Source organism: Psychrobacter luti, assembly GCF_014192115.1.
Taxonomy (GTDB): Bacteria; Pseudomonadota; Gammaproteobacteria; order Pseudomonadales; family Moraxellaceae; genus Psychrobacter; species Psychrobacter luti.
This window is the reverse complement of sequence record NZ_JACHXL010000002.1, coordinates 346,029-461,371: the sequence shown is the minus strand read 5'-3', so window position 1 is coordinate 461,371 and position 115,343 is coordinate 346,029. Positions and strand designations below refer to the sequence as shown.

The 115,343-nt window shown below is 42.7% G+C and carries 94 protein-coding genes and 3 tRNA genes (2 of these 97 cut by a window edge); 44 read left to right on the top strand and 53 right to left on the bottom strand.

Annotated features, from left to right (window positions below; translation table 11 throughout):
• The 3 genes from FHS24_RS06330 to FHS24_RS06320 all read left to right on the top strand — a co-directional run.
• Positions 1–570 carry the 3' portion of a pseudouridine synthase gene (locus tag FHS24_RS06330; RefSeq protein ID WP_183619823.1) on the top strand. 57 nt of this gene lie to the left of the window's left edge, so the window shows 570 of its 627 coding nt (coding positions 58–627); its start codon lies beyond the left edge, outside the window; it ends in the stop codon at positions 568–570.
• Between the two features lie 246 nt (positions 571–816).
• On the top strand, positions 817–1,608 hold the full coding sequence (gene copM, locus FHS24_RS06325) for a CopM family metallochaperone (protein WP_183619821.1): 792 nt from the start codon (positions 817–819) through the stop codon (positions 1,606–1,608).
• 133 nt (positions 1,609–1,741) lie between these two features.
• Positions 1,742–2,107, top strand: a complete 366-nt coding sequence (locus FHS24_RS06320; RefSeq protein ID WP_183619819.1) for a glutathione S-transferase N-terminal domain-containing protein — start codon at positions 1,742–1,744, stop codon at positions 2,105–2,107.
• 155 nt (positions 2,108–2,262) lie between these two features.
• On the opposite strand, the gene FHS24_RS06315 is transcribed toward FHS24_RS06320, so the two are convergent.
• Positions 2,263–4,179 carry a M61 family metallopeptidase gene (locus FHS24_RS06315; RefSeq protein WP_183619817.1) on the bottom strand — a complete coding sequence of 639 codons (1,917 nt, stop codon included), beginning with the start codon at positions 4,177–4,179 and terminating at the stop codon, positions 2,263–2,265.
• Between the two features lie 372 nt (positions 4,180–4,551).
• On the opposite strand from FHS24_RS06315, the gene FHS24_RS06310 reads away from it, so the two are divergent.
• Entirely contained in the window at positions 4,552–5,037 is a 486-nt protein-coding gene (locus FHS24_RS06310; protein ID WP_183619815.1) for an FKBP-type peptidyl-prolyl cis-trans isomerase, read from the top strand.
• Between the two features lie 517 nt (positions 5,038–5,554).
• Here the strand turns inward: FHS24_RS06310 and FHS24_RS06305 are convergent.
• Entirely contained in the window at positions 5,555–7,765 is a 2,211-nt protein-coding gene (locus FHS24_RS06305) for a carboxy terminal-processing peptidase (protein WP_183619813.1), read from the bottom strand.
• A 554-nt stretch (positions 7,766–8,319) separates the two neighbouring features.
• Between FHS24_RS06305 and nagZ the strand changes: the two genes are divergently transcribed.
• Positions 8,320–9,390, top strand: coding sequence for a beta-N-acetylhexosaminidase (nagZ, locus tag FHS24_RS06300; protein ID WP_183619811.1), 1,071 nt, complete (start codon positions 8,320–8,322; stop codon positions 9,388–9,390).
• 124 nt (positions 9,391–9,514) lie between these two features.
• Here the strand turns inward: nagZ and FHS24_RS06295 are convergent, their stop codons facing one another.
• Both FHS24_RS06295 and FHS24_RS06290 read right to left on the bottom strand, forming a co-directional pair.
• Complete coding sequence (locus tag FHS24_RS06295; protein WP_183619809.1) at positions 9,515–11,119, bottom strand: OmpA family protein; 1,605 nt, start codon at positions 11,117–11,119, stop codon at positions 9,515–9,517.
• Between the two features lie 475 nt (positions 11,120–11,594).
• On the bottom strand, positions 11,595–13,217 hold the full coding sequence (locus FHS24_RS06290) for a hypothetical protein (protein ID WP_183619807.1): 1,623 nt from the start codon (positions 13,215–13,217) through the stop codon (positions 11,595–11,597).
• Positions 13,218–13,780: 563 nt separating this feature from the next.
• On the opposite strand from FHS24_RS06290, the gene FHS24_RS06285 reads away from it, so the two are divergent.
• The 6 genes from FHS24_RS06285 (at position 13,781) to FHS24_RS06260 (ending at position 19,249) form a co-directional block, all read left to right on the top strand.
• A complete protein-coding gene (locus tag FHS24_RS06285; RefSeq protein ID WP_183619805.1) occupies positions 13,781–14,389 on the top strand; it encodes a rhomboid family intramembrane serine protease in 609 nt (202 codons plus the stop codon).
• 187 nt (positions 14,390–14,576) lie between these two features.
• Complete coding sequence (locus tag FHS24_RS06280; RefSeq protein WP_183619799.1) at positions 14,577–15,542, top strand: metallophosphoesterase; 966 nt, start codon at positions 14,577–14,579, stop codon at positions 15,540–15,542.
• Between the two features lie 99 nt (positions 15,543–15,641).
• Positions 15,642–16,202 carry a 5-(carboxyamino)imidazole ribonucleotide mutase gene (gene purE, locus FHS24_RS06275; RefSeq protein ID WP_183619797.1) on the top strand — a complete coding sequence of 187 codons (561 nt, stop codon included), beginning with the start codon at positions 15,642–15,644 and terminating at the stop codon, positions 16,200–16,202.
• 288 nt (positions 16,203–16,490) lie between these two features.
• Positions 16,491–17,870: a 5-(carboxyamino)imidazole ribonucleotide synthase gene (locus FHS24_RS06270; RefSeq protein ID WP_227671671.1), complete on the top strand. Its 1,380-nt coding sequence runs from the start codon at positions 16,491–16,493 to the stop codon at positions 17,868–17,870.
• Entirely contained in the window at positions 17,870–18,319 is a 450-nt protein-coding gene (locus FHS24_RS06265) for a YaiI/YqxD family protein (RefSeq protein ID WP_021814375.1), read from the top strand. Before FHS24_RS06270 ends, FHS24_RS06265 begins: the two co-directional genes overlap by 1 nt.
• Positions 18,320–18,610: 291 nt before the next feature.
• Entirely contained in the window at positions 18,611–19,249 is a 639-nt protein-coding gene (locus FHS24_RS06260; protein ID WP_183619795.1) for an NAD(P)H-binding protein, read from the top strand.
• Between the two features lie 151 nt (positions 19,250–19,400).
• Here FHS24_RS06260 and epmA read toward each other — a convergent pair whose 3' ends face one another.
• The 3 genes from epmA to FHS24_RS06245 form a co-directional block, all read right to left on the bottom strand.
• Positions 19,401–20,426: an EF-P lysine aminoacylase EpmA gene (gene epmA, locus FHS24_RS06255; protein ID WP_183619793.1), complete on the bottom strand. Its 1,026-nt coding sequence runs from the start codon at positions 20,424–20,426 to the stop codon at positions 19,401–19,403.
• Positions 20,427–20,524: 98 nt separating this feature from the next.
• Positions 20,525–21,637, bottom strand: a complete 1,113-nt coding sequence (locus tag FHS24_RS06250; protein WP_183620092.1) for a 4-phosphoerythronate dehydrogenase — start codon at positions 21,635–21,637, stop codon at positions 20,525–20,527.
• A 133-nt stretch (positions 21,638–21,770) separates the two neighbouring features.
• Positions 21,771–22,946 (bottom strand): AI-2E family transporter, encoded by a 1,176-nt coding sequence (locus tag FHS24_RS06245; RefSeq protein WP_227671672.1) that lies wholly within the window; start codon positions 22,944–22,946, stop codon positions 21,771–21,773.
• Between the two features lie 968 nt (positions 22,947–23,914).
• On the opposite strand from FHS24_RS06245, the gene FHS24_RS06240 reads away from it, so the two are divergent.
• Positions 23,915–25,618, top strand: coding sequence for an NAD+ synthase (locus FHS24_RS06240; RefSeq protein ID WP_183619791.1), 1,704 nt, complete (start codon positions 23,915–23,917; stop codon positions 25,616–25,618).
• 299 nt (positions 25,619–25,917) lie between these two features.
• Positions 25,918–27,195, top strand: coding sequence for a polyamine export protein PaeA (paeA, locus tag FHS24_RS06235; protein WP_183619789.1), 1,278 nt, complete (start codon positions 25,918–25,920; stop codon positions 27,193–27,195).
• 81 nt (positions 27,196–27,276) lie between these two features.
• On the opposite strand, the gene FHS24_RS06230 is transcribed toward paeA, so the two are convergent.
• The gene (locus tag FHS24_RS06230; protein WP_406947769.1) at positions 27,277–28,008 is read right to left on the bottom strand and encodes a YggS family pyridoxal phosphate-dependent enzyme; all 732 of its coding nucleotides are present in this window, start codon (positions 28,006–28,008) and stop codon (positions 27,277–27,279) included.
• Between the two features lie 408 nt (positions 28,009–28,416).
• On the opposite strand from FHS24_RS06230, the gene FHS24_RS06225 reads away from it, so the two are divergent.
• On the top strand, positions 28,417–29,472 hold the full coding sequence (locus FHS24_RS06225) for a type IV pilus twitching motility protein PilT (protein ID WP_149490560.1): 1,056 nt from the start codon (positions 28,417–28,419) through the stop codon (positions 29,470–29,472).
• Between the two features lie 186 nt (positions 29,473–29,658).
• Positions 29,659–30,780: a PilT/PilU family type 4a pilus ATPase gene (locus FHS24_RS06220; RefSeq protein ID WP_183619785.1), complete on the top strand. Its 1,122-nt coding sequence runs from the start codon at positions 29,659–29,661 to the stop codon at positions 30,778–30,780.
• 105 nt (positions 30,781–30,885) lie between these two features.
• Here FHS24_RS06220 and fur read toward each other — a convergent pair whose 3' ends face one another.
• A complete protein-coding gene (fur, locus tag FHS24_RS06215) occupies positions 30,886–31,320 on the bottom strand; it encodes a ferric iron uptake transcriptional regulator (protein WP_183619783.1) in 435 nt (144 codons plus the stop codon).
• Between the two features lie 324 nt (positions 31,321–31,644).
• On the opposite strand from fur, the gene FHS24_RS06210 reads away from it, so the two are divergent.
• Positions 31,645–32,064: an outer membrane protein assembly factor BamE gene (locus tag FHS24_RS06210; RefSeq protein ID WP_183619781.1), complete on the top strand. Its 420-nt coding sequence runs from the start codon at positions 31,645–31,647 to the stop codon at positions 32,062–32,064.
• 50 nt (positions 32,065–32,114) lie between these two features.
• On the opposite strand, the gene FHS24_RS06205 is transcribed toward FHS24_RS06210, so the two are convergent.
• The 4 genes from FHS24_RS06205 to FHS24_RS06190 form a co-directional block, all read right to left on the bottom strand.
• Positions 32,115–32,501 carry an RnfH family protein gene (locus FHS24_RS06205; RefSeq protein ID WP_227671673.1) on the bottom strand — a complete coding sequence of 129 codons (387 nt, stop codon included), beginning with the start codon at positions 32,499–32,501 and terminating at the stop codon, positions 32,115–32,117.
• Positions 32,501–33,643, bottom strand: a complete 1,143-nt coding sequence (locus FHS24_RS06200) for a hypothetical protein (protein ID WP_183619779.1) — start codon at positions 33,641–33,643, stop codon at positions 32,501–32,503. The genes FHS24_RS06205 and FHS24_RS06200 overlap by 1 nt, the downstream gene beginning before the upstream one ends.
• A gap of 243 nt (positions 33,644–33,886) precedes the next feature.
• Positions 33,887–34,555, bottom strand: a complete 669-nt coding sequence (locus FHS24_RS06195; protein WP_183619778.1) for a c-type cytochrome — start codon at positions 34,553–34,555, stop codon at positions 33,887–33,889.
• A 358-nt stretch (positions 34,556–34,913) separates the two neighbouring features.
• A complete protein-coding gene (locus FHS24_RS06190; RefSeq protein WP_183619777.1) occupies positions 34,914–35,249 on the bottom strand; it encodes a c-type cytochrome in 336 nt (111 codons plus the stop codon).
• Positions 35,250–35,657: 408 nt separating this feature from the next.
• On the opposite strand from FHS24_RS06190, the gene yihA reads away from it, so the two are divergent.
• Positions 35,658–36,443, top strand: a complete 786-nt coding sequence (yihA, locus tag FHS24_RS06185) for a ribosome biogenesis GTP-binding protein YihA/YsxC (RefSeq protein ID WP_183619776.1) — start codon at positions 35,658–35,660, stop codon at positions 36,441–36,443.
• Positions 36,444–36,572: 129 nt separating this feature from the next.
• On the opposite strand, the gene FHS24_RS06180 is transcribed toward yihA, so the two are convergent.
• From FHS24_RS06180 to FHS24_RS06170, 3 genes are all read right to left on the bottom strand, one after another.
• Entirely contained in the window at positions 36,573–37,286 is a 714-nt protein-coding gene (locus FHS24_RS06180) for an HAD family hydrolase (RefSeq protein ID WP_183619774.1), read from the bottom strand.
• Between the two features lie 154 nt (positions 37,287–37,440).
• The gene (locus tag FHS24_RS06175; protein WP_183619772.1) at positions 37,441–38,451 is read right to left on the bottom strand and encodes an RluA family pseudouridine synthase; all 1,011 of its coding nucleotides are present in this window, start codon (positions 38,449–38,451) and stop codon (positions 37,441–37,443) included.
• A 487-nt stretch (positions 38,452–38,938) separates the two neighbouring features.
• Entirely contained in the window at positions 38,939–39,085 is a 147-nt protein-coding gene (locus tag FHS24_RS06170; protein ID WP_183619771.1) for a hypothetical protein, read from the bottom strand.
• Positions 39,086–39,718: 633 nt separating this feature from the next.
• Here FHS24_RS06170 and FHS24_RS06165 point away from each other — a divergent pair.
• Positions 39,719–44,107, top strand: coding sequence for an Rne/Rng family ribonuclease (locus FHS24_RS06165; protein ID WP_183619769.1), 4,389 nt, complete (start codon positions 39,719–39,721; stop codon positions 44,105–44,107).
• 185 nt (positions 44,108–44,292) lie between these two features.
• On the opposite strand, the gene FHS24_RS06160 is transcribed toward FHS24_RS06165, so the two are convergent.
• Complete coding sequence (locus FHS24_RS06160) at positions 44,293–45,216, bottom strand: DUF808 domain-containing protein (RefSeq protein ID WP_183619767.1); 924 nt, start codon at positions 45,214–45,216, stop codon at positions 44,293–44,295.
• Positions 45,217–45,661: 445 nt separating this feature from the next.
• Between FHS24_RS06160 and FHS24_RS06155 the strand changes: the two genes are divergently transcribed.
• From FHS24_RS06155 to FHS24_RS06135, 5 genes are all read left to right on the top strand, one after another.
• Positions 45,662–46,522 carry a DsbC family protein gene (locus tag FHS24_RS06155; RefSeq protein WP_183619765.1) on the top strand — a complete coding sequence of 287 codons (861 nt, stop codon included), beginning with the start codon at positions 45,662–45,664 and terminating at the stop codon, positions 46,520–46,522.
• 225 nt (positions 46,523–46,747) lie between these two features.
• Positions 46,748–48,088: a homoserine dehydrogenase gene (locus FHS24_RS06150; protein WP_183619763.1), complete on the top strand. Its 1,341-nt coding sequence runs from the start codon at positions 46,748–46,750 to the stop codon at positions 48,086–48,088.
• Positions 48,089–48,227: 139 nt separating this feature from the next.
• Positions 48,228–49,409 (top strand): thiolase family protein, encoded by a 1,182-nt coding sequence (locus FHS24_RS06145; protein ID WP_183619761.1) that lies wholly within the window; start codon positions 48,228–48,230, stop codon positions 49,407–49,409.
• Positions 49,410–49,914: 505 nt separating this feature from the next.
• Positions 49,915–50,763, top strand: a complete 849-nt coding sequence (locus FHS24_RS06140) for a DUF2382 domain-containing protein (RefSeq protein ID WP_183619759.1) — start codon at positions 49,915–49,917, stop codon at positions 50,761–50,763.
• 175 nt (positions 50,764–50,938) lie between these two features.
• On the top strand, positions 50,939–51,718 hold the full coding sequence (locus FHS24_RS06135) for a YsnF/AvaK domain-containing protein (protein ID WP_227671674.1): 780 nt from the start codon (positions 50,939–50,941) through the stop codon (positions 51,716–51,718).
• 127 nt (positions 51,719–51,845) lie between these two features.
• Here FHS24_RS06135 and FHS24_RS06130 read toward each other — a convergent pair whose 3' ends face one another.
• Together FHS24_RS06130 and secA are read right to left on the bottom strand one after the other, a co-directional pair.
• On the bottom strand, positions 51,846–52,397 hold the full coding sequence (locus tag FHS24_RS06130) for a hypothetical protein (RefSeq protein WP_183619757.1): 552 nt from the start codon (positions 52,395–52,397) through the stop codon (positions 51,846–51,848).
• 234 nt (positions 52,398–52,631) lie between these two features.
• Positions 52,632–55,409, bottom strand: coding sequence for a preprotein translocase subunit SecA (secA, locus tag FHS24_RS06125; protein ID WP_183619755.1), 2,778 nt, complete (start codon positions 55,407–55,409; stop codon positions 52,632–52,634).
• 400 nt (positions 55,410–55,809) lie between these two features.
• On the opposite strand from secA, the gene mutS reads away from it, so the two are divergent.
• From mutS to FHS24_RS06110, 3 genes are all read left to right on the top strand, one after another.
• Positions 55,810–58,890: a DNA mismatch repair protein MutS gene (gene mutS / locus FHS24_RS06120; protein ID WP_183619747.1), complete on the top strand. Its 3,081-nt coding sequence runs from the start codon at positions 55,810–55,812 to the stop codon at positions 58,888–58,890.
• Positions 58,891–58,990: 100 nt separating this feature from the next.
• Complete coding sequence (fdxA, locus tag FHS24_RS06115; protein WP_133103830.1) at positions 58,991–59,314, top strand: ferredoxin FdxA; 324 nt, start codon at positions 58,991–58,993, stop codon at positions 59,312–59,314.
• A gap of 286 nt (positions 59,315–59,600) precedes the next feature.
• On the top strand, positions 59,601–61,379 hold the full coding sequence (locus FHS24_RS06110; protein ID WP_183619746.1) for a PglL family O-oligosaccharyltransferase: 1,779 nt from the start codon (positions 59,601–59,603) through the stop codon (positions 61,377–61,379).
• A 13-nt stretch (positions 61,380–61,392) separates the two neighbouring features.
• Here the strand turns inward: FHS24_RS06110 and FHS24_RS12560 are convergent, their stop codons facing one another.
• The 22 genes from FHS24_RS12560 to FHS24_RS06000 all read right to left on the bottom strand — a co-directional run bounded on the left by FHS24_RS12560 (position 61,393) and on the right by FHS24_RS06000 (position 85,768).
• Entirely contained in the window at positions 61,393–61,770 is a 378-nt protein-coding gene (locus tag FHS24_RS12560; protein WP_183619744.1) for a pilin, read from the bottom strand.
• Positions 61,771–62,059: 289 nt separating this feature from the next.
• A complete protein-coding gene (locus FHS24_RS12555) occupies positions 62,060–62,479 on the bottom strand; it encodes a prepilin-type N-terminal cleavage/methylation domain-containing protein (RefSeq protein ID WP_183619742.1) in 420 nt (139 codons plus the stop codon).
• A gap of 330 nt (positions 62,480–62,809) precedes the next feature.
• Positions 62,810–63,271, bottom strand: a complete 462-nt coding sequence (locus tag FHS24_RS06095) for a type IV pilin protein (RefSeq protein WP_183619740.1) — start codon at positions 63,269–63,271, stop codon at positions 62,810–62,812.
• Positions 63,265–63,783: a type IV pilin protein gene (locus tag FHS24_RS06090; protein WP_320158063.1), complete on the bottom strand. Its 519-nt coding sequence runs from the start codon at positions 63,781–63,783 to the stop codon at positions 63,265–63,267. The genes FHS24_RS06095 and FHS24_RS06090 overlap by 7 nt, the downstream gene beginning before the upstream one ends.
• A complete protein-coding gene (locus FHS24_RS06085) occupies positions 63,784–67,806 on the bottom strand; it encodes a pilus assembly protein (protein WP_183619738.1) in 4,023 nt (1,340 codons plus the stop codon).
• A 22-nt stretch (positions 67,807–67,828) separates the two neighbouring features.
• The gene (locus tag FHS24_RS06080) at positions 67,829–68,638 is read right to left on the bottom strand and encodes a PilX N-terminal domain-containing pilus assembly protein (protein WP_183619736.1); all 810 of its coding nucleotides are present in this window, start codon (positions 68,636–68,638) and stop codon (positions 67,829–67,831) included.
• Positions 68,635–69,687: a PilW family protein gene (locus tag FHS24_RS06075; RefSeq protein ID WP_183619734.1), complete on the bottom strand. Its 1,053-nt coding sequence runs from the start codon at positions 69,685–69,687 to the stop codon at positions 68,635–68,637. Before FHS24_RS06075 ends, FHS24_RS06080 begins: the two co-directional genes overlap by 4 nt.
• The gene (gene pilV, locus FHS24_RS06070) at positions 69,687–70,256 is read right to left on the bottom strand and encodes a type IV pilus modification protein PilV (protein WP_183619732.1); all 570 of its coding nucleotides are present in this window, start codon (positions 70,254–70,256) and stop codon (positions 69,687–69,689) included. The genes FHS24_RS06075 and pilV overlap by 1 nt, the downstream gene beginning before the upstream one ends.
• Entirely contained in the window at positions 70,256–70,756 is a 501-nt protein-coding gene (locus FHS24_RS12425) for a pilus assembly FimT family protein (RefSeq protein ID WP_227671675.1), read from the bottom strand. The genes pilV and FHS24_RS12425 overlap by 1 nt, the downstream gene beginning before the upstream one ends.
• Before the next feature lie 363 nt (positions 70,757–71,119).
• Entirely contained in the window at positions 71,120–71,923 is an 804-nt protein-coding gene (locus FHS24_RS06060; RefSeq protein WP_183619730.1) for a ComF family protein, read from the bottom strand.
• Positions 71,924–71,950: 27 nt separating this feature from the next.
• The gene (locus tag FHS24_RS06055) at positions 71,951–73,402 is read right to left on the bottom strand and encodes a phospholipase A (protein WP_183619728.1); all 1,452 of its coding nucleotides are present in this window, start codon (positions 73,400–73,402) and stop codon (positions 71,951–71,953) included.
• Between the two features lie 378 nt (positions 73,403–73,780).
• Positions 73,781–75,997, bottom strand: coding sequence for a protein-disulfide reductase DsbD (gene dsbD, locus FHS24_RS06050; protein ID WP_183619726.1), 2,217 nt, complete (start codon positions 75,995–75,997; stop codon positions 73,781–73,783).
• Between the two features lie 87 nt (positions 75,998–76,084).
• The gene (locus FHS24_RS06045) at positions 76,085–76,654 is read right to left on the bottom strand and encodes a protein-disulfide reductase DsbD domain-containing protein (protein ID WP_183619724.1); all 570 of its coding nucleotides are present in this window, start codon (positions 76,652–76,654) and stop codon (positions 76,085–76,087) included.
• 290 nt (positions 76,655–76,944) lie between these two features.
• A complete protein-coding gene (gene gspG / locus FHS24_RS06040; RefSeq protein ID WP_227671693.1) occupies positions 76,945–77,406 on the bottom strand; it encodes a type II secretion system major pseudopilin GspG in 462 nt (153 codons plus the stop codon).
• 516 nt (positions 77,407–77,922) lie between these two features.
• Positions 77,923–79,125, bottom strand: a complete 1,203-nt coding sequence (gene gspF, locus FHS24_RS06035) for a type II secretion system inner membrane protein GspF (protein WP_183619722.1) — start codon at positions 79,123–79,125, stop codon at positions 77,923–77,925.
• 77 nt (positions 79,126–79,202) lie between these two features.
• Complete coding sequence (locus FHS24_RS06030; RefSeq protein ID WP_183619720.1) at positions 79,203–80,354, bottom strand: hypothetical protein; 1,152 nt, start codon at positions 80,352–80,354, stop codon at positions 79,203–79,205.
• A 329-nt stretch (positions 80,355–80,683) separates the two neighbouring features.
• The gene (locus tag FHS24_RS06025) at positions 80,684–81,625 is read right to left on the bottom strand and encodes a helix-turn-helix transcriptional regulator (RefSeq protein ID WP_183619717.1); all 942 of its coding nucleotides are present in this window, start codon (positions 81,623–81,625) and stop codon (positions 80,684–80,686) included.
• Positions 81,626–82,091: 466 nt separating this feature from the next.
• A tRNA-His gene (locus FHS24_RS06020) sits at positions 82,092–82,167 on the bottom strand.
• A gap of 39 nt (positions 82,168–82,206) precedes the next feature.
• Positions 82,207–82,283, bottom strand: a tRNA-Arg gene (locus FHS24_RS06015).
• Positions 82,284–82,376: 93 nt separating this feature from the next.
• A tRNA-Pro gene (locus FHS24_RS06010) sits at positions 82,377–82,453 on the bottom strand.
• A gap of 246 nt (positions 82,454–82,699) precedes the next feature.
• Positions 82,700–84,289, bottom strand: a complete 1,590-nt coding sequence (locus tag FHS24_RS06005; protein ID WP_183619715.1) for an McrC family protein — start codon at positions 84,287–84,289, stop codon at positions 82,700–82,702.
• 18 nt (positions 84,290–84,307) lie between these two features.
• Entirely contained in the window at positions 84,308–85,768 is a 1,461-nt protein-coding gene (locus FHS24_RS06000) for an McrB family protein (RefSeq protein ID WP_227671676.1), read from the bottom strand.
• Positions 85,769–86,213: 445 nt separating this feature from the next.
• On the opposite strand from FHS24_RS06000, the gene FHS24_RS05995 reads away from it, so the two are divergent.
• A complete protein-coding gene (locus tag FHS24_RS05995; RefSeq protein WP_227671677.1) occupies positions 86,214–86,984 on the top strand; it encodes a DUF4442 domain-containing protein in 771 nt (256 codons plus the stop codon).
• Between the two features lie 74 nt (positions 86,985–87,058).
• Positions 87,059–87,553, top strand: a complete 495-nt coding sequence (locus FHS24_RS05990; RefSeq protein ID WP_183619711.1) for a RidA family protein — start codon at positions 87,059–87,061, stop codon at positions 87,551–87,553.
• Positions 87,554–87,662: 109 nt separating this feature from the next.
• Here FHS24_RS05990 and gspE read toward each other — a convergent pair whose 3' ends face one another.
• Positions 87,663–89,219 (bottom strand): type II secretion system ATPase GspE, encoded by a 1,557-nt coding sequence (gene gspE / locus FHS24_RS05985; RefSeq protein ID WP_183619709.1) that lies wholly within the window; start codon positions 89,217–89,219, stop codon positions 87,663–87,665.
• A 449-nt stretch (positions 89,220–89,668) separates the two neighbouring features.
• Here gspE and FHS24_RS05980 point away from each other — a divergent pair, with 449 nt between their 5' ends.
• Together FHS24_RS05980 and FHS24_RS05975 are read left to right on the top strand one after the other, a co-directional pair.
• On the top strand, positions 89,669–90,484 hold the full coding sequence (locus tag FHS24_RS05980) for a thiazole synthase (protein WP_183620082.1): 816 nt from the start codon (positions 89,669–89,671) through the stop codon (positions 90,482–90,484).
• A 260-nt stretch (positions 90,485–90,744) separates the two neighbouring features.
• Positions 90,745–92,184, top strand: a complete 1,440-nt coding sequence (locus tag FHS24_RS05975) for a WS/DGAT/MGAT family O-acyltransferase (RefSeq protein ID WP_183619707.1) — start codon at positions 90,745–90,747, stop codon at positions 92,182–92,184.
• Positions 92,185–92,236: 52 nt separating this feature from the next.
• On the opposite strand, the gene FHS24_RS05970 is transcribed toward FHS24_RS05975, so the two are convergent.
• Positions 92,237–93,064, bottom strand: a complete 828-nt coding sequence (locus FHS24_RS05970; RefSeq protein ID WP_183619705.1) for an inositol monophosphatase family protein — start codon at positions 93,062–93,064, stop codon at positions 92,237–92,239.
• A 274-nt stretch (positions 93,065–93,338) separates the two neighbouring features.
• Positions 93,339–95,378, bottom strand: coding sequence for a 1-deoxy-D-xylulose-5-phosphate synthase (gene dxs, locus FHS24_RS05965; RefSeq protein ID WP_183619703.1), 2,040 nt, complete (start codon positions 95,376–95,378; stop codon positions 93,339–93,341).
• Between the two features lie 585 nt (positions 95,379–95,963).
• Here dxs and ribA point away from each other — a divergent pair.
• The 3 genes from ribA to FHS24_RS05950 all read left to right on the top strand — a co-directional run bounded on the left by ribA (position 95,964) and on the right by FHS24_RS05950 (position 98,442).
• A complete protein-coding gene (gene ribA, locus FHS24_RS05960) occupies positions 95,964–96,647 on the top strand; it encodes a GTP cyclohydrolase II (RefSeq protein ID WP_183619701.1) in 684 nt (227 codons plus the stop codon).
• A 108-nt stretch (positions 96,648–96,755) separates the two neighbouring features.
• The gene (gene hemF / locus FHS24_RS05955; RefSeq protein WP_406947770.1) at positions 96,756–97,685 is read left to right on the top strand and encodes an oxygen-dependent coproporphyrinogen oxidase; all 930 of its coding nucleotides are present in this window, start codon (positions 96,756–96,758) and stop codon (positions 97,683–97,685) included.
• 286 nt (positions 97,686–97,971) lie between these two features.
• Positions 97,972–98,442: a c-type cytochrome gene (locus tag FHS24_RS05950; protein WP_183619699.1), complete on the top strand. Its 471-nt coding sequence runs from the start codon at positions 97,972–97,974 to the stop codon at positions 98,440–98,442.
• A gap of 130 nt (positions 98,443–98,572) precedes the next feature.
• Here the strand turns inward: FHS24_RS05950 and gloA are convergent, their stop codons facing one another.
• Positions 98,573–99,157: a lactoylglutathione lyase gene (gloA, locus tag FHS24_RS05945; protein WP_183619698.1), complete on the bottom strand. Its 585-nt coding sequence runs from the start codon at positions 99,155–99,157 to the stop codon at positions 98,573–98,575.
• Between the two features lie 110 nt (positions 99,158–99,267).
• Positions 99,268–99,906, bottom strand: a complete 639-nt coding sequence (locus FHS24_RS05940; RefSeq protein WP_183619697.1) for a carbonic anhydrase — start codon at positions 99,904–99,906, stop codon at positions 99,268–99,270.
• A 513-nt stretch (positions 99,907–100,419) separates the two neighbouring features.
• Here FHS24_RS05940 and potA point away from each other — a divergent pair.
• From potA to FHS24_RS05915, 5 genes are all read left to right on the top strand, one after another.
• Positions 100,420–101,691 (top strand): spermidine/putrescine ABC transporter ATP-binding protein PotA, encoded by a 1,272-nt coding sequence (gene potA / locus FHS24_RS05935; protein ID WP_183619696.1) that lies wholly within the window; start codon positions 100,420–100,422, stop codon positions 101,689–101,691.
• Positions 101,691–102,569, top strand: coding sequence for a spermidine/putrescine ABC transporter permease PotB (gene potB, locus FHS24_RS05930; protein WP_183619695.1), 879 nt, complete (start codon positions 101,691–101,693; stop codon positions 102,567–102,569). The genes potA and potB overlap by 1 nt, the downstream gene beginning before the upstream one ends.
• Positions 102,569–103,384: a spermidine/putrescine ABC transporter permease PotC gene (potC, locus tag FHS24_RS05925; RefSeq protein ID WP_406947766.1), complete on the top strand. Its 816-nt coding sequence runs from the start codon at positions 102,569–102,571 to the stop codon at positions 103,382–103,384. The genes potB and potC overlap by 1 nt, the downstream gene beginning before the upstream one ends.
• Positions 103,385–103,468: 84 nt before the next feature.
• Positions 103,469–104,359 carry a LysR family transcriptional regulator gene (locus tag FHS24_RS05920; RefSeq protein ID WP_183619693.1) on the top strand — a complete coding sequence of 297 codons (891 nt, stop codon included), beginning with the start codon at positions 103,469–103,471 and terminating at the stop codon, positions 104,357–104,359.
• Between the two features lie 277 nt (positions 104,360–104,636).
• The gene (locus FHS24_RS05915; RefSeq protein WP_183619691.1) at positions 104,637–105,014 is read left to right on the top strand and encodes a tetratricopeptide repeat protein; all 378 of its coding nucleotides are present in this window, start codon (positions 104,637–104,639) and stop codon (positions 105,012–105,014) included.
• 131 nt (positions 105,015–105,145) lie between these two features.
• Here FHS24_RS05915 and FHS24_RS05910 read toward each other — a convergent pair whose 3' ends face one another.
• The 4 genes from FHS24_RS05910 to FHS24_RS05895 all read right to left on the bottom strand — a co-directional run bounded on the left by FHS24_RS05910 (position 105,146) and on the right by FHS24_RS05895 (position 107,720).
• Positions 105,146–105,517 carry a CrcB family protein gene (locus FHS24_RS05910; RefSeq protein ID WP_183619689.1) on the bottom strand — a complete coding sequence of 124 codons (372 nt, stop codon included), beginning with the start codon at positions 105,515–105,517 and terminating at the stop codon, positions 105,146–105,148.
• Positions 105,518–105,575: 58 nt separating this feature from the next.
• A complete protein-coding gene (gene tsaD, locus FHS24_RS05905; RefSeq protein ID WP_183619687.1) occupies positions 105,576–106,634 on the bottom strand; it encodes a tRNA (adenosine(37)-N6)-threonylcarbamoyltransferase complex transferase subunit TsaD in 1,059 nt (352 codons plus the stop codon).
• A 94-nt stretch (positions 106,635–106,728) separates the two neighbouring features.
• Entirely contained in the window at positions 106,729–107,259 is a 531-nt protein-coding gene (locus FHS24_RS05900) for a c-type cytochrome (RefSeq protein ID WP_221185021.1), read from the bottom strand.
• A 74-nt stretch (positions 107,260–107,333) separates the two neighbouring features.
• Positions 107,334–107,720, bottom strand: a complete 387-nt coding sequence (locus FHS24_RS05895) for a hypothetical protein (RefSeq protein WP_183619685.1) — start codon at positions 107,718–107,720, stop codon at positions 107,334–107,336.
• Positions 107,721–108,136: 416 nt separating this feature from the next.
• Between FHS24_RS05895 and rpsU the strand changes: the two genes are divergently transcribed.
• On the top strand, positions 108,137–108,352 hold the full coding sequence (gene rpsU / locus FHS24_RS05890; protein WP_079690742.1) for a 30S ribosomal protein S21: 216 nt from the start codon (positions 108,137–108,139) through the stop codon (positions 108,350–108,352).
• A 205-nt stretch (positions 108,353–108,557) separates the two neighbouring features.
• The gene (locus FHS24_RS05885; RefSeq protein WP_183619683.1) at positions 108,558–109,007 is read left to right on the top strand and encodes a GatB/YqeY domain-containing protein; all 450 of its coding nucleotides are present in this window, start codon (positions 108,558–108,560) and stop codon (positions 109,005–109,007) included.
• A 64-nt stretch (positions 109,008–109,071) separates the two neighbouring features.
• Here the strand turns inward: FHS24_RS05885 and FHS24_RS05880 are convergent, their stop codons facing one another.
• Positions 109,072–110,703, bottom strand: a complete 1,632-nt coding sequence (locus tag FHS24_RS05880) for a M48 family metallopeptidase (protein WP_227671678.1) — start codon at positions 110,701–110,703, stop codon at positions 109,072–109,074.
• 366 nt (positions 110,704–111,069) lie between these two features.
• Here FHS24_RS05880 and FHS24_RS05875 point away from each other — a divergent pair, with 366 nt between their 5' ends.
• From FHS24_RS05875 to thiS, 4 genes are all read left to right on the top strand, one after another.
• A complete protein-coding gene (locus FHS24_RS05875) occupies positions 111,070–111,567 on the top strand; it encodes a sulfurtransferase TusA family protein (protein WP_183619682.1) in 498 nt (165 codons plus the stop codon).
• A gap of 241 nt (positions 111,568–111,808) precedes the next feature.
• Entirely contained in the window at positions 111,809–112,672 is an 864-nt protein-coding gene (rpoH, locus tag FHS24_RS05870) for an RNA polymerase sigma factor RpoH (RefSeq protein WP_201545792.1), read from the top strand.
• 76 nt (positions 112,673–112,748) lie between these two features.
• Positions 112,749–113,123 (top strand): DUF423 domain-containing protein, encoded by a 375-nt coding sequence (locus FHS24_RS05865; RefSeq protein WP_183619680.1) that lies wholly within the window; start codon positions 112,749–112,751, stop codon positions 113,121–113,123.
• Positions 113,124–113,276: 153 nt separating this feature from the next.
• On the top strand, positions 113,277–113,477 hold the full coding sequence (thiS, locus tag FHS24_RS05860) for a sulfur carrier protein ThiS (RefSeq protein ID WP_183619678.1): 201 nt from the start codon (positions 113,277–113,279) through the stop codon (positions 113,475–113,477).
• A 287-nt stretch (positions 113,478–113,764) separates the two neighbouring features.
• Here thiS and hpf read toward each other — a convergent pair whose 3' ends face one another.
• Both hpf and rpoN read right to left on the bottom strand, forming a co-directional pair.
• The gene (gene hpf, locus FHS24_RS05855) at positions 113,765–114,133 is read right to left on the bottom strand and encodes a ribosome hibernation-promoting factor, HPF/YfiA family (RefSeq protein ID WP_183619676.1); all 369 of its coding nucleotides are present in this window, start codon (positions 114,131–114,133) and stop codon (positions 113,765–113,767) included.
• Between the two features lie 449 nt (positions 114,134–114,582).
• Positions 114,583–115,343: the 3' portion of an RNA polymerase factor sigma-54 gene (gene rpoN, locus FHS24_RS05850; protein ID WP_183619674.1), read on the bottom strand. 952 nt of this gene lie beyond the right edge of the window; only the last 761 of its 1,713 coding nucleotides appear in the window; its start codon lies beyond the right edge, outside the window; the stop codon is at positions 114,583–114,585.

Below are 115,343 nucleotides of genomic sequence, written 5' to 3'. Positions count from 1 at the left end.
CGTGATGACAGCAATAATGACCACAGTACCTTATCAGAGTATTTCACCGATAAATCTCTTCGCATTGCTGGTCGACTTGATGCCACCTCAGAAGGCTTGCTGATTTTGACCAGTGACGGACGGGTCAATAAAGCCATTACCCAGCCGCCATCAATCAAGAATTTTGCGCAAAATAAGCAAAAACAAGGTAAGACCTATTTGGTACAAGTCGAAGGTCTAGTAAGTGCTGATCAATTAAAGCAGTTGGCTGTTGGAATTAATTTAAAAGATGGTAAAACTTTACCGGCGACTGCGCTACTGGTCGACGAAGCAGACTTGCCGATTGACTTATGGCAGCGTGATCCGCCTATCCGTGAGCGCAAAAGTGTGCCGACTTCATGGCTTATGCTGACCATCTATGAAGGCAAAAATCGCCAAGTCAGACGTATGACCGCGCATGTGGGCTTACCTTGTTTGCGTCTTATTCGCTGGTCAGTCGCCGGATTCGAGCTTGGGTCGCTTGGCGTTGGTGAATTTGTGCGTATTCATTTAAGTAGTGAGCGTTGTCAGCAGTTAGGGGCTATTAATTAGGTATTTAACCTTATAACTTATTAATTTCTATTCCTTTTAAACCCTTATTAATCGGTTATGCTCTTGAGCTTGTTAAATATATTACGACTTGTTAAACATAGCGTCTCGAATGAGTAAGGTTTATCTGCTAAGCTGCAAAACCATGTTATCTTTGGTTGATATCTGTATTTAATGTAGCGGATATCGCCTGCGGCCTGCTTATTATTTGTCTGGTTTGTTATTTTTTATTGATAGTAAGGATATATCATGATCGCTTCTCGTCGTTTTACCTTGTTTGCCACTAGTATCTCTGCGGCGTTGCTGCTGAGTGCTTGCCAGCCCGCAACAGAGGATACCGAGGTAATACCGGCAGAAGAAGCCATTGCAACCACGACTGAGCCGTCTGAAGCTGCTGAAGACATGGACGCACATGCTGGCCATGATATGTCTGAGAGTGGCGATGCAGGAGACAAAGCACAAATGACGGATATGCTAAAAGACTATACGAAGTCGATGACCAGTATGCATAATGAGATGATGGTTGGTATGGGTTATAACGATCCCGATACCGCCTTTGCCAAAGGGATGCTCGGTCATCATCGCGGCGCGGTCGATATGGCAAAGATTGAGCTGAAATATGGGATCGATAAGACCATGCGCAAGCTTGCACAAGACATTATCGACTCACAGCAAATTGAAATCGATATCATGAATAAATGGCTGGCCAGCCACCCTGATGCGCCTAAACCCAAACCCAATACTGAGGCCATGCAAGCGGCTTATGCTAAAGGGATGAATACTATGCACAGCGACATGATGTTAGGTATTGCCGAACCTGAGGCTGATATGGCCTTTGCGCGCGGTATGCTGCCGCATCATATTGGCGCAGTAGATATGGCAAAAGTACAGCTTCAGTACGGTACGGATGAAGAGATGCGTAAACTAGCCCAAGACATTATCGATGCTCAGCAGCCTGAGATTGAGGTGATGCAAGATTGGATTGGCAGAACATCATTTGATGGCAAAGAGATTAATAATCTAACTAATAGCGCTCAGTAGATGCTAGATAGACAACTTTCAAGAATAAGCTAACTTATTATAAATTTTTGATTTACAGATATTACCGCTTAACTGAATACTTAAACGAGGAAGTGGTATCATCTCTCACACGATATAATCTATAGAGGTCTGTATGTTAGTTAATCTTATAAGAGAAGGTTTAGGACGGATCATTGCTGCTGTGAGTGTATTAACTCAAGGTAAGCCAATGGCACGCAGTCAGGAACAGCAAGCGGAAGTGACTGCTGCCTGTAAAAATTTATCGCTATATCAATTTTATGCTTGTCCTTTTTGTATAAAAGTGCGACGTAAAATGCATCAATTAAATTTACCTATCGAATTTCGAGATATCAAAAAAAATCCAGAATTTCGCAGTGAGCTCGCTGATAATGGTGGGCGCGGCAAAGTACCTTGTTTACATATTGAGGAAAATGGCGACGTTCAGTGGATGTATGAATCGAATGATATTATTGCTTATTTACAGCAACGCTTTGTCTAATATTCCTGATCAGTGAAAGGCACTATCGACTCGTGTTAGTAGGAACGTAACCCGAGCATTTATTTATCAGGTTATTTATTATATCAAGTCAGGTACATTCTTTACTAACCCTACCCACTATTACTATGCATGGATTTAAAAATTTTTATCTCTATTTAAGACTTAACAAAGTCAGGTGTTAACCATTTATCAAACCCTAACTTTTCCAGCTTTAGATTCACCTTGTGCGGACTGGCTGTGCCTACTTTATCTTGTTGGCTATCTCTCATTTCACTTGCCACATTCGCTACTACGCTGACACACATCAACTCATCACGACGAAACAGATAGCATTCAACATCTTGCGATGCATCATTAAATAATGCCAACTGTTTGTTGTCTGCCTTGATACCATCAATAGCGATGATAACATCATGGGCAGATATGCCTGCTTTAGCAGCAGTACTTCCACGGCGTACATGATTCACCTTCAGTCCAGCTGGCGTTTCGGTACACCTTATACCCCATGGCACATGTTTATCAGCGGTTTCTTTGGTATTAATATGAAGCTGAATACCATTTGCCGCAAGTAGCTCTTGCATCGGTAACTCTTCAACGCCATTGACATAACGGCGCTCAAACTCTTCCCAATCCGCTAACGGTATAAACTGCCCGATAACTGTCCCCATATCGGCACTACTGATGCCGATACGCTTATTATCCTTTTGCTTTGCTTGACTATAAAAGGCTTTGACGACATCAAACAAACGATAACGACCAGCGCTTTTTTCAAGCAAGGTTAAATCTAAACATAATGCCACCAAGGCACCTTTATTATAGTAGCTGATACCTGCATTACCAGTATTTTCATCGTTACGATAGAGCTTAATCCAAGCGTCAAAGCTCGACTCGGCAACGCTTTGATGCGCGCGCCCAGGAGTTTGATAATAGCGATTAATTTGTTCAGTGAGTAATTTAAGATAACTTGCCTTATCGATCACGCCTGAAGCTTGTAACATAAAATCGTCGATATAAGAGGTAAAACCTTCAAACACCCATAACAATGGCGTGAAGGCTTCGCGGCGTAAATCCACATCTAACATCACATCTGGACGGACGGTTTTTACCCACCACGCATGGAAGTATTCATGGCTGCATAAGCCCAAAAAGCGTTGATAATCGCTACTTGGTCCTTTTGGCTCATTAGCACCGGGCAAATCGCGACGCGGGGTAATCAAACTGGTCGAATTGATATGCTCAAGACCACCGTAATCCTGACCACTGGCAAAGGTCAGAAAGGTATAATCATCAAATGGCGCATCGCCGAGCCAATCTAAATAGGTTTGACATATTTGAGTGACGTCTTGCTGCAAGCGTCCCATATTGGCTCTATGCTTACCGGCAAGATAAAAATGATGGCCAATCGTTTGGTGGCTATTATCTTGAACAATGAAATCAAATTTATCTTGTTCAGCAATCTCAAACGGATAGTCGATAAGCTCGTGATAGCTGTCTGCTTGCAGATTATATATTCGTAGCTTATCATTCTGAGATTCTGTTGCCTCAAGTCCACATGCCAAGTGCACACGGCTGGTATCTTTGTCGGCTAAAAATGCCGCTGTCACGCTTAAATCAACCTCTACTGCTTTGTTCTCTTGCCCCTCAATCGCTAAAGCAAGCGAGGTAAAGTTACCATAAAGACGCTGCTGGTCTACATAAGCAGTGCGCACAGATAAATCATAACAATACACTTCATAGCTGACGTCTACTACCTGCCCCGCTTTAGCATGTGGCAGTTGCCAAGTGTGTTTATCGGTCTTTATTGCACGGTACACCTTCGACCGTTCATCATCCATTATTCGATAATGTACCGCGGTGATATTACGTGCAAATTCGCGCATTAAATAACTACCCGGTATCCAAGCTGGCAACCACAAATTTGGCACATCAGTATCAGCGGTAAAGGTAAGCGCTACATCGACCAAATGCTCTAAAAAGCGCGCAAAGTCGAATTGGTAAGAGATATGAGCTGTTGGCTGATTTAAAGTACTATTCAAATTACTAGTAGGCAAAGCTTGAGAAGATGCAGTCATGATCATTATTTATCCTTATGTTTGTCACTATTCTTATTGTTATGGTCGTCTCTATGGTAGGAGTCATTATGCAAAAACGCAACTGGCAAACCTTACGCTACTTATATTAAAGAGAGTAAAAAATCATTAAAAAGAGTAAAAACCAGAAAAATCATATTTATTTACATTAATTCGCCGATTATTTGGCATTTTTTATGCTTTTAACCTTGAAACCGATAGGAAGCATCGCAATTAAAGATGCTAACTGCTAAAGTTACCCTAATAAACTGATGATAATTGACTAATGACGTGGCTATTTGGCTGGCTGATTGGCTTTTTTAGGTTTATTCCAACCGTATTTAAATTTTAATATCGACATATTTAGGATAATTTATGACTACTATCGCAAAAGACACTGCCGTCAAGTTCAACTACACCCTAAAAGACGACGAAGGCAATATCCTTGACCAGTCTCCAGAAGGTCAACCGCTTGCTTATTTGCATGGCCATAGCAACATCATCCCAGGTCTTGAGCAACAACTAGAAGGCAAATCTGCTGGCGAAAGAGTCAATGCTGTTGTAGAGCCTGCTGATGGTTACGGCGAATACCAAGAACAAGCAGTACAGCATGTACCACGTGAAAACTTCCAAGGCGTTGAAGATATCCAGCCTGGTATGCAGTTTCAGTCAGAAGCGGGCGGTCAAGTTATGTTGGTTACCGTTACTGATGTAAACGACAAAGAAGTGACTGTTGATGCAAACCATCCGTTGGCTGGTAAGCGTTTGACGTTTGACGTTGAAATCCAAGAAGTACGTGCAGCAACTGAAGATGAATTGAACCACGGCCATGTACATGGTGCTGGTGGCGTTGAACACTAATCTCTCCTTGAGCTTAGCGTATCATTGTTAGTATGGTTAGACGAATACTTAGTTATTAACGATAGTGTTGTTTAACTAAAATAGGTCGGTAGAGCAATCTACCGACCTTTTTTCGCACTGATTTTAATAAAAATTTTGTCGCATAAGTTGCTTTTTAAAAAATTATTCTTATAAGTATTATAGAGATTTCAGACGTAACAAAGCCGCATAACGACAAGCATTATGCAGCTTTTATCACTAACCATCCATGTTAATGTTATTAGATACTTAATCCCGGAGCATCTTATAACGTTCAGGCTTCCAGCCTTATCATCCCTAATCAGCAAACCACCTATCCCTGATGCGACCTTTAAGATACCAATCCCTAGTACCTATGAACCTTTTCGTTCAATCGTGCCGTACAGTTATAATCGCAGATTGACCCAAGGTTAGTAAGAGGTCTAAACGTCAATGCGTGTAAGCATATGCTTACACGCATTTTTAGTGACTACAGTAAAAGCCTAAAAAATAGTATTTGCTATAACTTTTCTTCTGGGCTAGCGAGTACTTTTGCATCAGCGCTAAGCATGATATAAGCAGCTTCATTAATAAAGGCTTCGTCTTCAGGTAGCTCAGGGCGCTCACTTTCCTTCATCTGGCTACGCTCTTCAAATTTTGCATCCATTGCGGCTTGATAAGTATTCCAGTTGGCATAAGGACGCTCACCCGTTGAGATAAGACGCTTATTTTCAGCTTCCAACGAACGCTTCTCTATCAGCTGCATCTTAGCGCGGCGGCTATTGATATCGAGAGGAATCGGTTTCTTTTCATCTTCCATATTACGAATATCATTTAGCGTTGATAGATAAACAAACTGCGGGTTTTTCTGCTGACGGATTTTTGATTGCTGATTTAGCGTCGCTAACGTATTGGCAGAAAATTTACCTTCAGGCTTATAAGGCGCGGTTTTAATGGTATCCCACGGCAAAGCTTTTTTCTGAGCGCGCTCGCCAAAGGTCGCATCATCATAGATATTGACCAATTCAACATCAGGTACTACGCCTTTATTTTGCGTACTACCGCCAGTGATACGATAGAATTTACGCTGCGTTAAGGTTGCTGAGCCCAAAGCTAAGCTATCAAGTTGAATCTGTGCAGAGCCTTTACCCGTCGTTGTACTACCGACGACCAAGCCACGACCGTAATCCTGAATCGCTGCAGCGAAAATCTCACTAGCAGAGGCAGAGGCAAGGTTGGTCAAAACGACTATTTTGCCATCATAAAGTTGCTCGCCGCCATCGTCATCACGGTAGACTTGGATGTTGCCTCGATTATCGCGAATCTGTACCAATGGACCGCTTTTAATAAAGAAGCCAAGCATCTTGGCAACCTCATCGAGCGAGCCACCTGGATTGTTACGTAAATCAACCACCAAACCATCGATGTTTTGTTTATTCAATTCTTTAAGGGCTTTTTCAGTATCAACACTGACACTACGGTAATCCTCACCGTTACGACGAGCACGATAGTTCAGATAAAAGCTTGGTATATCAAGCACGCCGATACGCTTGGGTGTTTTATCGATATTAGGGCGCTGAACCTCGACGACGCGCTGGGTGACGCCAGATTCTTCTTGTTGAATAATATCGCGAACCACAGTTACGTTACGGGCGCTGGCATCAGGGGTATTTGGTTGACGTACTTTAATGGTCACCGATGTGCCGCGCTTACCGCGAATCAAACCAACAATTTCACGCGTTGACCAGCCGACTACGTCAGTCATGGTCTCGCCGTCTTTGGCGATACCGATAATCAAATCATTGGGTTTAATCTGACCAGACTTTGCCGCTGGGCCACCGTCTACCAAAGTCACAATGCGAGTATAATCTGGGTTTTTACGATCAGGGCGAATAGAAACCCCAATGCCTTCTAATTGCAAACTGGACTGAATCTGCAGCTCATTGGCTTGAATCGGCGCATAATAATTACTGTGCGGATCATAAGTCAGCATCGCTGTGTTCAAGATAGTTTCCATGATTTCGTCGTTTTTTAGACGGGTAAACTGCTCTTGCTGGCGTGATAAACGATTGAGCAAAATCTCACTTGGCGTGCGCTCATCGTTACGTACCAAATCTTGCCCGCGCGTAATATCAGGATTGTCCAAGAAGACTTTTTCTTTCGCCTTCTCATCTTCTTGACCTAATGTGATACTCATTAGCTGAAACTTCAGCTGACGCGTCCAATAATCACGCTGTTCTTTTTTAGTTTTAAAATGACTGAGCTTTTCGCGGTCAAGTACAATGCTATCTTTACTGGTTAAATCAAGATCTGTGTTTAGCAACTTCTTTGCCATGGCGAAGTATTCATTAGAGCGTTTACGATAGCGCTCGAAGACTTCTACACCAGCAGATAAGTCGCCACGTTTTAAGCGGGCACCAAATTCATCAGCATATTTTTTCTTAAATTCATCGACATCAGATTGCAAAAACAAGGTATGGTTTGGGTCAAGGCTATCGATATACATAGATAGAATCTCGCTACCCGTTGCACTATCGAGTGGCTGATTGAGATAATGGCTACGATCCAGCAATGCAGCGACCTGACGGGTGGTAACCTGTTGCTCAGGAGTGGCCTTAAAGCCTTCAGTATTGCTATCAGCCACTGCGGTGCCATAGCTTTGGGTAAGAATAAGACCAGCGATACCCACTGACGCTGCACTGAGTAACCACTGTGCTGGTTGTTTTTTCATCATATATACCTAATTATTTTAAGTGAAAAGTATGCAAAATATGCTTAGTTTTTATTCATATTAAAAGTTATCTAATAAACGGCTATCCACAAATCTGACTGTTTTTAACTGTATTATATTTACCATTAAACCATGCGATACGCTAGCATTAAAAGCGTATGAACGTATGATAGTTATTTTAGTTTTATCGTTAAAAAATCAATCAATACTAGCATGGCTATAAATACGCTGCTGTCTCAAACTGTATAAATAATCTTACCCGCCATGTCGCTATGTCTTATCGGCTAATGTTCGAGTCTTGTATCAAACATACTTATTGCTCTAACTTAATAAATACTTATTAACTCATCAACATAAATTTTTTAAATCAATTAAGTCACGAAATTATGCTCATCTTATAATAACTGTCATAATACAACCAACATGGCAATGAACAGCGATAGTGAATAATGACGATAAATAATGCGCGTCATTGCTTAGCGCTTTTTGAGCGTAAATGTTTTTTTGACCATAAACGATAATATAACAAGGTATAGCCTAATAAGGATTACGCAATGTACGGCGTCTTAATGATTGATATCGATAGTACCGCACTGACTGCTGAAGATGTCAGTTTAATCAAACAAGCACAAGTAGGCGGGGTGATATTATTTGCTCGTAATGTGGCAGACGCAGCGCAAGTGCGAACGTTGTGTGACGATATACGCTATCACAATGCCGACATTTTGATTGGGGTTGACCAAGAAGGTGGGCGCGTTGCTAGATTACGTAACGGTTTTACGCCATTGCCTGCGATGGGCAGACTTGGTGAGTTATTTAATGAAGACCCTAGCCGCGGCCTTAGCCGTGCTTACGATTGTGGTTATTTGATGGCAGCCGAAGTATTGGCAGTCGGGATTGATTTAAGCTTTGCGCCCGTGCTCGATAGAGACGGTATCAGTCAAGTCATCGGCGACCGTAGCTTTCATCATGAGCCGCAAGCGATTATTGCCCTAGCAAGCCAATTTATGCGAGGCATGAAAGACGCCGGTATGGCGACCACAGGTAAGCACTTCCCCGGTCATGGTGCCATTGCGCCTGATTCACATGTGGCAGAAGCCATCGATACGCGTAGCTTAGATGAGATTATGAATAGCGATATGCAGCCTTTTGCACAGACGCTGCCTTGGCTTGATGCACTAATGCCAGCGCATGTGATTTTCTCCCAAGTCGATAATAAACCCGCAGGATTTTCAAAAATTTGGCTTAAAGACATTATTCGTCAGCAGCTTAATTTTGATGGGGTGTTATTCTCTGATGATTTATCGATGGCAGGGGCGCAAGCAGCAGGCGATGTCAGCGCCCGTGTCAAAGCGGCGATTGAAGCAGGCTGCGATATTGCTTTAGTCTGTAATGACCGCGTTGCTGCTCACGAAGCTGCCGAAGCGGCACAAGAACTGCCCTATCCCAATCAAAAACGTATCAAAACCATGTGTGGACAGATACCTGTTTGGCAAGGTGATCTTGAGTCAACATGCCAGCAGTTTGATTATTGGCAACAAGCAAAAGACAATATCTTGCAGACTTTCTTTCCTATTCAAACAGAAGCGCAGGCTGATTTAAAAGACCCAACCGCTTATAAATGATTAATTTATGGTAGCTAAGCCGATTTAGAAAAATAAAAACCGCACCTTATTAAGATGCGGTTTTTTTGCTATTAAATTCTTATGTAAAGCTTACTGGTTATCCATTAGCCCGTCTAAAGTGATATTAATTACTAGTACTTGCTTGTGGGTCTAATTCAGTACCAAGACTAGGATCATCAGCGTCAGGCATTAAATCATCATTGTTGCTGTCTAATGGATTTAAGTCCGGGTCAAGCGCACTGTTACTAATCACCATGCCATCGTTGGCATTTGCTGTCTCATCATAGACGACAAACTCAATACGGCGGTTACGGAAACGACCTTGCTCAGTAGCGTTTTCAGCAATAGGATCGGTCTCACCCATACCTTTAGTCATGAGCTTACTTGGGTCAACGCCTTGCCCGACCAAATAATCCTTCATAGATTCGGCACGCTCTTGTGACAATTTCATATTGTAGGCCGCATCAGCAGTTTTGTCAGTATGACCAATAATCATTAGCTTCATATCTGGCACTTGTTCCATCAGTTTTACAGCGCGGTCTAGTAGCGCTTTATTGGCGTCAGGAATCACTGCTTTATCTACTTCAAAATTCACCACTTGTAGGCTGAGCGCACGAGCCACATCCTGAGGGTCAGGGTTTTGGCCAAGGTTATCTATCGCCGCTTGAGATGCTGTTAGACTATTATCAATCTCAGCTTGGGCATCTAATGGACCTTCTGCTTTGACAGTCATCGCTGGCGCAGCCGCTTGTAAATCTGAAACCAATTTATTTAAAGCTGCAGCGTCAGGCGCATTCACGGTAATAGTATCGCCTTTAATTAACATACTCGCATTCGGTACATTTTTGACGATAGGTAATATAGACGCAAGCTGAGCCGCGGCAGGCATATCAATCGAGAAGTTATCATCGACATCCGCACGGCAATTATTGGCTTCATCGCCAAATGTGGCGGTCAAAGCATCCATAACATTGCTCTGTAGCGTCTCATTGCCAACGTTCATGCGGCAAGCGTATAGCTCACTGTTTTCACCAGTAGCAATACGCAAAGATGCAGGTTCGATATCAGCCGCAATCACTGATTGCCCATCATCGTTCACTGCTTGTTGCTCGGTAGCTACTGGCGTTCCGACTGGCTCAGGATTGTCTTGGCAACCTCTTAGCAGTGCCCAGGCCAGTGCACCCAAGATAATCAGTCCAATAATCGGTAGCAGTGCTTTCATAAAGCTACCTTTTTCTTCTTCTTCACGGTGAATGGGCGCGGTGCTGACCGTATCAGACACACGGGCGCCAGCGGGTGCAGCCGCAATCATACCGGCAGGCAGAATCGTACTTGCCCATACTGGGATATGATGCTGATAACTGGCAAGATTGTCATTTAGGAATTGCGGTACAGGCGTCGTTCCTGCCAAGCTTTTGATTTCGTGATACGCCAGTGGCGCGGCCATCGCAATTAAACCACGCGCAGCAGTAGCATCGACATTATGTTTGCCAGCCAGCTCACGAGCGATTTGGTCACGGTGCGCGCCGTCCGTCCATACTCGATCATAAAATCCTTGATCATCACGAGCGATATTTTCATTAGCAAAACGATTGTAAGTATCGTTATCAGCTAGGCGCGCGGCAAAAATAGCATAAAACTGTTCAAGTAAGTTTTTCTTAGCAAGAGTGCGGTCATCTCCTAGCACTGCTGGACTGACCGTCCGCGTTAAGTGACTGATAATATCCATAATGTCATTCCTCAATTAATCGTTATTTTAAATGGCTTGTTTTATATAGTGTGCATTCTCAAAAAGTAGAGCGTTGATAGATATTTTATGACTGCTATTTAATATAAGCTCATGCTATTAACTCATTCTATTAAATAGTAGTCATAACTGTATTCAACTTTTGTTATTATAAAAGTATTAAGGATGTGTTCACAATCAATAGGCTGTTGTGTAATTGCTACGATAAGTAATGTTTCGGTTGTTACTCGTAACTGCAATGCCTATAAAGTACAAATTACCAACATATGAACCGTTAATAGTTTAATTTCCAACGTAGTTGGTAGGTCAAATAGAAAGGTATATTAACTATTCCAGATAGTACTTTCTTATTCTTATCTTCTTTATTTAGCGCCAAATAAAAAAGGAATGCAGCCAATAATTGATACTGCACTCCTTTTAACTTTTTATTTTTACGCGTTTGTTATAAATATTCTATTTATCTTCTGACTTGGGCAGGCTCAGCGACAATAACACTGTTTGCCATATCATCGACTTCCGATACGGAGAAAGGGCCCGGTGGCCTAGTTGATGCTGGACGGTCATTATTCATCGGAGCATTATTAAGGGCAGCGTTATTGCTAGGTTGGTCATACATCGGCGGATTATTAAAATCATTATTACGGCCAGGCGCTGGTATCACGCTATCTCCTGTATCGTCGTCCGCTGCTTGGTAATCATTATTACCGTTAGCATTAACATTGTTATTAGCATCATATTGATTATTGACGCCATTTATAGCCGCCATATCAGCTGCCCCCATACCGCTATCATTATTAGGTAATGGTAGCGGCGCTGTGCTATCAACCATCATTGCAGGTACCAAAGTACGGATATCGGTGGCTAATCTCTGTAGCTGCATACTATCTGGCGCTTCCAAGGTCATACGGTCATTTTGCAACTGTAAGCGCGCAAATGGAGTCGCTCTCAATAAGGTTAAAACATTGGGTAGCGCCTCGATAGGCATATTAGCAATATTATTAGCCACGCCTTCTTGGACCGTAAACTGACACATTGCCGCCTGCTCACCGAAGCTACTATTGAGTGCCTGTTGCAACGTACTTTGGAGTGCAGCATCACCGACAGAGGCGCTACAAGTATATAAGTTGCCGCCATTATCTACGCCAACGATAAGCGCAACGGGTGTCAATACTTGTGCTGGCGGCTCAGCGACAGGCGGTATGACTGTGGGCGCCGGCACCACTGGCTCTACAGGCGGTGCGTTATTGGGTCTAATTAACAATGCCCATACCAGCCCAATCGCTGCCATTGCCGCAAATAATAGAAACACCCGTATTAATAAATCATTACGTTGGTTGCGGGTACGTACTTTTTCTCGCTTTAGGCTGCTGTTTTCTTCTAGATGATGGGCCGCGGGATTGGCATGGATAGCACCTGTATCGATAGCCGATGTACTTAGACTATTATCAAAAGTTTTACTGGCAAGCTCTGCTGCTGTGTTTGGTTCTGCTAACGAGTTCGCAGAAGGATTTATCCTACTTGCTTCAGTGGCATCATACTTATTTAATAAAACAGGCATGTCTGCTATATCAGCTACCGTGCTTTGAGCATTAAACAGCTCATCATCAGCATGTTGCGCCGCGGTAATCACTGGTGCCGCCCATATCGGCAAGTAATGGCGTAAAAAAGGCTGCTGACTTTGTAAAAATGCTGGCAAAAACTGCCCATTTGCCATCACCTTGAGCTCACGATAAGCCAGTGGCACAGCGTTCATAATAAGCTTTGTAGTAGTAAACTCATCGATATGATGGGTAGCCGCAAGCTCTTGAATAATAACTTGGCGCGCGCTCGGTGCTTGCCATAATTGCTCAAATAACGGCGTCTCTATTATATTGTCATTGGCAATCGGCTGATCATCACGTAGTAACTGCGAGTAAACTTGTGGCAACGCCAAACGCGCCGCTAAGATGGCATAAAACTGCTCTAATAAGCTGACATGGGACACACTACCGTTATCAACTTGACTGCTATTGTCGTTATTACTATAGCTACCCAATACCGCTGAGGTCACTGCCTGCTCTAATTGGTCGATAATATTCATAAACTATTGCCTCTGTCGGCGTTGATTTAGGGGATATAACGGAGATTTATTTTTTAATTTAACTTTATACGCTGTAGACTCTAAAATGCTGACAAATCTGAGCACTTAACAAGCAATATTGGTATATAAATTGCCTATCATTTATAACTTTCAGTACTTTTTAAATGACTATAAATTAAACAACAATGAATTTAATGGTGCTTAATGCGATAAAGCTAAATGAATGCCATACCTATTATTACTTTTTAAGTTTGATTTTTAGGCTGTCGTGAATCGTTACGGTCAGTATACGAAGCATTACTCATTCTGCCCGATACGCTGTTATATTATTTAATATAAACGATTATTAAAGCATAATTTTGTCGTGTATTGGCTTTTTGCCTGAGCATCACTGTTATTATTACTAATATCATGCCTTAATGCTTTATCATTACTCACATTTAATGGTTATTTACCGTTATTATTATGATTAATAGTAGTTGTTATTCAGCCAAGACACTTGGGCTTTAAGCGTTACGATTTATATCATTGCCACCTATCAGGCTCGGCCTAAGGACTCCCCTTTGTTTAACCATACGACGCTTATTATTATCATCACCGTTATTGTCAGTTTATTGGCATGGCAAAACAAAGCAGTGTTTAATCGACTTATTTTCTATCCGCCAGCGGTAAAAAATGGTCAATGGGATCGCTTTGTGACGCATGGCTTTATTCATGCTGATGGGATGCATTTGCTGTTTAATATGTTTACCCTATACTTTTTTGGTCGTGCTATCGAAGGCTTATATCAGTCTTTTTTATTCGGCTATGGTTTCGTGGTTTTTTATGTATTGGCTATCGTTGTCGCGATGATTCCAAGCTATGTTAAACATAAAGATAGTGCCAGCTACTTAAGCCTTGGGGCGTCAGGCGGTGTATCAGCAGTCTTATTTGCTTTTATCCTGCTGGCACCGTGGGAAAAGATTTATCTGTTTGCCGTTATTCCTATTCCAGCGATACTGTTTGCGGTCGCTTATGTCGCTTATAGTATTTATGCGGACAAACGCGGCGGCTCTAATATCAATCATATGGCACATATGTGGGGTGGCGCGTTTGGGATAATTGCGACGATTATTTTAGAACCTCAAGTATTACCGCACTTTTTAAATGCGCTCTTGTCTCCTGGGTTCTGAGCTAGGTAGTAAAACCAAGTAATTAAGCTTATAAATAAAGTTCGGTAATGAACATCGAAATGAAAGCTGGGTTTATGATGGCAGTTTAAATAGCCAAGTGATGATTCATTTATATCGCTATATTTGTATCGCTTAGCATTTGCGCAAACTTACATTTAATAAAATATTTAAGAATTTGATAATTATTATGATTATAGATGTTATTGGTGATATTCACGGTTATGCCGACAAGTTAGTCGGACTACTAAAGCAGTTAGGCTATGTTCATAACGGCACCTATTTTGTACCACCGTCCGGTCATCGGGCGCTATTCATTGGTGATTTCATTGACCGTGGGCCGCAGCAAGTAGCCTCACTAGAGATTGTCTTTGCTATGTTGGATGCAGGCGTTGCCGATGCGGTGATGGGCAATCACGAATACAATGCATTAACCTTTGCTATGATTGATCCAGAGCAACCTGAGCGCTATTTACGCTCGCATAGCGATGTTCACGTACGACAGCATGAAGCGTTTTTAGCCGAAGTACCATTTGGCTCAGAAGCGCATCAATATTGGTTACGGCGCTTTTATGAGATTCCATTGTGGCTTGAGACTGACTATGCTTGCTTTGTACACGCTTGCTGGGATGTCGATAGTATGGCGGTATTGAAGCCGCTCTTGACTGCCGATAATTGCTTGACGCCTGCCGCGGTCATTGCCACAGCGCAAAAGCATAGCCCTGATTATGAAGCGCTTGAGCGCGTGCTAAAAGGCGTAGAAACCGCATTACCCGATGGTTTAGTTATGGTCGATAAAGATGGCGCAGCGCGCTCACAAGTACGCGTGCGCTGGTGGCTTGATGAGCTGAATAAACGTACCATTCATGAAATTGCCCGTGCACCGAACTCAGGATTGGCGCAAATTCCAAGCGATGCCCTAGCGGAAAATATCGAATTTGCCCTTAAAACTCATAAACCGGTATTCGTCGGTCATTATTGGCTGACAGGCGCGCCGAAACCTCTTAGCCCGCAGGTTGCTTGTACCGATTATTCAGCAGCGATTGATAGCGGTTATTTGACCTGCTACCAGCTTGATACCGAGCAGCCATTACCGCTTAAAGCCCATAACTTCGTACAGTATCGCCATGATGAAGACTCAAAGATAAACGTATAAAATCAGCGTTATTTAGCCAGCTTTGCCATTAAACAGCAAACTTGGCTTTACGAAGGCAGCAAAACTTTTGTATGATGGTCTTTTTGAGGATATCAAAGCATGAGCACCCCATCGGTTACCATTACCCCTGTTGAGCAAAACAGCCCAATCACTTCTCCTGCTGGTCAGCCAAAAGTAGGTATTATCATGGGCTCGCAGTCTGATTGGGCAACCATGAGTGCAGCGGCGCAACTACTTGCCGACTTTGATATCGCCTTTGAATGTGAAGTGGTGTCAGCGCATCGTACACCTGATAGATTGTTTGATTATGCCAAAAGTGCTAAAGGTAACGGTTTACAAGTGATTATCGCTGGGGCTGGCGGTGCGGCTCATCTGCCCGGTATGTGCGCCAGTCAAACGCCGCTACCTGTCTTTGGCGTCCCTGTTAAATCATCAATGCTCAGTGGTTGGGATAGCTTACTTTCTATCGTTCAAATGCCGAAAGGCGTGGCCGTTGGAACCTTAGCGATTGGTGCAGCTGGCGCCTATAACGCTGCCCTCCTTGCTATTCAAGTACTTGCCTTGCATGATGAAACAATTGCGACTAAGCTAGATAACATGCGTCAAGCGCAAACCGATACCATTCTTGCCAATCCAACACCCGGTATTATTAACGCGTAAAGCCTGCCAAATAGCGTTAGTTTTTAGCAAAAAACCGTTAGCAGAAATGCAATATTAATAAAGAAACATTAAGCGCAATCATTTGGTTTTTAAATCTTAATATCAAGCTTAAATACCAAAATTAACGAGCAATGTTCTAAACTTGATATTTTTGCTCAGATGCGTTCTACTAAATACAAGGTGCATACAGTGCACCTTTTCCTATTTTACTAGCATAAGTTTTATACCGTAAATTCCAGATATTAATACTCAAAAATCCTTATTCATTTTTAATGTAAAGAGCCTGCCATGACTACAGCGAACGCTTATCCTGTTACCCAAACCATTCGTACCATCGGTATTTTAGGCGGTGGTCAGCTTGGTATGATGCTCGCCGAAGCCGCCATGCCGCTCGGTTATCAATGCGTATTTTTAGAAGATAATGCTGACTGCCCTGCCAGCCTATATGGTAAAGTTTTCCATAGTGAGCAGTTAGAAGCATTTATTACCGCAGCTGACGTCTTTACCTTAGAGTTTGAAAACACGCCTACTGCTACCGTTGAGCAATTGGCCAGCCTGTCAAAATCTGGCAGCAAGCAAGGCATGTTTCCGCCACCGATTGCCCTTGATATCGCCCAAGATCGCTTGAAAGAAAAGCGCATGTTCAATGAGCTTGATATCGCAACCGTACCCTTTATGGCGGTTAATTCTGAAGCAGAATTAAAGCAAGCTTGCGACGAGCTAGGATTACCTATCGTCCTAAAGACCAGCCGCGGCGGTTATGATGGCAAAGGTCAGTTTGTTATTAAAGAAGAAAGTGATATCACAGTTGCTTGGCATGAGCTTAAAGAAGCAGTTAGCGGTAAAGGCGCACTGACGCCAACACCTGCACCACTCATTGCAGAAGGCTTTATTAACTTTAGCCGTGAAGTATCTATCATTGCTGCACGCGCGCAAAATGGTCAAGTACGCTGCTATGATTTGGTCGAAAACCATCATCATAATGGCATATTGGCCAAAACCCGCGCGCCAGCCGTTGGTACCAGCCATTTGTTTCAACAAGCAACCGATGCGATTACCACGGTGATGAATCATCTAGGTTATGTCGGTGTAATGGCGCTTGAGCTATTTGTGAGCAAAGATGCTCGTGGTAACGACTATCTGCTTGCCAACGAGATTGCCCCGCGCGTCCATAACTCTGGACATTGGAGTATCGAAGGCGCGATTACCAGTCAGTTTGAGAATCATATCCGCGCGGTGGTGAATTTGCCGCTGGGCGATACTGACAACGTCCATCCAGCGATTATGCTGAATGTGTTGGGTCAATATCCTGATATCAGCGCGGTGTTAAACATAGATGGCGCCCATTACCATAGCTACCATAAAGCTGAGCGCGAAGATCGTAAAATTGCTCATATTACCCTGATGCCAAACGATGTTGCTGACTTAGATATTGCCCTCGCTAAACTGGTTGCTGTCTTGCCCAATAAAGTCGGTCTTGATAAAAAGTTAGCACCTACGGTTACAGAGAACCAAGCAAAAACATTAGAGCAAGCAACAAATGCTGAAACAGACCAAGCTGTAGAAGATGCTGCTATCAATGTTAAAGAGAGCCAGCCAGAGGGTTTAGGAGATATAGAGCAGCTATCAAACGACCAGCTATCAAATACAGATAAGGCTCAGAAATAATGCAGATTTGGGTAGATGCTGATTCGGTGCCTCTGATTGCCAAAGACTTGATTATCAAAACGGCTGAACGTACCCAAACCATGGCGATATTTGTCGCCAATCAGCCAATCAAACTGCGCAAATCACCGCTGCTCGTCATGACAGTGGTGCCATCAGGGTTTGATAAAGCCGATGATTATATCGTTGAGCAAATCCAGCCAGGCGATTTAGCCATCACTAGCGACATTCCCTTGGCCAATGATATTTTGGATAAAGGCGGTATGGTTTTAACCACGCGCGGTATGGTCTATGATAAAAATAACATCAAGCAAAAGCTCAATATGCGCGATTTTATGGATACCATGCGTGGCACGGGCGTGCTCGAGCTGCAAGAAATGAGTGGCCAGAAACCTTATGGCGACCGCGATAAAAAAGCCTTTGCCGATGGTCTTAATCGTTTGGTGCGTTAATTGGTTCGTTAATTTTCTTACGCATCATTGGACAGCTACCCTTTCTAACCCTTGTTATAACTTTCTTATTCTTATGAATAGCAGCTTTTATAAATAGCAGGCTTGCAAACCGTATACACTCCATAACCAAACACTATGCAAACGGCACGCTTCATAACGAAGCGTGCTCATCATTCTTGTTACGCTATATGCAGCTTTTAAAACAATCGGTTTTTAAACAAATGTTTTTTAAACAATAAGTTTTAAAATAACGATAACGTATATAAAACGTATATAACAATAGGAATGAATATGAAAATTTTAGTGATTGGCGCTAGTGGTCGAGTGGGTACAGATTTGGTTAAGCAGTTATTAGCAGATAACCATCACGTGATTGGCACCACCCGTCAGGAAGAAAAACTGTTTGATGACGACAATTACAGCCAATTAGATTTGGATATCACCGCAGAAAAAGACGCGATTCAGAGCCAAATTGATAAAGATATCGATGCTGTCTATTTTGTTGCTGGTTCTGGTGGTAAAGATGTCTTAGAAGTTGATTTACATGGTGCGGTTAAAACCATGAAGGCAGTCGAGGATAAAGGTATCAAACGCTATATCATGCTTAGTACAGTATTTTCATTAGATACCAGCAAATGGAATCAGCCCGGTATTGCTGACTTAAAAGAATACTATATCTGTAAGCATTACGCCGATCAGTGGTTGGTTAATAACAGCAAACTTGATTATACTATCGTGCAAGCAGGTGCACTAAAAGAGCGTGCAGCAACAGGTAAAATCACTATTAATGATGATGATGCGGGTGAAAACTCAATTGCAGATGTGGCTACGACGTTGGCAGCTGTACTCAATGCTGATAATACCAATAAGAAAGTCTTTAGCATGCACAATGGCGAAACTACCATTGATGCAGCGCTTGCTAAACTGTAATAAACAAAAGTTATAATAAACAATATGCAGCTTTGCAGCATTATAAAAAACAGTACAAGAATAGAAAAGCGCGTAAGCCTTCCGGTTTACGCGCTTTTTCTTATGGATTGTTTAAAAATTAACGGTTACGTTAAACGATATCAAAGAGCAACTAAGCTAAGCCACTGGGAAAAGTAATCACGTCCTCTAAGCTGCTAGCCCCTGTTATAACCATCAGCAACCTATCAATACCGACTGCGATACCACTACAAGGTATTAAATCATCAGACGCTGCTAATAAATGCTCATCAATTGGCATTTGTGGCAAGTTATGATGCTGACGCAATTGATTGTCGCGCTCAAAGCGTTCTCTTAACGCCTGCCCATCTGCCAGTTCATCATAAGCATTGGCAATCTCAATACCGTTAATATAAAGCTCAAAGCGCTTAGCAACTATATTACCCTCTTTATCCAAAGCTGTTTTCGCCAATGCAGCAGTTGCAGGTGGATATTCTATAATCAACGTCGGCAAATCATGTCCCAAGTTAGGCTCGACGGCATGGCTGAATAACAAATCTAACCAGCTTTGACGAATATCCTCTTCACTGTTGGTGGCGCCGTTTTCTGCACTATTAAAATCAAAGCCTGTTAAACTTTTATCTTCTGCAACGGCTTGTAGCGAGGCAAGACTAGCGGTCAATGGATGGATACCCACAAAATCCATAAAGGCATCGACGTAACGGTAATGACTCAGCACAATCGGATAACCGTAAAGCGCTTCTAATAGCTCGCCCAATTCAGCAGCCATATCATCTAGGCTATAATTCGGCTGATACCACTCAAGCATGGTGAATTCAATATTGTGACGCACACCTATCTCATTATCTCGAAATACCGGACAAATCTGATAAATAGGCACCTGCCAGCTGGCAAGTAGCCGCTTCATAGCGAACTCAGGCGACGTATGCAGATAATAGGTACGAGGTTTATCTTGATAGGTGACCTGTGCCGCCACTGATTGCAAAAAAGTATCGGTATTACCTGCTTGCGACAGCAGTGGCGTTTGCACTTCGAGCACATGCTGCGTAGCAAAAAACTGCCGAATAGTATTTATAAATTGCGCACGCTTTTGTGCCATTGATATTGTCATCGTTGGTGCATAGCTAGGTTTCGATAAAGAATTACTTGCTTGAGTCATTATTATTTACTGCAATTTAAGAATAAAAAATGGAGTTTAAATGGGTATTTTAGACTGCCTGACGTTTAAAACCAGCTAACTTTTAAAATACCTAATTTTTACGACTGCCATTCACGGCGTAAATGATAATCTCGGCGCAGTTGATCAAAGTCTGCGCCCTTTACTTGACCATCAGCTAACTTGCTTCGTAATGCAGCATCATCTTGCATAATATTATAAAATTTAATCAGTCTCTCTGGATGCGCCTTTAATTCAGACCATAAAAACATATTGAGAGGTAATAGCGTGTGCATAGACTGTGCCGGTGTGACCGCCAGTTTTTCACAAAGCGCATCATAGATAATTTGTGTACCACGCAGCTTACCTTCGACCGTATAACCGGCGATATGCGCTGTGGCAATCGCAAGTTTGGACAATAAATCCTCAGAAATTTCTGGCTCATGCTCAAACACATCAAGGACCACTTGGCGTCCAGTATGCTTAATATCTGCTACTAAGTCGTGCGCATTAATAACGGGTCCGCGCGCGCTATTGATTAATAAAGTCTCCGATGGCATCGTATCTAATGCATTTTTATCGATTAAATGCCGCGTTGGATAGTCGCTGCCGCTAGGGTTCGCGTCATCCTTCCTATCCGTCAACGGCACATGCAAGCTGATAACATTGCTTTGGCTAAGTACTTGCGCAAGGCTGGCATTATTAATATTCGATGCAGGCAGCAGCGGATCGTAACCCAATACCTGCCAACCTAAATCATGAGCATATCGAGCAAGGGTGCTGCCAATATTGCCCAGTCCGATAATACCCAATGTCACTGGCGCTATCGATGGCTGCCAATACTGCGGGCGCAAGCTTAAGATAGCGGTTAATACATACTGCGCAACCGAGTGTTTACTACAGCCTGCTGCATTGGCAAAGGTTATATTGCGCGCCGCCAAATAGTCTTGATCGACATGATCGGTACCGATAGTTGCCGAACCGACAAACTTAACACTGTTATTGTCTGCTAATAGCGCCGCTCCTATTGGCGTCACCGAACGTATCAATAGCACGTCAGGTTGTAACTCTGCAATCAATTGCGCATTGATATCACGTCCAGTGACGGCAAAAATCTTCACCGTGCGCTTCGTCTCTTGCCCAAGCGTTGATGCATTAAAGAACTCATTAAGGCTAGCGATATTGCTATCAGCAACAATGGTTAGAGGGCGCATGTTGTCGTTATTCATAGTGCTGGCATTAGGCATCTTTAAATATCCCTATTTATAATAGCTTTATTATCAACCATCGCATCATTAGGACAGTGTATTTCTTATTATCAAACTTTATGAGCTTCTCTTTTTAACCTTATATTTGGTCAGTAGAGACGGTATTTTCGTCTTTATTTTGCTCAGTCATTTTTTGCTCAGTAGCTTTAGGTTGCAGTGGACCGTCAATCAACATTCCTTCTTGCTGGGCAAATAACTCATTCTTATGCTGCGATATCCATTCACGCCATACGGCAAGGCCGATTGCCAATACCACAGGACCAATAAATAGGCCAACAAAACCAAACGCAGTTAAACCACCCAATACCCCGATAAAAATAATAATAAAAGGGATTTTGGTCGCACCACTAATGACGATAGGACGGATGAGGTTGTCAACCCAACTGATAACCAGTATACCCCAAAGCGCTAAGCCAATCCCTTCTACGGTATGTCCTTGGCTCAATAACCAAATCGATACCGCGCCCCAAACAAATGGCGTACCAAAGGGAATTAAGGCAATGATAAAAGTCACAATGGTGAGCAAGATAGGACTTGGCGCGCCAGCGAAATAATAACCAATACCCGCGAGCAATGCCTGTGCTAATGCGGTCAAGCCAATGCCATAGACGACCGCGCGCGTGGTTGTACCGACCGAATCAATATAACCATCGATACGATTGCCAATGATATTACGTAGCGCTTGACGGATTTGGCGTACCAAACTGGTGCCATCACGATAAAAGAAAAACAATGTCATCAGTGCCATCCCAAGTTTGGCCAGACCGCTAAATACGACATCAAAAGCGACTTTGCCATAATACAGATGCGACTGTACCCAAAGACGAAAAGCCTCTAACGTCCCCTCAGGGTTTTTATTGATTCTCCATAGCACATCTTTGACTTGCTGACCGATGATGGGCAAATCTTTGATCGAATCAGGCACATCTAAATAACCGACCTTGATGCGATAGACTAAATTACTAATGAGACTCAGCGCTTCTTGCTGCAAAATAAAGATACCAACGACGAGCGGCACACCAATCATAAGCGTGATGCTCACCGTCATAATGGCAGCGCTAAAGTTTGAGCTGAATCGAACTCTTTGATGAAAAAAATTATAAATAGGGAAAGTTACATAGGCTAAAATCGCCGCCCATAGCGCTGGTACAATAAAAAACTGTACGACTTGGAAACATAATACGAACAGCACCACCAATAAGGTAATGGCCAATAAGCGCTGAATAAGAAATTCTTTTGTCCAGTTTTCAATCATAGCGTATAAACCAAGAGCAGCCAGCAAAAAGCCAAACCGGCTTTGCTGTAACGTTTATAAATAGGTGGATAAAAATCACAGAGCATGTCCGTTACAGAATAGGTCCATTATTGATATCCCTTAGCGAGTATGTTAAGTAATAAGTTCTAAATAACATTAGTATTGGGTAATCATTTTTGTCATAACTGCGGCGTAAAACAGTTACTGTCAATACAGCGCGCAATAGAGCTACCGTAACATACAGCACCTTTATAAACATCATATTTGACTATCAAAACAGCATTAATTTATAAAAATATTTTTGGCTGGTTAAAATAGCGTTAATTTGATATTTATATGCGCTTAATTGAAACAATTAGCCGATAATAATGGTTTATTATGCAATAAAATAAATCCAATAAATAAGACTATGTTGTAATCTTTACTTACATTTATCTGTACGCATTATCGGTTCATATTGATGCTTGCACGTAAAGATTCCCAAGCAGATTTATCATTGTAAAATAACGGCTATCTATTGCCTTTTTAGTCACTTCTGCTGTGATATCTTGCCAGCTAAATCACTGCTCAGTTCTATTAGTACCGACAATTGATGTTATACTAAAGGGATTAATCTGAGCGCTTAAATGCTGTTAAGTTAGTATGAGCTTATAGGTTTTTAGCATTATCAGCCTTGGCGTTTTGAAAATTACTTCTTGCAATCCTCATCTGCCACCCTACTCTAGACTGTCTTAATCACTGGTATTTAGAGCGGCGCTGCATATTTTGGTATTGTCGATAAGCATTATATTAATGCCTATCTAAGCTTGGCGCTCATCATTCCGACTCACTATTCAAGCGTCGTGTTTTGAGTGCCTGATTAAACACTTATATTTTGCGTTACTTTTATAAATTACTTTGATTTGGTTTTATTTGAAACCAAGACGGATTCAACACATTTACATAACCTATTGATAGGAACAATAACAATGTCAAGAGACACTGCAAAAGATACTGACAACCCCAATTCTACTGCCTCAAATGACGCCAATACGGCATCTAAACCGCAAGACAGCGTGACTTTTGCGCTAGCTCAATCGCATTTTTTAGTGGGCGATATCACAGCCAACGCTGAAAAAATGCGCACGCTTGCACTACAAGCCCGTGAGCAAGGAGCGGATGTCATTATATTCCCAGAGCTAGGATTATTGGGCTACCCACCGCAAGATTTGTTGCTACGCCCAAGCTTATCGGGTCGTATCAAAAGCGCACTGTCCTCTTTAAGTGATATCGATGACATCGTGATGATTGTAGGCTATCCGCATGTCGACCATCATGGCACCTTTAACTCGGCTGCGATTTTGCATAACGGTCATCAAAAAGGCTTTTACCATAAACAAATCTTGCCAAATTATGGCGTATTTGATGAGCGCCGTTATTTTGATAAAGGTCGTAATCAAGTCTTGTTTGACTATAAAGGCATTACTATCGGTCTGCTTATCTGCGAAGATTTGTGGGAAAAAGGTCCGATTGCCGAGCTTAAAAAACAAGGCGCTGACCTAATTGTGAGCTTAAACGCTTCGCCGTTTGAGATTGAAAAACAAGACAACCGTAAAACCATGCTCGCCAAACGTAGCCGCGAAAACAACCTGCCTATCATTTATCTGAATGCTGTTGGCGGTCAAGATGACTTAGTATTTGATGGTGGCTCTATGGCCATCCAAGCCGATGGCAGCGTAGCTCACGAAGCGTCACGCTTTATGAATCAGCTTATGCTAGCGACATTTAATGTAAAGACGGCGAAATTTAATACACAAGCGAAAGCGCCTTTATCATTGAGCCGTGAGTCGGAGATGTACCAAGCGCTGGTCGTTGGTCTACGTGATTACGTCAATCTTTCAGGCTTTACTGGCATCATTGTTGGCTTATCAGGCGGTATTGATTCAGCCTTGACCTTGTGTATTGCCGTCGACGCTCTGGGCGCTGATAAAGTCTATGCGGTAATGATGCCGTACGAATACACTTCGCAAATCAGCTTAGAAGATGCACAAGCACAGGCCCGTCGCTTAAACGTTTCTTATACGGTCTGCCCGATTTTTGATGCGGTTGAAGGCATCCGTCATACCTTAGCGCCATTATTTAATAAATCGCCTGCTGATACCACCGAAGAGAATATACAAGCGCGCGCACGCGGTGTGGTACTAATGGCATTGTCTAATAAATTCGGTCATTTGGTCATCACCACGGGTAATAAGTCAGAGTTAGCGGTTGGTTATTCAACATTATATGGCGATATGGCCGGCGGCTTTGATGTGCTAAAAGACGTGTATAAATCACAAGTTTATAAACTGGCCAGCTACCGTAACCGCTTAGAAGATACGCCTGTTATCCCTGAGCGCGTGATTACGCGTCCGCCATCGGCTGAGCTGCGTCCTGATCAAAAAGACCAAGATAGCCTGCCTGACTATGATGTCCTAGATGGTATCTTAATGTCGTATATCGATGAAGATATGGGTTATCAAGATATTGTCGATAAAGGCTTTGATGCTGACTTGGTTGCCAAGGTTATTAAAATGGTTGATAACAGCGAATACAAACGCTCGCAAGCACCGATTGGCACTAAGATTAGCCATAAAGCCTTTGGTCGTGAGCGTCGTTTCCCACTGGTGAATAAATGGTCAATCAAAGGCTAGGCTTTAACTACTGATTTATCATTACAACCTTTTAGATATGCTGTTATTTTTTAGATTAATGTTTATTTAAATGACAAACTAGAAGGTTAGATAGATTTAAGTTTTTATATAGTTTTATATAATATTATTCAAGTGTTTTATAATTAGCTGGGTGCTTACCCAGCTTTTTTAGTTTTTATTGATAAATAATTTTCATTATCTACTACTTGCCCCAAATTTTTATACATATTTTTTACTCCTCACTATTCTAACTACTGTTTTTAATCTAACTACCCTATCTATTTTTATCCGAGTCCGTCATGAGTTTGATCACTGCTACTATCTTCCTTCTTTTATTACTTACCTTGAGTGCTTTTGTCTCTGCCGCCGAGATTGCCATCGCTGCTGGTCGCAAGATTAAGCTCCAAATCATGGCAAAAGAAGGCGAAGTCCGCGCTCTTGATGTCCTGCATATGCAAGAAAATCCTGGTGGATTTATTACTGTGGTGCAAGTTGTTCTGAACGCCGTTGCCATTTCAGCCGGTGCGGTTGGTGAGTCAGCCATTAGCCCTTATTTGCAGCTGTTGATCAAGCATGAAGCGGCGGCATCTATCATCTCATTCGTGCTTATTACCAGTTTATTTTCCCTACTTGCTGATTTGATGCCTAGGCGTTTGGCGATGTCTAATGCTGAAATCTTTGCTGTGCGACTGGTACGCCCTATGATGGCGTTGACCTTTATTTTTAAGCCGGTTATTTGGGTCTTTGATGGCGCCGCAAACCTTATCTTTGAGCTTTTTGACATCTCAACCATTCGCCAAGACGACATTACTCCAGAAGATATCTATGCCGTAATGGACGCTGGCGCTGAAGCGGGTGTGCTCAAAAAACAAGAGCACCATTTGATCGAAAACATCTTTGAGATGCAAGAGCGTACCGTCACCTCAGTGATGAATCCGCGTGAGCATATCGTTTATTTCGATAGCAAAACCAGTACCGAAGAAGTGGTCGAGGTGATGATCGCGCAGCCGCATAATAAGTTTTTGGTCTGTGAGGAAGACGATTTAGAACAAATTATCGGTTATGTAGAGTCGCGCAGCTTTTTAGCCTTGGTACTTAACCAGCAAGAAGTTAGCCTCATTGACAAAGCGCTATTAAAACCAGCGTTATTTGTACCCGATACTTTGTCTTTGTTTGAAGTGTTAGAGATGTTTAAATCGACAGGTGCTGACTTTGCCGTTATCGTCAATGAATATGGCTTGGTGGTTGGCGTCATTACCCTACGCGATGTGATGAGTATTGTCATGGGTGAACTAGTGACAGTCGAAGAGCAACCTATCGTACAGCGTACGGATAATTCTTGGCTCATCGATGGTATGACGCCTATTGAAGACGTCATTCGGGCGCTAGATATCGTCAATTTACCACGCAGTCAGAACTATGAGACCATCAGCGGCTTTATGATGTATATGCTACGCAAAATTCCTAAAAAAACCGATACCATTGAATATGCCAATTATCGTTTTGAGATTATCGCTACTGACAATCTTAAAATTACGCAGCTACTCGTCACCAAAATTGAGGAAGCAGTTAAATAATTACCATACTTTAAGCTCAATGCCAATGTAAGCTTTAGCATCTTAATATGAGCTTAATTGGTTTAATGACAATAACAAAAATCAGGCACGCGCTCCAAATATTGCCGTACCGACGCGTACCATGGTCGAGCCATTGGCAATGGCTGCGCTCATATCCTCACTCATACCCATGCTCAGCGTATCCCACTGCGGCAACTCTGGATGCTCAACCTTGATATCTTCAAATAATTGCTTAGTTCGAGCAAAGGCATCGGTATTGGCTTTTGCCGGAATAATCATCAAACCACGCAATTGCAAACGCTCGTAATGTTTAATGGCAGATATTAATGCGGGCAATTCAGCTGGCAAACATCCTGATTTGCTGTCTTCAATATCGATATTAACTTGTATCAATACATTAAGGGGCGGCAGTTCAGTTGGGCGTTGTTCATTGAGGCGCTTGGCAATAATCTCACGCTCTAGTGTTTGAACCCAATCAAAATGCTCAGCAATATCACGCGTTTTATTACGCTGAATGCTGCCAATATAATGCCAAATTATAGGTTCACATTCTGGCTGTTCTCGCAAAACTTGTATTTTTTCAAGCGCTTCTTGCAGATAATTTTCACCAAAATTACGCTGCCCTTGCCGCGCTAATGTCGCAACCATCTCAGCAGGCTTGGTTTTGGATACCGCCAGTAAAGTGACTTCATTATTCTGCCTTGTCGCTTGTGCACACGCCTGCGCCACCTGTTTATTAACCTGCTGCCAACTTTCAATTAAACTTATATTATTTACCTCACTTTCATCATTTTGCATGTCAAGTGAAATCATTTCGGTAGTAATATGGTTTTTATGGGCTTGCTTAGAGATGTCATTCATAAAAGGCTCACAGGGATAAAAGATGCTATTGTCTTAGATAATTGTTTTTATAGGTCGTTTTAACTTTTGATAAATACTTTGTTAATAGCGAAATGATAAACTCATATTAATAAACAATGAAGAACTGAACTATTTTTGCATTTTATTTATATAGTAGATGGTTAAATAGCCACAGTCTTGTTATGATATTGTTACATGGTCTAACATTTACTACTAAAGACAGTAGTAATGGTAACAAAGACAGCGAATATCAACATATTTTTAAGATTATTGGCTTAGATGGCGTTATAGAATAAGTATGCGTTATATATTCTATACGCTTTTTGGCTCACCCTTATTTATTGATAGGAATATCCGATTATGGCTGAAAAGAATAACTTAAGCATCGAAGACTTGCTGCGCTTTACAGTCAAGCATAAAGCCTCAGATTTACATATTTCAGCCGGTATGCCAGCGATGATTCGTGTCGATGGTGAGATGACCCGTATCAATATGCCAGAGATGAGCCATCAGGTGGTGCATCAGCTTATTTATGACATTATGAATGATAAGCAGCGTGCCGACTTTGAAGAATTCTTTGAGACCGATTTCTCTTTTGAGATTCCAAATCTAGCGCGCTTTCGTGTTAACGCTTTTAACCAAAACCGCGGTGCAGGCGCGGTCTTTCGTACCATTCCTTCTAAAGTTCTTACCATGGAAGACTTGGGTATGGGCGAGGTGTTCAAACGTGTGTCCGACTTTAAACGTGGCGTAGTATTGGTTACAGGTCCGACGGGTTCAGGGAAGTCTACCACGCTGGCGGCCATGATTGATTATATCAATGAAACTCGTAAAGAGCATATCTTAACCATTGAAGACCCGATTGAGTTTGTCCACGAGTCTAAGAAGAGCTTGATTAACCAACGTGAAGTACACCGCGATACCTTAGGTTTCGAACCAGCTCTACGCTCTGCCCTACGTGAAGATCCAGACGTTATCCTCGTTGGTGAGCTTCGTGACCTTGAGACTATTCGCTTAGCGTTGACCGCCGCTGAAACGGGACACTTAGTCTTTGGTACTTTGCACACCAGCTCAGCGGCAAAAACCATTGACCGTGTGATTGACGTCTTCCCTGCTGCTGAAAAAGACATGATTCGAGCGATGCTTTCAGAATCATTGCAGGCCGTCATCTCGCAAACTCTTTTGCGTCGTCAAACTGGTGGACGAATTGCAGCGCATGAAATTATGCTAGGCACGCCCGCAATTCGTAACTTGATACGTGAGAATAAAATCGCCCAAATGTACTCCTCTATTCAGACGGGTGCAGGCGACGGCATGATTACCCTTGACCAAACACTTAAGAACCTTGTCTCAAAAGGTACTATTAGCAAAGATGTTGCACGTCCTTATGCCAAGCAGCCTGAGGCGTTTATTTAGTACTGGTTTTTAGAAGACTAAACCCTTATAGCCCTAGGTTTTGATAACACTAAGTTTTAATAACATTACAAATTGACAATCATAGATTTTTAATCGGCTTTATTCATTTTTAATGGTCGTTATTGGCAGTCTTTAAAAGTTTATTGAAGCACCTTTTAATCTATATATTCCAAGTGTAGGTACGTTATGGACATTGATAAACTTTTACAGTTAATGATCAATAAAAATGGCTCTGACCTTTTTATTACCGCTGACGTTGCGCCATCCATGAAAATTAATGGCAAAATTCTACCCGTGGGCAAAACGCCGTTAACGGCTGAGCAAACCTTGAGATTAGTCAAAGGGGTGATGACGCCAAGCCAACAAAAAGAGTTCGACGAAACCAATGAGTGTCAGTTTGCGATTACAGACCAAGCTCAGCAAGCGCGTTTTCGGGTTAGCGCCTTCATACAGCGCGACATGGCAGGAATGATTTTACGGAAAATTGAAAATAAAATTCCGACGGTTGAAGAGCTGCGCCTGCCACCAGCATTAAAAGAGCTGGCCATGAAAAAGCGCGGTATCATCTTGTTGGTTGGTGCAACAGGTACGGGTAAATCAACTACCCTTGCGGCAATGATTGGGCACCGTAACCAGAACTCACATGGTCATATTATTACCATCGAAGATCCTATCGAGTTTGTGCATAAGCATCGCGGTTGTATTATCACTCAGCGTGAAGTCGGTATCGATACCCACTCTTTTGAAGCTGGTCTAAAAAACACCTTACGCCAAGCCCCTGATGTTATTTTGATTGGCGAGATTCGTAACCGCGAGGTCATGAGTTATGCGATTCAATATGCTGAGACAGGACATCTGGTTTTCGCCACCTTACATGCCAATAACGCCAACCAAGCGATTGACCGTATTATTCACTTTTTTGAAACCAGTCGTCATAATCAGTTGTTTATGGACTTATCATTAAATTTACAAGCCATTATCGCCCAGCAGCTGATTCCAACGCCTGATGGTAAAGGACGCCGCGCTGCTATTGAGATTTTATTAAACTCACAGCTGATTAGTGACTATATCCGTAAAGGCGAAGTTCATGAAATCAAAGATGTGATGACGCGCTCACGGGAGAGTGGTATGCAAACCTTTGACCAAGCGCTGTTTGACTTGTATGAACAGGGCGAAATCACCTATAAAGAAGCCATTCTCCACGCTGACTCCCCTAATGATTTGCGCTTAAAAATCAAACTGAGCAATAAAAACGGCACTGCCAATTTAGATGAAGGCGCGGATAGTTTATCGTTAGATATTACTTAGCTTAAGATAATTTAGTTAATATTTTCAATAAAAAGAGCCCTCATCAAATGTGAGGGCTCTTTTTATGGCTTTAGAATTATACGTATAAGATATTTTTTGAAACGCTTATTTTGCGTTATCTTTACAAGCCTGATTGTCGCAAATACCGTAGAGCACTAAGGAATGACCTGATAACTTAAAGCCATGCTCTGCCGCTACTTTGGTCTGCTCTTCTTCGATGATTGCATTATGGAATTCGATAATCTTACCGCAGACATCGCAAACCAGATGGTCGTGATGCTCTTCTTGGGTAATCTCAAATACTGATAGATTGTTTTCAAAGTTATGACGTTCAACGATACCCGCTTGCTCAAACTGCGTCAGCACGCGATAAACGGTTGCGAGACCCACATCCTCACCTTGCTCAATCAGCGCCTTATACACCTCTTCTGCACTCATATGATGCAGCTCTGCGCTTTCAAGCAGCTCTAAAATTTTGATACGCGGTAACGTTACTTTCAAACCCGCTTTACGTAAATCTTGATTGGTAAAAGAAGCCATAATATCCCTTCTGACTATGAAAGTCTTAGCAAATAAATTCAAAAACACGAGTTAAAAAATCATTAATCATGAGTAATAATAGCTGATAAAAAAATATCAGCTATAAAGACCTAGCCACTCTTAGGCGAATTTCTAGAGCATTTTTTTATAAAAATCTGACGCCAAGTCTATGAATTTAAAATATAAATAATAAATACTGCAAGATAGCGTTTGGTAAATAATGTCGTAAGTGGTAGGCAATTGCAAGTAAATGACGTATCATTTGTCCAAGATTGCCTGCAAGACCAGCATTATCGGTTCTTAGCTGCGCCTAACCCATTTTTTATGAGTCATCTTACCATGATAAAGACATTGAATTTTCGTTCGTTAAGCTCTGCAAGCGCAGTACGCAAAATTGCCATTACCAGTATGCTTAGTGCCGCTGTCGCTATGTCTGGCTGCTCATTACTGAGTGTGTATAAGATTGATTTGCCACAAGGTACTGCTATTACCCAAACCCAAGCACAAAAACTACAAGTGGGTATGAATCAAAATCAAGTACTTTATATTCTTGGCAGCCCAGCAATTAAAGATACATTAGAGCCTAAACGCTGGGATTATATTTACGATTATAAAGCAGGGACAGAAGGTCGCCGCAAAGGTATCGCCGATGTTAAAAATGCCAGCCAGCACTTAATTGTTTATTTTGATGATAATGGTATAGTAACTCGTATCGAAGGTATCGACAGCCTACCGGCGTCGTAAATCTGTTCGCAAATTATGACTAATAGCTAACAAATCATAGCGACTAACGGTTAACCTCGAGATTTGTTTTTGCGCTGAGACATAGGATCAGCGCTTAAGCTGCGATATACCTCTATCCGATCAAAGGGCTGCAATGTATAATTTAGCGGCTGTTTTTGCGCATATACCCCGACACGCCAACGCTTAGCCGTTGGCGTCGTCATATCAGCCACTTGTTCGCACCACTTTGCCAGCTCTTCAAACTGTGTCAGCCAACCCACTTGCGCCAATGCCTCATACAAAGTAGTACCTTGACTGACTTGGACGGTTAGGTAATGCTGACGCTCTGCCTCTTCTGCATACGCCAGATATACCGTCATCAAATTGCTCTGCTCAGCCTGAGACATATTGACGTTAGCCTCACTGTTATCAGCTGCATGGTTATTAACAGCATTCATTAGCTTAACCACTGCATCACCCAACCGATTAGCGCTAACAGCAACGCTAGAGGCACAATCAAGCGTATCGCAACCCGCCATAAGTTATAAAAAGCTTCATTGCCAAAGTTTAAAGACTTACGCAAATGGCTGATTTTCATCTGCCAACCGGCAAAAACCGACAGTAATAACACAGCGACACTACTGATAATCACCAAAATGCCAACCAGCCAATTGGTTGGTATCGCAATCACTAATAAAAGCGCTACTACAAAGGTTAATAGTACACTGACTAGCAAGCCAAATTTATGCGCCAATTGCTGCGTACTATAATGTAGTAAGTAGCTGGCCACAAACAGCACCCCGACCCAATACAGTAACTGGCCAATCGGTGGTAATGCCATACCGCTGATAAATAGTGCGATGACACCAACTACGAGCTGTAATATCCAGATTGGTAGCACAAGCTTGGTTGCGCGATATTCTTGCGTAGCATGATGACGAGAAGGTTTTTGGGCGTTATGATTATCCACCCCTACCGCGGTAACGGCTTGCTTACTGACTAAATGTTGACCAAACCAATATAAGCCAGTACCTGCACCCACACTGACCAATGCTAAGGCAACGGCACGTGCCCACTCACTTAAACTAATATCGGTCATCGCAAAAGCAACGTTTGGTAAACCGTTTGCCACTCCCAGCAATAACCCTATCAGCATTAAACCTAAGCCAATCGGCAAAGGTGCAACGCTCAGTAAACTTAACAGGACAGCAATAACCATTAAACCTACGGCAATAGCGAAGCTTGGTACATCAGGCGCGCTATTTAATTCCGTTAGAGCGGTTAAAATACCAGTACTCGCACCAGATACGACCAGGGCTGCAATAATAATAGAGACCAATGCTGCGAGCCAACCAAAACCGCGCCATAAGGAACTGGCGTCTGCCTCGCGAGTGAGCTTTTGCATACCCGCTAAAGGCGCCTCGGCACTACGATAGGCCAAGGCAATCTCAGCATAAACGACGGGTAATGAGACCAGTACCATCGCTAACAGCCAAAGCAACCAGAAGTCGATTTCACCAATGGATGCGGGTGCAAACCAACGGAACAATAATAGCGGTAGCAGCGCGGCGATAAAGTAAGAAGCATAGCGAATCATCATAATTTAAATCCAAGCGATTCAAAGTGAATAACATTTAATGATATAAATCTTTAATAAGCGTCTATATTGTTTCTATTAGCTTTATATATAGGCGACTTATTTGATATAAGCTTTATAAAAGATTATGCAAATTATATAAGGACTAACAGTTATAAAAAAACCCCGAAATCGGGGTTTAATAGCTAAAGCATAACAGCTGCATGAAAGTACATAAGTTAGTATTTCATTTAAACATGCGACAAATTAGTGGATAGCACTCACATAATCTGACAAGATGCGAATATCGCGATCAGACAGTTTTGAAGCAACGGTTTGCATCATACCCACCTCGCCTTCTTTTGCGGCATCGTTGACACGTTTTTGCTCATCGCTGTCAACATCATCCACACGACCAGCCGCACGGAAAAGCTTTAATTGAGTAGAGATATATTCAGCATGCTGTCCACCTAAACGTGGAAATGCAGCCCAAGCGTTACCTGCTGCATCTGGACCATGGCAGCCTGCACAACCGATGACACCGCGTGTCTTATCACCGCCTAAAAATAGCTTAGTCGCTTCTTGTGTGGTTGCAGGATTACCAAATGCCACACCCCAAGGTTTTTGGCTCGCATAATATCCTGCCACGTTGGCCAAATCTTGCTGAGATAAATTGGCAACTTGTGATTGCATGATACCGTTTTTACGATAGCCTGATTTAAAATCAACCAATTGTTTGTATAAGTACTTCACGTTTTGACCGCCAAGATTTGGCTGGGCTGGTATAGGACTCACACCATTAACACCATGACAAGCAGCACAAACAGTTTCGGCGACTTGTTTACCAGCGTTAAGATCATATTCAGGAACAGTGATAGCAGCTTGTACGCTGAAACTTGCAACACATAAGCTGGCGGCAGCGATTAACTTTTTCATTGATACAAATCCTACTAACTCGGCGTAAGCATTATCTAGCATGATTGTATTATTTAAAAACGCAAGATATACAGAGCCATCATTTAGCCAGCTAAGCCATATATTCTGCGGTCTTTATCACAAGCAGCCCGAAAGTACTTACTAATATCAGGGTTTATTTTGGATTATTATAGCAAGACTTTTTACTATTTGCCTACTTAATCGTAGCATTGCACTTTTTTTCTACTCATATCCTAATCACCTGTTTAATAAAAACAAAAAAGCGCAAAAGGTTTAGCAACCTTGCGCCTCATATCTTTTTTATCAACAGTAATTAATAGCTTTATAACTTAGGCATGACCTAGGCACAAGTTGAGCGTTATTTACTCATATATTCAATAAGTTTACGGTAGTCATCATCGCTGCAGTCTGTGCACAATCCACCAGCAGGCATTTGAATCATGCCACTTTTCACCGATTTAATCAGCGCTGGCATACCTTTTTGTTTGATAAGCTGTTGCCATTTAGCACTGTCGCCTTTTTTAATGGCATTGAGCGCACCACTATCGTGACAAGCGGCACATGAGTTATTATAGGACGTTGCAATATCAGCCGCACTGGCAGTACTTAGCATCGCCGTACCAATTATGAGCGCGGTTGCCGTACTAACTAATAAGCGATAGCTTTTAGCAACTGTTGTGGTGATTGAGAACATGGGACACCTCACATCGTTTTTTCATTCGCTTAATCAATAATTTTATTAAACGTCTTTCATTCAATCTGTCTTACTAAAGATTGTAACAATATATGTCACATTAATATATATAAATATAGTTTAGCTTTGTTAACGGCTGCTAAGAAAGCAAAAGGCTGCTCTAGGCACCAATTTACTTGAAAGCCATTTTAAGACCATGTCGCCAATAGGTTGTAATTAATATAAGGGTAATGGCCGTTATTTCAATAACTAAGCGCCGTAATAGTATAGAATAGGCGGTATCCTAAAACCCTTATATGATTAAAGTCTTATTTTTGCAGCGCATCTATTCAATACGCTGCTGTAAGCACTGCTTAATTTAAAAACTTTTATTACCGTATCCAATTTTTCAAGATTAATGAGTCACTTATGAGTACCCCGTTCAAAGATGTCGCCGCTGAACACGCGGATTTTAATACCAAAGCCCGTCAACGCATTCAGCAAACTGAATTTCTGATGTCTGCGCCGACTTTTCGCCTTTGTCCGCCTGATGTTGGGCTAGAGATTGCTTTTGCTGGACGTTCAAACGCTGGTAAATCGTCCGCTATTAATGCATTGACCAATCAGCGTCAGTTAGCACGCTCGTCTAAGACGCCTGGTCGTACGCAGATGATTAACTTTTTTAGTATTGGCGATACCGATAGACGTTTGGTTGATTTACCAGGTTATGGTTATGCGGCCGTACCGCTTGAGATGAAAAAAGAATGGCAGGTTGAATTAGAGGAATATCTCGTATCGCGCTCAAGCCTTGCAGGTTTAGTGCTGATGTCAGATATTCGTCATCCGCTGAAGTTCTTTGATGAGCAAATGCTGCATTGGGCAAAAGATGGTGATCTGCCAGTGCATATCTTGCTGACTAAAGCAGATAAACTTAAGTATGGTGCTTCCAAAAACGCGCTACTGAATACCCGTAAAAGACTAAAGCAATTGGGCTTAAACTGTACGATTCAGCTATTTTCAGCGTTAAGAAAGGAAGGTCTTGATGAGCTGGCAGGTATCATGGGCAATTGGTATGAGTATCAGCTAGATGCAAATAAAATTATTGAGTCCTCTTTTGCCTTACTAGAAGGTGCTGAGCTAGAAGACGCGATTGCAAAGGACGCTGCCCAAACAGGCAGTGTTGAAAAAGACAGTGCTGAGAAAGACGACGAGTAAACCTCATAGTTTTTGCCAGTCACAGTTTTTAACCAATTACAGTCTTTAGTTAAAAAGGGTTTATCGCTAATAACGATAAACCCTTTTTGATTTTTATAACCATCTTTTACCATTTAAACGAATGTTTATTTAAGCACACAGTAGCTCAGCTAAGGCTTGCGGGGTATCGACTTGATAAGTTGGCTGCTGGGCAGCAAGCTCGCTACTCGACGCCGCACCATAATTGACCGCAATACTGGTCATGCCCAAACGGTTGGCCATTTGGATATCATAAATACTATCGCCGATAAATACCGCCTGCGAGATAGGCTGCTTAGTATGGGCTAAAATATCACTCAGCATTTGCGGGTCAGGTTTTGAGCCTGACTCATCAGCACAGCGCGTGATGGCAAAATAGTGATGACTATCAGAACCCTCTAATACCCGATCTAATCCCTTTCTTTTCTTGCCAGTGGCGACAGCAAGCTGCTTATCTTGCTGTTGTAACGTTTGCAGCATATTTTCTATTGGTGCAAAAAACGGCGTACGATGGCTGTTTGGAATATAGTAGTCCGCATAACTTTGCTGAATCGCCAGTTTCTGCGCAGCGGTTGCTTGCGGGTATAAAATCTCAATACCACGCATTAAGCTCAGCCCAATGATGTCTTTGATTGCCTGATCGGTGGTGGTAAAGCCATGCGCCTCGCCTGCGACATGCATCGCCTCAACGATTAAGCCAATCGAATCCATCAAGGTGCCATCCCAATCAAAAATAATCAGCGTTTTATTGGCTAAGTGATGCTCGGCTGCTAACTCAGGAGTATTGGCTGCGGCGAATTTATTAGCGAGTGATACTACTGTCATGGACTAACCCTTAACGATTCATCGTGAATGCCGGATGTGAAAACGTCACGGTCACTTATTTGGCTAAGACATGCCCTTATAAGTGACTGTGACGTTTATGCTTCATACTGAATATTAATATATAAACTGAGAATTGAATATCAGTCCTTTAAGCTTATTCAGGTAGTTTAATGTCTGCTGGTAACCAAGCTACCATCTCATCTGGTAATGGCGCGGTAATGGTCTCATAACCGGGAATATCTAAACGCCACGCATGTAAGCATAGACGATGTACGCCAGACTTGTCATGCACATTGTATTTATCATCACCTAAGATAGCATGACCGATATGCGCTAAGTGTACACGAATTTGATGAGTACGACCGGTCAGTGGCTTAGCTTCAAGCAAACTGACTGGCTGATTGGCCAGCATAAAACGACCATGAACGATAATATCTGTCTGGCTTTCTTTAGCTTGCGCATCTTGTGCATCTACTTTTACGCGGCGCTCACCACTAGCCAGCGTATAGCGCAATAATGGCGCATCGATACGCTGCTCGTTCAGTGCAGGCTGACCTTTGGCGATACATAGATAGTGTTTTTGGATGGTTTTGTCGACCAGATGCTGCTGCAAGGCTTTTAACGATGAGCGTTTTTTAGAAATCATCAGCAGACCTGAGGTATCTTTATCGATACGATGAATCAGCTCTAAGTACTTTTTACCCGTCACTTCACGCATGGCTTCAATAACGCCAAAATCTAGACCACTACCGCCATGAACGGCGATACCAGAAGGTTTATTCAATACAATTAAGCCTTCATCTTCGTAGACCACACGTGCCAATAAACTCTTGGCAAATTCGGTACTGATAATAGGTTTATCACGGGTGGCTAGCTGGACAGGTGCGATACGCACGACGTCTTCACGCTGCAATCTGTCATGCGCTTTACAGCGTTTATTATTGACGCGCACTTCGTCCGAGCGAATCATTTTATAGATATGCGGTTTAGGCAAGCCTTTTAGACGATTGAGCAAAAAGTTGTCCAAGCGCTGGTCATGCTGATGGCGAGTGACTTCAAGGTAATTCACCTTTTCAAAGTTACTAATTTCGTCATCGGCGCTTTGCGGGCGCGTTTTGCTATTAAAGATAGCCGGAGCTTCGTGGATAGTTTCGTCGTTTGTCATTTTGGCATTCGTCATTTTTAGTTAGGTATTTACATAAAGATTTGCTATAGTTTAGCATGTTGAGCGCCAATTAAGCAGAGGCTGCGACAATAATTCATTGTTGTTACAGACAGTGCAGCGCCATTTTATTACTGGTCAGTACTGATTAGTAAAGCGCTGCCAGCTTATAAAACCTGCCAAGCTTGTGTGTTTCATCCGATTTTAAGGGTGTTATATTCCTTGATATATCCTATAATGCCCCATAAATTGTAAGAACAACGCTGACATTTATTAGTACCAAACTGTATTTATTAGTATCAGATAAATTATCAGTATAAGAGTGTTTATCATTACAGAATATTGTGACATTAGACAACATCGCTTTGATAGATTGCGTAACAACAATTTTATCAAACGATAACAACATAACATTTACTCACTACCGCATAACCACGACTTGCTTTGATAACTATTTATGTTCATACATGACTATTTATCCTACAGTCCTTTAGGCGCGCAGATGAGCAAGTATGGGTCGTTTAGAGCCAGAATCGAGCATCATTAATTGATTGTCGATAGCTGCCTGAGTATTGGTGGTCAAACAGAGGACGATAAGTAGAATAGACAAGAGACACCGTGCCGATAAGCCGGTCATTTATTCTGTTTGCCAAGTACGCCCCGCTGATGACGACAGCAGCGCCACCTAGCTTTGAGATACCCCAGATATTATTGACGTTATACCCAAAAGAACGATAAATAAAGAATGACCAATTGCTTCACCTAAAAGGATAACCGCTGCACGGCATTATTTTATACGATGACACTTATTTAATAGTCCTTAGTTAACAGCGATATTATTGCTAGACCTTGATTGATTACTGTGACAGCACGATGCTTTTTTAGTACCTGTGACCTCTTGACTCCCAGTCACTATCCACCGCCACCCTTACAACGTGTGCTGACCACCAAACTGGATAAGACAACTGTCATAAAAGACCACTAACTTGCTCATGCATTAATCATTAGAACAAGCCTATTCATAATAACTCTATAGATAGTAGCCTTACACCCTATCTTATCTATGTGAATGTTACCGACATTAGCGTATTTTATAGCTAATAAATTTAGGTCGAAAAGCGATTGCGAAAAGCCCACGCGCTTATCCCATTCCTGCTTTACGTTCTACCGCTCATTAACGTCTACTCAGCTAATTGTATTATTAGCCCCACTTGCTACCCTGCCCTAAAGCCTGTCTCGTCGTTGTTCTGCGTACTCATAGGATACCAATATGAAACGCATTTTGATCAACGCTACTCAAAACGAAGAAATTCGTGTTGCCCTTTGTAAAGGCAACCATCTTTACGATTTCGATTTAGAAAATCGTACCCGTGAACAAAAAAAATCTAACATCTATAAAGGTCATGTGACCCGTGTCGAGCCATCGCTTGAAGCGGTGTTTGTCGAATATGGCTCACAGCGTCAAGGCTTCTTACCGATTCGTGAAATTTCTGCTGAATACTTAAGCGGTAATCCACGCGATGAAAACATCAAAAAACTGATTAAAGAAGGTGACGAGCTCATCGTCCAAGTTGAAAAAGAAGAGCGCGGTAATAAAGGCGCTGCCCTATCAACTTATGTGTCATTAGCTGGGCGCTATTTGGTACTAATGCCAAACAACCCTCGCGGCGGTGGTATTTCACGCCAAATCTCAGGTAAATTGCGCGAAGATATGAAACGTATGCTTGGCAGTTTAGATTTACCAAAAGGCATGAGCGTCATTATTCGTACCGCCGGTATTGGCAAAACCCAAGAAGATTTGCAACACGATTTAAATCACTTGCTCAACATTTGGCAAGCCATCCAAGAACAAAATCAAAAATATCCTTCACCGCGCTTGGTGCATCAAGAAGCTGGCGTCGTCACCCGTGCCGTACGTGATTATCTACGTGACGATATCGCTGAGATTTGGATTGATAACGAAAACGCTTATATCGAAGCGGCAGGCTTTATCGATGCAGTGATGCCAAAACAAGCTGAGAAACTGCGCAAATATACCGATTATGAGCCAATGTTTTCACGCTTTAATATCGAAAAACAAATCGAAACTGCTTATCAGCGTGAAGTTCGCCTGCCATCAGGTGGCTCAATCGTTATTGACCAAACTGAAGCCTTGGTGTCTATCGATATTAACTCAGCTAAGTCGACTAAAGGCTCAGACGTTGCTGAAACGGCTTATCATACCAATCTAGAAGCCGCCGATGAGATTGCTCGTCAATTGCGTCTGCGTGATATGGGCGGCTTGATTGTCATTGATTTCATTGATATGAATGACAATAAGCATCAAAAAGAAGTTGAAAAACGTCTAGTCGATGCGACCAAATACGATCGTGCACGTGTCCAATTCGGTGATATCTCTAAATTTGGTTTGATGGAGATGAGCCGTCAGCGTCTGCGTCCATCACTAGAAGAGTCGACTGGCTATATCTGCCCTCGCTGCCATGGTAATGGCATGATCCGTGACTTGCGTTCGCTATCACTATCTATTATGCGTCAAATTGAGCAAATCGCTCTTAAAGAACGTCAAGGCGAAGTACAGGCAGAAGTCCCAACTGACATTGCGGCGTTTTTATTGAATGAAAAGCGCGATGCCTTGGTTTACTTGGAACAAGACAGTGGTACGCGTATTACCATTTTGCCGCACGCGCATTTAGAATCACCAAACTTTAAGCTGCACTTTAACCGTGACGGCTTTGCACCTTCAAGTTATGAGCGTATTACGGATACAGCCCAAGAACATAGCGATTTGGGTTATGAAGTTGACTGGCAAACCGCTGAAAAAGAGCGTCCTGAGCAGCAGCCTACGCGCCAGCCACGTCAAATAGCCGATAACAGCAGTAATAATAACGCTAACAGCAGTCAAGCGACTACGAGCGCCAATAATCAGCAAAGTGCGCCTAGCCAGCAGCAGAATACGACCAGTCATAGCAATGACCATCGTAGCAATGCCAGCAATGTTTCATCAGCACGGGCGCCACAGCCACAAACACAGATACAAACGCCGACGCAAAGTGCACCGGCTGTTGTGGCTACAGCTGCGCCAGTAGCGACCCAAACCACACCTGTTGCTGCTGCCCAACCGAAAGCCGTTGCTTGGTTGTCTAATTTATTTGCGCAAGCACCGCAAGCACAAACCACCCATAGCGTCAGTAGTCGTGATGCAGCTGAAGCCATTGAAGCACTGGTCAATACGGGTGCACAAAGCTTAGGCTCGTTTGGACAAGTTGATAACAGTGTGCTTACTGATAACCATCAAGCTACAGCTGCGCCGCAAGACAATGCTCAGCAAGCTAATAATCAGCAGTCAAACGTTAACGTCAATCGTCAGCAGGCCGCTAACAACACAGCTGATGACAATAACGATGCTGAAGAAAGAAGAAGACGTAAGCCACGTAAATCACGCCCTTCTAAGACGCGCCAAAGAAAAGAGCCATCAGATGAAACGAATGATAACGTCGCTAGTGAGACGACAGACAGCAGCATAAGTAGCGCTGATAATAAAGAATCGAACAGCCAAGATAAACGTCAGCAGGATAACAGACGCCCTAACGACCGTAATCGTAATAATCGTCAAGACAACGATCGCAATGGTAATGGGAGCAACGAAAATAGCAAAAGCAATGAACGTCATGAGCGCACCGATGCTGATGACAAAAATGCCAATGCTGCAGACGAGCAGACTCGTGCTAAGCGTAAATCAAATAGCCAACGTCAATCACGCGGCAAGCTTGAGCGTGGTGCGACGTTAAACGCTGATAATGCACAGCAAAATGCTAAAGATGGCAATGGTAAAAGCCAATCTAGCTCGCGCCGCAACCAAGACCCTAACGAAGTTATTTTACAGGTCAATGAAGCAGCGATCGAACTTAAGGCGCCAGAAGTTGTACATTTATCCTTAGATGACAGTAAATCTGTAGCAGCAGCTCGCCAAGCACCTGAAAACCAAAGCGTTGAAAAAGCTAGCAATGACGCTGATAAGCAGAAAATACGTCAAGAAGACAGCACTCCGAAAAATGCGGATAATCAAGAAACTGTTGAGCAAAAGACTGACAGTCAAGCTGCTAAAAATAGCCGTAAATCGGTTGATAGCAGTGAAAAAAGCAGTAAGCAAGTTGATACCGCTGAAGCTAATCACAGTGACGACAATAAGGTAGAAGAAGCAAAAATAGCAGAGCCAAAAGTAGACCAAGCACAACCTAGCGCTACTGAAGCTAAGGTGCAAATGTCTGATACTAAGTCTGTAGACGATACTAAAGTCGCCGCTAAAAAAGTTGATGCTAAAGAAGTAGGTGCAGATGAGCAAGTAACGTCTATCAGCAGTGATGTTCAAAATGACCGTCCAGCTGATAGCAAAAAGCCAGTGGAAAGTCAAAAGCCAGTAGATACCACTGCTAAAAATGAAGCAGCTACAGAAAAAACTCAGGAAACTGCTTCTGATGTTGCTACTGATGCTGAGTTCAAGGCTGGCGATGATGCCAGCAATAGCAAGCAACCAGCGTTTGAGCTTAACCATGACGCCTTGTTTGCTAAGCGCTATGTGACGGCTAATAAGTTCGGTCAAGCCAGCAATGACCCACGTCTGGTACGTCGTCAGCAGGCTCAAACACCGACAACCAAAACATCAGTAGCTGAAATACCTCAGGCAAATCAGCAAAACAAGCCAACCGCTGTAAATATGCCAGCTATCCGTGGTACGGTTGGTGAATTTATCCGTGCGATGCTACCAGAAGCGCAAGCACGCTTAGCAGCAGAGGGTGTTATCAACTGCTTTAATGCAGCCATTGCCTTGCATGTAAAGCAAGCTCAAACAGCTACTACTGACGAGGTCAAAGTCGATAGCAGTAATGAGCCTAAAGTAGTGACTGGCGAAACTGCCAATCAAGGCTTTAACTTTAGTAACTATGGTTATCAGCCTTTAGCAGCAGATTATCTCGCCCGCTTTGAGACGATGACGCAAGCGGTCAGTCAGTTTGCCGCAGCACAAGGTAAGACAGCCGTTGAGCCCCGCGCCATTAGCAAGCGCGCAAGCAATGACCCACGCGGTCAGCATCCTGACTATCAGGAAGCAGCTGTGGTGACAACTCAAGAAGCGCCTACAAATGACACTTTGACTGTCGACAGCGACGTCAATGCTCATGTAGATGCTCATAACGTAGAAGCGAACGCTCTTGCAAATCAGGGTCAGACAGATGAGATCAGCGCTGATAGTGAACAACTATTAAAGTTTGAGCAAGTACTAAAGGAAGAAAACGTGGCGCAATCTGAGGCTTTGGAGGCGGAAGGCGTTAAGACAGTAGATTCTGAGACTAAAGATGCTGAGGCTGAAACCACTGTTTCTGATATCGAGCAAAGTGAAAACGACCAAGCTACTGAGCCAACTGAACAAGCATCAGAGCCAGCGACAAAAGAAGAAATTCAGGCAGCGAAGTCAAAAACAACCATCGCTAGTTATAAAAACATGATTGAAAATGTGGCTGAGCAGTTGTTGCCACAAAAAGGCATGTTTAACTTAACCACGCCAAAAGTACCTAAGGCACGTACGCGTAAGCCGAAAACTGAGCATAAGAAGCCAACGCAGGCGGAAAAACCAGAATCTGATGATACTGATAGCGAAAGCTAATCGCCTTTTGTAAATAGTCTTCTATAAAATGTAAAAGCCCCAAAGTTGTTAGCAACTTTGGGGCTTTTTTCTATCTTGTTTAGCGTAGTTGTTTATCAATAGCGGTTTTTATCAACAGCGCCTGTTATAAATACGACTTTTTTAACAATTAGAGCCTTTAATAACCAGCGTTTTTGAGAATAAGGTTAATGTGCAGAAGTTGCATCTTTATTGCGTATTTTGTTAATCACCGTAAATAAAGCAACGATAGCAGCTCCAATAATAAAGCCAATGACACCATTTAATAATGCCGTGGTAAAGCTCTCAAAAATACCAGTCAAATGGGCAATATCTTCAACTTCATGGTGTAAAAAACTAATACCATGTACCAAGATACCACCACCGACTAAAAACATCGCCAAAGTACCAGCGATCGATAAAAACTTCATCAATTTAGGCGCTGCAGCAAACAAAATCTTACCAACTTTTTGAGTAAACTTGCCGTCTTTTTCCATCATATGCAAACCAACATCATCAATCTTGACAATACCAGCAACCAAACCATATATACCGACGGTAATACTAATGGCTAAAATAGACAGCACCAAACTGCGTTGTAACAAGGTAGCCGTTGCCGTCGCGCCAAGCGCAATCACGATAATTTCTGCCGATAAAATAAAGTCGGTACGTATTGCCCCTTTGATTTTTTCTTTTTCAAAGGCTACCAAATCGACCGTTTCATCAGCATTGGCTTGCCGACGAGCTTCTTGCTCTTCATCGTCTGGCAAGGCATGCGGCCAAAAGCGGTGAATGACTTTTTCAGCACCTTCATAAACCAAAAATAAACCACCACACATTAATAAGAATGTAATTAATGGTGGGTAAATAGCACTGATAAGAATCGCCGCTGGCACCAAAATGAGCTTATTAATAAAAGAGCCTTTGGCGACCGCCCAAACGACGGGAAGCTCACGATTTGCTTTGACGCCTGAGACTTGCTCAGCATTCAATGCCAAATCATCACCCAACACCCCCGCGGTTTTTTTGGCGGCGACCTTAGTCATGACCGACACGTCATCTAATATCACACTGATATCATCAAGTAAGGTTAATAAACTGGCACCTGCCATATGAGCTCCTTAGAAAAATTTTGGTAACGGATAATTTGATATATGACCTATTAAAACGGTCGTAAAATACTGCTATTAAAAACATCTATCCAAAACAATTATAAAAAATGGTTATGAGAAACGGTTATAAACAGTAGCCTACCTAGACATAAGCCGAGATGAAATAGTACAAATGTATTTTATTTCTACTGTTGTAACATTTATCTATAAATTGTAGATTTGACAATCCTAATAACTTGCCTTTAGTGGTTATTTATAAAAATATGCTAATATGGCAGCTATTACCACTTATCTTTTATTATCAATAAATTATATATCACCATTGTAATATATCGCCCTGATAACAAAATCTAGTGAATATAGGGTAAGCATTTACACACTTTTTACTGCCCTCTTTTTTATATCTATATCTTGCTTAGGCACGACCGCCTAAAGGAAACACCCTATGTTTTTACCTTCTTTTTCTAAAACCACCCCCACCCGCGATACCTTTTCTCGCAAGCCTTTATCTCGTATGATGATGGGTGCGTTGCTAGTCGTGGTTGCGGCAGGCTGCTCTAATAATGCGGCTGATGCAACCAGCAACACAAGCATTGTAAATAGTGCAGAAGCCAAAGTCAGTACCGCGCAATTGGCAGCCGATAGCGATTCAGCAGTGGTAAAAGCCTTACAAGCAAACCTAAAAGCTTCAGGCATTGAAGAAAATATTCTTTCAGCCGTACCAACAGATATGAAAGATATTTACTGGGTGACGGCGTCGGGCTTACCGTCTTTCTTTACTGATAAATCTGGTAAACACATTATCCAAGGGCAAATCATTGCCGTTGGTGCAGAAGCACCGGTTGATATCAGTGGTGCTTTGGTTGCCAAAACCGCGCAAGAAGCGCTAAAAGCGGTCGACAAAAAAGATATGATTATTTATCCTGCTAAAGGGGTGACCAAATCTGTCGTGTACTCCTTTACCGATGCAGATTGTCCTTATTGCACCAAGCTCCATGAAGAGATAGATGACATCAATGCGCGTGGTATTGAAGTACGTTATTTGGCATGGCCTCGCAGTGAGGGCAGTATTCCAAAGATGGAAGCCATTTGGTGTAGCGAAGACCGCAATGCTGCGATGGATCAGGCAAAAATGGGCGCTAACGTCCAAGCCCCTAGCTGTAATAGCCCAGTAAAATCACAAATCGAGCTGGGTATGGCATTGGGTGTGCGCGGTACACCCGCTATCTTTACCGAGTCTGGACAACAAATTGGTGGTTATTTACCAGCCGCACAATTGGCACAAACGGCGATTGATGCCAGCTAATCACCTACCCTGCTATTATTGACTTTGGCGACAGTGAGTTTGGGTAGACGCCACAAGCGCTTGTCGGTATGATACGATAAAGCGCCTGGCGATATTAGTCGTATATTTTTATACCGTTTTTCCTTATATCAGCACTCTTTATATCAACCCTTTTATATCAGCGTTTTTATGTAAGAGTCTGTATAGAAGCATTTTTATCCAACTCTATAATCTCTTGAGGATACTGTGAGCAAATCCATCAAACTAGCGATACTTGGTCTCGGCACCGTCGGAACGGGCGTGGTCAATCTAATCAATGATAATTTAGATGAGTTAAAACGCCGTAGCGGCCGCGATATTGTGATTACCGAAGTCGGTACTCGTCGTCAGCGCGATGATATCGACCCCAACATTATTCAAAACAGTGACTTGATGGCAGCCGCTGCTAGTGACAATGTCGATATTGTCATCGAATTAATTGGCGGTACGACGCTGGCTAAAGACGTGATTATGCATGCCATCAAAAACGGCAAACATGTGGTCACAGCCAATAAAGCGTTGCTCGCTGAACACGGCAATGAGATTTTTGCCTTTGCGGAAGCCCATAACGTCCATGTTGCTTATGAAGCAGCAGTGGCAGGCGGTATCCCGATTATTAAAGTCATGCGTGAAGCACTTGCCGCCAATAGAATTGAGTGGTTAGCGGGTATCATTAATGGTACTGGCAACTTTATCATGACCGAAATGCGTGATAAAGGTCGCCCGTTTGCCGATGTATTGACCGAGGCGCAAGAGCTTGGTTATGCTGAAGCCGATCCAACTTTTGATGTCGAAGGCATTGATGCCGCCCATAAGCTTGCCCTACTTGCCTCTATTGCCTTTGGTATTCCATTACAGTTTGATAAAGTTTACTGTGAAGGTATTACTGGCATTACACTGCAAGACGTCAACTATGCAGAAGAGCTTGGCTATCGTATCAAGCATTTAGGCTTCGCTGTACGCCGTGAAAGCGATGGTTCAGGTGACGCTGGTATTGAGTTGCGTGTACACCCAACGCTTATCCCGCAAAATGCTTTACTTGCCAACGTCAATGGCGTAAAAAACGCGGTGTTGGTCAATTCTCATCCGCTTGGGCAAACGCTATATTGCGGTGATGGTGCAGGTGCAGGCGCAACCGCTTCTGCGGTGATGGCCGATGTGATGGATTTGGTTCGTGTTCTTGGTAGTATAGATAGCAATAATGAAAGCACGAATGGTCACCATGTTCCACATCTCGCCTTTATCCCAGAGCAATTATCAGACACGCCTATCTTGCGCGCTGAGCAAATGATTACTGGTTATTATCTGCGTGTACATGCGCATGATAATCCTGGGGTATTGGCTGATATCACGCGAATTTTGAGTGATGCGGGTATCAATATCGATGCCATTTTACAAAAACCTGCCCATAAACTTGGTCAAGTGCCAGTAATTATTTTGACGCTGCCTGTGGTTGAAAGTCAGATGAATATTGCCATTGAAAAAATCGAAAAGCTCGATACCACTACTGATAAAGTAGTACGTATCCGCTTAGATGAGCTGGCATAATTTATCCAGCGATTAAGATAGATGCCTCATTTAGCCAGACCGCTATTAATCCATAAGCGGATGGCTTTAGCTTAAATGTTTTGCTTTAACTATGAAAAATAGTACTTTCGTTTCAAACACCTAAAAGGGAAGAATAACAATGTCAAATGATGCAATTGTAATTTTAAACGGCGCACGTACTCCGATGGGCGGCTTTCAAGGCGCACTTAAAGATATGAGCGCCACAGAATTGGGCGCTGCTGCTATTAAAGCCGCTGTTGAGCGTTCAGGTGTGAGTGTTGATAATATTGATGAAGTCATTATGGGCTGTATCTTGACCGCTGGTCTTGGTCAAGGCCCTGCCCGTCAAGCCATGCGTAAAGCGGGTCTAAACGATGCTACTGGCGCCGTTACCATTAATAAACTTTGTGGTTCAGGTCTAAAAGCGGTCATGCAAGCGCACGATGGTATTAAAGCGGGCAGCTTTAACGTGGCAGTTGCAGGTGGTATGGAATCAATGACTAATGCGCCTTATATCATGCCAGGGTCTCGCGGCGGCTATCGCATGGGGCATAAAGAAGTCAAAGACCATATGTTCCTAGACGGTCTAGAAGATGCCGAAACCGGTAAGCTTATGGGGCAATTTGCCCAAGAAATGGCCAATGAAAAAGGCTATACTCGTGAACAAATGGATGATTTTGCCATTGAATCGCTTAACCGTGCATTGACAGCGATTAAAGACGACCATTTTAAAGATGAAATCACGTCAGTAACTTTCAAGACCCGTAAAGGTGAGCAAACCGTCGATACTGATGAGCAGCCTGCCCTTGCCAATGCTGAACGTATTCCTACTCTACGCCCAGCTTTCGCCAAAGACGGTACGATTACCGCAGCAAATGCCAGCTCAATCTCAGACGGCGCTGCAGCTGTCGTAATGATGAAAGAGTCACAAGCAAAAGAAGAAGGCTTAGATTATCAAGCACGTATCATCGCTGCTGCTTCTAATTCACGTCATCCAAGCGAGTTTACCATTGCTCCAGTTGGCGCGATCGAGAAAGTATTGGCCAAAGCGGGCTGGTCAGTTGCTGATGTTGACCTATGGGAAATCAACGAAGCGTTTGCGATGGTAACTATGGCTGCGATGGATGAGCTAAATATCGAGCACGCTAAAGTCAACGTCGAAGGCGGTGCTTGTGCCCTTGGCCATCCGGTAGGCTGTTCAGGTGCGCGTATCTTAGTCACGCTTATCAACTCGCTAAAACGTACGGGCGGCAAAAAGGGCGTCGCAACCTTATGTATTGGTGGCGGTGAAGCAGTTGCTGTGGCGATTGAACTGGCTTAATTTTAGTTCGCTTAAACTTTTGACTGCTTAAGTGTTGGCTCCTTAAAAAGGCATAAAGCCTTAATATTGAGTTAGTAATTTTAAGCGTTAACTGATTTTCTTATTATTTAAAAACCGTATGGCTTTTTGCTATGCGGTTTTTTTATGGTTGGAATTTACAAATCACGAAAATTTGTTTATTGCTGTAAGAAAGCCTTAACTTAAATTTATATAGTGATAGTGAGTTTTACAGCCTATTACACGTAATTACCTCAAGCTCACACTTTGCTACCTTGCTCATATATCTCATTAAAAATCGTACTGCTACGATATTAACAAGTTGAAGGAAAGGCTATTTACTACAGTTGTTAATTAAATTGATAATTCAGCTTTTCACTAGAGCCTTCTTGGTCTAAGACAACAACTTACCAGTTTCTTAGTAGTGCGATTTTTTATCGCATTTTATTTTAAAAAATAATTACTAATTTATTTAAATAAAATTTACTCATATAAAAGGAAGATAATAATGAGCCAACTAATTCGTTTAAGAGATATTCAAGCTACTCACCGCGACCTTATCGGTGATGACTATTATGATCCAACAGGCAAAACAGCGTACGGCGTTAATGAAGAGAAAATCGGTAAAATTGAAGGCGCTTTAGTAGAAGATACTACGGGTCGCATTCGTTATTTGATTGTTGATGCAGGTGGTTGGTTTAGCTCAAAAGAAGTATTGGTGCCAGCAGGTTTAGCACGTATTGTTGGTGATGATGTCTTTTTCGATAGCCTAACGCAAGCGCAAGTCGAAGCGATGGAAGTATACGATCACGACTATCAATACAGCTATAAAGAACAATATGAAAAAGATCGTCAATCATTTGTAGCTGATAGTATTCCAGAAGCTGAGCGTATGGAGATTGCAGACCATGCCTATAATGCTCCAAACACGCTAGAGCTATTAGAAGAGCGCTTAACAGTTAATAAAGACCGCATCGTAGCAGGTTTGGTAAAAGTCGGTAAGCATGTAGTGACCGAGGAGCGTAATGTCGATGTTGAGCTAGAAGAAGAGCATGCTAATATCCAGCGTACCAATGTAGACCGCCCAACAGACCGCCGTATCGGTGATATAGATGGCAACCAAACGATTGAACTTGAGCTAGAAGCAGAACGTGCACGCGTTAATAAAGAAACTTATGTCTCTGAAGAGGTAAATGTCGGTAAGACAACTGAGCGTCATACTGAAACGATTGCTGAAACCATTCAACGTGAAGAGTTAGATATAGATGGTGATGGTAACGTGGTTGACCGCGAAGGTAATATTTTTGACCGCGATGATATCACTGCTGAAGATGTACGCCGCGCTCGTGGTATGTAATAAGCAATTCTTTCGCATGGTTCCACCATCTTTGATAAGCAATTCTTCATAAGATGAATACATACTATGTGACCGTAATTAGCAGCTGAGTAATATGCTCAGTGAATAAGACCAGAGCTTGCTTCTGGTCTTTTTTTATATCTATTTATTATATCTGTCCATAAGGAATATGACCATGAACGCCGACAATAATGACATAAAACAGCAGCAAAACAAAAGCCAACAGACTGAGCAACAGTCTATTAACCAAGATGCCCACTTAGCGACAACGAATGCCTCTTCTTTAGATAGAATAGCCAACCACAGTGGCGAGAACAAATTACCCGCACCTGATTTAGCTGCATCTGACTTATCTACTTCCTCCCCTACTTCTAAGCCTAATCAGCAACAAGCGCTAATGGGCAGTGAGCAAGAAGGCTTATTCAATAATTCAGCGAATAATCTGTCGAATAATCTAAAAGACACGAGAAAGGGTGGTTCTCTAGAGCTATTAGAAGAACGCCCTGTCATTAATAAAGAACGCTTGGATGTCGGCAAGGTAACTGTCACTAAGCACACGCGCACCAAAACCATTGACGTCCCTATTGAGTTGATAGAAGAATATATTACTGTGCGCACTGATTATTATGATGCAGAAAGTCAGGATTTATTATCAGGTCAATACGATGATAAAGACATTTTACGTCACGTCGAGCCATCGTTAGATAGCAGAGCTGTGGTAACGATTAATGGTCAACAGATTGAGATGGGCGATGAGCCGATTGAGATTGTTTTATCGCGTCAAGTAGCGACGATTACCAAAGACACCCATGTGATTCAAGAAGTTGAGATTAATAAAACCACCCATACGCATACCGACAGCATTCAAGTAGAAGTTAGGCATGAAGAGCTAGATGTTACCGAGGAAGGTTTTTTAGCGCATGACCGTGAACGTAATACTTCATATAAAGAATAGATTTATATAAAATCGAGCATTTATTCTAAGCTTCAAAATCCAGACCAAAAAAAGCAACGTCAGCGTTGCTTCTTTTGAGGTTTTATCTAAATTTAATCAAAGAAAACCTAATGTTATAAATTTACTTTTATACTGCTTCTTCTACAGTTTCAGCATCTTCAGCTTTCTTACACTCATAAGTGCTGACGTTATTTGCATCTGCACCCGCCGTACGCATCACACCTGTTTCACGCTCTGTATGAGCCACGCGCCACTGTACAAAGCCCTCATCACCATCGAGGGCAGTTTTTACCTCAAACACCTCAGGGTTAGTCGCATCGTTGGTTTTCGTTAAGGTTGCTGTACCTTGAGCAGTCGCAAGAATGACCTGATTATCAGTATCTTTATACGTCGCTTCAACGGCGAGCGCAGGTGAACATGAATAACTTATTTGATTGACGCCAGTATTAACTGAAGCAATCGTATCATCTTCTACCTCACTGGCTGGCGCATCTACCACCACATCACTTGGCTCGGCAGGCTCAGCAGACATAGGCACAGACTGCTCTTCACTAATACTGTCTTCTAGGCTTGGCTCTGTCTCTTGCTGTTGTTGACAAGCGCTAAGCGTCATGGCACCAACCATTAAACCGCTTAGGACGATAGAGGTACGCAATTTTTTTAATAATTCTATATTCATCACACTCTCCCAAATAAAGATGTTAAACACTATAGCGCGCCCGTAAATTCACGCCCATGTTGAATTTGTCATTAATCGCTATACAGACACTGATATTTTTATCGTCGTAATTTTCATACTCATATCAATGATTCGATATGAATACTAATACCAAGGCTATATCTATAAAAAAGTCCCTATTTATTTTAGATAGGGACTTTTTATCATAACTTAACAATGTTCGATTATCAATGTTTAGATTTTACCATGGCATTGCTTATATTTTAGTCCTGAACCACAAGGACACGGGGCGTTACGACTGATATTCATACCAGCGTATGGGTCTGGCTCATTCGCATCACTGCCACTACCTACCATAGCGTCTACTGCTGCACCGCCAACGACATTGCGACTTTGCGCGGCGGCTCTTTCTACACCGCCATCCATATTATCAATATCACTGTGCTCAAACTGCATTTGCATATGCGCCGCATTTTCACGCTGCTGAGCTTCTAATGCTGCTAATTCTTCTTTGGTCGGGATATGCACGCGTGATAAATCTTGTACGGTCTCAGATTTAATTGCGCCAAGCATCATTTGGAATAGCTCAAATGATTCACGCTTATATTCTTGCTCAGGATTTTTTTGTGCATAACCGCGCAAATGAATACCCTTACGCAGCTGATCCATTTGCGTCAAATGCTCTTTCCAGTGCTTATCTAAACTCTGGAGCATAAAGTGACGCTCAAGCTGAGCAGCATCTTTTTCGCCCATTTGCTCACGGCGACTGTGATAACGATCTAAAGCCGTTTGGATAATTTTGGCACGTAAGCCTTCTTCATCTAGGCGGCGGTCTTCATCGAGCCAATCGTTAATTGGCATTGCAATCTTGAATTCTTCCTCAAGCTCGTCCTCTAGACCGTCAATATTCCACTGGTCATCAATAGAACCCGGCGGAATAAACTGGTTAATCATGGCGTTATAGACTTCATGATGCATGACTTCGATAGCTTCTAATAAGTCCATCTCAGCCAGTAAGTCGTCACGTTGTCCATAAATGACTTTACGCTGCTCATTGGCCACATCATCATATTTTAGAAGATTTTTACGCGCATCAAAATCGCGACTTTCTACTTTACCTTGAGCGTTTTCAATCGATTTAGAAACCATTTTATGCTCAATGGCTTCGTCCTCTTTAAGACCCATGGCGCGCATCATATTAACAACGCGGTCACCGGCAAAAATACGCATCAAGTCATCTTCAAGCGATAAGAAGAAGCGCGACATCCCAGGGTCACCTTGACGACCGGCACGACCACGCAGCTGGTTATCGATACGGCGTGATTCATGTCGCTCAGAGCCGATAATATGCAGACCACCAGCGGCAACGACTTGATCATGCTTGACTTGCCATTGTGCTTTTAAACGCGCCATTTCTTCTGGGCTGACTTCATCAATGTTCTCAATAAACGACTGCCAGTTACCACCCAAGATGATATCGGTACCACGACCTGCCATGTTGGTGGCAATGGTGACGGATTTTGGACTACCCGCCTGCGCGATGATTTCTGCTTCACGCTCATGTTGCTTAGCGTTTAGGACGTTATGCTTAACGCCTTCTTGGTCTAGCAAATAGGACAACTCTTCACTGGCTTCAATTGTCGCCGTACCAACTAAGACTGGTGCGCCTTTGGCTTGAATCTCTTTAATCTCGCGGATGATGCCTTTGTATTTACCTAGCTTGGTTAAGAAAATCTGGTCATCCATATCGATACGAGCAATCGGTTCGTGCGTTGGAATCACGATAACATCTAAATCATAAGTCGATTTAAATTCTGCCGCTTCAGTATCAGCGGTACCTGTCATACCCGACAACTTGTCATAAAGACGGAAAAAGTTCTGGAAAGTCGTGGTCGCAAGCGTTTGGTTCTCCGCTTGAATCTCGACGTTTTCTTTGGCTTCGACTGCTTGATGCAAACCTTCTGACCAACGGCGACCGGGCATGGTACGACCGGTATTTTCATCAACGATAACCACTTCACCATCATCAACGATGTAATGGACGTTTTTGACAAAGACATGGTGAGCACGAATCGCTGCTTGGACGTGAGCCAATAATGGCAAACGGCTGGGGCTATATAAACTTTCGTTTTCGCCAAGCTCACCCACTTCAATTAAGAAGCGCTCAATTTTTTCATAGCCTTTTTCGCTAATCTCGATTTGACGGTTTTTCTCATCAATCCAAAAATCTTCTTCTTCATTATTCTTATTGGCTTCTTCGTCTTTTGAACGGATAAGCACCGGAATAATGGTATTAATCAACGCATACATACGTGATGAATCTTCGGCTTGACCCGAGATAATCAGCGGCGTACGGGCCTCATCAATTAAGATCGAGTCAATTTCATCAATAATACAGAAGTTTAGCGGACGCTGTTTTTTCTCAGCTAAGCTAAAAACCATATTATCGCGTAGATAATCAAAACCGTATTCGTTGTTGGTACCGTAAGTGATATCTGCTTGATAAGCGTCAATCTTTTCTTGCGGCGGCTGCTGCGAATAAATAACGCCAACCGTCATACCCAAAAAGCTGAATAATGGACGGTTTAATTCCGCATCACGTGCCGCCAAATAATCGTTGACCGTCACTAGATGGACGCCTTTGCCACTGATAGCGTTAAGATACATGGCCAAGGTACCCATTAGGGTTTTACCTTCACCGGTTTTCATCTCAGCGATTTTGCCTTCGTGCAGGGTGATACCACCGATTAGCTGCACATCATAGTGACGCATGCCGTTGACGCGTAGCGATGCCTCACGGCAGACCGCAAACGCTTCTGGTAATAATGCATCTAAGCTTTCACCTTTTTGGTGTCTTGCTTTAAACTCTTCGGTTTTTTGTTGTAATTGCTCATCAGACAGGGCTTGTATCGTAGCCTCATGTGCGTTGATTTTGCTGACCACTTTGCGCATGCGCTTTAATTCGCGGTCATTTTTAGTGCCAACGACACTGCCTATAATCTTTGATAACATAATTTTTTGACCTATGGAAATATTCGATAATTAGTGCGCATTAGCCAAGGCTTCATATGCTGCCGCCTTGTCATCATAGCTATCATAGTCATCACCCGACCAACGTACCACTTAATGAAGTACTGACTAATGACGTGTCGCCTAATGAAGTATCGCCCAATTAAGTGTGACGTCATTATATATGGTTATGACGCCGATGGATACAAGGGCAATGAGTAGATATTTGCCGACGTAAAAACCTAGTAGGACGTGTTAAAATAGCGCTTATAGTGTTAATCTTTCAAGCTTTTCCCTACTCCCTTTAACGGGATAATTTACTAACCTTCAGCCGTTATTTATTCTTATAAAAACCAGCATTTCACCCCACGTAAACCCATTTAAGCATCATAAGAGACCCTGCATGACCGTTAAGCCGTCCGCTCAAAATCCTCATTTAGCTGAACCGTTAGTCATAGGCGATGCCGTTTATCACTTGGCAGACCATACGCCGATGATGGTGCAATATCTAACCATGAAAGCCAATTATCCACAAGCGCTACTGCTGTACCGGATGGGTGATTTTTATGAGTTATTTTTTGATGATGCCAAGCGCGCGGCGCAGATACTCGATATCACGCTCACTCGCCGTGGTACAGATAAGGCCGGCAACACAATAGCCATGGCAGGTGTACCGTTTCATGCTGCTGATAGCTATATGGCACGGCTGATTGCGGCTGGGCAGACAGTGGTTGTTTGTGAGCAAATTGACGAGTCAGCTACTGGCACTAGCAGCCCGTCCAATACACCGAAAATGGGCGATAAGCAGAAAAAGGATAAAAGTAAATCTGCTGCTGGCACTATCATGCGCCGTGAAGTGGTTAAAACCCTGACTGCCGGAACAATTACCGATGATGCCTTAATTGCGCCCAATCATACGCCGACTGTGGTCGCCATTGATATCGAAATTCCTAAATCGAACAGTAAACAACCACTACAAGCTGCCATTAGCCAAATGGATTTAGCCGCTGGAACGCTAACGACGCAAACGCTTAGCGCCAGCTCGAATAACAGCCATGATGATATTGAAGGTTTGCAAACTCAAATGCTGACGGTGCTGGCACGCTTTGCGCCGAGTGAATGTATTATTAGCGAAGCGCTGGGTAATAACATTGGCAGTACCGATACAGACTGGCTGCTGTGGCTACGGCAAAACCTTGACTGCCCTATCATCGAAGTCGCCGCCAATGACTTTCATCGTGAGCATGCCAGCGAGACGCTTTGCCAGCAGTTTGACGTCCAACGCCTTGATGGACTTGGTATTAGTCACGCACCACTTGCCCAATCTAGCTGCGCCGCCCTTATTCATTATGCACGGCAAACCCAGCAGCGCCATGTACCACAAGTTAACCAGCTTATCGTTGAATATAATGATGATTATTTAATCATTGATGCCAATAGTCAGCAAAACCTTGAGCTATTTACGCCCGTCAGCAGTAATGGAACGTCACTGATATCGGTGCTTAATCATTGTCAAACGCCAATGGGACGCCGCTTACTCATTCAGCAAATGAAACGTCCCTTGCGTCAGCATGCGCGTATTAATTTGCGTTTAGATGCAATCACCAGTCTTCTACAGACAGATAATCAATCTGACGAAAATAAGCAGGTTAATGAAAATTTAGAAAATAATTTATTGGTCAGCAGTTTACGTGAAACCTTAAATGCTATCGGTGATATTGAACGTATTAGTAGCCGTATCGGGCTGATGAGTGCCAAGCCGCGTGACTTGCGTAAATTGGCTGATGGTATTGCTAGTAGCACCCAGCTTAATACTCTACTGATAAATGCAGGTATTAGCCATGAGCAGGCAGGATTGCTGCCAATGCTGACGCAGCAATTGCCTGCGCAGCTACCTGCCGTACAGTCCGTCGCCGAGCTAATTGAGCGCGCTATTATCGTAGAGCCACCGGCGCATATTCGTGACGGCGGTATGCTTGCAGCAGGTTACGATGCTGAGTTTGATCGTCTTTCCCATCTGCATGACAATATCCAAGCAACCTTAGATGAGATGGTAGAGCGTGCGCGTCAAGAGAGTCAATTGCCCAGCCTAAAAATCGGCTTTAATAAAGTCAGTGGCTTTTATTTCGAATTGCCTAAAATGCAGGCGAAAAACGCGCCAGCTCACTTTATCCGTCGGCAAACGCTAAAGAGTAGCGAACGCTTTATCACTGATGAATTAAAAGAAGTCGAAACTGAGTATCTAAGCGCGCAAAGCTTAGCATTGACTCGTGAAAAGCAGCTGTATAATGAACTATTGATACGATTAGGTAGCCATTTAGCTGAGCTGCAACAGCTTAGCGCTGCTATCGCGCAGATAGATGTACTTAGCAATTGGGCGCAGCTTGCAACTACTTATAATTGGCAGCGTCCAGTGATGAGTAATGACTCAAAAGACAATAGTAGCTTAGAAAGCAGTAGCTCAAAGAATGGCTTGAATAATAATAGCCAAACCAGTATTGATATTAAACAAGGTCGCCATGTGGTTGTCGAAGCGGCGTTAAATCCAGCCAATATCGACAACACTTTTAATAGCAGCACTGCGAAACATACTAGCCATTTCGTTGCCAATGATTGTGCATTAGGCAGCGATGCAAACCCTGAAAGACTGTTAATGATTACTGGTCCTAATATGGGTGGCAAATCTACCTATATGCGCCAAACAGCACTCATTGTTTTACTTGCGCATTGTGGCAGCTTTGTTCCTGCATCAAGTGCTCATATCGGTGATATCGACCGTATCTTTACTCGTATCGGCTCAGCGGATGACTTGGCTGGCGGTAAATCCACTTTTATGGTAGAAATGATTGAGACGGCTAATATTCTCAATCAAGCGACCAATAAATCGCTGGTGCTTATGGATGAAGTCGGGCGCGGTACTGCTACTACTGATGGCTTGGCAATCGCCCATGCTTGCGTTAATCGACTGCTCGAGATTGGCTGCCTGACATTATTTGCCACCCATTATTTTGAGCTGACAAAATTGGCGCAAAGTTATGGAAGCAATGACAAATCTATACGTAATGTGCATGTCGCTGCTAGCGAAGTCGACGGTCAATTGCTACTACTACATCAAATCAAAGAAGGTGCGGCAAGCTCTAGCTTTGGACTGCATGTCGCAAAAATGGCGGGGATTCCTATGCAGGTATTAAATGACGCTAAGCGTTATTTAACAGACAACCTAAAAGCGGAAAACGAAAAAGTCATTGATGATAAAAATGAATTAACTAAGTCGTTAAACGATAAACAGCAGCAGAATCATGAGAGTAAAGTAGAAAGCATAAGCGCCAGCAACATTAATCAAACCCAACATGCAAATGATAATCCAAAACAAAATCAGTTATTTAGCTTACAAGATGAGCTAAGCGCGATTAATCCTGACAACCTAACGCCAAAGCAAGCGCATGACTTACTTTACCATCTAAAGGAAATCATTAGTCATTAAAGGGAATTGTCAATTAGTCGTAAAAGCGCTAAAATATGCCTTATTTTTCAACTATTCTAGTTAGCCATTTAAGCTAGACCAATAACAGGTAGACAGTACTATGACTTTTGTCGTTACAGAGAACTGCATTCTTTGCAAATACACCGACTGTGTGGAAGTCTGTCCTGTAGACTGCTTTTATGAAGGACCGAACTTCCTCGTCATCGACCCTGATGAGTGTATCGACTGTGCGCTATGCGAGCCTGAATGTCCTGCCAATGCCATCTTCTCAGAAGATGAAGTACCAAAAGGGCAAGAGATATTCACTCAGCTAAACGAAGAGCTGGCACAAAAATGGCCGAATATTACCGAGATGAAAGGTCAATTGCCAGAAGCTGAAAAGTGGGATGGTGTGGAAGGTAAGATTCAGTATTTGGAGAAGTAGCTCGATACCTACAAAGATTATTTGGAATAAAAAAGGCTGATGCAAATGTATCAGCCTTTTTTCTATTACTATAGTGCTGACTGTATGCTTGAAATACTTAAAAAGATGAGCAGCCTGAGAAAAATTCTTATTAGCATAAACAACACTATAATACACATAGAGTATTTATTACTAAACATAGAGATTCAAATCAATGCTTGTCTTATCTAAAGAGCGTACTTTTACTTTTGAAAAACTAAAACGCATTACCTTTTTAGATATTGCTAATATCTTCTTAGTATTAACATTGATATTGCCGTTTTTCTTATTTACTCGAGCTATACCACAAGCCGCTTTTTATTTAGAGCTAACTGGTTTTATCAGTGTGGCTATGTTCTTGTTATTTGCTTGTTTTAGCCTGAAGCGCTTTGTAGTTTGCAATAAGTTGACCATCTATCTTATTGCTATTGCTAGCTATCTTAGCATCGATATTTTTATAAACACTCCTCCTTATCCCTCAATACAGTGGTTGTATATCGGATCGTTACTGCTCAGTGGATTGGTTGCTGTAATTATTAACAGCTTATGTCATGAACAAGGCTATAAGAAAGTACTGGTGGTGATCTGTTATGGTTTAATGATCGGCGCTATACTGCAAGATGGAGTTATCATCTTACAAACATTGCATCAAGAGGGGACTATGGGTTGGATAAACCATATCGCCCCTGGTGAAGCTTATTCAGGCAATATAGGTCAGCGCAATCTTTTAGCTCATTATCTGTCTTGGGGAATATTGGCCAGCGCTTACCTTGTCCATCAAAAAAAGTTGATCCCTATCATTGGCTGGTCAGTAGTTGTTATTCAGGCTGCTATTCTAGGCGCTGTGAACTCTAAAACGCTTATCATCTATATGTTAGCAATATTGACACTGTTGGTTATCACTAGAATTTGCCAAAAACAACTTCCAAAATCGATAGTCAAGATACTTGCGTTTACTATCGTCTTGGTATTTGGCTTTCAAGCCATTACACTACCAATCATAAGCATTCTACAAGATAATTTGGCCGTCAATATCAGCAGTATTGAACGCTTTACTAATAACCCAGAATATAACTCTAGAATCACTGAATGGCATAAAGCATGGTTGATATTTTTAGAAAACCCTTGGTTTGGCAGCGGATGGGGAAGTTATGGTTATGAAGGTTTTGTTATGTCATCAGAACCTCAATTCGCTGCTAATCCTTATGGTAACAGCTTGTTTTCACATTCGCATAATTTAATCCTTAATCTATTAGCCGAGACTGGCATCGTAGGGATGTTTATCATATTAAGTGGGTTTGGATATGTGCTCAAGCCGCTCTTTAATACTAAATGGCAAGTTGAGACAGTATTTGTTTTGTCGATGCTAATCGTCACTGGTGTTCACAGCTTAGTTGAGTTCCCTTTATGGTATCTACACTTCTTCCTTGTGTTTGTAGTTTTGTTAGCGGTTTTAATGAGTACGCTCACTGTCAGTCCTTCACGCACGTATCTCTCTAAATCTTCTATCTTAAAAACTAGTCTCATAGCTATTTCCATAGCCTATGGCTTGCTCGCTATCCAGTTATATTATTACTATTGGCAAATGGAGCAATACACTTATACTTCTGACAAAAACGAGGAAGAGCGCGTAGCCACTGCTCAAAGTATTTTAGCTATCGGTCAGAAGCAGCCGTTACTAAGCGCTTATAGTGATTACCTTGCCAGCTCTTATCTGGTAGGTTTGTCTCCAGATAAAATACCTACAAGCTTTCAGCAACCCTTAAATAATTTTGCGCATTATTTACCACAAAAGAACTTGGGTATTTATTATTTAGCCACGCATTGTAATGCTGATGGTAAATGGGATAACCGTCAATGGCAGTACTATAATCAACTAAAGCACTACTACAGCAATGTCATATCTAGCACAAGTATCGTTCTATCGATGACTGATCGCTGTGATGAAGTATTTGAAAGAGTTTATGCAGAATGTAAAAACACTCAGTTGAAGTCTACTCAAAAGTCTATCTGCTCTTATCCATATACTGATGGTTCAAAAAAGTGAAAAAATTAACAATCTAAGGTAAAAGCTTACAAGGATTACCGTTAGGAATATCACATAAAATGCGACTAGCAGGTGATGATTTAGAAGTAGCGATGATAATTTGTTGTGTGGCCAATGTCCAACCTGTCGCATCTGTCATTGTCAAACAACTATCTAATGCTGGTGCATCAGGTACAGAATCCGCCTCTTGGTCATTAAGCGCTAAGAAGACCTGATTGCTATAAGCTTTGGCTTCACCCAAACAAGCATTATCTTTAGCTCTAGCGGTGAATACAGTGTAGCTTGGTATAGCAATAGCTGCCAACAACCCAATAATAGCAACCACTATCATCAGCTCTATTAATGTAAAGCCGGCTTGATAATTAAAACGACGCTTAAAGGTTTTGGACATGATAGTCACTTAATAGTAAGTAATAAGCGAATACTGCATGCACTATGCCACTACTAATATTGTAAACACAAACCATCATATGATGTTTTTGATCATAGGAAAACGAGCTAATTACTTTAATCAACTTTGAAATATATGCATGATAAAACCTCTTAATAGTTATTTGAATGTGATTAAAAATTTTCCTGTAAACTATCATTCTATCAATTGAAACAATAAATACACTCACACAAAAAAGCCAAACATTAGGTTTGGCTTTTTAATATTTATATAGTTCTATAACAAGTTGTTAACTAATAGTTTTGTCAGTTACTACACAGCTACCACCTTTAGCGATATTACACTGAATGAACTTATCACCTGGTGCTTTAGGTGAAAAAGTAACATCTCCAGTAGTAATTGTTAAAGCAGTAGTGGCGAAAGTTGAGGTGCGAGCTCCAGCTGCGGCTGTACCAGGTGCAGCACCAACGCAAGCTGAACGATTGGCATAGTCACTAGCCAAAGTAATCGCAGTACCGGTTGTTGCTGGATCTTGCAGATTAACTACAAATTGACCTACAACTGATTTTGCTTCTGCTAAACAAGCATTATTAGCAGCACGCTTGGTATAATTCTGATACGCAGGAATAGCGATCGCAGCTAGGATACCGATAATAGCAACAACAATCATTAGTTCGATTAAAGTAAAACCTTTTTGAGCAGTGTTCATATGAACTCCTTTTAGGGTATATAAAGATAATCTGCTTTTAGCGCGTTTCATCTTTAGGGATATAAGCTTTTTTCTCTTAATATAATTGTTGCATATAACGTGCCAACGTTATTGAGCTCACTTTAGCTTATAGAAAAAATTTCTTTAAGAAGTTATTCATTGTATGAAACTATTAAAAACCATTGAATTATTACTTCTTCTCAGCAATAAATTTTTTAATATGACAGATATTGTTACCACTAACTTACCGAAATTTATTCAGCGAGTGACATTTATTGTTCATTAGTAATTATAACTGACAATTTTTGTCGGTATTATCTAAACATTTTGCTAATTCCACTCATCGCCAAACCCACATACCTTACCAGGACCGCTACCGCGACATTTATTACCTTGCGGGTTAAGGGTTAGTGCCCCATCATTCGCCATCTGACGACCTGATATAGGAGTAGCTGTGAGTGTCCAGTTCCTACCATTCAACCTACTACCGCTGACGGGCATAATAGTGACATTATAAAGCGCTGTACCTGTACTAGGGAAGGTTGTACTGCTACCCGTTACCGTGTTGGTAAAAATCTCATTAAGCGGAATACGGTCATAGCGCTTATAAGTAATCTTATTCGCCTCTATCTTAGAAGCAATCTGCTGCATCTCTGCCATCATATCGACGCGCTTGGTCTTGATCACGTATTCTTGATAGCTTGGGATAGCAATAGCAGCAATAATACCTATTATAGCGACGACTATCAAAAGCTCAATGAGACTGAAGCCTTGTATTGGGCGCTTTACCATGACTTGCTCCCTGCTCCGCAGTTCTGTACTGTTACCGCAAGTAGCATAATATTGCTGACTTTTGAGGCGCATTTAATACCTTGGCTAGTGAATGCCAGCATAGGACTGTTTGCCACCAAGCTCCCCGCACGTGGCGTGGCAACCATGACCCAACTATTCGCCGGCTGCGCTGTGGATAGTGAAGTCGCGGTAGGTGTGCCGACTGAGTTCACATTCATAATCTGTATCGCATAATTGTGATTGGCGACAGTGCTGCCACTAGGGACATAGATCGTATTAGCAGTGGTAGACCAACCCTGACGTGGTGTAAAGCCACCATAGGTTAGGGTTTTCGCCCGCCACTGCTCAAGCTCTACGCTCATACCTAACATACTTGACTCAGCCTCACTACGTGCGTTTTTTTGCACGTATTGCCTATATGAAGGTATGGCGATAGCAGAAAGGATACCCAGTATCATTACGACTACCATTAATTCGATCAGGGTAAAACCATGCTCACTATGGCGGCTCACTTATCTCTCCTTCCACTGCATAGGATCTATCTGAGAGTCTGTGACAACTTTACAGTTGGTACCAGAACAGTTGACTCCTTCTGTGAGCGGATTGACCTTAAGTTCTACTTTACCAGTACTACAATCCCCACCTGGACAGAAGTTCTCAAGAACCACGACGCTGTTTTTGGTGTCCCCATCAAAGTTACCATCTGAGATAATATTATCTACGATACCGATACCAGCATTGGATAAATAACGCGTTTTTCTTACGGTCCAATCACCAGTGGGCTTACCATCGGCATCGACAGTAAGATTGCCATTGGCATCGACTGCTTTACTTAGACATACTCCATAAGGTAAGCATAACTGCTCTCTTTGAGTACGACCCGTCACCCCAGCAGAACATGTACCCGATGTATCACCAACATTAGGATTATAAACCGTCGTGAACAACAGCCCTGCTATGGCATCAGGCTGATTGAACATTTTGAGACCTCTATTGTTACTTGTAACGGTTTGTGTACCTGTGCCATTGGTTTCTGACCACACTGTCAATGGCATATACCAGCCCAGTTTACTATAGGTATCCATTTGCGTTTTGATCGTAGCATCATTACTGAACTCACCAGAAGTATCGGTAGTTAGAGGGACCAAGTTCGCAGGTGTAATGGCGCTTGCTTGTTTCAAAGTCGTGGTCACACCAGCACACTCATTATCTGGCGTATCTTGAACGTCATAACAGAATAAATCTGATCTTGCGATATCGCGATCGACAAAGGTATAGATGCGATCAGCTACTTCACGCTGTGCTCTCACAGGAGAGCTTCTATCACCTGTACCTACCGTTACTAACCCTACGATTCCAGGGTTTTCACCAACTCTAGTAAATGTAACTAATGGCTTCTCATATATTCTCGGCAATGCGTCAGTGCCAGCAGAGGCAGCGTTAGTACCACTAGCCGATAAGTCAAGTATCTTAGCGACTCGCTCGACCTTGAAATCGTTAGCATCTTCAGCGCTGTTAATATCTACGCGCCATACACGACCACCTAAGTCAGCGAAGACTACCTGATCCGTCAGACCATCATAGTTACGATCAAGCACTCGTACTTCGGTCACAATACTGTGATTCATATCGGTTACTTTAGTGAAGTTGGCATTGCCAGCGCCATTATTATCGCTACTGGTCCACCACAGTAGATCGCCCTTACCGATAGCGTCAAAGCTGCTCTCATTACTCGCGTCAGGGTTGGTCGCTGAGGTGCTATCGACTTGTTCTTGACCGACTTGCACCATATACAGACTATTGCCTTGCGCATTAGTCTTACCATTACAACCTGGAACGGTATTGGTAGTAATAGCTGTGCCTAATTGAAATTTCGGATCTTCATAGCAGCGATCATAACCACCTGCTAGGAAGTTGACCATAACACGTTTACCACCTTTCATTACATAGCCGACTCCTGGCTTTGCAAAGCTAAGCCCCATTCTCGCGTAGGCTTTTTGTTGGTTGGTATTCGTAGTCGCATCGGCGACAATATCATTTTTGACGCCTTTAGCATTGGTACTACCATCTATCGCATAAGTCGAGCCTACTGAATAGATCATCTTCGGGCTACTAATATCTGTTAGGTTGAGCCCATAATACATCGACCCACCCATTCGTAATCCACCAAATGCGAGAGACTGTAGCGCAGTTATTTCAGTGTCCGTATATTTATAATTATTGAATACGGTCCAAGGTCCATCGACACCGAATATAGGATGGGTTGTTGAGACTCTATCGGGATCAACGAAACTTGCGCCTTGTTGTTCTAAGACATGCTTGGGTATAAAGGTAAAGACTTCTTCGCCTGCAGTATTGCTTCCATAATTGGAATCTTTTATAAGATGAAGAGCACCATCAAGTGAGCCGTATAGTACATAGTCCTCGCGTTTGGTATTGTCAATCGAACCATCCGCTTTTAGCTCTGCTTTTTTGGAGAGAAGTTGTGGCAATGAATGCAATACACCGCCCAATTGCTTCTTGTTGCGATCAAAAGCGACGCCAACTACAGTAGAATCATTCACATTCAGTGAATTGGCAACTGGAAACCCTAAAAAGTTTAAGAGTTGCTGCTTCTGAGGATTGGTGTAGCTCGTCAGTACATTGAAGCCTACTGGCTTTGCAGTTGCTGCTATCGCATCTGTATAGATGTTTTTAAGCGTCCCGCCTTGATTAACGTAGAGCTTGCGGCTATTACTGTTTTCGAAGATATGCTGATAGGTACCTCCAACTTGGGGTTTACCCATATCAGGTCGCCTAGTATCTGCACGATTAGTATTAATAATCGTGTTATACAAGTCAGAAGTATTCAAGGCAAATACGCCATCCTTACCAGTGAATACTGCCTTATTATCCTTATCGACCAAAGTGCCGTTTTTAACATTATATTTTTTCAGATTACCACGCCATAGTTTTTTTGGCGATAATGGGTCTGGATCAAGTATAGGCAGATAAGCAAACTTACGCGAGGTTGAGACATTAAGGTCATCTAGTGGTACTGCCATACTACCTGTAGATATAGGAGGGATATCAGTCGTTAGCCTACCCGTCAAAGATTTAACACTGTTGACAATATCTTCTGCACTCTCAGCATAATAAAAACCACCTTGACCTTTGATACCAAGGTTACATAGCTTTTTGACATTATCATCAGAAGCGGCATTGCAATCTACTGCTGTTGTAGCATTTCGTAAGCTACTATAAGCACCACCAAAACCAACCGTCGCTGTCTTAATTGCAATGCCACTTGGATTGGCAGTATTCAATAGCTTATCAGCAAAAACAGACATGCACGACCAACCAGAGTTATCATTATAGTCACTAGTACAAGTCACTGATAATGGTCCTGATGTGGATCCTGGAGGCGTTAAGGCGTTGTCCATAACCGTTGTGGCAATAGTTGCACTCGATTGGTTAGGTTCACCATCTGTTAGAAAGTAAATCCCATTACCCGCACAAGTCTTGTCACTTGGCGGTAGTGGCGATGCATAGTATTTTTCGTCGTCTGTTTTAGTGTTTCTTGCCGAATAAGGGAAACCACTATAAATATTATTGGTAAAATATTGCTCCTTAATTGGATAGGGGCTAATGTTGTTACTGGTAATTAAAGGATCATTAGCCTCTACACTATTTTTATAATAAGAAATATAATGGTTACGACTTCCATAATAATTATGCCTTTCCCAACCTTCTTTATATACAACATCATTATTTAAATCGCTATTACGTAAAGACCTCCCTAGGTTTTGCCAGTTATTACATTGTATAAGGTTATTACTGGAACTGATTGAATTTATATTAATAGGTTCCCAACCTATACACTTAGCATCTTCGCGTCCGTAACCAGTATCATATGACAGATTATTACGAAAAGTTTCTTTTTCTAACGTATATTCATTTTTAATCAGTTTATTAGTGGTTGTACCCATCATATAAGCGCCAGCCTCGGCATAGGCTTGCGAAGCAGGCGTCCATCCAAGTGGTTTTAATGTTGCTATAAAAGTATCGATATCTGCCTTATGGGTTGCATCTAGCTTTTTAGCGGGTATATCGATATGACCGTTATCTTTATTATTATATTCACGAGGATAGGTACCAATACCCAGCTTAACAATACCTTGCAGCTCAGGGTCTTTAACCAAATCATAGACGCCCATCTTGAGGTTATCAATACGGCGATACTTCCTAGCACCACTGTAATTACAATATTTACGTTCAAATGGATAATCAGAGGTCGCTCTTTGCGTCTGGATATTTCTAGTACATAGTGTATTACCATATAAATCGATATCATCCATACTGCCTGAAACATCTAGCATCAGAGTGATGACTGGCAGCGCTTCTTGTGGACCTTTATATATTTCCAGGTCTCCATGGCGCTCAAGACTGGCGTATGCAGCACTACCCAGCATACCTGTTACCACAGCAACCGTTAGTGCTTTAAACTGCCATGAAGGGAATTTATTATCCGTATCTGCTTTCATATTGTTTTTCATAATATTCACCTTTGTATATAGGTCAGCTTAAACAACGCACACCGATGGGTTTAGACTTATACGCTTGCATTTGGGTATTAAAAGGCACATTGAGATTCTCAAGGCAAGCATCAATACTGCATTCTGCTTTGGTTTTCGACGCATCAGCTTCACATTCCGCCTTTAAGATATCAGTATTTACGCGAGTCAAACACGTATTAACATCGTTGTTCGATGCATTAGAGAAGGCCGGAAGTAATGAAGTGGCATATACTTCAAAATCAGCGCATTCAAAAGGCGACTGCCCTGTGGCTGATATCTGATCATCAGTCCAAGTCAGATCCCCTTCTTGGCTATATGGCTCGGCTTCTTTGACATCGCTCTTTGCAAACGTGATTTGGGTGACGGTACGGCTTTCACCCACATAGTCTGCTGAGTCACCAACATTGCAAAAGCCATCGTTTTTACCAGAGATATATCCTGTGCCATCTATGGTTTTTTCAGTGAGCTTGGTTGCATTGAAGAACCTATTGGTCTTAGGGCGCACACAGAAGACAACCTCTCTACCAACATACTGTTTGCCTGGTCTGGTGACATAGCCTCGGACATTATCTACACTTTTACCTTGACCTATAGAACGGTCTTCTTTTTCTAGCTTATTGAATGCCGCGTCAGTAGATTGAAACGTCAATTTATTGACTTGAGAAGCCGTAGCAAGCTTTAGATCTGTGCTACTACGTTGTATCGCTATAGCGCCCATCAAGGTTATTAAGATGAGTACTAGTAAGACGACAATCAATACTGCGCCTGATTCTGAACCCCTGATAGATGTGCTGTTAGAAGTATGAATCATGGCTTACCTCGTGCATTCCGAATGAGAGTAGTGGTTTCATATACGTTTCTGAGGTACTTGCTACCGCTATTAGCAACTGGATTCAACTGCTGATCACGTCTGTCGAGTACATTAAAACGCAAACTACTGTTTTCTTGCTTAGACACCGTTGGCGTATCCGAACGAATCAGTAATCCTACTTGAACACTTACTATACGCCGACCTGCTAGCGTCGTTGGGTCACTAGGCAAAGGCTGATAGACAAGAGCTAAACTCGTAGGGTCAGATGCAAAGTCGTCTTGAGCTGTAGTCCCTAGCAGTACTCTGAAATAATCTACGTTTGGTATGACAATAGTGCCATTCCCAGTAAAATCCGCTAAATCCGCTGAGACATCGATACCCGCTGTTGTTGCAAGCGCTTCATCATAGGTATATGTCAACGAAGCACATGCAAGACCGAGACTGTTCGGCGTTACCGTAGTATCATTGCGGACAAAATAACGCTCTACTACATAATCGTCTTTAGCGATTTCTTCGCCATTACAAGTGAACATATTGTCTTGATATGCTTGATATTGAATAGTGAGTTGATCGCTTTTAGTATTCGTCGTTAAATTACTAGCGCTGTTAGTTGGAGCATTAGCAGATAATATAGTCGTCGGTAGAGCACTACTACCGTTTTTAAGACCATTTAGATTAGACCCAGTCCATGTTGTTACAGTAGTACTATTAGGCGGCGTACCCGTCGTTTTCGTTGTACTAGTTGGTCTAGTTAAAACAATTCCACCCTGTGGTGTTAAATGATTGAGATAGTAGGCACTCGTTGTATTTGAGTTTGCGCCATAGTTGGCTCTACGCAGATGTTGACTGAAATCATCTATTCCAAATACCGTATTATTTTGAATCTGAGAGCCTGCTTTCTGACGATTATTATTTACACTAGTCGTATAAAAAATTTGCAATGCTGCAGCAGAGATCAAGAGCCCTAGTACCAAAGCTATCATCAACTCAATGAGGGTAAAACCATTTTGAGATTTGTTAATAAGAGAGGAGTAATTTAAATTATTCATTAAGTTATCTCCATAAACATGCAAGTGGCTCTTGGATGATAAGCCCCACCTAGTGTAATCGTAGTATCTGCATTAGTAACTTGAGGCGTCAAACAATCAACATCACCATCACTACCTATAGTTGGGGTAGTACCGCCCCAAGCACTGATGAGACACCATGAATACATAACATTTGTAGCGTCCTGACCACCAGTACTAGGACAAGCATGTAGATTTACTGTGAATCCATGATTGCCCATATCTTGCGTATAAATATAAGCTTCTGCTGCTGCCAGCTGAGCTGGGGTACATGCTGTGGTATCAGAACCATAAAGGCCGCAGCTAATAGCGGGTGCACTCGCAGTAGGCGTATTGATTGCTGTCTGATAGGCGGTAATTGCGGTTGGGTTTAGTCTAATCTTCTCACCCATATTACGCATCATGACAAGAGATTGCGTACGTTCAAGGGATTCATCAGTAGCTTTTATGGCTTGACCTTGCATTGCTGTAAAGCCAAGCATAGCAACAGCTAGGATGAGTAGCGACACCATCACTTCTATTAAACCAAAACCTTTTTGCTGTGTATTCATTAGCAATTTGTCCCTGAACATTCAAACGCTCTCTTTGTATTTACTCGAACTCTTTGGGTCGTAGCACCTGCTCTCGTATCTCTTATATCGATCGCTAGATTAACAGCGCCACCCGTTGGTGTTGTTATATTGCCTTCTTTGCTAATAGATAAAGTAGTGACTGTAGCAGGGTTAAATGTTAGTGAGCTATTACTACTTAAGTTATAGCTGGCAAGTGTATTGCCGTTATTGACTAGTGTAATTAAATCATTAGTGTCATCATATTCCCAAACAATAGTATTCCGACTTATAGCGCTTTCGGACTTTGCTCTTGCTATCGAAGTCTGGACGACAGTGGAGGTGGATTTCACTTGATTTTGTGCTAATTGAGCACTGACATTAGGGGCTGCAATACCGACAATAATAGCAAGCACGGCAATCGTTACCATCAGCTCAATCAGCGTAAACCCTGAGCTGGTCATTCGTAATTTTTGTGCTGCCTTATTTCTAGATGCGTTCACATCAAATCCCTATCTATAGCTGTCACTATCTTTGATAAATGCTAGGTCTGTCATAGTAATAATTACCGTACCTAGCCCTTCTAAATTCTATTCTCAGCTTATTATTTTTTTAACTATATTCATTAAAAAACATGCAATTTTTGTTCCAATAGAAACAGTCGTTATACAGTAACGATACTTTTTTTCACTATATTTATTGATTCAATCATTTAAAACGTTAGTCATGCTTATGATGTTTTATTTAAACGATAAAAAATCGAAATATGTAGGTAAAATTTGTCAATAATATAACGTTAAGGTAACATATTAGCAACATAATAGTTATTATAAATCAATGAAAGCAATTTTTGATAGGAATGGATTTTACGATTGACTGCCGTGCGCTAACGCATAGGCTGATAGGTGATATGGATTAGAGTTTTTAGAATTAATAACTGACAAGTCTGTATATTCACCGCTTAGAGCATGACCTAATGCTTGCAGGCTAGACCCTGTGGTCGCGACATCATCAAATAATAATAAGCGTTTAACCGGAGGGTTTTCGATTAACGCAAAGGCATTGTTTAAATTACCTAAGCGTTCGGCACGTGTCAGCCCTTGTTGACTAATAGTATCATCGATACGTTCTACTCCTTGCCAAAGTGGAATGTGCCAATGCTTAGACAGTTGCGCGGCTAAAATACTGACGGGGTTAAAACCTCGTTTAACTAAGCGTTGATCCGTCGTTGGCATCGCAACTATGACACTATTATCCTGATGACAGCCATGTGGCCTAGGTAGTTGACGCAATATATGTAGCAATAACGGCAACTTGGTCATATCTTCATGATGCTTGAAAGCACGAATCGCTTGCCGTATTGGATAATCGTAATAGGTCGCTGCTTGAATAGACAGACTAGTGCCTATAGCGATATCGACTTCAAAAGGTTTGGGTAGCCACGCAATACTGTGATGACAATGCGAGCAGAGCAAGCCGCTATTAGAACGGTTATTAACTTGCTGGCGCAGTTTAGTAAAGAATGAATAATTATTTGGCGGACTTGGTGAGGGATGAGTTGGTACGAGTTGTGATTGCGGAATACTACGATAAATACGGCATAACTGGCAGCGTATGTCTCCATACTCTGCCAGCCATAGTCCGCTTTGATAAGGCGCTAAATGGCGCATCGGACAATGCCTATAGACGCGCTTATATTAGAAACCTTTCCAATCGTTAAGCATGATACCAAAACCAATAGAGGTATTTTCATGATTATAATCAATAATGGATTCGCCATAACCTTGGAATAGCTGTACATAGGCATTGACGTTTTTGCTTAATGGATAGACATAATCGATTTGCGCGGCGCCTTTATTGGTGCTTGGGTTATAGCGTAAGGTACCGCTTATACTCTGTTGCGCAGGCAAGTCATATAAGAATTTGATATCACCATAGCCCATGTAATCCTCGATATCTGGATTGTCTTCACTGCTAGAGCTCTCGTTATTAACGCGAGCCCATAGACGCGGTACGACCGACAGCTTGCCCCACTCTGCTCCTGCCATGAGATACGCACGGTTCCACGAGCGTGATAATGGATCGTCTTGCCCATTAGAGTGATGAATTGCCCCCGCACCCAACATGCGTAAACGGCCACCAAAAGGCAGGTCGGCTGACACTGGCTGAGTTAAAAATATCTCAGGCTGATAGTCGGTCGCGCGAAATGGTCGCGAGTTGTCTTCGTTATACACTTGCCAGTGCGACTCTTGGGTATAACCGAACCACAAATCGGCACTGGTATCGAACAAATCTTCCATTACTTTGGTCTTTAAAGACAGCTGGAACTTTAGCTCAGCATTGCGCGTGTCGTTAGACGTTAAAGGCTCTGCAGGTTGAGACGGTGTATTTGGGCCTAAATTGGGATCGAAAGTATAAAATATCGGTAGTATATAGGTCGGTCGGTACGGTCTAGCAGTCCACTTTCCGCGCTCACTGTTTTTATCCAAATCATAAGATAAGCTTAGCGGAGTGAATTTTTCGATGTCCATTTGTGTGACCCCTACGCTTTCTAAGACCTCAGCTTCCCTTTGCGTCATTCCAACGGTGTCTAAGCCTTCTGTATCCGCTAGCTGACTGTCTGCGGCACCATTGGCTGTCCCATTAGCAATCGTCATGACGGTGCTATTTTCTTCCACAAGGACAACTTGTGGATTACCGGAAAGGGTGCTTTGAAACGTTTTTGCCAAATCTACTGGCTGTTTATTGGTGGTATAGCTTGGCTTTTTGCCTTCTTCTGCCACTTTATCAAAACAGGCCAAACGGGCAGCACTGGTCTGAACTTGGCTACATTCATAAAACAATCGTGCTTGCTCGGCGACGAAATCTTTACTTATGACTTTATCGCTTTGCGCGGCTACATTTGGACTTACGACGCGCTTATTGACACTTTTTGAGGACTTATCCGCTTCAGCCTCAGATGCGATATCCTCTACAGGCAAATCCTCATAAATTTCACCGCCATTTGCAGCGTGGCCTTGCAGCGTAAAACAAGTAAGCGCCATACCGACTGCTATCGTTAAATAGCGCTTAGGTAGTTGAGTGTTGGTATTCTTTCGTGCTTGGATAAACGACAAAGAGGTGCGCTGCGGAGTAATATGGGAAAGCATAAGTGTCCTTTATCTAACTGACATCATCGCCAGCAGAGTATATGAGATAATTAATGTAACCATTAGCATTAACGCTAAAATAGAATAAGAACTAACAGAAAATCAATGAATTGGGACATAAAAGGCAGCCATTACGTATGGTAAGGCTCCTTTAGCAATGTTGCTTTATTGTAATGAAAATATGTGCACTATACTAGCGTTATCGCTGCATAATACCAGTATGAATAATAAGACAAACAATGATAAGTGCCGCGAAAGCAAGACTTTAGTGCACAAATTAAACATGTTATTTAATAAAAGCAAAAAAGCCAACGCCCTAGTATTAAAGGACGTTGGCTTTTTTCTATTAAGAATAAAGAGATATTTATCTAAATGGCGTTATTGGTTTAGTGCCGTTAAGGTTTGCTCAAACTCTGAGCGCCCAATTTCACCAACTTGCTGATTGGTCAATTGACCGTCTTGATAATATAGCAAGGCTGGCGGACCAAATAATTTATAACGCGCTAAGATTGCTTTTGAGTCGGCTGTGGTTTCTGTGATATCCAGTCGCACCAACTGCCAATCTTGCATCTGCATTGGACGATTATGAAATAAATTCTTATCCATGATCCGGCATTCAACACACCAATCAGCGGTCAAATCAACAATGACTTTGGGGTTGGCGGCGATAATCGTATCGAGCTCTGCAAGGGTGGTGATATGTTCATCTGTCGCATTATTAACCATTGGCTGACCTTCCGTCGTTTGCATCATCGGCGCGGCACTCAAGGATGCCAGCGGATATAGGCTATCGTCATTACCTAATGCGGCACCAATGATTAAACAGGCCGCCCAAATACCAGCAATCAATCCTAGCGCTTGGGTTAGCATACGACCTTTACCCAACCAGCTCCACGCCCACATCGCAACGACCATAAACCATAGTGCCCACACCATAAGCATCACAGGAGAGATAAAGACGCGCTCAATCAATAACAGTGCAACGGCAAAGAGTAATAAAGCAAAGCCTTGCTTAACCCAGTTCATCCACTCGCCAGCTTTGGGCATGATTTTACCTTGGGTCGCACCGATTAAAATAAGTGGCGCTGATAAACCAAAGCCTAGCATAAATAAAGCGGCAAACCCAAGAAGCGGGCTACCAATCGTCGATACCGCAAGTAGCGCACCAAATAATGGCGCAGAAACACACGGCGATACCACGAGCGCGGATAAAAAACCGGCGATTAAACTGCCGCCCGTACTACCAAGTTTACTATCCCCCGCTTGGCTTAAGCCTTGCATTTTACTACTAATAAAACTCGGTAAACGGATGCTAAACACACCTAGCATATATAACGCCAGTAGGACAAAGACAATGGCAAAGCTAATCAAGATAATAGGGTTTTGCAGCCAACCGATAATACCTAATGACTCGCCAAACACGGCGATGACCGCACCCAAAATACCATAAGCCGTTGCGACACCAATAGCATAACTGCTGGTTAAAATCACACCGCGTTTCACCGTTGGGTTATCTTCGCGAGCAACAATATTGGCAACAATCGGCAGCATCGGTAACACGCATGGTGTCAATGCCAAGCCTAACCCTGCCAAAAATAATAATACTAATGCTAACCACGGATGAGAAGCCAAACCAAAAGGATCGCTATCAACCGCATTATTGCCAGTTACTGTATTTCTGTCTGTTGCAAAACTATCATTGGTCGAAGTACCAATGCTTGCTGCCTCACTTGTGATATTACCACCTATAATATCTTCATCTGCCCCAGAAATGGTATTGGCGTCATCAAGCTCTGCATCCAAAGCCTCATCATCTAACAAGGCATAATCAATTACCTCATCATCTGATAAGGTTTGCGCTGCAGCGGCATTATTAGAATCAGTTACACTTGTAGATAACTGAGCACTGTCTGCAACGCTTTCATTAGTTACAGAAGTCTTAGATGCAGAATTTGTAGCGGAAGTGCTAGCGCTATTTGCTGCAGTCTGTTGCGGCGCGGCAGCAATATTAACCGTGGTGTTGATTTTTTCAGGTGGATAGCACAGCCCTGCTTTGGCACAGCCTTGCCAACCAATCGTCACAGCAGCATTATCCAAGCTCTTGCTATTACTATTGGTCAAAATGGTAGTGGCAACCATATTGGTTTGATCAAATACCGGTACGCGCCCGAAGGTTGGATCATCGATTGAAATTGGCTTTTGGCTAAAGGTAAAAGGTGCAGCAGTAACACCCGCTGGTAGGGTCAGTTTAATTTTGTCTTTATAAACATAATGCTCAGGCGTAATGTCAAAATTAATCGCTAAGCGGGTGCCATTATTGGCAGGTTTGCTACTAGGGCTGACCTGAAAAGCCTGATCAACTGACAAAAACTTCGGTTGGGCAGCGCTTTTATTACCGAATAAATCACCCAGTCCTGCCGCTTGCGTAGACATGGAGGTCGCGCTCACTCCAGTAGCGACTAGCGCAGTCAGTCCCGTCGGTAAAAACCCGGTAAATAACGAGCCACTGGCGATAGTAAATGCTAATAGATACGACTTTTTGGAAGCACGAATCGTTACTTGCGACGAAGTTTTTTCTGCTGTCTTAATGGACATGAAACGCTACCTATTGATGACTAATATGCTATGTATTACCTATACTTGCTATGCTTGAATTGAAGCGCTATCTACTTACGGGATTATTTATTTACGCACCGTACCAATATTTACCGTGGTTTTTATTTTTTCTGGCGGATAGCATAGCCCCGCTTTGGAGCAGCCTTGCCAGCCAATAATAACTGGTACATTTTTGGCGCCTTTGCCATTATTGGTGGTCAACGTGGTGGTTGCGACCATATTTTTTTGCGTAAAGACAGGCACTTTACCAAAGGTTGGATCATCAATAGATACTGGCGACTGACTGAAGCTAAATGGCGTGGCACTGATACCCTTAGGAAAACTGACAGTGAGCTTGTTTTTATAAACATAATGCCCAGGCGTGATATCAAAAGTAATCGATAACTGCGTACCTTTAGAGGTCGCTTTGGTTACACTGCCCACTTGAAAGGCTTTATCAACCGGCAAAAATTTCGATTGCGCCGTATTATTATTGCCAAACAGCTCACCTAGACCTGCTGCTTGCGCGCTCAACGGCGTCATTGATAATCCTGTCATCAATGAGCTGCTCATAAGAGCAAGTGCCAGCAAATGAGATTTTCGAGAAACGCGTTTATTTATAACAGTTGCTGTTAAAGTAGCTGTTTTTATAGACATAGATAATTACCTCTGATGACGGACTTTAATGATGGCTTTTCATGACCACTTGCCATAAGCGCTGATTAAATCCTGACTGTTTTGGCGATAGTATGAATACCAGAGCATACAGTAATGATATTGCTGCTTATAATCTGTACTGATACTTATTTTAAGTTTTAATAAAAAATATCAACCAATAAAGCCTTATTGGTTGATATTTAGAGAGTATTAATACGGTCTTAAGCAATAAAAATTTAATTATTAGCAAATAACTGAATTCTCATTTCTAATGATTCTTCAGGCTAGCCTTATAGCTGAGCATAAATATCCGCATCTTGCCCTTCGCCGCCCTGCTGCCCGTCTGCACCTAACGAAAATAGATCATAAGGACGGCCTCCACTACCCGGCGCTACATACTGCATCTCATTTTCCCAACCATCGGTCGGATAGCCACCTTTGATATAACCACCATCAGGATAATTTTTGGCATCGGCAGGCGGGGTTGTCAGTGCTTCTAGACCTTGGGCAGTGGTTGGATAACGTGAATTATCAACCTTGTACATATCAAGAGCATTGGAGACAGTAGCAAGCGCCGTTTCAGTGGTTTTAACGCGAGCTTTATCACTTTGCCCGACCACTTTTGGCACCACCAAACCTGCAAGGATAGCCAAAATTACAATCACCACCATAATCTCAATGAGGGTAAATCCAGACTGGCTATTACGCATTGGCTGATGGCTACGCACTGTGGTTTTGCTATCGTCATTCATGATAGCTACAGGTGTTCGAACATTATCAATAACAGTCTGCGGCATTATATTTACTTGGTTTTTTTTAGTCATAATCATCGCTTTTATCGTCACAGTTATATAAGTGGTCAGGAGCGCTCAGGTAATATTAGCGTGGTCTTAATGAATATTGAATCGATTATCACTATAGACCATGATTTTATTTTTATCCAGCGCTGCGATTAGATTATCCTCACGGTTACTGATTTTGCCAATATAAACCTGACAAAAGCAGCAAACTTCACATAAGCGGATAATAAATAATGTAAAACCTTTAGAATACAAAGTGAAAGTCAAAGCAGATTGATGCTACCTACTATAACCCAATCCCTAAGCCGACTGAAGTATATACCCCATGTCCTCAACGATGTACAACAGTAAGCAAAGCTTAAGAAAGCTAGCACAGGATTTAGTAAGGTAAATAAAAGGAGAGTTTAAGTCGGATAAAAGTAGAATAAGTGCATTGAAGTGACTTAAAAATATAAAAAATGGTGTTTACTAACCTGCTAAGTCATTCATATTCACAATCGGTAGCATCACCGCCATCACAATAATCATCACCACCACACCCATGAGCACTAGCATTAACGGCTCAAGCAACGATAGCAAAGTACTGATAAAGTTGGTGGCTTCCGCTTCTTGCATGTTAGCCGCGCGGCTGAGCATGTTTTCAAGCTCGCCTGAGTTTTCACCACTTTTAATCATTTGTACCATCATCGGCGGAAAGTAAGTGGACTTGTCTAATTGACTCGATAAACTTGAACCCTCCGTCACCCTATCGGCTGCCGTAATAATGGTTTTTTGAATGTGTAAATTGGTCGTCACCGCCGCGCCAATATGTAACGCTTCAATTAGCGGCACACCCGAGCGCACCAATATCGCAAGCGTACTGGCAAAACGTGCGGCGTTAAGTCCTTTTGATAAGCGCGCCAATATCGGTAGCCTGAGCACAATACTGTCTATCGCTAATTTGCCCGCTTGGGTTTGGGCAAAACGATAAAATAAAAACGCTGCCCCTGCCAATACCAGTAGCATTAGCCACCACCACTGGGTAATAATATTGGATAAGCTCAGGACAATTTGGGTAATCAGCGGTAGCGCTTGTTCCGATTGCTCAAACACTTTAACAATCTTGGGTACTACAAAGCTCATCAAGCCCATAATCACCCCGACTGCCATCACCATCAGCACAATCGGATAGACCATTGCCCCTTGGATTTTCTTCTGTAGGGCAAAACGGTTTTCGGTGTAATCTGCTAATTGATTGAGAATTAGATCTAAGTGGCCAGACTTCTCACCTGCCGCAATGGTAGCAATATACAACGGCGGAAAACTGGCGGCTTGTTGCAGAGCACGCGCGAGGCTTAAACCTTCTAACACATGCGAGCGCACCGCAAGCATAAGAGATTTTATGTGGGTTTTTGGCGATTGTTTGGCGACCGCAGCAAGCGTTTCCTCTAAAGGAATACCGGCGGCAAGTAAGACTGATAACTGACGCGTCAGCAATGCCAATTCATAAGCAGAAGGTTTTTTATACCGGTTCTTGCTTTGACTTTGTCTATCATTGACAGCCGTGACTTCAACGGGCGTCCATTGTTTATCACGCAGCTGCTGGCGAACTTGGCGCGCAGAATCCCCTTCAAGTAAGCCTTTTTGGACACTGCCATGATCGTCTAACGCTTTATAATGATAAGCGGGCATAGCAGCGAATATCCTAAGGTGGTCAGTAAAAGGGGGATAAATCGAATTTTTAAAATAAATCTTGGAGAATTAATTATTTAGAAAAGCGGCGTAGAATCACTGCTATCCGGCATCAAGCCTTGTAATAGTAAAACATCTAAATGCTGTTGTTGCAGCTTTTTATCAAAATCATTGACCTCAGCTATCAGCATTCGCTCGATACGCTTGTCACTGGCAAAGACGCTTAACCTTGCACAAATAACCGCCAATTGATAAATACGTTTTTTGCAATAACCATCCAAACCTTGTAGCAGCCGCACCATATGCGGCGTCTCTAGACTGGCGTATTCATAGTCGCTCACGACCTGCTGACCCAACGCGGTAACACCATAATTGATAGACAGATGGGCGCAAAAATAGCAGCTAAATAAGTAACCAACCACATGACCGATATAATAACCACGATCATAAGTAAAGCTACTAACGCCAAAGTGCCCGAGGACGTAGCTGTTCAAACTGCCTTGATCCAAAATAGGCTTGTCATGCTTAAGCTTACCAACGGTAGCAAAGCGCAGGGGATTATGTCCATCCTGCGTTGTTAACTGCCAACCGGCGGGCTGCTGCGCGGGCATATGACGGACAATATCTTCGATAATATCATCGACCACATGCAGCTGCTGCCATAGCCGCTCTAGCCCATCGGTATCCATAAGACCACGTTTATCCAGCTGCTGCGCCAGTAAATATTGCTGATATTCTGCAAACTGTGTTTTTAGCGTTTGTACAAGATAAGTAGGACGGGTCGCGGCAGACGCCATATAGAGCTGGCGCGTGCGCTCATGCTGAGCGCGATAGAGTGCCACACGTTGAACGGCGACATTGGTATCGCTGTTAGTAGTATTTAGAGTTTGATGGGCAGATATTTGGCTAGCAGGTATTTGGTTGCCACTATTCACCCCAGCTTGTTCAAGCGGTAATTGTTTAGATGCCGATTTTTCAGATGCTAGATTTTCGACTGATAATTCATCAAAGTTATGCTCAGCATTTGGCAAAGTAAATAATGCCAACAATGCCGCTTTATCAAGCGTAGCCGTCACCTGACCTTTTTGCTTATTTTTTACCGTTCGCTGATTGTTTTTTACCTTACCTTTAACCTTTTTTTGATTAACGTCGTCTGTATTTGTAGTAGGCATGGCAGCGCCTTGAGTGTCATTTAAGGTTACGTTTGGTTTAGCGGTCGGTTCAGTCATAAAATACCATCAGCTGCAAAAAAACAACATTACCCAAGTCATATTAGCTATCAGCATAACATGGCTGTCATACCATGAGATTGAGATATAACCTGCTAAAAAATCAACGTATCAGCACATTTAGTCTTGGGCAATTAATTATTCTATAGTACCTGAACCTCAGTACATTGTCAGCTGTCCATCGCCGAAATACTGAGCATCAAAATCAGTGATAAAGGATGTTTCAAGCAGCGAAAAATTCTATCAATAATGAATATTGAATAAAAAAAGCGCTCAGGAAAATAAATAGCCTGAGCGCTTTTAAAAGATGTATAGGAGTTAAAATCTGACTAAGCGAGCATTTGTTGTTGATACTGCTGACGATAGGCTTTTGGCGAGACACCATAAACACGCTTAAAGGCTTGGCTAAAGGTCGAGTCTGAAGCGTAACCGACCAATTCACTGATACGGCTAATACTATTTTGCTGCAAACGCAAATATCGGGCGGCTAAGCGCAAACGATAATCCATCAAGTAGGTTAATGGTGGTATGCCGACCACTTCCTTGAAACGCTGTGCAAAGCTTGAGCGTGACATTCCTGCCACCTCAGCAAGCTTATGAATCGTCCAGTTTTTACTTGGCGATTCATGCATTGCTACCAGCGCTTTGGTCAAAAAGGGATCTTTCATGGCCATGAGCCAATTGTCAGTCGCTTCAGGCAGACTTTCAATATATATGCGCAGACACTCAATCATCATAATACTTGCCCAATGATTGATGACCGCAGCTTTGCCCATACGCTCGTGTTCAGTCTCTAACGTCAGCAGCCTAATCTCAACATCAATAACTTCAAACCGACCATCAGCTTCTTCGCCAATTTCAGGCAATATCGCTGGTAGCACGGACAATAAAGGCCGAATCATCGCCTTATCGTACTTACATTCAATCAGAATCAACGACGAATTGGGCTCACCGTCAAACTCACCTTGAAGATCCAGTGTATGCTTTTGACAATTTGCCAATGACTCATCTAACGGTGCAGCATTATCACCATGATGATTTAGCGCGTAACTGACATGCTTATGCGCACTTGGAACCATAATCATGTCACCGGCACGCACTTCTCGCGGACCATTGCCGACATCGATAGCAAAACCACCCGACATCACCAAATAAAATAAAATCGTATCTTGTCTTGTGATTGAATAAGACCAATTACCAACACCATTTAAACGATAATATTTCGTTTCGAATAAATGCACATTTTGTAGTAACACGCTCAGTGCGTCCATCCATCACTTCCTCAATAATTGGTACTCAATATAATAAATCTTAAATAATAGAAATAAAGCGCTTATCACTGCAAAATCTTTTAGAGTAATTCGGTAACAATTATAATTTTTATTTGATAGGCTTTTAGTTTCTTATAAATTCGAAGCAAAGAAATAAATAAAAATATTGAATAAATAATTTAATGTGACCACTGAATTTAATAAGGTTTAACAAATAATAGAAAATTGGCGAGCACATCTATCATAAGAAAAAAAGCGAAAAAAGGCTAGCAGACGCTGAGATAATTAAATGCCCAGGAAGTTTATAACTCATAAGAATTAAAGCAGCCGTATAGTTTACATAGCATAATAACTTAGAGAGCACATATTAATATTAAACAGACAGGCACGAAAAAATGCCAATGATGGCAAATGAGTTATTTTAATACTTTTGGATTTAATGAGGAAGGTAATGCAGAATAAAATATGGGGCGACTGATGGGACTCGAACCCACGACAACCGAGATCACAACCCGGGGCTCTACCAACTGAGCTACAACCGCCATAACTGTTGCCAAAAAAGGCAAGATTGACAGGCTAAATGGTGCGCCTGGCAGGATTCGAACCTGCGGCCACCTCCTTAGAAGGGAGATGCTCTATCCAACTGAGCTACAGGCGCTCTTAGAGGACTTTTATATATCTTGGCAAGCTTAGCATAGCAGAAACTAAACCATTATACATAAAAAAAAGCCTGTAAGGCTCTTTAAATAGATGGTCGGAGTGATAGGATTCGAACCTACGACCCTCTGGTCCCAAACCAGATGCGCTACCAAACTGCGCCACACTCCGAAATTCTCTATTATCACGATAGTTTGTTATCTAACTCGTTATCAGTAATACTGCTAACTTGTTAATGTTCCTCGCTATCGAGGTGCACATATTAAGGGGTAAAGCCGTTTGTGTCAACACTTATTTTTTATTATTTTCAAAGAATCGTTAAACTCTTTTAAAAACGTTAAATCTTAATGCAAATAGCGCTGACGCAACGTTGATTTTATCAACCATAATAGACACTGTCGTTTTCGACAGCGCTCATTATACTACATTTAAGTCCGGAAGCAAGCCGCCATTTATATCTCCAGTAATAACATTAAAAGGTATCAGCCATAATCTAGCGGCATTTAATGGCTTGTTAGCTGTTTTACGACAGTCTGTACTATCACCTTTATTACAAGCTTGCTGTCTAAGCTCAACGGGTTGCCTGCTATTATCCTGCACCGGATAAACCAACCATACTTGCTCTGCACGATAAGCCTGCGCATAACTGGTCAACTGATAGGCGTCATTGGCGCTAATAGCACAGGCGTGCGCTAGGTGCTTCCATTTCATATCAATCACGTGGCTATAGTGACCTGACCTCTCACTAATCTCTATATTACCTTGATTTTGAGTTTGACTTGGAATTAGCTGAGTATCATTGTCAGCAGCAGCAGCTGCTTTATATATCAATAAATCGGGACGAATAGACAGACACGCCTGCCCTTCTGCATCGTTTAGCCAGACACTTTGCGTTTGAAACAAAGGCTTATACGCCGAATTGGCTTGCTGAAACATTGTCGCGATACGCAGGCTTGCCCATTGCTCAAACGCTTGATTCATATCAATCAATAAACATAAAAGTGGTTGAGAGACGTTTTGGTTGGCTAGTGCATGCGAATTAATTCCATTTCCAGTATGGGTGGGAGATTGTTGCAATAGCCAATAAGCCAAATCTAATAACTGCTGCGCCGCTTGTGATTGCTGCTGAGATAAAGGCTGTAGCGCTAACTGGTGTTTTGCTTGCTGATATAGCGGCTTGAGCCGCTGCAGCTCATAACGACTTAGCACTGCTACTTGTTGCCACTGCTGTAATGACGGCAGTGACATTGATGTGGGAGATAGCGGTACAAGTAAAACCAGCGCACTTTTAATTAAGCGATTACTCAGCATATCTTGGCTCAGCACACTGCTCTCACAGACAAACTTATGCGGTTGCATACTGTTATGGCGAAGCTGTTCTTTAATCAGCAAGCGACCTTGTAGCGCTGCTTGGTTATGAACTTGCGCCTGATAGTGCTTAGTCGGTTGATAGTGAGCTAAACGCTGTACAAACTGCGCAATTAACCAGTCTGATAATGGTGGTACTTTAGTAGGCAGCGCCGCCAACTGAGTACTAAGTTGACCTAAGTTTTTTGTATTAGGGAGCTTGCTTTTAGATTGGCTACTATTGGTTAAGTCAACCAACATATCCTGTACCCATTGCCGCGTCTGATTAATAGCGCTAGATTTGGATGACTCGTATGGTTGCTGCGGATTGTGCTTGCTAGACATTTTTGCCATCAGCTTGGGTAATATCTCAAGCGCCATACCACTTGGTAATAAGATAACGCCAATATAATGGCCAACCTTTAGCTGCCATTGTCCCTGCTGGCGTTTAATACTAAAAACAGCATACTCTTGCGCCATTAACCAATGAAAATCCGTTGCGTGTGCAAAATCACGCGCCGTCAAACGCTGGTGTTCAAACACCGTAATAATATTAGCATCAAGTGCAGCCGCATTGACGTTATTAGTAATATTAGTAATATTAGCACTACTAATACTGCTACCTATCGCTTTACCCTCAGACTGTAATATTCTACTCATCACTAGCTAGCAACCTTGTTAATATAAACGCTGATAGACAAACGGCTTTGTAAACTCAGCGCTGTTACCTAGTAAATCAGTATTAATTTTATAACTGCCCGTACTCATAGACTGACCGAGAAAGGACTGCTGTCCTGCAAACAGCTGATTCGGACTATTTGGATTAACCGAATTATTTGCATCATTATTGATGAGCGCTTGGCTATCTTGTATAAACTGCGCACTTATCGGCTGCTGCTCATCTTGGAAGATATATTGCAAAATAGTGACTTGCCCGCCCGCGGCTTGCGCCAATTGCGGAATGATTTGTTCAATAAGTGCCGTTTGCAATTGCTCGAGACTATCTACCGACCATAAAAATGCATGACCTAGTTGCGCCTCTGCCCCTAGCGTTTGCGCGATGCGATTATTTAAGCCGGTTAAAATTTTCGCTAAATCTATCACTTCTGTCGGATTAGCTGTTTTTGAATGAAGCGCTTCTGAATTATCAGCTTCTAAGTCTTGATTGATATGAATAATAGGTAACAATTCAGGCTGCGGCGGACAGTCAATAAAGCGGAAACGCCGACGTAATGCCATATCAAGCGGCGCTAATGAGTGGTCTTGGGTGTTCATCGTGGCATAAATATCAACGTTGGCAGGAACGCTAAAGGTACGCCCTGAATAAGCCAAATTAACCGTCATTGCGTTTGTCATGCCAGCACGTTTGTCTGTTTCAACCAAACTTAACAGCTCACCAAAGACGCGTGAAACGTTAGCCCGATTGATCTCATCAATTAGCATCGCATAACGCTGATCAGGGTCATTAGCAGCGCGTTGGCACAACTTTAAAAATGCGCCATCTTGAATGGCATAACTCATTTGAGTCGAGCTATTCGCTACATGATTGGGCACCGTCATCACAGGGCGGATACCTTCGACAAACTCTTCATAACCATAAGCCTGATGGAAGCTAATCATACTAAAGCGCTGTTGGCGAAACTCTTGATTCTGGCTATTATTCTCACGCTGCGCCTGCTGAAACTCGGCTAATTGCTGCGCTAAGTCACTTAACAAATCCATGCTTTCGGGGAGCAGATACCATGCGCCGCTATTATCTTTATCAAAATAGGCTTGGCTGGCTCGATTTTTATAACTCACCGTTTGTGATCTAGCAGGCGTATGCATTTGCAGCACAGACCAAGCAGTATTGCTTAAGTTTTTATCACGCGAATTTTGCGCCGCTTTACTAATAAAAAACTCATGACTGACAACTTCCGGCACTTTAACCAAGTCCTGTTTTTTAGATTTAAAATCTAAAAATATTAAGCAAACGACATCACGCCAGCTTAATTCATGCAGCAACTGTCCCAATAAATCCTTGTCATTTATCCTTGGCAAATAGTCGGTATATTGCTGCGAGATTTGTAGCAAGCGATAGGTTTTACCCGTACCAGCGACGCCTGTATAAATGATATTGGTCGGTTTTTGAGGAGACATATCCGGCACAGCCTTATCCAGTATTAAAAAATTACGGCAATGATACTTCAGCACTTCAGTCATATGAAAGTCTAGCTATTATAACGTGGCTCTTTTGCATTAAATGACCTAACGCTCAGTGATGTTGTTTTTATTAAAACCACTTTTAGCAACGTTACTGATAATATTTATTGCGAATATTTAAGATATCGTTACGTTAGTCATATTTTATAAGCGCAGCAGTTCATGTTAATAATAGTAGCGATACGGCGCTTAATGTACCATAGTTAGAAATTGACTAAGTTAGAAATGCGCCAGCGTTAAAATAGCTGCTAGGATAAAGCTTATTATCTCATTCATTCAGCGCTCATTTTCTAACCATCCATGAATTAACCCAGTTGGCTAGCCTAATGAACCAGCTTCGTTAATTAATATGATTAAACCACTCCAAATTGAGGAATGTTGTATGTCAGGATTATTAAAAAAACTCCCTACCAAGCTGACCAATAAAAGAGCAGTCAAAGTAGCTGACAACACAAGATTGCCAGTCGAAAAACCAAATAGCACCTTAAAACCCATCAGCAACCAATTTACCAAGCTGCTATCTGTCACCAAGTATTTACCTGCGGGTGCGCGCGCTAGTATTTTATCGAAGGCCTTTGGTAAAGTGGTGCCGTACGTGGGCACAACGGGTATCTATTATGAAACCGTGAATCCCAATCAAGTGGTGGTCAGCTTAAATAATACCAAAGCGGTACAAAACCATATTGGATCCGTCCATGCCGTTGCCATCACTTTACTTGCTGAAACGGCAACAGGGTTTATTTTGGGTTTAAACCTACCGTCTGACCGCGTATTATTGATTAAATCTTATTCAGTAAATTTTTATCGTCCGATTAAAAAAGGTCAAATTGCCGCCGTGGCGTCATTGTCGGATGAGCAGCGCTTGGATATTTTAAATACTCCAAAGGGTGAGATGGTGATACCTTGTGTGATTCATGACCGTGAGTCGGATAGCGACCGTGACCCAATCGTGGTTGAGATGACGTGGGCTTGGATACCCAAATCTGAATTAGAAGCGCGCCGTCAAGGTAAAGCTTCTAAAGAGTTAGAGAATAATCAAATTGATAATGAAAAAACTGAAGATGAGCCATCTGAACACAAACAACCTAAAGCCGAGCAATCTGAAAGTGAAGAAAATAGCCTAACATCTACGCAAGAACTCGAGAGCAATTAATTTTAATTTGTTAAAGAATTAATTAGCTACCAAAAAATGGATTTAAGAAACACTACTATAATAAGGAGACAAGCATGTCTATATATATCAATAAATTGACTACTAACCTATCTAAAGCGGTGCTGATTAGCGCCTGTTCATTAGGCTTGGGTTTTGCCGTTACTGCCAATGCAGCGCCAACGACTAATAATGCAACCATCACCAAATCTAGCCCAGTCTTTCTCGGTGATGGTGGCAATTATCCATTTTCAGAAGCGGTACGTGTCGGCGATACGCTCTATATGTCAGGACAGATTGGCTTTAAAGACGGTAAATTGGTCAAAGGCGGCGTAAAAGCGGAAGCAAAACAAGCACTCGATAATATCAATGAAACCTTATTAAAGTACGGTTACCAAAAGTCAGATATCGTCAAATGTATGGCGATGCTGACCGATATGGATGACTTTGATGACTTTAATAAAGTCTATAAAGCAGAATTGACTAAGCCTTACCCTGTACGCTCAGCCTTTGGCGTCTCAGAATTGGCAGCAGGCGCAAGCGTTGAAGTTGAATGTATCGCCGCGAAATAGCAGCGCTATTACAAATAAACCAAACTGATTTTTTCTATTACGCGGTTATTGAGCCAATTGTCCTGACTTTTGGCTCAATAACCGTTTTGCTTTATACAATCGTTTTTCTTTATACAATCATAGCATCATCAGTTAGGGCGCTTTCTTTGGTTACCCTCAGCACTTCTTCTAACGTCGTCCGTCCCTCTATGACTTTGCGCAGTCCATCAGTACGTATCGATGGTGTCTGCTGACGGGCGTATTCTTCTAGCTCGTATTCAGCAGTATTGCTATGAATCATACGGCGCAAGGTATCGTCAATCGGCACCACTTCATAGATTGCCGTCCGACCTTTAAATCCCGAATTATTACATTTATCACAGCCCACTGGTTTCGGCAGGTTAATTGCCTTTGCTGTTGATTTTTCAGTACCCGTACTTGTAGCATTTGAGGATATACCAATTTCAGTAAATAATTTGGCCTGTTCGTTATCAGCAGCCTGCCAACCATGACAATGTGTACATAACGTCCGTACCAAGCGCTGAGCGACGACACCAATCAGCGATGACGATAATAAAAATGGCTCTACGCCCATATCTTGCAAACGCGTGACCGCCCCAATGGCGGTATTGGTATGCAGCGTCGATAACACCAAATGTCCTGTTAACGACGCTTGTACGGCAATCTCAGCGGTCTCTAGATCACGAATTTCACCAACCATCACCACGTCTGGATCTTGCCGTAGCATGGCGCGTAAACTCTTAGCAAAAGTCATATCGACCTTGTTATTGACTTGCGTCTGCCCAATACCATCGAGCTGAAATTCAATAGGATCTTCCGCAGTTAAGATATTGCGAGTTTGGTCATTCAAATCAGTTAGCGCCGAATATAAAGTGGTAGTTTTCCCTGAACCCGTCGGTCCGGTGACCAATATAATGCCATGTGGCCGATGGATTAAGCGCTTAAGCTCGCTGTAGTCATTATCAGAAAGTCCAAGATAAGTCATATTCAGACGACCCGCTTGTTTATCGAGCAGGCGCATTACTACCCGCTCGCCAAAGCTTGATGGCAGCGTTGATACCCGCACATCGACCTCACGCCCTGCCAATCGTAAGCTAATACGCCCGTCTTGTGGTACGCGCTTTTCGGCGATATCCAATTTGGCCATTACTTTGATACGTGAAACAAGTAACGGCGCTAATTGGCGTTTTGGGGTAATAATTTCTTTTAGCTCTCCATCGACACGGAAGCGTACGACTAAGCGCTTCTCAAAGGTTTCAATATGAATATCTGAAGCGTTTAAACGTATCGCTTCCGACAACAACGCATTAATTAAACGAATAATCGGCGCATCGTCTTGTTGGTCCATCAAGTCTTCCGTTTCAGGAACGCTATCTGCCAAGCTATCAAGGTCAGGATGGTCTTCAAGTCCAGCGGCGATATGCTGCGACTCACCCGTATTACCAGCATAAGCAGCATTCATACGTTTTTCGAAGTCATCGGCGCTGATACTTTCGTAATTTGGTACACCGCGCACGCCTTGCTGTTGTAAAAACCGCACCGCTTCATTAATTGCGGACAATGGCGTGGCTTTGGTCAACACCAGTGTCGGCGGCAACTTGGGATCAATAGCAAGAATGGCCAAAATTTGATGACGTTTTGCAAAACTGTACGGCAGCTGCAGCATAAAGACGACCTAGTGAGTGACAAATTTAAAAAAGAACTTATAAAATAACTTTGAAAGTGGCTTTGAAAGTGGCTTTGAAAACAGCCTTGAAAACACAATCTAATACATGCTAAAAAGTACTGCTGACTTTACTCTTTCAAGCCACCTGCTCAAATCGTTAAACTGGGTAAAGATTGTCAGTAAGCGCGCATGAGTTTGTTATAATAACATTTTGTTTTACGCAAGTAGCAAGGCTTTGATGTGATTTATGACTTTGCTGTTTAGGCAGTTATAATATTAGCATTTAGCATCGCAGGCATTTAGCCCCATAACGCCTATTTATGTTTTGCCTCTGCTACTATTTGATAAAAATTCTTATTCACCACAGTAATAACCTTGTTAGTCACCTTTGTTCGCCCGCTATTAGGATTACCCTTATGTCACAAGCCGCAAATTCTACTGCCAATCCAATGCCACTGATGTCACCTTCGCCAGATTCCCTTTTACAAGACACTTTTACTGTTGGCAGTCGTACTTTTTCTTCTCGATTGTTGGTTGGCACTGGTAAGTATAAAGACATGGCTGAAACGGGTGCTGCTATTGGTGCCTCAGAAGCTGAGATTATCACCGTTGCCATTCGCCGCACCAATATTGGTCAAAATAGTAATGAGCCGAATTTATTAGATGTCATTTCACCGGATAAATATACTATCTTACCAAATACAGCAGGCTGCTTTGATGCTGAAACCGCGATTCGTACGTGTAAGCTTGCTCGTGAGCTATTAGGTGGCCATAATCTGGTTAAGCTAGAAGTATTGGGCGATGAAAAGACTCTTTATCCAAATGTAATAGAAACTTTAAAAGCGGCAAAAGTATTAGTCGATGATGGCTTTGAAGTCATGGTTTATACTTCAGACGACCCTATTGTCGCTCAAGAATTAGAGAGCATGGGCTGCGTGGCAATTATGCCCCTCGGTAGCTTGATTGGCTCTGGCCTTGGTTTGCTCAATCGCCATACGCTCAGCCTCATTATCGAAAACGCTAAGGTGCCAGTATTGGTTGATGCTGGCGTCGGTACCGCTTCTGATGCAGCGATTGCTATGGAGCTTGGCTGTGATGGCGTGCTGATGAATTCAGCCATTGCCAATGCTCAAAATCCAGTCTTAATGGCGCAGGCCATGAAACATGCTATTTGGGCAGGACGTCAGGCTTTCTTGGCAGGTCGTATGCCGATGCGCAAAATGGCTGCCGCCAGCTCGCCGCAGACCGGATACTTTTTTCAGTAGCTTTTTAGCTTATACTTTTTAGTCTTAAACTTTTAAAACCCAGCCTATAAATTGCTTGATCTTATAACCTTAAACCGCTAAAAATATGGATTATGGCATAATTAAATAATAAAAGTCCCTTGACCCATACTTTTTATATTAAGATGTTTTTGTGACTACTTTTAGGTTTTTAGTCGCTTTTGCCAAATGCTTTACCCTTGCTTAACTGAATACTTATTTATTATTGCTATTTTTCATTCATCGTCATAAAAGGATTTATTATGCGACTTCTCACAGCAGTCGACCAGTTGTTCTTACTTCTTGAGTCGCGTAAACAACCCATGCATGTTGGGGGTCTATTCCTATTCGAATTACCAGAAAATGCGGATAACAGTTTTGTCTGTCAATTGGTCAAACAGATGCAAGAGTCTGAGGTGCCGCCAACGTTTCCTTTTAACCAAGTGCTTGAGCATTTGATTTTTTGGAAAAAAGACAAGCACTTTGATGTTGAGCATCACTTGCATCATGTCGCATTACCAAAGCCCGCCCGTGTACGCGAGCTTTTGATGTATGTATCAAGAGAGCATGGTCGTCTACTGGACCGTGCGATGCCGCTGTGGGAATGTCACGTCATTGAAGGTATTGAGCCAGAAAGCGAAGGCGCTCCTGAGCGTTTTGCCTTATATTTCAAAATTCATCACTCGCTGGTTGATGGCATCGCTGCTATGCGTCTGGTCAAAAAATCCTTGTCACAATCGCCCAATGAGCCGGTTACTTTGCCTATTTGGTCACTAATGGCACGCCATCGCAATCAGATTGATGCTATTTTGCCCAAAGAGCGCTCCGCTTTGCGCATTCTTAAAGAGCAAGTATCTACGATTAAGCCTGTGTTCACAGAATTGCTAGATAATTTTAAAAATTATAATGATGACAGTTATGTCAGTACCTTTGATGCGCCTAGAAGTATTTTAAACAGACGCATCTCAGCATCGAGGCGCATAGCGGCACAATCTTATGATATTAAGCGCTTCAATGATATTGCTGAGCGCATTAATATTAGCAAAAACGATGTAGTGCTTGCGGTTTGTGCAGGTGCAATTCGGCGTTACTTGATTTCAATGGATGCGCTACCCAGCAAACCGCTGATTGCTTTTGTCCCTATGTCTTTACGTACTGATGATAGCGTAGCGGGCAATCAGCTATCATTTGTCCTTGCCAATCTAGGTACCCATCTGGATGATCCATTGAGTAGAATCAAGCTGATTCATCGTAGTATGAACAATGGTAAACGCCGTTTTAGACGTATGAATCAAGCACAAGTTATTAATTACAGCGTGGTGTCTTATGCATGGGAAGGGCTTAATCTGGCAACCGGTCTCTTTCCTAAAAAACAAGCATTTAACCTGATTATCTCGAATGTACCTGGTTCGGAAAAACCACTCTATTGGAACGGCGCACGTCTGCAGTCCTTATACCCAGCATCCATTGTATTCAACGGTCAAGCCATGAATATTACTCTTGCTAGCTATTTGGACAAGATTGAATTTGGGATTACCGCTTGTAGTAAAGCGTTGCCGCACGTGCAAGATATGCTGATGTTGATAGAAGAAGAGCTGCAGCTGTTAGAGCGCACCAGTAAAGAGCTTGAATTCCAAGGTATTACGGTTGAAGATAAAAGTGACGATAAAGGTAATAACAAAACAAAAAAGCTGGCTCCATAACGGAACCAGCTTTTTGATATCAATTGTCTCAATAAGTATAACTAGATGGTGCTTAAAATGTATCACCCCATGCTGGGACAACCACTTGCATCAAAGGTTTTAATAACTTGATATTACATGCGAAAATAGAACCTGAGGTCATAGAGTTGTGCGCGCCTGTATGGTCAACGACTACACCGCGTGCTTCGGTCACGATAAGCTCACCAGCAGCGATATCCCAAGGCTTAATAGACATCTCAAAATAACCGTCAAAACGACCAGCCGCTACGTAGCATAAATCAAGCGCAGCTGAACCTAAACGACGAACCTGACCGCCTGCTTCAGAGATTTTCTGTAAGCTCTCAAAATGCTGCTTGGCATAAGAGATAACTTCACCATTGCGTTTACGCTCAAGCGGATGACCGGTGGTAAATAAGCCACCATCAATCGTTTTACGCTCGCTAACATTGATACGGCGTTGGTTTAAGCGCGCGCCTTTACCACGGCTGGCAGAAAACATCTCATCACGGACAGGATCGTAGATGACGCCGTGTTGGGTGACCCCTTTATGCTGCACCGCGATAGATACGCAAAACTGCGGCACACCATGGACAAAGTTTTTGGTGCCATCTAACGGATCAATAATCCAGCACCAATCAGCATCTTCGCCGCGACCTTCTTGCATACCAAACTCTTCACCCAAAAACGAGTGATTTGGATAGCTGGCTTTAAGCGTCTCAATCGTCAGCTCTTCACTGAAACGATCAATGCGGGTAACCAAACCATCAAGCCCTTTTGACTCGATATCTAGCTCGATTTTGTGGCGATTTTGATGCGCATATAAAATCTCTTTACCGACTTTTTCAGCAGCACGCGCTGCGATGACGACCATGGGTTCCATAAATAACCTATTTGCTTGATGAATGAATACTACTTAAGAGATGTAACTTATAAAATGTACGAAAAATAAAATCTGCTTCAAAACTGGCGCATAGTAATAATTAATAAAACCCCATAGCCGCCTAGCAAACCAAATATATGGTTGCCAGCAGTTGTACCGCCCAAGTTGTCAAATAATTCACACCTACGGCAAGTAGGCGAGGTCTAAGCAAGAAAACAGACATGCTTTATTTTTCAATCGGCTATTTTAGCAATTTTTCATAGATTATAGTGTTTTATTTTAGCAATTGCTGGAGCTGACTGACGACCCCTACAACATCTAGACCACAATCAGCCATTTGTTCCGCTGGCGAACCATGGGCGATAAAGCGATCAGAGATACCGATATTACAGATAACTGGGTGGCTATTTTTGAAGGTTGGCGATTCGTTAAGTAAATACTCATTTACCGCACTGCCCGCGCCGCCCATAATCATATGCTCTTCTAGGGTCGCAATATGGGTGATGCCTTGCTCGATTAAGGTCTCAAGCAAATGGGTATCTAACGGTTTTACCCAGCGCATATTCACCACATGTACCTGACAGTCCGATTCTATATTATCGTTAATCAGGCTTTCTGCCGCTTGCTGAGCAGCTTCAACCATAGTACCAAAGGCTAATAACGCCAATTTATTAGCTGCGTCATCTTGACCTAATACCGACTCTACTACCGCTTTGCCAATAGGATAAACTTGTGCTGGCTGAGTAATGACTGCGCCTGTACCAACACCGCGCGGATAGCGTACTGCTGTACAGCCTTGATATTCATAGCAAGTATTAAGCAGATGGTAGCATTCGTTTTCATCTTTTGGCGCGGCAATCAGCATATTAGGCACGCAGCGTAAAAAAGCAAAATCGAATACACCTGCATGGGTTGCACCATCTTCCCCGACCAAACCGGCGCGATCGATAGCAAACATCACATCAAGGTTTTGTAGAGCGACATCATGAATCAGCTGATCATAGCCGCGCTGCAAAAAGGTTGAATAAATTGCGACGATAGGTTTGACGCCTTGGGTTGCCATGCCACCTGCTAAAGTTACGGCATGTTGCTCAGCAATCGCCACATCAAAAAAGCGCTTCGGGAATTGACGCGCAAACTCAATCATTCCCGAGCCTTCTTCCATCGCTGGGGTAATGGCAAGCAGCTTATGGTCAATGGCGGCTTTGTCACATAAAAACTGGCCAAATACTTGCGAGTACTTTAAAAGCGGTTTGCTTTCTTTTGGACTGTCTTCTACCGCTTCATTTTCAGCAGGTAATTTACTAATAGCATGATATCCAACTGGATCTAATTCAGCAGGCGCAAAACCTTTACCTTTAGTGGTATAAATATGAACTAAAACAGGGCCTTTTAATTGCTTGGCAAGCGATAGTACGCGCAGCAGCTCAGGAATATCGTGCCCATCAAACGGACCAAAGTAGGTAAAACCAATCGCCTTAAATAAATTATCTTCTAACTGTGGGACATCGCGCAGCTCTTTATGACGCTTACGGCGGTCAAAGGCTTGCATAACAGGACGCTTACACAGTATTGGCTCGCCTGCATCAGAGATATCAACCTGATAGCCTGATTCCCACAACGTCGCTAAATGCCGCGAGAAGCCACCGATAGAGCAAGATATTGACATATCATTATCATTTAAAATCACGAGCAAATCAGCATCTTGTTGTACGGCGTCATTCATCGCTTCAAAAGCCATGCCGCCGGTCATCGCGCCATCACCGATAATACAAGCAACCGTTTGCGCAATGTCTTGATAACGAAGCGCCAAGCTCATGCCCAAAGCTGCTGAGATAGACGTTGATGAATGTCCAACCCCAAAAGTATCGTAAACCGACTCGGCGCGTTCTGGAAAAGCAGTCAAACCGTCTTTTGAGCGAATGGTGCCAAGCTTATCACGGCGACCAGTCAGCACTTTATGAGCATAGGCTTGATGACCCACGTCCCAAACAATCTGATCTTGCGGCGCATCTAACAGATAATGCAGCGCAATGGTCAACTCAATCACACCTAAATTGGCCCCGAAATGACCGCCACTTTGACCCGCTGAATAGAGCAGAAAAAGCCGTAGCTCATCCGCCAAAGTGATTAGCTGACTTTCGCTAAACGTCTTCAAGTCGATCGGTGCGTCTACCTTATCGAGTAGCGGCGTATGCGGACGCTCACGCGGAATTGCTGCATATGTTTTTTGCAGGTTTGATAGCGATGCAGCAGAATCAATGGCTGACGCAGATAATGACTTAGACTGTGGGGAATGAGTTGACTGCTGCATAAAACGTACGATACCTACCAATCTGCTGACAAGATGCGACCTTAGACAGTGGCTATCACTAGTAATAATCTAAGTGGCGTTAATAATAGTGCTGACATCATAAACGGATAAATGCCATCGACTATATGTTTATTAGTACAGCCTTTAATATAACTGTGAATAACGAAAAATACGCCATTCAATATAAAGCGCTAGTTTTAATCTTATAACGCTAAAGGCAGTTATAAAGATGGTGACCAATGCTGTTATAAATCCTGATGCTGCTTTATGACAATGTTTGATAATGATGCTTAATGATTTTGCATACATATCCGACCTTGGTGACGACATAGTAATGTAAGGGCAAAGACTTGTCACTGTATCCGTCAAAATAGTATGGCATAATAGCATTTATTTTTAATTGTCGCTTTAATCATCTTGCGCCGTCTGTGAACTTTGTGTGTTTTTCTAATAAATATCAGCCGCCTGCTATTTGAATCAGCAGCGCTTAGGCGATACCTTAGTTATTATTGTAAAGCTTTAACAAATATGAAAAAGCTTAAACAGACCTCTAGCGCCATGATGATCGGCTTATGCAGGACATTAATGTCATATCAATTTATTACTACTGCCAAACTACCTACTCGTCACGGCGAGTTTGATATTCATATTTTTGAAAATGACGATGGTCAAGAGCATGTGATGCTGACCGTGGGTTTACCTGTGGTAAATCAAACTGATGTTGTAAATCAGGCTGATACGGCGCTAAACCAACAAGGCGCGGCGCCAGCAGAGCCTCTCATCCCGCTGATACGTATTCATTCTGAATGTTTAACGGGTGATGCCTTTAGTTCATTAAAATGCGATTGTGGTCCACAGCTAAACACTGCCATGCAAGCGATACAAGAGACTGGCTGCGGGGCGATATTATATCTGCGCCAAGAAGGTCGCGGGATTGGTCTGACCAATAAAATCCGCGCTTATGCCTTGCAAGATCAAGGCCATGATACCTTAGATGCCAATCTCATGTTAGGCTTGCCAGCTGATGCGCGCGTTTATGATATGTGCGGACCAATGCTTGCCCATGTCGGCGTCGACAGCGTACGCCTGATTACCAATAATCCCGATAAAGTCGCTTATTTAACGCAGCATGGTATCGATGTCGTTGAACGGGTGCCGTTATTGGTTGGGGTCAATGATATGAATGCTGAATATCTAGCGACCAAACGCGATCGCATGGGTCATCTACTGGATAAAGACTTCAATACTGCCTTACACCTTAATAAATAGTAAATAATTAGATATTTTATGAGTATGCCAAATATAGAGAATAATACCAATCCTTTAATAACAGATTCAGTGTCAGATTCAATTACGGCACCGACCCATAATGACATTATGCGTGTCCGTGAGTTTTTGGTCGATTTGCAAGCGCGTATCTGTCAAGCCTTAGAGGCAGAAGAGCGCGATGGCAGTAGCCATAGTCAACCTGCCACTTTCGTTCCTGATGATTGGGAACGCTCTGAAGGTGGCGGCGGTCGGTCGTGCGTCCTAGCAGATGGTGAAGTGATTGAAAAAGCAGGCGTGATGTTCAGTCATATCCATGTGCAGAACTTGCCCGCTTCGGCAACGGCTCGCCATCCTGATATCGCTGGTCGTAAAGCGCAAGCCATGGGCGTTTCATTGGTGGTGCATCCTAAAAATCCTAATGTTCCGACCAGCCATGCCAACGTGCGTTTATTCATTGCCGAAGCTGAGGGCGAAGACCCCATTTGGTGGTTTGGTGGCGGTTTCGATTTGACGCCATTTTATCCGGTACTTGCTGATTGCGTGCATTGGCATCAGGTCTGCCATGACCTCTGCGCTCCTTTTGGTGACAATATCTATCCTGATTTTAAGCAATGGTGTGATGAATATTTCCATCTGCGCCATCGTGATGAGCAGCGTGGTATCGGCGGTTTATTTTATGATGACGTCAATTTTGAGAGTCGTGGGTGGGATTTTGAAACTTGCTTTAAATTTATGCAAGCGGTCGGTAATGGCTATCTTGAAGGTATATTGCCCATCTTTGAGAAACGTAGAAATGTATGCTACACCGAAGCACAGCGCGAGTTTCAGCTATATCGCCGTGGACGCTACGTTGAATATAACCTTGTTTATGACCGCGGTACGTTATTTGGGCTACAAAGTAATGGACGTATCGAATCTATTCTAGTCAGCATGCCACCGCTTGCCAGCTGGCATTATCGCTTTGAGCCTGTTGAAGGGTCACCTGAGTTTGAGCTAACCGATTTTTATCTAAAACCCCGTGATTGGTTGACTTTGTAATCATCATTGGCATAATAAACCACAGATGGTGTTAATTTCTGCATTAGTCATAGCTATTTTTAATGTATATAAGCTATAAAATAACAAGGGTCAGCGATAGATGCTGACCCTTGTTATTTAAGCAACAGCTATATGGATTACAAACTACCTATTAAGCAGATATAGTCGTCTTTAATATTTAAAACAACAACATAACATTTATTTTAATAGTCGCAATTTAATCAGGTGGCGAGCATGAAGATGCTACGACACCTTTTTATTAGCCACGTATAAAGGAGTAATACAGATGGCACAGGTTTCTAATAACAAATCATTTAAGTCTATCGTCAGCATCACGTTAATGGCAGTTGCTCTAGGTCTGACGGCTTGTAGTACGCCAGTTGACCCTGACGTTAAAGCGCGTCAAGACAGCATGAAAAGCTGGGGCGATGCAATGGGTATCATGGGTGATATGGCTGAAGCACCAGATACATTTGATGCCGAAGTATTTAAAGAACAAGCGGCATTTTTGGCGAAGGACTCTGCCAGCCCTTGGAGCCATTTTGAAAACCAAGAAGCCACTGGTAACGCCACTGAAGCGGTTTGGAGCAACGTTGATGGTTTCCGTACTGAAGCAGATAACTTTCAAAAAGCCACTGCTGAATTAAACACCGTAGCACAAACAGCGACCAGTATCGATCAGGTTCTGCCAGCATTCGGTCAAGTAGGTGAAAGCTGTAAATCATGCCATACTGATTTTAAAGTGAAAAAAGACTAATTAGCCTTTGCTATTAAATATAAAAAGGCCGCTATAGTTACTATAGCGGCCTTTTTTATTGGTAATTTTTGAGATACATAAACTTGTTTCGATAAAGTTTATTAATAGGCTTATCAAACTTTCAGGAAAACTAGCCCATTAAATCTGCTTGCACGATTTCAATCCAATAACCATCAACGTCTTTGATGAAGACAATATTTTTCATACTACCCTCATCTGGGCGTTTTTTAAACTCAACGTTATTTTCATCGAACCAAGCAACCGCTTCATCCAAATTCGGCACACTAAAGCAGATATGACCAAAACCTTGCGGTTCACCATTGCCATCATGATAACTAAAGTCTGCTTGGGTTTCGGTACCGTAGTTATGAGTGAGCTCTAAAATACCGCGCTGACGGAAAGCAAAAATCTCTAAATCATCACCAGCTGGCAAGTTTTCACGCTCGCTTTCAGTCAGCTTGGCTAAAAAGTACAAGTCAAAACCCATCGCTGGGAATTTTTTCACCGCCAATAATGTCATTCCTAAGACGCCGGTATAAAACGCCAATGACCTAGCAGGATCTTTTACCCGCAACATCGTATGGTTAAACGTATAGCCTGTGGTTTGAGCTGAAATCGGCTGAATGCCGTCAGTTTTTACGCTGCTTGCAGGTTGGGCTATGGGTTTTTGATTATTAGTGGCTTGATTGCTATTTAAGCTTTCTAAATCAGTCATAATTCTTCCAATATCTAAGTATTTTTAATCGTTAATAGCGGATACGGTGTCAATGTTATCGCGTATCAGCCGCACCCTAACTATGATAGACATTTCATGCCAAATGTCTATTAAACATCTAAGAATCGAACCTTGCCTGTCTCTAAATCATACTCGGCACCAACGACGAGCAGCTGACCGCTATTGGTTAGGTCTTCTAATGCGCGCGAACCATGCTTCAATTGGCTTACTGACATGCGTACATTGGCGCGAATAGAGCGATCGACCAGCTCATCAGCATCGACATCTTGTCCATTGGCAGTGGCAAGCTCATGCAAGTTATAGACGCTAGGACGGATACGATCAACGATTGATTGTAGGTTCGGTGAGTAGTTTTGCTCAGGATTAATCAGCGCCTCAACGCACGCAGTCACAGCGCCGCAATGTGAATGTCCAAGGACCACCACCAACTTAGTGCCAAATTTTTCGGCGGCAAACTCAACCGAACCAATTTGCGATGGCGCAACCACGTTGCCCGCCACGCGTATGACAAACAAATCGCCCAAGCCTTGATCAAACACAATCTCAACCGGTACACGTGCGTCCGAGCAGCCCAAAATAATCGCTAAAGGGTCTTGATCATTGATCAGCTCGGGACGTTTTTGCATACAGGGGTCAGTGCTGGTCAAGCTTTCTACATAGCGCACATTACCTTCTTTAAGCAGCGCTAATGCTTCTTGACCAGTGTTTGGGCGGGTATCGTTAGGCATAAGGGGTCCTTGATTCTTAATATGGTTAATATTTTACATTGAGCGAGCGTTCTGCTTTTGACATTGGCTTATCTTTAAGCTCAGCCGTTTGCTATTGCAAAGATCACTGTATTTAGCATACATAAAGTGATTGTATAGGAAGCAAGGCAAAAAAATGGTAAAAATTCTTTATTTTAATATCACTCGTTACCTTGCTATTTTATTAAAAACCATAAGATAACTTGGGCGAATAAACACAGCTTCTATGCTAAAAAGAACAATCACCGCCAACCAACGGATAACGAACTTGCACTAATTCACCGCAAGGGTTTGTTATAATACGCAGCAAGCAGACCCCATATCTAGCCATCGCTTATCGCCATGCCAAATAACTCGCGATACCAAATGACTCAATAAGCCATTAGCTATCTTAAATAGTCCGTTAGACCAAGAAACCATTATGCTACTGACAGTGCTGACAGTATCTAATATTCATAACGCTACTGAGCGTTTGGTATTTTAGGAATCAACCTTATGACCAAAGCAAATTTACAGACGCAGTCCACACCTGCCTCAACCCATTCTGACAAGGTGCTCCTGCAACTGACTGGTCTACAAAAAATCTATGATCAAACCGAAGTATTAAAGGACATCAACCTTGATATTCAGCATGGTGAGTTTATCACCCTGCTTGGTCCATCAGGCTGTGGTAAAACGACTTTATTGCGACTGATTGCCGGTTTTGAGCAGCCTAATGCTGGAGCGATTTATCTTGATGGCGTTCAGATGGCAGGCTTGTCCGCTGATAAGCGTCCAGTCAATACCGTATTTCAGCAATATGCATTATTTCCGCATATGACAGTGGCACAAAACGTCGCTTACGGGCTTAAATTAAAAAAAGTACCAAAAGATGAGATTCAAATGCGGGTGCGTGAGATGCTAGCGATGGTACAACTTGAGCATTTAGCCAATCGCAAACCACAAGATTTATCTGGCGGTCAGCAGCAGCGCGTGGCGATTGCACGCGCGGTGATTAATCGCCCTAAATTACTCTTGCTCGATGAGCCACTATCAGCGCTCGACCATAAACTGCGTCTGCAAATGCAATCTGAGCTTAAGCGTCTGCAACGCGAGCTTGGCATTACTTTTGTTTTTGTGACACACGATCAAGAAGAAGCGCTATCAATGTCAGACCGCATTGCAGTAATGAAAGACGGCAGATTTCAGCAAATTGGTACACCAATTGAGATTTATGAAACCCCTGCAAATTTATTTACCGCCAAATTCATCGGTGAGACTAATTTATTTAAGGCGGAAGTCAAAGGCGTTTATCCTGAGCAGCCCGATCGTGATGGTCGCGTGACCAATGGACGTATTGAGGTCGAAGTTTGCGAAGCACAAGCGCAAGAGGGTCCGACGACCTTACGTAATTTGCGCCGTCCTGACTTTGCCAATGACGTGCAAGTTGGCGATATCGTCAATTTATTGCTACGTCCGGAAGATTTGCGCATTTATGATCCCAACGATAAAGAGCATGGCGGCTTACTTGGACGGGTAATTGAAAGTAATTATAAAGGCAGTACCTTAGACTCGATTATTGAGCTAACGAACGGTCATATTATTAAAGCCTCGGAATTCTTTGATGAAGATGACCCAAGTTTTGATTATAAGCTTAATGAAGGCGTTAAAGTATCCTGGGTAGATGGCTGGGAATGGGTTTTACCAGAAGAAGAACAAGATGGTACGCTTGATAGCAATATAAGTAATAGCACTAGCAAATTAGCTTCCCAAAAGGATATCAGCTAATGGCACGTACTAATTCAAGCAACAAAAGCCCTTTTCGTACTGCCACGCTGTGGCTAATTTGGGGTTGGCTCCTCATCTTTGCGCTATTGCCAAATATACTGGTCATTGCGGTCAGCTTTTTGACCCGTGATAGCACGGCTTTTATTAGTTTGCCGGTCACTATCGACAGTTACGTGCGTATGATTGACCCGCTTTATTTTGATGTCTTTGTGCATTCATTATGGATGGCAGGCATCACCACGGTCATCTGCTTATTACTTGGCTACCCGTTTGCTTGGTTTGTATCTCGAGTCAGTAAACGCTGGCAGCCTTTATTGATGCTCATGCTGATATTGCCATTTTGGACCAACTCTTTGGTACGAACTTATGCGCTAAAACTATTATTTGCCAGCAACGGTTTGATTAATAAATCTTTATTAGCAATCGGCATCATCGATGCGCCCATTGATATTTTATATACTCAAGGTGCTGTCATCGCTGGTTTAACGTATTTATTATTTCCATTTATGGTGCTGCCACTGTACGCCGTATTTAGTGATTTGCGTAATGATATGCTACTTGCCTCACAGGATTTGGGTGCCTCAAAACCGCAAACCTTTTGGCACGTGGTATTACCTTTGACCACACCGGGGATTATCTCAGGGGTGCTGCTGGTATTATTACCAGCGATGGGGATGTTTTATGTCGCCGATATTTTGGGCGGCTCACGTAACTTACTCGTTGGCAATATTATCAAAAACCAGTTTTTAGATGCACGTGATTGGCCATTTGGTGCTGCAGCCAGTGTGCTCTTGACGCTTGCCATGGCGGTATTATTACTCGCTTATCGCGCCAGTAGCCGCCGTATTGGCAAGACTGATTTTAGTGAGGTGGCCTAATGTCTGATCATTTAATGAGTAGCTCACCCTTAAAAACCAAGCGATCTAGCATCGGCAGTATGGCCGCCAAAGGCTATCTCGGCCTGATTTACACTTTATTATATCTGCCCATCATCGTTTTGGTGGTGATGTCATTTAATAAGTCAAAAATCGGTTATAACTGGGGCGGCTTTAGTTTAAAGTGGTACGAGTCGTTATTTAATAACCAAGCAATGCTTGATGCTTTTTGGCATTCTATTGTCTTGGGCTTGGTTGCCGCCACGGTTTCCACCGTTATCGGTACCTTGACTGCACTTGCGCTACATCGCTATGACTTTCGCGGTAAAGGGCTGCTAAACGGGCTGCTATTTGTGCTGATGATGTCGCCTGAGATTGTCCTAGCGATATCGCTATTGGCATTGTTTTTGTTAATTGGACTGCAACTCGGTTTTGTATCGCTACTACTAGCACACATTACTTTTTGCCTACCGTTTGTGGTCATTACTGTCTTTGCGCGCTTAAGTAGTTTGGATGAGCGCTTGATGGAAGCAGCACGAGATTTGGGTGCGAGCGAATCTATGATGGTGCGTACAGTCTTGATTCCAGTGATTTTCCCAGCGGTGATGGCAGGCTGGTTGCTGGCCTTTACTTTATCGCTCGATGACGTGGTGGTATCGACCTTCGTCACTGGTCCTAGCTATGAGATTTTACCGTTACGTATCTATTCTATGGTGCGTGTAGGACTTAAACCTGAGGTCAATGCGATTGGGACAATTTTACTGGTCGCCTCATTAATTTTGGTGGTTATCTCGCAATTGCTACTACGTAGGCGTTGATAGTAATTTGATACAACACGTGTGATTCTTATTTTATATCTGCTATAAACTCTTTGTTTTTAACTTCAGTGGTTAGGTTATTTTATGCTAGAGCTTCGTCATCTTAATACGCTAACTGCGCTGCGAGCCCATGGCTCATTGGCCGCTGCTGCCGATGAGCTGCATGTCACTGCCTCTGCAGTCTCCCATCAGTTAAAAGAGTTAGAAAATTACTACGATATCAGTTTGGTCAATCGTCGCACGCGTCCGCTGACCTTTACCCCAGCAGGCAAAACGGTGTTGGCACTGGCAGACAGTATCATGCCGCAAGTCACACGCACCAAGTCAAACTTGAAACGCTTAGCCCATGGTCAAGCGGGCAGATTGCGCTTGGCGTCTGAATGTCATAGCTGCTTTGATTGGCTGATGCCGATACTTAATCAATATCGCCGTGAATGGTCAGATGTTGAGCTGGATTTTGCCACTGGTTTTGAGCCTGAGCCACATCATTTATTAATGGAAAGCGATATCGATTTATTGATTACCACCAGTAATTTACCGATAGAAGGTATCAGCTATCAGCCATTATTTGAGTATGAGAGCCGTTTGGTGCTATCACCTACCCATGATTTGGCTGAGCAGACATTTATACGCGCCCAAGACTTAGTTACTGAAACCTTGATTGCCTATCCAGTGGAGGCTAAGCGTCTCGATATCATTGCCAACTTTATGACGCCAGAGCAGGTCAGCTTTAAAGGCATTCGTACCACCGAGCTTACCGCTATGTTGATTCAATTGGTTGCGAGCGAACGCGGGGTGGCGGCCTTACCCGATTGGGTCGTCGCTGAATATGAGAGAAAAGGCTGGGTGGTTTCGCGCCCGTTAGGGACTGGGGTCTACTGTCAGCTCTATGCGGCAACGCGTACCTCAAGCCAAGATATTGCCTATATGCAAGGGTTTGCGAGTTTATTGGAAGGGATTGTGAAGCCGTTGTAGCTTCATTACCAATTAGTTTTTTATAATTATGAAATATTAGCCACTTTTTCATATCATAAAGACTATTATGGTAAATGATGGTTCCCTAGTGGGGACCTGAAGGTTTGGCTGTAGGCTAAGACTATCAAATGGTTTTGGTTGTTTACTTTATTGATAATATACTTAACAGATAATTTTTAATTACTGAGACAAACCTATGGTTTTTCCTACAATCAAGTTAACAGCCACTTTTTGCGTTGTCTTCTTATCGCCTATGCTACTTATAGGCTGTCATAAAATGCATAGCACAACGAGTTCACAAATTTCTCAGGTGCAACCGCTAATCGAAGAAAGTGGTGAGATTATAAAACTAAAAAGATTTGCTGAAAAAGGCAATGCTGAGGCACAGTATAAACTTGGCTTGATGTATGACATGGGTAAAGACGTAGATCAGGACTATGGCAAAGCGTTTGAATGGTATGAAAAATCTGCTAACCAAGGACTCGCAAGTTCACAAAGTAAACTGGGTTCAATGTATCGATATGGCAAAGGAGTAGAGGTAAATCATGCCAAAGCGAGTGAATGGTACTGGAAAGCCTATGAACAAGGAAATGAAGAAGCTCATTATCAGCTTGGCACGATATATATCTCAAACAAAGACAAACTTAGCCATTAAAAAAACCATTCTTGTGTCACATGAGTCGATTTTCACTGGGGTATACCCTACAGGAACTAACTAAACAGACTTCTTAAACTATTCATAGACCACCCAAAATAGACTGTTAATTAAATGATATTTATTAAAGCTCAAAGCACCAACTTAAAGAAATAAAATCCAAGCGCCGTTGCCAGCAATGTCAATCCCACATGCAAGCCCACCAAGCCCAAAGCTGCCAGTAACCGCCCTTGATGGATAAAGGTAAATACTTCAGCGCTAAAGGTACTAAAAGTCGTCAAACCGCCCAAAAAGCCGGTAATCACAAACAGTCTAATATTGGGTGATAAGCCGCTACCCATACGCTCAAACCATACCAATGCTAGCCCTATCAATAGTCCACCTAATACATTGGCGCCAAGCGTCCCAAGGGGTATCCAGTGGTGCAGCGGATTAAAACGCGCCAACCAACCTCGCAGGCAAGCGCCAAAAGCCGCCCCTAATCCAATCGCTAGCCACTGCATAAATCATCCTTGAGTGATATAAATATGAATAAGTTGGGTATGAGCTACCTGACGGCAATCACACAGCGGGCAACTCTGTCATCGGCCAACGTGGTACACAGCTGACAGCCAAGTCATCCGCCTGCCCTGCTTGCAGTCGCTCATAACCGGCATAAGCAATCATCGCACCATTATCCGTACATAATGCAGGCGGCGCATAATGTACAGTAGCATTGATTTTAGCAAGCTCAGTTTCTAAAGTCTCACGCAAATGACTATTGGCACTGACACCGCCCGCTATTACCAGTCGGCTCATCTCGACTTGTTTAAGTGCTTTGACGCATTTTCTTACTAAGGTATCAACGACAGCATGCTGGAAACTGGCGGCAATGTCCGCGCGAACTTGCGGATCGCTCTCAGCACTATTTCCCGAACCCCCTGAGCATGGCGTGTCCTTGATAAGATTGTGCACAGCCGTTTTCATACCGCTGAAAGAAAAATCCAAACCACGATGCAGCATTGGACGCGGTAAATCATAAGCATTTTTATCGCCTGTTTCCGCCAATTTAGCAATATTCGGGCCACCGGGATATGGGAGACCGAGCATTTTGGCGGCTTTATCGAAACATTCGCCAGCCGCATCATCGATCGACTCGCCGAGGATTTCATATTGCCCGATACCATGGGCGGCAATCAGCAAAGTATGACCACCAGAAACCAGCAACGATACAAATGGAAAAGCTGGAGGATTCGCTCCCATCAAAGGCGCTAACAAATGCCCTTCCATATGATGAACGCCAATCGCTGGAATATCTAAACCATAAGCTAGGCTGCGACCAAATAATGCGCCCGTCATCAGCGCACCGATAAGCCCAGGACCTTTGGTATAAGCAATCGCATCAATCTCATCTTTAGTGATATTGCACTGCTCTAGTAATTCGTTAAATAAAGGCACCAGCTTACGAATATGGTCGCGACTGGCAAGCTCGGGCACCACACCGCCATAAAGGGCGTGCAGCTCTATTTGTGAATACAGTACCTGCCCTAGCAGACCTTTATTGTCGCTAGTTATCTGCTCGCTATCAAAAATCGCCAGACCAGTCTCATCGCAAGAGGTCTCTAAACCCAATACTTTCATTTATGTGCCTTTATATTTGCCTTGTAGCATTAATAAAAAACCGCCACTGTGAGCTTACAATGGCGGTCAGTCGAGCAAATTTCAACAAGCAGAATTAACTGGCTGCAGCGACCATATAATCAACTGCGGCATGGACTTGCGCTTCACTTACTTCAGCATTTGCCTGCGCCGGCATTTTATTAAAGCCTTTGGCAGAATGCATACGTAGCGTATCTATGTCTTTAGCAAGGTGCGGAGCCCAATCTTCTTTATTACCAAATTTCGGCGCTTCTAACAAACCGCTTTCGTGGCAAACTTTACACTGCTTTTCATACAGCTTTGCACCAGCATCAGCGGCTAATACTTCTGCCTCAGCAGCAGCTGCAGGCTCGGCCTCGGCTACTTCAGTTGCTTCTGCTTCAACTGTAGGTTCAGTGGTTACCGCCTCAGCTGCCACTTCAGTTTCTGCAACTGGCGCTTCAGGCTCTACAACCACGGTCTCTGTTTCATTGACAGCAGCTGCTGGCTCTTCAGTCGCCGTATTATCGCCGCCACTACAGGCACTGAGTGTTAATAACGCACTAAGACTCAGGCCAGATAGCACCAATTTCACAACTGATTTTTTCTTCATGGTATTTTGTTTCATGGTTATTCCCTCGTCTATAGCTTGTTAATAAAATAGCTTGCTATTAGCCGTCGCTATTTTAATTTCAAAAAAGATTAATTCGCTACTGGTGTCGCATCTGTAGTTGCTGCATCCGTAGCTGGCGCCTCTGCACTTTCAGTCTCAGTATCAGCCACTTCGGCATCCGCGCTTGCAGTTGCTTCTACTGTATCAGCAGCGCCTTCTTCTGTGGTAGTTGTAGTGGCTTCAGTACTTGCCGCTGCGTCTGCTTCAGCCGCTGGCATTGGCGCTGTTTCTGGGAAATTCAGCTCTTCTGCTTCAGGTGCGTTTTTACGCGCAAGCTCTGCCGCTTCATCGACGCGGTCTTTTGCTAAGACTTCGTGCGACTCGCCTTCTTTATCCCCACTGCAAGCACTGATACCAAAGCCAAGGGCGACGATAAATGCTGTGCTTAGCGCCGTGTTTAGTACTGATTTCTTCATTGCAACATCCTTAATAAAGTGCACATAAAACGATTGATATTATGCAAATTATCATAGCATAAACTCTGCCTAAACCGTTATAGACAGTAGGGTTTTTTATTTCTGCTTATACTATGCAATAAATTTATCCATTCATACACTTTTAAAGACCACTATATTAAAGGCAAGCAAACCATGAATCTAAATGACTTACGACCGTTATTGTTGATAATAGTGTGCAACTTAATGATAATTATGGGTTAATAGGCAAAAGCCTTTGACTTTACTGCCATTTTTAATTATAATAAGCGCCCTTGTGCTATTGCGCAAGACTATCCTAGTTTGAGCTGATGCCGATAATCTTGAGATATTACGGCTAAATACTAATACACAGCCAAACTAATGCCCTTATATCTCATCCTAATCAAGGAGCTTTCATGCCTGCAGTTAAGGTCAAAGAAAACGAACCAGTTGACATCGCTATCCGTCGTTTCAAACGTGCTTGTGAAAAAGCCGGTGTTCTATCAGACGTACGTAAGCGTGAATTTTATGAAAAACCAACGCAAGTACGCAAGCGCAAAGCAGCCGCTGCCGTAAAGCGTTATAAAAAGAAATTACAACGCGAAACTATTCGTACCACTCGTATGTACTAATCACTAATACGATTAGCTAAATACCAGCGCTACACTAACGCCACTGTTATCGATGAATAACAGTGGCGTTTTTTATGCTACAATTTTTGTTATTTATGCTGATAAATGCTCAGCATATTTTTATTTAACACTGTCTACCCAATTATCTTACCAACAGCTATTTTATTAAAAATTATTTTATCCATACTTATAAGGAATAATAACAATGAGCGAACTTAAACAGACCCTGTCTGACAGCATCAAAACTTCCATGAAAGCGCGCGAGATTGAGCGTGTTAAAGTATTGCGCAACGTTCAATCCGTGGTCAAACAAATTGAGATTGACCGCCAGACCGAGCTTGATGATGCACAAGTATTGGAAGTGCTACAAAAACAGCTCAAGCAGCGTCATGAGTCACTAAATATCTTTACAGAAAATGGCCGTGATGATTTGGCGACTAAAGAGCAGTTTGAAATTGATATCATCAACGAGTTTATGCCAAAACAAATGGATGATGCTGAGCTTGCCGCCTTGGTTAATGCTGAAATTGCTGAGCAAGGCGCCACTTCAATGCGCGATATGGGCAGCGTGATGGGCGTATTAAAAAATAAAACCGCTGGCCGTGCTGACCCTGCACTAATCTCTAAACTGGTGAAAGATGCGCTGCAGGGTTAATCAAAGTTAAGAAAAGCGATATATTCTTACTCTACGTATCGACCCAAGCGATAAAAACAACCGCCTAAGGCTTAAAGTCTTTGGCGGTTTTTACGGCTTTGATTTCGGCATTGATATTGGCAAGTAACGGTCGAGCACTACTCGCTTGAGCCGTCTTTTGCATTTGCTCAGTCAATTGCTTGGCTTGTGTCAACGAGGTCAGCGCGCGGTCATAGCGGCCACTCCAGAGCTGGTCATGACTGCGATAACGCAGCGCATTAATGGTGGCGATTTTCGCAAGCGGCGCCGAATCGGTGGTTTTGGCAATTTTCTCATTGGCCAACTGCAAGCTTTGCCATGCATAACGATCGCTTGGCTGCTGCTCAGTCAATGGCTTAAGCAATGCTTGCGCTTTGGTTGGCTGATTGCTATTGGTCAGTGCTTCAGCCAAATAAAGACGCAGGTCACGGCGTTCAGGATATAGGCGTTGCTGACTCTCTAACAGTTCAGCGGCTTGTTGCCATTTATTCTGCTCAGTGAGGATTTGGCTTTGAGTAATAGACAATAAAGGCTCTAATACTTGGCGCTGCGGCGCGGGCAATGCTGACAGCTCAGTATATAGCTCGTTAGCTTCTTTAAAACGCTGTTGCTCGCCATACCAATACATCAGCGCCAATTTTGCGCCAACGCTATTTTTAGCAGCGGTCGTCAATGCGGTTTCAGAGACATGCTTACCGGTACTTTGCACACGCCAATACAGCACATCAAACAACGCTTGATGGCGCTGCTGCTTGGATAAAGGCAACAAATCATAACGTTGAGCGCGACTTTGCGACTCACTTAACCGCTCATTACTCAAAGGATGCGAGCGTACAAAACTGGGTAAGAATTGATTGGCAGTTTGGTTCAATTGGCTTTGTTGATTCATCGTGGCAAAAAAGCGTGGCATAGCGCGTGGATCATAACCAGCTTGGTTCATGATTTGCATACCAACGCGGTCAGCTTCACGCTCATTGTTACGGCTAAAGGCCATGCTGCTGTTCATCGTAGCTGTTTGGCTGCCCATCATGACTGCTGCTGCTGCATCACCATCGACGGCTGACGCTGCAATCGCCGCAAGCATACCGCCTATCTGCATCAGCAAGGCTTTTTTGCGCTCATCCGCCCCGCTCTCATAATGGTTTTGGCTAATATGTGCTACTTCATGCGCGATGACGCTGGCAAGCTCATCCATACTGCTTGCAGCCAGTATCGTACCTGTATTCAACCCAATAACTCCGCCTGGCGCTGCAAAAGCATTGATACTAGGGTTATCAATAATAACCAAGCCGAGTGGCGCTTGTTGTCGAGCTTGAGCATTTAGCCGCCATGTGATGTCCTTAACTGTTTCGTGTATCCAAGGATCATGCTCCATCTTAGTACGACCATTGATGTTTCTTAATGACCATTCGCCAAGCAATTTGTTTTGATATTGTTCAGCGAAGCTTAATCCTTGTCCACGCAAACTGGGCAAATCTAACTCGTCTACATTGGTAGACTGCCACGAATCGTAAGCAAATGGCGCAGCTTGCGTGCTGATGCTGTTGGCCGTGGTTGCCAGCGCCAATAAGGTAGCAGACATACCTAACTTTAGCGCAAATGCGCCTTCTGCTAATGTCTTTACTGGTTTCTCAAGCAGCGATTTTTTAATCAGCGATGGTCTATGAGAATAATACAAGTGCGTATCCTATACGAGTAATCATAACGTATTTTCGACTATACGAGCTTGTTTATCTAAGGTCAATTGTCGTCTGCTTCTGACTACCAATCACGCTGCCGTGCGTCACGATTGTGCAACATAGTTATGTAAATCTAGACGGTATAAATTTATAGTCCGAATTTAAAGAATGAGTCTAAGTTACAAGCATAAATCTCTTGCTTAATCCTTATAAGGTGTTCTGATTAGCCAAACGTTATGATGACTATATTCAACTGCAATTACATAGTGGCGATTTGCTATAATGGTGGGCAATGATAAAGGCTTCTGAGCAATACTATACCAAGCCAAGCACTCTCAAACACTGATACTTTAAAGGTTTATTTTATGTCTGCTAATAACCAATCCATCATTGTAAGAGGCTCGCATGCCATGCATTTGTCAGAAACTGTATTAGATACCTTGCCTGAAGCAAAACAGCAACCGATAAGACAACTGTTGAAATTATTGCCCGCAGACACTTTTAGTTCAACCGATAACTGTAAAACAAGTGCTAGCGCAGAGCTGACGCACGAGACGATTATTATTAAAGATATGGTAGACGGGCGCGGTCTTGCCTGTCCAATGCCTCTATTAAAAACCAAAGTAGCGCTGCGTCATGTAGCCGCAGGTGAGTCGCTATATGTAGTGGCAACCGACCCAAACTCACAAGCCGATATCACTGCGTTTTGTGAGCAGAACCAGAAAACGGATACCGTAAACCCATTATTACTGGTTGTTAATCAGGCAACAGCAGCAAGTAGCGAAGAAGCTACAGCGACACAATCCAAATATTCTGTTGATACAATATATCACTTCATCATTACCAAAACTGATAGCAACTAAGCGGCGCTATCCTTTACAATTACAACTATAAAGATTTTTATCTGACTCATTGCTTATCTATTTAACCAAGGTCAAAAATATGGCTAATACCTCTACTAACGCTGCAAATTCCCGTAAAAAAGACAGCGCAGCGCCTGAAAAAAACGAAGCACGTGATGCGGCGCTGAAAGCTGCAGCTGCGCGTCCGCCTTATGACGCCAGCGCGCTTGGCGATACCAGCACTCGCGATTTGGTCCCTGCAATGCCAACGCATTTATCTGCGCCTGGGGTAAATTTGGGTGCTTATATTAATACCGTGCACCAAATACCAATTTTGACACCGACCCAAGAGCAAGAGCTTGCACATCGCTATTATGATGAAGGCGATGTCGAAGCGGCGCGCCTGCTTGTTATGTCGCATCTGCGTTTTGTTATTCATATTGCGCGTAGCTACTCAGGCTATGGTCTGCCGCAAGCCGATTTAATCCAAGAAGGCAATTTAGGCTTAATGAAAGCGGTTAAACGCTTTGACCCTAATAAAGGCGTACGTTTAGTATCGTTTGCCGTGCATTGGATTAAAGCGGAAATTCACGAATTTGTCATTCGTAACTGGCGTATTGTCAAAGTTGCCACTACCAAAGCGCACCGTAAATTGTTCTTTAACTTACGTAGTCTTAAAAAGACCAACAACCAGCTAACTCTTGAAGAAGCTGATGCTATTGCCAATGACTTAAATGTGACACGCAAGCAAGTGCTTGAAATGGAGTCGCGTCTGACATCGTATGATGCGTCATTTGAAGCGCAGTCAAGCGATGATGACGATGGACGCTATGCGCCACAGCTGTTCTTAGAGGACGGTATCGATCCAGCTGAAATGGTTGAAGAATCTGACTGGGAAGAAAACAATTCATCTGCCTTACTCGCGGCGATGGATACCTTAGATGATCGTTCACGCGATATCGTTGAGCAGCGCTGGCTCTCTGAGCAAAAATCAACCTTGCATGAGCTAGCAGCGGTCTACTCTATCTCGGCAGAACGTGTGCGCCAAATCGAGAAAAACGCTATGGATAAAATCCGTGAGGCCATGACCATTGACAGCGTGATATTACCTGATGATATTCAGTAAGCCATTTGTCAGATAAAGTTTCTTATTAGATCAAAAGAACCATTATTAAAGCCCTATTTTTAACACGAGTTTTACCATGCTAAATTGGATAAGTATTGCGGCGATTAATATGGCTATGGCCGTGGCTTTGGGCGCCTTTGGTGCTCATGGTCTTAAAGCTATCGTCAGTCCCCAGCAGCTTGAATGGTGGCAAACAGCAACCTTATACTGGTTTATACATGGCCTTGGATTATTACTGGTGGGAATCCTTGTTCGGTTGAATTATGCGACTCAAACCACGGCTTGGCTGTTGCAGGTCGGCGCGCTTATCTTTGCTGGTAGTTTATATGCGATGACGCTTGGTGCGCCGCGCTGGTTTGGGGCGATTACTCCTATTGGCGGTGTATTGATGATTGCAGGTTGGTTATGGCTTGCAGTAACGACGTCTCGTTTAAATCACGCCGGTATTTAATAGCTACTTTGGTTTAAATAATCAAAATGCTCAATCATTCATTTCAAATGAATGACACAGCTAGCCGTCATCTATAAAACTTTAGTTACAGATAAATAGACATTAAAGATAAATTGATAAAAAGGAATCTCAAGTCATTAGGGAGCACATACTATGAGTAATATTAATGTAAACGGTAAAAAACTGCAGACCACCCATCAAACGGTACAATTGGTCGTCAACGAGTTGGGGCTTAGTAGTGGACGCTATGCCGTTGAAGTTGATGGCGAGCTGATACCAAAAAGCGAGCTTGATAAACTGCGTATCGTTGAAGGTATGAATATCGAAGTTGTACAAGCGGTTGGCGGCGGCTAGGATTTATAAACCATACCGTTTAAAGAAGACAATAAAATAAAGAAGACAATAAAAAAGACCTCAACGACGATGCGTTAGAGGTCTTTTTTTTGCTTAGCTTTTCATGTCATTTCAGTCACTAAAGCGTCTTGTCATTTATCATCAACAATCCTGCTATTTATACTATTTATTTATTAGCTAAGATTTATCAATGGTAGTGATAGTAAAGCTTATGTGATAGAAAATTTAACCTGATATGCAAGCTAAACATTGCTATTAAACCGTGTGGCACTTAAACCATGCAGCAATCAAACCGCAGGCGCTACCTCTACATCGGTTAAATCTTCATAGCGTCCATCACGCCCTGCACCTTGTGTCTTTTTACTCTCCATTTTTGTTTTATACTTGCGCACTTGTCTATCAAGTTTGTCTGCCATCTCATTTATGGCTTTATACATATCATCATCAAGTGCTTGGACAAACATCTCTTTACCCGAGACTCGCATGATAGCTTCAGCCTTATGGCTCTTTTTAGCCCCACTGTTATCTAGCGATAAAATAACTTGAATACTCTGAATCTGATCAAAGTGACGCTCTACTTTTTCAAGTTTTTCGCGGACTGCTTTTTCCATGGCATCGGTAATACTGATATGGTGACCACTGATAGAAACATTCATATTATTGTCCTTTTATTATTGCTTATATTGCTACTTATAATCAACAGATGAGCCAGCACTTATGCTTTTATCACCCTGCCTTACCAATAACTAACCTAGTATCTTTTATATTTAATAAGCATATTTAATATGATTTAGCACTTAGCTTTTTTAATCAATAGCGTCTTTATTCCTCTACTCCTTTAGTCAAATATAAACGCATTTTTATCATATTTCAGATTGATAATTTATACAAATAAGCCAAATCGATACTTGGTTCTCGTTATTGGTATGACTCTAATTTGTCATGAAAAGCGAATAGTAGCAAGACATTAAAATGTAACCAAATGTAATAAAAACTGATGTTTCCTGCATGTTTCTATATAATCAAAAAATTTTATTTTTTATATTTACACTGAAGTATACTGATGACAGCAGCAATGTGCTTATAAGCCATTGAATCGCAACATTTAATACTTTTGTTTGCGCTGGGTAGACGAGCCAATATTCATGGCTTCACGGTATTTGGCCACCGTTCGTCTGGCAATATCGATACCTTCTGCCAATAAAAAATCTTTTATGCGACTGTCAGATAAGGGCTTTTTGGGGTCTTCATCAACGATGAGCTGTTTAATCATGGCGCTGATGGCGGTTGAGGAGATATCACCGTCGCTACTACTGACGTGAGATGAGAAGAAGTGCTTGAGGGAAAACAATCCTTGTGGGGTCAAGATGCTCTTGCTAGTGGTCAGGCGTGAAACGGTAGATTCGTGTAAATCCACCTCTTCGGCAATGGCTTTTAGGATAAGGGGTTGCATGGCAGTTGCGCCATATTGCAAAAACTCTTGTTGATGGCGCACGATACTGGTCGCTACTTTTAACAGATTTTGATTACGCTCTTCTATACTACGAATAAACAAGCGCGCGTCAGTGAGGTTTTCACGCAGATACTGATTGTCAGGGCTGTCATCGCCGCGTTTGACTAAACTGGCATATTCTTGATTGACCCGCAGCTTGGGCAAGGTTTCAGGATTAAGGCGCACCTGCCAGCCATCTACTTGGGCAGTAATATCACCTCTATTGCTATTATCGGTATTGTGGCGGCGAAGAGGCGTAACCAATACATCAGGAATATCATAGCTTGCTGATGGCTGCATATAATCAGGCTGGCGGCTTTGAAATAATAAACCGGGTGATGGGTTTAAAGTACGTAGCAGGTTAAGCGCAGGGG

Bases quoted from the DNA above. Each gene is read 5' to 3' on its own strand.
- FHS24_RS06175 (WP_183619772.1), bottom strand. From the start codon at position 38,451: ATGACAAACGACGAAACTATCCACGAAGCTCCGGCTATCTTTAATAGC.
- FHS24_RS06315 (WP_183619817.1), bottom strand. From the start codon at position 4,179: ATGACTGCATCTTCTCAAGCTTTGCCTACTAGTAATTTGAATAGTACT.
- FHS24_RS06060 (WP_183619730.1), bottom strand. From the start codon at position 71,923: ATGCGCCATTTAGCGCCTTATCAAAGCGGACTATGGCTGGCAGAGTAT.
- FHS24_RS12555 (WP_183619742.1), bottom strand. From the start codon at position 62,479: ATGAACACTGCTCAAAAAGGTTTTACTTTAATCGAACTAATGATTGTT.
- FHS24_RS06245 (WP_227671672.1), bottom strand. From the start codon at position 22,946: ATGATTGAAAACTGGACAAAAGAATTTCTTATTCAGCGCTTATTGGCC.
- FHS24_RS05900 (WP_221185021.1), bottom strand. From the start codon at position 107,259: ATGAAACAAAATACCATGAAGAAAAAATCAGTTGTGAAATTGGTGCTA.
- FHS24_RS05885 (WP_183619683.1), top strand. From the start codon at position 108,558: ATGAGCGAACTTAAACAGACCCTGTCTGACAGCATCAAAACTTCCATG.
- FHS24_RS12560 (WP_183619744.1), bottom strand. From the start codon at position 61,770: ATGTCCAAAACCTTTAAGCGTCGTTTTAATTATCAAGCCGGCTTTACA.
- FHS24_RS06250 (WP_183620092.1), bottom strand. From the start codon at position 21,637: ATGCGCCCTCTAACCATTGTTGCTGATAGCAATATCGCTAGCCTTAAT.
- FHS24_RS05995 (WP_227671677.1), top strand. From the start codon at position 86,214: ATGTCAGGATTATTAAAAAAACTCCCTACCAAGCTGACCAATAAAAGA.
- gspE (WP_183619709.1), bottom strand. From the start codon at position 89,219: ATGCTGCAGCTGCCGTACAGTTTTGCAAAACGTCATCAAATTTTGGCC.
- potB (WP_183619695.1), top strand. From the start codon at position 101,691: ATGGCACGTACTAATTCAAGCAACAAAAGCCCTTTTCGTACTGCCACG.
- potA (WP_183619696.1), top strand. From the start codon at position 100,420: ATGACCAAAGCAAATTTACAGACGCAGTCCACACCTGCCTCAACCCAT.
- dsbD (WP_183619726.1), bottom strand. From the start codon at position 75,997: ATGTCCATTAAGACAGCAGAAAAAACTTCGTCGCAAGTAACGATTCGT.
- FHS24_RS05875 (WP_183619682.1), top strand. From the start codon at position 111,070: ATGTCTGCTAATAACCAATCCATCATTGTAAGAGGCTCGCATGCCATG.
- FHS24_RS06320 (WP_183619819.1), top strand. From the start codon at position 1,742: ATGTTAGTTAATCTTATAAGAGAAGGTTTAGGACGGATCATTGCTGCT.
- FHS24_RS06280 (WP_183619799.1), top strand. From the start codon at position 14,577: ATGATTATAGATGTTATTGGTGATATTCACGGTTATGCCGACAAGTTA.
- FHS24_RS05970 (WP_183619705.1), bottom strand. From the start codon at position 93,064: ATGGAACCCATGGTCGTCATCGCAGCGCGTGCTGCTGAAAAAGTCGGT.
- nagZ (WP_183619811.1), top strand. From the start codon at position 8,320: ATGTACGGCGTCTTAATGATTGATATCGATAGTACCGCACTGACTGCT.
- FHS24_RS06230 (WP_406947769.1), bottom strand. From the start codon at position 28,008: ATGATTTCACTTGACATGCAAAATGATGAAAGTGAGGTAAATAATATA.
- FHS24_RS05975 (WP_183619707.1), top strand. From the start codon at position 90,745: ATGCGACTTCTCACAGCAGTCGACCAGTTGTTCTTACTTCTTGAGTCG.
- hpf (WP_183619676.1), bottom strand. From the start codon at position 114,133: ATGAATGTTTCTATCAGTGGTCACCATATCAGTATTACCGATGCCATG.
- mutS (WP_183619747.1), top strand. From the start codon at position 55,810: ATGACCGTTAAGCCGTCCGCTCAAAATCCTCATTTAGCTGAACCGTTA.
- gspF (WP_183619722.1), bottom strand. From the start codon at position 79,125: ATGCCCGCTTATCATTATAAAGCGTTAGACGATCATGGCAGTGTCCAA.
- FHS24_RS05895 (WP_183619685.1), bottom strand. From the start codon at position 107,720: ATGAAGAAATCAGTACTAAACACGGCGCTAAGCACAGCATTTATCGTC.
- FHS24_RS06195 (WP_183619778.1), bottom strand. From the start codon at position 34,555: ATGAAAAAGTTAATCGCTGCCGCCAGCTTATGTGTTGCAAGTTTCAGC.
- dxs (WP_183619703.1), bottom strand. From the start codon at position 95,378: ATGCAGCAGTCAACTCATTCCCCACAGTCTAAGTCATTATCTGCGTCA.
- FHS24_RS06130 (WP_183619757.1), bottom strand. From the start codon at position 52,397: ATGAATATAGAATTATTAAAAAAATTGCGTACCTCTATCGTCCTAAGC.
- FHS24_RS06225 (WP_149490560.1), top strand. From the start codon at position 28,417: ATGGCTGAAAAGAATAACTTAAGCATCGAAGACTTGCTGCGCTTTACA.
- rpoH (WP_201545792.1), top strand. From the start codon at position 111,809: ATGCCAACGCATTTATCTGCGCCTGGGGTAAATTTGGGTGCTTATATT.
- FHS24_RS06260 (WP_183619795.1), top strand. From the start codon at position 18,611: ATGAAAATTTTAGTGATTGGCGCTAGTGGTCGAGTGGGTACAGATTTG.
- FHS24_RS06205 (WP_227671673.1), bottom strand. From the start codon at position 32,501: ATGAATGCTGTTAATAACCATGCAGCTGATAACAGTGAGGCTAACGTC.
- potC (WP_406947766.1), top strand. From the start codon at position 102,569: ATGTCTGATCATTTAATGAGTAGCTCACCCTTAAAAACCAAGCGATCT.
- FHS24_RS06165 (WP_183619769.1), top strand. From the start codon at position 39,719: ATGAAACGCATTTTGATCAACGCTACTCAAAACGAAGAAATTCGTGTT.
- FHS24_RS06135 (WP_227671674.1), top strand. From the start codon at position 50,939: ATGAACGCCGACAATAATGACATAAAACAGCAGCAAAACAAAAGCCAA.
- copM (WP_183619821.1), top strand. From the start codon at position 817: ATGATCGCTTCTCGTCGTTTTACCTTGTTTGCCACTAGTATCTCTGCG.
- FHS24_RS06270 (WP_227671671.1), top strand. From the start codon at position 16,491: ATGACTACAGCGAACGCTTATCCTGTTACCCAAACCATTCGTACCATC.
- FHS24_RS06140 (WP_183619759.1), top strand. From the start codon at position 49,915: ATGAGCCAACTAATTCGTTTAAGAGATATTCAAGCTACTCACCGCGAC.
- FHS24_RS06080 (WP_183619736.1), bottom strand. From the start codon at position 68,638: ATGATTCATACTTCTAACAGCACATCTATCAGGGGTTCAGAATCAGGC.
- FHS24_RS06220 (WP_183619785.1), top strand. From the start codon at position 29,659: ATGGACATTGATAAACTTTTACAGTTAATGATCAATAAAAATGGCTCT.
- FHS24_RS05915 (WP_183619691.1), top strand. From the start codon at position 104,637: ATGCATAGCACAACGAGTTCACAAATTTCTCAGGTGCAACCGCTAATC.
- tsaD (WP_183619687.1), bottom strand. From the start codon at position 106,634: ATGAAAGTATTGGGTTTAGAGACCTCTTGCGATGAGACTGGTCTGGCG.
- FHS24_RS05865 (WP_183619680.1), top strand. From the start codon at position 112,749: ATGCTAAATTGGATAAGTATTGCGGCGATTAATATGGCTATGGCCGTG.
- FHS24_RS06295 (WP_183619809.1), bottom strand. From the start codon at position 11,119: ATGGATATTATCAGTCACTTAACGCGGACGGTCAGTCCAGCAGTGCTA.
- FHS24_RS06305 (WP_183619813.1), bottom strand. From the start codon at position 7,765: ATGAAAAAACAACCAGCACAGTGGTTACTCAGTGCAGCGTCAGTGGGT.
- yihA (WP_183619776.1), top strand. From the start codon at position 35,658: ATGAGTACCCCGTTCAAAGATGTCGCCGCTGAACACGCGGATTTTAAT.
- FHS24_RS06155 (WP_183619765.1), top strand. From the start codon at position 45,662: ATGTTTTTACCTTCTTTTTCTAAAACCACCCCCACCCGCGATACCTTT.
- FHS24_RS06075 (WP_183619734.1), bottom strand. From the start codon at position 69,687: ATGAATAATTTAAATTACTCCTCTCTTATTAACAAATCTCAAAATGGT.
- epmA (WP_183619793.1), bottom strand. From the start codon at position 20,426: ATGACTCAAGCAAGTAATTCTTTATCGAAACCTAGCTATGCACCAACG.
- paeA (WP_183619789.1), top strand. From the start codon at position 25,918: ATGAGTTTGATCACTGCTACTATCTTCCTTCTTTTATTACTTACCTTG.
- FHS24_RS05990 (WP_183619711.1), top strand. From the start codon at position 87,059: ATGTCTATATATATCAATAAATTGACTACTAACCTATCTAAAGCGGTG.
- FHS24_RS06160 (WP_183619767.1), bottom strand. From the start codon at position 45,216: ATGGCAGGTGCCAGTTTATTAACCTTACTTGATGATATCAGTGTGATA.
- fur (WP_183619783.1), bottom strand. From the start codon at position 31,320: ATGGCTTCTTTTACCAATCAAGATTTACGTAAAGCGGGTTTGAAAGTA.
- rpsU (WP_079690742.1), top strand. From the start codon at position 108,137: ATGCCTGCAGTTAAGGTCAAAGAAAACGAACCAGTTGACATCGCTATC.
- FHS24_RS05950 (WP_183619699.1), top strand. From the start codon at position 97,972: ATGGCACAGGTTTCTAATAACAAATCATTTAAGTCTATCGTCAGCATC.
- FHS24_RS05940 (WP_183619697.1), bottom strand. From the start codon at position 99,906: ATGCCTAACGATACCCGCCCAAACACTGGTCAAGAAGCATTAGCGCTG.
- FHS24_RS06210 (WP_183619781.1), top strand. From the start codon at position 31,645: ATGAGTCATCTTACCATGATAAAGACATTGAATTTTCGTTCGTTAAGC.
- FHS24_RS06055 (WP_183619728.1), bottom strand. From the start codon at position 73,402: ATGCTTTCCCATATTACTCCGCAGCGCACCTCTTTGTCGTTTATCCAA.
- hemF (WP_406947770.1), top strand. From the start codon at position 96,756: ATGCGTGTCCGTGAGTTTTTGGTCGATTTGCAAGCGCGTATCTGTCAA.
- FHS24_RS06290 (WP_183619807.1), bottom strand. From the start codon at position 13,217: ATGAATATTATCGACCAATTAGAGCAGGCAGTGACCTCAGCGGTATTG.
- FHS24_RS06085 (WP_183619738.1), bottom strand. From the start codon at position 67,806: ATGAAAAACAATATGAAAGCAGATACGGATAATAAATTCCCTTCATGG.
- FHS24_RS06095 (WP_183619740.1), bottom strand. From the start codon at position 63,271: ATGGTAAAGCGCCCAATACAAGGCTTCAGTCTCATTGAGCTTTTGATA.
- FHS24_RS06170 (WP_183619771.1), bottom strand. From the start codon at position 39,085: ATGACCGGCTTATCGGCACGGTGTCTCTTGTCTATTCTACTTATCGTC.
- FHS24_RS06045 (WP_183619724.1), bottom strand. From the start codon at position 76,654: ATGTCTATAAAAACAGCTACTTTAACAGCAACTGTTATAAATAAACGC.
- FHS24_RS06190 (WP_183619777.1), bottom strand. From the start codon at position 35,249: ATGTTCTCAATCACCACAACAGTTGCTAAAAGCTATCGCTTATTAGTT.
- FHS24_RS06000 (WP_227671676.1), bottom strand. From the start codon at position 85,768: ATGTCTCCTCAAAAACCGACCAATATCATTTATACAGGCGTCGCTGGT.
- FHS24_RS05910 (WP_183619689.1), bottom strand. From the start codon at position 105,517: ATGCAGTGGCTAGCGATTGGATTAGGGGCGGCTTTTGGCGCTTGCCTG.
- purE (WP_183619797.1), top strand. From the start codon at position 15,642: ATGAGCACCCCATCGGTTACCATTACCCCTGTTGAGCAAAACAGCCCA.
- FHS24_RS06200 (WP_183619779.1), bottom strand. From the start codon at position 33,643: ATGATGATTCGCTATGCTTCTTACTTTATCGCCGCGCTGCTACCGCTA.
- fdxA (WP_133103830.1), top strand. From the start codon at position 58,991: ATGACTTTTGTCGTTACAGAGAACTGCATTCTTTGCAAATACACCGAC.
- FHS24_RS06180 (WP_183619774.1), bottom strand. From the start codon at position 37,286: ATGACAGTAGTATCACTCGCTAATAAATTCGCCGCAGCCAATACTCCT.
- secA (WP_183619755.1), bottom strand. From the start codon at position 55,409: ATGTTATCAAAGATTATAGGCAGTGTCGTTGGCACTAAAAATGACCGC.
- gloA (WP_183619698.1), bottom strand. From the start codon at position 99,157: ATGACTGATTTAGAAAGCTTAAATAGCAATCAAGCCACTAATAATCAA.
- FHS24_RS06030 (WP_183619720.1), bottom strand. From the start codon at position 80,354: ATGACTGAACCGACCGCTAAACCAAACGTAACCTTAAATGACACTCAA.
- FHS24_RS06265 (WP_021814375.1), top strand. From the start codon at position 17,870: ATGCAGATTTGGGTAGATGCTGATTCGGTGCCTCTGATTGCCAAAGAC.
- FHS24_RS06240 (WP_183619791.1), top strand. From the start codon at position 23,915: ATGTCAAGAGACACTGCAAAAGATACTGACAACCCCAATTCTACTGCC.
- FHS24_RS06145 (WP_183619761.1), top strand. From the start codon at position 48,228: ATGTCAAATGATGCAATTGTAATTTTAAACGGCGCACGTACTCCGATG.
- FHS24_RS05980 (WP_183620082.1), top strand. From the start codon at position 89,669: ATGCCACTGATGTCACCTTCGCCAGATTCCCTTTTACAAGACACTTTT.
- FHS24_RS05920 (WP_183619693.1), top strand. From the start codon at position 103,469: ATGCTAGAGCTTCGTCATCTTAATACGCTAACTGCGCTGCGAGCCCAT.
- FHS24_RS06310 (WP_183619815.1), top strand. From the start codon at position 4,552: ATGACTACTATCGCAAAAGACACTGCCGTCAAGTTCAACTACACCCTA.
- gspG (WP_227671693.1), bottom strand. From the start codon at position 77,406: ATGAATGACGATAGCAAAACCACAGTGCGTAGCCATCAGCCAATGCGT.
- FHS24_RS06025 (WP_183619717.1), bottom strand. From the start codon at position 81,625: ATGGACGCACTGAGCGTGTTACTACAAAATGTGCATTTATTCGAAACG.
- thiS (WP_183619678.1), top strand. From the start codon at position 113,277: ATGAGTAATATTAATGTAAACGGTAAAAAACTGCAGACCACCCATCAA.
- pilV (WP_183619732.1), bottom strand. From the start codon at position 70,256: ATGAATACACAGCAAAAAGGTTTTGGTTTAATAGAAGTGATGGTGTCG.
- FHS24_RS06005 (WP_183619715.1), bottom strand. From the start codon at position 84,289: ATGAGTAGAATATTACAGTCTGAGGGTAAAGCGATAGGTAGCAGTATT.
- ribA (WP_183619701.1), top strand. From the start codon at position 95,964: ATGTCATATCAATTTATTACTACTGCCAAACTACCTACTCGTCACGGC.